Source organism: Streptomyces qaidamensis (genome assembly GCF_001611795.1).
Lineage (GTDB): Bacteria > Actinomycetota > Actinomycetes > Streptomycetales > Streptomycetaceae > Streptomyces > Streptomyces qaidamensis.
This window is the reverse complement of record NZ_CP015098.1, coordinates 7,583,657-7,696,609: the sequence shown is the minus strand read 5'-3', so window position 1 is coordinate 7,696,609 and position 112,953 is coordinate 7,583,657. Positions and strand designations below refer to the sequence as shown.

General features: G+C 71.8%; 104 protein-coding genes and 1 pseudogene (2 of these 105 only partly in view). 42 read left to right on the top strand and 63 right to left on the bottom strand.

What is annotated here, in order from left to right; genetic code table 11:
* From A4E84_RS33770 to A4E84_RS33740, 8 genes are all read right to left on the bottom strand, one after another.
* A protein-coding gene (locus A4E84_RS33770) for a substrate-binding domain-containing protein (RefSeq protein WP_062930173.1) crosses the window boundary here: on the bottom strand, positions 1-354 show its 5' end (the start). Its footprint begins 702 nt before the window's first position; only the first 354 of its 1,056 coding nucleotides appear in the window; it begins with the start codon at positions 352-354; its stop codon lies off the left edge, out of view.
* Between the two features lie 17 nt (positions 355-371).
* Complete coding sequence (locus A4E84_RS33765) at positions 372-1,391, bottom strand: ABC transporter permease (protein WP_062930172.1); 1,020 nt, start codon at positions 1,389-1,391, stop codon at positions 372-374.
* Positions 1,388-2,905, bottom strand: a complete 1,518-nt coding sequence (locus tag A4E84_RS33760) for a sugar ABC transporter ATP-binding protein (protein WP_062930171.1) — start codon at positions 2,903-2,905, stop codon at positions 1,388-1,390. Before A4E84_RS33760 ends, A4E84_RS33765 begins: the two co-directional genes overlap by 4 nt.
* A 107-nt stretch (positions 2,906-3,012) precedes the next feature.
* On the bottom strand, positions 3,013-4,194 hold the full coding sequence (locus tag A4E84_RS33755) for an ROK family transcriptional regulator (RefSeq protein ID WP_062930170.1): 1,182 nt from the start codon (positions 4,192-4,194) through the stop codon (positions 3,013-3,015).
* Between the two features lie 201 nt (positions 4,195-4,395).
* Positions 4,396-5,073: a GntR family transcriptional regulator gene (locus tag A4E84_RS33750; RefSeq protein WP_062930169.1), complete on the bottom strand. Its 678-nt coding sequence runs from the start codon at positions 5,071-5,073 to the stop codon at positions 4,396-4,398.
* A 145-nt stretch (positions 5,074-5,218) separates the two neighbouring features.
* Positions 5,219-6,157, bottom strand: coding sequence for a beta-ketoacyl-ACP synthase III (locus A4E84_RS33745; RefSeq protein WP_062930168.1), 939 nt, complete (start codon positions 6,155-6,157; stop codon positions 5,219-5,221).
* Positions 6,158-6,304: 147 nt separating this feature from the next.
* Positions 6,305-6,445, bottom strand: a complete 141-nt coding sequence (locus tag A4E84_RS43590) for an MFS transporter small subunit (RefSeq protein ID WP_167455424.1) — start codon at positions 6,443-6,445, stop codon at positions 6,305-6,307.
* Complete coding sequence (locus A4E84_RS33740) at positions 6,414-7,745, bottom strand: OFA family MFS transporter (protein ID WP_062930167.1); 1,332 nt, start codon at positions 7,743-7,745, stop codon at positions 6,414-6,416. Before A4E84_RS33740 ends, A4E84_RS43590 begins: the two co-directional genes overlap by 32 nt.
* A gap of 235 nt (positions 7,746-7,980) precedes the next feature.
* On the opposite strand from A4E84_RS33740, the gene A4E84_RS33735 reads away from it, so the two are divergent.
* From A4E84_RS33735 to fdhD, 5 genes are read left to right on the top strand one after another with little or no spacing between them, the layout of a single operon-like run.
* Positions 7,981-8,952 carry a 2-dehydropantoate 2-reductase gene (locus A4E84_RS33735; RefSeq protein WP_062930166.1) on the top strand — a complete coding sequence of 324 codons (972 nt, stop codon included), beginning with the start codon at positions 7,981-7,983 and terminating at the stop codon, positions 8,950-8,952.
* Positions 8,949-10,874: a molybdopterin oxidoreductase family protein gene (locus tag A4E84_RS33730; RefSeq protein ID WP_062930165.1), complete on the top strand. Its 1,926-nt coding sequence runs from the start codon at positions 8,949-8,951 to the stop codon at positions 10,872-10,874. Before A4E84_RS33735 ends, A4E84_RS33730 begins: the two co-directional genes overlap by 4 nt.
* Positions 10,875-10,880: 6 nt before the next feature.
* The gene (locus A4E84_RS33725; RefSeq protein ID WP_062930164.1) at positions 10,881-12,704 is read left to right on the top strand and encodes an NAD(P)H-dependent oxidoreductase subunit E; all 1,824 of its coding nucleotides are present in this window, start codon (positions 10,881-10,883) and stop codon (positions 12,702-12,704) included.
* Positions 12,701-13,561 (top strand): 2Fe-2S iron-sulfur cluster-binding protein, encoded by an 861-nt coding sequence (locus A4E84_RS33720; protein ID WP_062930163.1) that lies wholly within the window; start codon positions 12,701-12,703, stop codon positions 13,559-13,561. The genes A4E84_RS33725 and A4E84_RS33720 overlap by 4 nt, the downstream gene beginning before the upstream one ends.
* 7 nt (positions 13,562-13,568) lie before the next feature.
* Positions 13,569-14,417, top strand: a complete 849-nt coding sequence (gene fdhD / locus A4E84_RS33715) for a formate dehydrogenase accessory sulfurtransferase FdhD (protein ID WP_062930162.1) — start codon at positions 13,569-13,571, stop codon at positions 14,415-14,417.
* 96 nt (positions 14,418-14,513) lie between these two features.
* On the opposite strand, the gene A4E84_RS33710 is transcribed toward fdhD, so the two are convergent.
* On the bottom strand, positions 14,514-14,951 hold the full coding sequence (locus A4E84_RS33710; RefSeq protein ID WP_062930161.1) for a MarR family winged helix-turn-helix transcriptional regulator: 438 nt from the start codon (positions 14,949-14,951) through the stop codon (positions 14,514-14,516).
* A gap of 103 nt (positions 14,952-15,054) precedes the next feature.
* On the opposite strand from A4E84_RS33710, the gene A4E84_RS33705 reads away from it, so the two are divergent.
* The 3 genes from A4E84_RS33705 (at position 15,055) to A4E84_RS33695 (ending at position 19,230) form a co-directional block, all read left to right on the top strand.
* On the top strand, positions 15,055-15,972 hold the full coding sequence (locus tag A4E84_RS33705) for a quinone oxidoreductase family protein (protein WP_062930160.1): 918 nt from the start codon (positions 15,055-15,057) through the stop codon (positions 15,970-15,972).
* Between the two features lie 139 nt (positions 15,973-16,111).
* On the top strand, positions 16,112-17,983 hold the full coding sequence (locus A4E84_RS33700; RefSeq protein WP_062930159.1) for a sialidase family protein: 1,872 nt from the start codon (positions 16,112-16,114) through the stop codon (positions 17,981-17,983).
* Positions 17,984-17,994: 11 nt separating this feature from the next.
* Positions 17,995-19,230: a DUF4185 domain-containing protein gene (locus A4E84_RS33695; RefSeq protein ID WP_062930158.1), complete on the top strand. Its 1,236-nt coding sequence runs from the start codon at positions 17,995-17,997 to the stop codon at positions 19,228-19,230.
* Here A4E84_RS33695 and A4E84_RS33690 read toward each other — a convergent pair.
* Entirely contained in the window at positions 19,166-20,179 is a 1,014-nt protein-coding gene (locus tag A4E84_RS33690) for a bile acid:sodium symporter family protein (RefSeq protein WP_062930157.1), read from the bottom strand. The genes A4E84_RS33695 and A4E84_RS33690 overlap by 65 nt on opposite strands.
* A 160-nt stretch (positions 20,180-20,339) precedes the next feature.
* Here A4E84_RS33690 and A4E84_RS33685 point away from each other — a divergent pair, with 160 nt between their 5' ends.
* The 3 genes from A4E84_RS33685 (at position 20,340) to A4E84_RS33675 (ending at position 24,294) form a co-directional block, all read left to right on the top strand.
* Positions 20,340-21,218, top strand: a complete 879-nt coding sequence (locus A4E84_RS33685; protein WP_062930156.1) for a LysR substrate-binding domain-containing protein — start codon at positions 20,340-20,342, stop codon at positions 21,216-21,218.
* A gap of 300 nt (positions 21,219-21,518) precedes the next feature.
* Entirely contained in the window at positions 21,519-23,345 is a 1,827-nt protein-coding gene (locus tag A4E84_RS33680) for an AMP-dependent synthetase/ligase (protein WP_062930155.1), read from the top strand.
* A gap of 157 nt (positions 23,346-23,502) precedes the next feature.
* On the top strand, positions 23,503-24,294 hold the full coding sequence (locus A4E84_RS33675; protein WP_062931714.1) for an aldo/keto reductase: 792 nt from the start codon (positions 23,503-23,505) through the stop codon (positions 24,292-24,294).
* 71 nt (positions 24,295-24,365) lie between these two features.
* Here A4E84_RS33675 and A4E84_RS33670 read toward each other — a convergent pair whose 3' ends face one another.
* The 3 genes from A4E84_RS33670 to A4E84_RS33660 form a co-directional block, all read right to left on the bottom strand.
* The gene (locus A4E84_RS33670; protein WP_062930154.1) at positions 24,366-25,067 is read right to left on the bottom strand and encodes an SDR family oxidoreductase; all 702 of its coding nucleotides are present in this window, start codon (positions 25,065-25,067) and stop codon (positions 24,366-24,368) included.
* Positions 25,068-25,150: 83 nt separating this feature from the next.
* The gene (locus A4E84_RS33665) at positions 25,151-26,047 is read right to left on the bottom strand and encodes a class I SAM-dependent methyltransferase (RefSeq protein WP_062930153.1); all 897 of its coding nucleotides are present in this window, start codon (positions 26,045-26,047) and stop codon (positions 25,151-25,153) included.
* Positions 26,048-26,178: 131 nt separating this feature from the next.
* A complete protein-coding gene (locus A4E84_RS33660) occupies positions 26,179-27,897 on the bottom strand; it encodes a glycoside hydrolase family 6 protein (RefSeq protein ID WP_062930152.1) in 1,719 nt (572 codons plus the stop codon).
* Positions 27,898-28,298: 401 nt separating this feature from the next.
* Here A4E84_RS33660 and A4E84_RS33655 point away from each other — a divergent pair, with 401 nt between their 5' ends.
* Positions 28,299-31,217, top strand: coding sequence for a glycoside hydrolase family 48 protein (locus tag A4E84_RS33655; RefSeq protein ID WP_062930151.1), 2,919 nt, complete (start codon positions 28,299-28,301; stop codon positions 31,215-31,217).
* 206 nt (positions 31,218-31,423) lie between these two features.
* On the top strand, positions 31,424-34,078 hold the full coding sequence (locus A4E84_RS33650) for a cellulose binding domain-containing protein (RefSeq protein ID WP_062930150.1): 2,655 nt from the start codon (positions 31,424-31,426) through the stop codon (positions 34,076-34,078).
* 770 nt (positions 34,079-34,848) lie between these two features.
* Here A4E84_RS33650 and A4E84_RS33640 read toward each other — a convergent pair.
* Positions 34,849-35,796, bottom strand: coding sequence for a helix-turn-helix transcriptional regulator (locus tag A4E84_RS33640; protein WP_062931713.1), 948 nt, complete (start codon positions 35,794-35,796; stop codon positions 34,849-34,851).
* A gap of 41 nt (positions 35,797-35,837) precedes the next feature.
* On the opposite strand from A4E84_RS33640, the gene A4E84_RS33635 reads away from it, so the two are divergent.
* Positions 35,838-36,317 (top strand): hypothetical protein, encoded by a 480-nt coding sequence (locus tag A4E84_RS33635; protein WP_062930148.1) that lies wholly within the window; start codon positions 35,838-35,840, stop codon positions 36,315-36,317.
* On the top strand, positions 36,314-36,790 hold the full coding sequence (locus A4E84_RS33630; RefSeq protein WP_062930147.1) for a hypothetical protein: 477 nt from the start codon (positions 36,314-36,316) through the stop codon (positions 36,788-36,790). The genes A4E84_RS33635 and A4E84_RS33630 overlap by 4 nt, the downstream gene beginning before the upstream one ends.
* On the opposite strand, the gene A4E84_RS33625 is transcribed toward A4E84_RS33630, so the two are convergent.
* The gene (locus A4E84_RS33625) at positions 36,759-37,502 is read right to left on the bottom strand and encodes a class I SAM-dependent methyltransferase (protein WP_062930146.1); all 744 of its coding nucleotides are present in this window, start codon (positions 37,500-37,502) and stop codon (positions 36,759-36,761) included. The genes A4E84_RS33630 and A4E84_RS33625 overlap by 32 nt on opposite strands.
* Positions 37,503-37,506: 4 nt before the next feature.
* Positions 37,507-37,812 carry a 4a-hydroxytetrahydrobiopterin dehydratase gene (locus tag A4E84_RS33620; protein WP_062930145.1) on the bottom strand — a complete coding sequence of 102 codons (306 nt, stop codon included), beginning with the start codon at positions 37,810-37,812 and terminating at the stop codon, positions 37,507-37,509.
* A gap of 117 nt (positions 37,813-37,929) precedes the next feature.
* Here A4E84_RS33620 and A4E84_RS33615 point away from each other — a divergent pair, with 117 nt between their 5' ends.
* A complete protein-coding gene (locus A4E84_RS33615) occupies positions 37,930-38,736 on the top strand; it encodes a helix-turn-helix domain-containing protein (RefSeq protein WP_062930144.1) in 807 nt (268 codons plus the stop codon).
* Here the strand turns inward: A4E84_RS33615 and A4E84_RS33610 are convergent.
* The gene (locus A4E84_RS33610; protein WP_062930143.1) at positions 38,718-39,143 is read right to left on the bottom strand and encodes a hypothetical protein; all 426 of its coding nucleotides are present in this window, start codon (positions 39,141-39,143) and stop codon (positions 38,718-38,720) included. The genes A4E84_RS33615 and A4E84_RS33610 overlap by 19 nt on opposite strands.
* Before the next feature lie 241 nt (positions 39,144-39,384).
* Here A4E84_RS33610 and A4E84_RS33605 point away from each other — a divergent pair, with 241 nt between their 5' ends.
* The 3 genes from A4E84_RS33605 (at position 39,385) to A4E84_RS33595 (ending at position 42,084) form a co-directional block, all read left to right on the top strand.
* Complete coding sequence (locus A4E84_RS33605) at positions 39,385-40,248, top strand: helix-turn-helix domain-containing protein (RefSeq protein WP_062930142.1); 864 nt, start codon at positions 39,385-39,387, stop codon at positions 40,246-40,248.
* A 130-nt stretch (positions 40,249-40,378) separates the two neighbouring features.
* Positions 40,379-40,846, top strand: a complete 468-nt coding sequence (locus tag A4E84_RS33600) for a nitrate reductase molybdenum cofactor assembly chaperone (RefSeq protein ID WP_062930141.1) — start codon at positions 40,379-40,381, stop codon at positions 40,844-40,846.
* 53 nt (positions 40,847-40,899) lie between these two features.
* Positions 40,900-42,084, top strand: coding sequence for an IS701 family transposase (locus tag A4E84_RS33595; RefSeq protein ID WP_062931209.1), 1,185 nt, complete (start codon positions 40,900-40,902; stop codon positions 42,082-42,084).
* 180 nt (positions 42,085-42,264) lie between these two features.
* Here the strand turns inward: A4E84_RS33595 and A4E84_RS33590 are convergent, their stop codons facing one another.
* The 10 genes from A4E84_RS33590 to A4E84_RS33545 all read right to left on the bottom strand — a co-directional run bounded on the left by A4E84_RS33590 (position 42,265) and on the right by A4E84_RS33545 (position 56,161).
* The gene (locus tag A4E84_RS33590; protein WP_062931712.1) at positions 42,265-44,349 is read right to left on the bottom strand and encodes a LamG domain-containing protein; all 2,085 of its coding nucleotides are present in this window, start codon (positions 44,347-44,349) and stop codon (positions 42,265-42,267) included.
* Positions 44,350-44,693: 344 nt separating this feature from the next.
* Positions 44,694-45,878 (bottom strand): IS701 family transposase, encoded by a 1,185-nt coding sequence (locus A4E84_RS33585; RefSeq protein ID WP_062931209.1) that lies wholly within the window; start codon positions 45,876-45,878, stop codon positions 44,694-44,696.
* A 53-nt stretch (positions 45,879-45,931) separates the two neighbouring features.
* Positions 45,932-47,797, bottom strand: a complete 1,866-nt coding sequence (gene dnaK / locus A4E84_RS33580; RefSeq protein ID WP_062930140.1) for a molecular chaperone DnaK — start codon at positions 47,795-47,797, stop codon at positions 45,932-45,934.
* Positions 47,798-47,864: 67 nt separating this feature from the next.
* Complete coding sequence (locus A4E84_RS33575; RefSeq protein ID WP_062930139.1) at positions 47,865-48,605, bottom strand: glycerophosphodiester phosphodiesterase family protein; 741 nt, start codon at positions 48,603-48,605, stop codon at positions 47,865-47,867.
* A complete protein-coding gene (locus A4E84_RS33570; protein ID WP_062930138.1) occupies positions 48,602-49,987 on the bottom strand; it encodes a hypothetical protein in 1,386 nt (461 codons plus the stop codon). Before A4E84_RS33570 ends, A4E84_RS33575 begins: the two co-directional genes overlap by 4 nt.
* Before the next feature lie 123 nt (positions 49,988-50,110).
* Positions 50,111-50,539 (bottom strand): OsmC family peroxiredoxin, encoded by a 429-nt coding sequence (locus A4E84_RS33565; protein WP_062930137.1) that lies wholly within the window; start codon positions 50,537-50,539, stop codon positions 50,111-50,113.
* Positions 50,540-50,617: 78 nt separating this feature from the next.
* The gene (locus A4E84_RS33560; RefSeq protein WP_107308538.1) at positions 50,618-52,348 is read right to left on the bottom strand and encodes a vWA domain-containing protein; all 1,731 of its coding nucleotides are present in this window, start codon (positions 52,346-52,348) and stop codon (positions 50,618-50,620) included.
* Between the two features lie 59 nt (positions 52,349-52,407).
* Entirely contained in the window at positions 52,408-53,469 is a 1,062-nt protein-coding gene (locus tag A4E84_RS33555) for an ATP-binding protein (RefSeq protein WP_062930135.1), read from the bottom strand.
* A gap of 98 nt (positions 53,470-53,567) precedes the next feature.
* Complete coding sequence (locus tag A4E84_RS33550) at positions 53,568-55,646, bottom strand: phage holin family protein (protein WP_079129216.1); 2,079 nt, start codon at positions 55,644-55,646, stop codon at positions 53,568-53,570.
* A gap of 113 nt (positions 55,647-55,759) precedes the next feature.
* A complete protein-coding gene (locus tag A4E84_RS33545) occupies positions 55,760-56,161 on the bottom strand; it encodes a hypothetical protein (RefSeq protein ID WP_062930133.1) in 402 nt (133 codons plus the stop codon).
* A gap of 82 nt (positions 56,162-56,243) precedes the next feature.
* Between A4E84_RS33545 and A4E84_RS33540 the strand changes: the two genes are divergently transcribed.
* Together A4E84_RS33540 and A4E84_RS33535 are read left to right on the top strand one after the other, a co-directional pair.
* Positions 56,244-57,017 (top strand): MBL fold metallo-hydrolase, encoded by a 774-nt coding sequence (locus A4E84_RS33540; RefSeq protein ID WP_062930132.1) that lies wholly within the window; start codon positions 56,244-56,246, stop codon positions 57,015-57,017.
* 68 nt (positions 57,018-57,085) lie between these two features.
* Entirely contained in the window at positions 57,086-57,667 is a 582-nt protein-coding gene (locus A4E84_RS33535; RefSeq protein WP_062931711.1) for a DedA family protein, read from the top strand.
* A gap of 92 nt (positions 57,668-57,759) precedes the next feature.
* On the opposite strand, the gene A4E84_RS33530 is transcribed toward A4E84_RS33535, so the two are convergent.
* The 4 genes from A4E84_RS33530 to A4E84_RS33515 all read right to left on the bottom strand — a co-directional run bounded on the left by A4E84_RS33530 (position 57,760) and on the right by A4E84_RS33515 (position 61,844).
* Positions 57,760-58,812: an MBL fold metallo-hydrolase gene (locus A4E84_RS33530; protein ID WP_062931710.1), complete on the bottom strand. Its 1,053-nt coding sequence runs from the start codon at positions 58,810-58,812 to the stop codon at positions 57,760-57,762.
* On the bottom strand, positions 58,809-60,056 hold the full coding sequence (locus tag A4E84_RS33525) for an aminotransferase class I/II-fold pyridoxal phosphate-dependent enzyme (protein WP_062930131.1): 1,248 nt from the start codon (positions 60,054-60,056) through the stop codon (positions 58,809-58,811). Before A4E84_RS33525 ends, A4E84_RS33530 begins: the two co-directional genes overlap by 4 nt.
* Positions 60,057-60,237: 181 nt before the next feature.
* Positions 60,238-60,927 (bottom strand): hypothetical protein, encoded by a 690-nt coding sequence (locus tag A4E84_RS33520; RefSeq protein WP_062930130.1) that lies wholly within the window; start codon positions 60,925-60,927, stop codon positions 60,238-60,240.
* A gap of 122 nt (positions 60,928-61,049) precedes the next feature.
* The gene (locus A4E84_RS33515) at positions 61,050-61,844 is read right to left on the bottom strand and encodes an RNA polymerase sigma factor SigF (protein ID WP_062930129.1); all 795 of its coding nucleotides are present in this window, start codon (positions 61,842-61,844) and stop codon (positions 61,050-61,052) included.
* Between the two features lie 239 nt (positions 61,845-62,083).
* On the opposite strand from A4E84_RS33515, the gene A4E84_RS33510 reads away from it, so the two are divergent.
* Positions 62,084-63,877, top strand: coding sequence for a thiamine pyrophosphate-requiring protein (locus A4E84_RS33510; protein WP_062930128.1), 1,794 nt, complete (start codon positions 62,084-62,086; stop codon positions 63,875-63,877).
* Here A4E84_RS33510 and A4E84_RS41515 read toward each other — a convergent pair.
* On the bottom strand, positions 63,831-64,010 hold the full coding sequence (locus A4E84_RS41515) for a hypothetical protein (protein ID WP_079129215.1): 180 nt from the start codon (positions 64,008-64,010) through the stop codon (positions 63,831-63,833). The two genes, A4E84_RS33510 and A4E84_RS41515, sit on opposite strands and share 47 nt — an antisense overlap.
* Before the next feature lie 159 nt (positions 64,011-64,169).
* Here A4E84_RS41515 and A4E84_RS33505 point away from each other — a divergent pair, with 159 nt between their 5' ends.
* The 3 genes from A4E84_RS33505 (at position 64,170) to A4E84_RS33495 (ending at position 65,713) form a co-directional block, all read left to right on the top strand.
* Positions 64,170-64,571: a DUF2795 domain-containing protein gene (locus A4E84_RS33505; protein ID WP_062931709.1), complete on the top strand. Its 402-nt coding sequence runs from the start codon at positions 64,170-64,172 to the stop codon at positions 64,569-64,571.
* 72 nt (positions 64,572-64,643) lie between these two features.
* A complete protein-coding gene (locus A4E84_RS33500) occupies positions 64,644-65,075 on the top strand; it encodes a CBS domain-containing protein (RefSeq protein WP_062930127.1) in 432 nt (143 codons plus the stop codon).
* A gap of 95 nt (positions 65,076-65,170) precedes the next feature.
* Complete coding sequence (locus tag A4E84_RS33495) at positions 65,171-65,713, top strand: type 1 glutamine amidotransferase domain-containing protein (protein ID WP_062930126.1); 543 nt, start codon at positions 65,171-65,173, stop codon at positions 65,711-65,713.
* A gap of 65 nt (positions 65,714-65,778) precedes the next feature.
* On the opposite strand, the gene A4E84_RS33490 is transcribed toward A4E84_RS33495, so the two are convergent.
* Entirely contained in the window at positions 65,779-66,036 is a 258-nt protein-coding gene (locus A4E84_RS33490) for a DUF6158 family protein (RefSeq protein ID WP_062931708.1), read from the bottom strand.
* A 94-nt stretch (positions 66,037-66,130) separates the two neighbouring features.
* Between A4E84_RS33490 and A4E84_RS33485 the strand changes: the two genes are divergently transcribed.
* Complete coding sequence (locus A4E84_RS33485) at positions 66,131-67,231, top strand: baeRF2 domain-containing protein (RefSeq protein WP_062930125.1); 1,101 nt, start codon at positions 66,131-66,133, stop codon at positions 67,229-67,231.
* Between the two features lie 87 nt (positions 67,232-67,318).
* Positions 67,319-67,468 (top strand): annotated as a pseudogene (locus A4E84_RS45955) (baeRF2 domain-containing protein); the annotation flags it as partial.
* Between the two features lie 106 nt (positions 67,469-67,574).
* On the opposite strand, the gene A4E84_RS33480 reads toward A4E84_RS45955, so the two are convergent.
* The 3 genes from A4E84_RS33480 to A4E84_RS44895 all read right to left on the bottom strand — a co-directional run bounded on the left by A4E84_RS33480 (position 67,575) and on the right by A4E84_RS44895 (position 70,373).
* Entirely contained in the window at positions 67,575-69,194 is a 1,620-nt protein-coding gene (locus A4E84_RS33480) for an ATP-binding cassette domain-containing protein (RefSeq protein ID WP_062930124.1), read from the bottom strand.
* Between the two features lie 63 nt (positions 69,195-69,257).
* Positions 69,258-69,800 (bottom strand): MOSC domain-containing protein, encoded by a 543-nt coding sequence (locus A4E84_RS33475; protein WP_062930123.1) that lies wholly within the window; start codon positions 69,798-69,800, stop codon positions 69,258-69,260.
* Positions 69,801-69,959: 159 nt separating this feature from the next.
* Positions 69,960-70,373 (bottom strand): diacylglycerol kinase family protein, encoded by a 414-nt coding sequence (locus A4E84_RS44895; protein WP_335340846.1) that lies wholly within the window; start codon positions 70,371-70,373, stop codon positions 69,960-69,962.
* Here A4E84_RS44895 and A4E84_RS44890 point away from each other — a divergent pair.
* The 3 genes from A4E84_RS44890 to A4E84_RS33460 all read left to right on the top strand — a co-directional run bounded on the left by A4E84_RS44890 (position 70,282) and on the right by A4E84_RS33460 (position 72,196).
* Positions 70,282-71,061, top strand: coding sequence for a phosphatase PAP2 family protein (locus A4E84_RS44890; RefSeq protein ID WP_237305036.1), 780 nt, complete (start codon positions 70,282-70,284; stop codon positions 71,059-71,061). The genes A4E84_RS44895 and A4E84_RS44890 overlap by 92 nt on opposite strands.
* Positions 71,062-71,161: 100 nt before the next feature.
* Positions 71,162-71,983, top strand: a complete 822-nt coding sequence (locus tag A4E84_RS33465) for a class I SAM-dependent methyltransferase (RefSeq protein ID WP_062930121.1) — start codon at positions 71,162-71,164, stop codon at positions 71,981-71,983.
* 42 nt (positions 71,984-72,025) lie between these two features.
* The gene (locus A4E84_RS33460; RefSeq protein WP_062930120.1) at positions 72,026-72,196 is read left to right on the top strand and encodes a hypothetical protein; all 171 of its coding nucleotides are present in this window, start codon (positions 72,026-72,028) and stop codon (positions 72,194-72,196) included.
* 55 nt (positions 72,197-72,251) lie between these two features.
* Here A4E84_RS33460 and A4E84_RS33455 read toward each other — a convergent pair whose 3' ends face one another.
* The 13 genes from A4E84_RS33455 to A4E84_RS33395 form a co-directional block, all read right to left on the bottom strand.
* Entirely contained in the window at positions 72,252-72,515 is a 264-nt protein-coding gene (locus tag A4E84_RS33455; protein WP_030843810.1) for a gas vesicle protein K, read from the bottom strand.
* 35 nt (positions 72,516-72,550) lie between these two features.
* Positions 72,551-72,739 (bottom strand): gas vesicle protein, encoded by a 189-nt coding sequence (locus A4E84_RS33450; RefSeq protein WP_003994122.1) that lies wholly within the window; start codon positions 72,737-72,739, stop codon positions 72,551-72,553.
* A gap of 16 nt (positions 72,740-72,755) precedes the next feature.
* Positions 72,756-73,511 carry a GvpL/GvpF family gas vesicle protein gene (locus A4E84_RS33445; protein WP_062930119.1) on the bottom strand — a complete coding sequence of 252 codons (756 nt, stop codon included), beginning with the start codon at positions 73,509-73,511 and terminating at the stop codon, positions 72,756-72,758.
* The gene (locus A4E84_RS33440; protein ID WP_031108661.1) at positions 73,508-73,846 is read right to left on the bottom strand and encodes a gas vesicle protein; all 339 of its coding nucleotides are present in this window, start codon (positions 73,844-73,846) and stop codon (positions 73,508-73,510) included. The genes A4E84_RS33445 and A4E84_RS33440 overlap by 4 nt, the downstream gene beginning before the upstream one ends.
* A complete protein-coding gene (locus A4E84_RS33435) occupies positions 73,843-74,970 on the bottom strand; it encodes an SRPBCC family protein (RefSeq protein ID WP_062930118.1) in 1,128 nt (375 codons plus the stop codon). The genes A4E84_RS33440 and A4E84_RS33435 overlap by 4 nt, the downstream gene beginning before the upstream one ends.
* Positions 74,967-75,752, bottom strand: a complete 786-nt coding sequence (locus tag A4E84_RS43100) for a hypothetical protein (RefSeq protein ID WP_062930117.1) — start codon at positions 75,750-75,752, stop codon at positions 74,967-74,969. Before A4E84_RS43100 ends, A4E84_RS33435 begins: the two co-directional genes overlap by 4 nt.
* Positions 75,749-76,012 carry a gas vesicle protein GvpG gene (locus tag A4E84_RS33425; protein WP_030843825.1) on the bottom strand — a complete coding sequence of 88 codons (264 nt, stop codon included), beginning with the start codon at positions 76,010-76,012 and terminating at the stop codon, positions 75,749-75,751. The genes A4E84_RS43100 and A4E84_RS33425 overlap by 4 nt, the downstream gene beginning before the upstream one ends.
* Before the next feature lie 4 nt (positions 76,013-76,016).
* Positions 76,017-76,790 (bottom strand): GvpL/GvpF family gas vesicle protein, encoded by a 774-nt coding sequence (locus A4E84_RS33420; protein ID WP_062930116.1) that lies wholly within the window; start codon positions 76,788-76,790, stop codon positions 76,017-76,019.
* Entirely contained in the window at positions 76,787-77,221 is a 435-nt protein-coding gene (locus tag A4E84_RS33415; protein ID WP_062930115.1) for a gas vesicle structural protein GvpA, read from the bottom strand. The genes A4E84_RS33420 and A4E84_RS33415 overlap by 4 nt, the downstream gene beginning before the upstream one ends.
* Positions 77,222-77,267: 46 nt before the next feature.
* Positions 77,268-77,636, bottom strand: a complete 369-nt coding sequence (locus A4E84_RS33410) for a gas vesicle protein GvpO (protein WP_079129422.1) — start codon at positions 77,634-77,636, stop codon at positions 77,268-77,270.
* A gap of 93 nt (positions 77,637-77,729) precedes the next feature.
* Positions 77,730-78,689 carry a non-homologous end-joining DNA ligase gene (ligD, locus tag A4E84_RS33405; RefSeq protein WP_062930114.1) on the bottom strand — a complete coding sequence of 320 codons (960 nt, stop codon included), beginning with the start codon at positions 78,687-78,689 and terminating at the stop codon, positions 77,730-77,732.
* Positions 78,686-80,533, bottom strand: a complete 1,848-nt coding sequence (locus A4E84_RS33400; RefSeq protein ID WP_062930113.1) for a transketolase — start codon at positions 80,531-80,533, stop codon at positions 78,686-78,688. The genes ligD and A4E84_RS33400 overlap by 4 nt, the downstream gene beginning before the upstream one ends.
* On the bottom strand, positions 80,530-82,545 hold the full coding sequence (locus tag A4E84_RS33395; protein ID WP_062930112.1) for an NAD(P)/FAD-dependent oxidoreductase: 2,016 nt from the start codon (positions 82,543-82,545) through the stop codon (positions 80,530-80,532). The genes A4E84_RS33400 and A4E84_RS33395 overlap by 4 nt, the downstream gene beginning before the upstream one ends.
* 172 nt (positions 82,546-82,717) lie before the next feature.
* Here A4E84_RS33395 and A4E84_RS33390 point away from each other — a divergent pair, with 172 nt between their 5' ends.
* Together A4E84_RS33390 and A4E84_RS33385 are read left to right on the top strand one after the other, a co-directional pair.
* On the top strand, positions 82,718-83,680 hold the full coding sequence (locus tag A4E84_RS33390; RefSeq protein WP_062930111.1) for an LLM class F420-dependent oxidoreductase: 963 nt from the start codon (positions 82,718-82,720) through the stop codon (positions 83,678-83,680).
* 99 nt (positions 83,681-83,779) lie between these two features.
* Positions 83,780-84,115 (top strand): GatB/YqeY domain-containing protein, encoded by a 336-nt coding sequence (locus tag A4E84_RS33385; RefSeq protein WP_062931707.1) that lies wholly within the window; start codon positions 83,780-83,782, stop codon positions 84,113-84,115.
* A gap of 50 nt (positions 84,116-84,165) precedes the next feature.
* Here the strand turns inward: A4E84_RS33385 and A4E84_RS33380 are convergent, their stop codons facing one another.
* Complete coding sequence (locus A4E84_RS33380; RefSeq protein ID WP_062930110.1) at positions 84,166-85,197, bottom strand: SDR family oxidoreductase; 1,032 nt, start codon at positions 85,195-85,197, stop codon at positions 84,166-84,168.
* Between the two features lie 6 nt (positions 85,198-85,203).
* Positions 85,204-85,683 (bottom strand): phage holin family protein, encoded by a 480-nt coding sequence (locus A4E84_RS33375; RefSeq protein ID WP_062930109.1) that lies wholly within the window; start codon positions 85,681-85,683, stop codon positions 85,204-85,206.
* A 48-nt stretch (positions 85,684-85,731) separates the two neighbouring features.
* On the opposite strand from A4E84_RS33375, the gene A4E84_RS33370 reads away from it, so the two are divergent.
* Positions 85,732-86,079: a VOC family protein gene (locus A4E84_RS33370; RefSeq protein WP_062930108.1), complete on the top strand. Its 348-nt coding sequence runs from the start codon at positions 85,732-85,734 to the stop codon at positions 86,077-86,079.
* A gap of 16 nt (positions 86,080-86,095) precedes the next feature.
* Here A4E84_RS33370 and A4E84_RS33365 read toward each other — a convergent pair whose 3' ends face one another.
* The 11 genes from A4E84_RS33365 to A4E84_RS33315 form a co-directional block, all read right to left on the bottom strand.
* On the bottom strand, positions 86,096-86,656 hold the full coding sequence (locus A4E84_RS33365; RefSeq protein WP_062930107.1) for a GNAT family N-acetyltransferase: 561 nt from the start codon (positions 86,654-86,656) through the stop codon (positions 86,096-86,098).
* 44 nt (positions 86,657-86,700) lie between these two features.
* Entirely contained in the window at positions 86,701-88,488 is a 1,788-nt protein-coding gene (locus A4E84_RS33360) for a CocE/NonD family hydrolase (RefSeq protein WP_062930106.1), read from the bottom strand.
* Between the two features lie 119 nt (positions 88,489-88,607).
* Complete coding sequence (locus A4E84_RS33355) at positions 88,608-89,540, bottom strand: S66 peptidase family protein (RefSeq protein WP_062930105.1); 933 nt, start codon at positions 89,538-89,540, stop codon at positions 88,608-88,610.
* A complete protein-coding gene (locus A4E84_RS33350; protein WP_062930104.1) occupies positions 89,537-91,501 on the bottom strand; it encodes a prolyl oligopeptidase family serine peptidase in 1,965 nt (654 codons plus the stop codon). Before A4E84_RS33350 ends, A4E84_RS33355 begins: the two co-directional genes overlap by 4 nt.
* 4 nt (positions 91,502-91,505) lie before the next feature.
* Positions 91,506-92,819, bottom strand: coding sequence for a M20/M25/M40 family metallo-hydrolase (locus A4E84_RS33345; RefSeq protein WP_062930103.1), 1,314 nt, complete (start codon positions 92,817-92,819; stop codon positions 91,506-91,508).
* Positions 92,812-93,645, bottom strand: a complete 834-nt coding sequence (locus A4E84_RS33340; RefSeq protein WP_062930102.1) for a M55 family metallopeptidase — start codon at positions 93,643-93,645, stop codon at positions 92,812-92,814. Before A4E84_RS33340 ends, A4E84_RS33345 begins: the two co-directional genes overlap by 8 nt.
* A gap of 74 nt (positions 93,646-93,719) precedes the next feature.
* Positions 93,720-94,811, bottom strand: coding sequence for an SGNH/GDSL hydrolase family protein (locus tag A4E84_RS33335; RefSeq protein WP_237305035.1), 1,092 nt, complete (start codon positions 94,809-94,811; stop codon positions 93,720-93,722).
* Positions 94,812-95,077: 266 nt separating this feature from the next.
* On the bottom strand, positions 95,078-95,803 hold the full coding sequence (locus tag A4E84_RS33330) for a class I SAM-dependent methyltransferase (protein ID WP_062930100.1): 726 nt from the start codon (positions 95,801-95,803) through the stop codon (positions 95,078-95,080).
* 123 nt (positions 95,804-95,926) lie between these two features.
* Positions 95,927-98,344 carry an ATP-binding SpoIIE family protein phosphatase gene (locus A4E84_RS33325; RefSeq protein ID WP_062930099.1) on the bottom strand — a complete coding sequence of 806 codons (2,418 nt, stop codon included), beginning with the start codon at positions 98,342-98,344 and terminating at the stop codon, positions 95,927-95,929.
* Positions 98,345-98,507: 163 nt separating this feature from the next.
* Entirely contained in the window at positions 98,508-100,889 is a 2,382-nt protein-coding gene (locus tag A4E84_RS33320; protein ID WP_062930098.1) for an MFS transporter, read from the bottom strand.
* A 162-nt stretch (positions 100,890-101,051) separates the two neighbouring features.
* Positions 101,052-101,495, bottom strand: coding sequence for an SRPBCC family protein (locus tag A4E84_RS33315; RefSeq protein ID WP_062930097.1), 444 nt, complete (start codon positions 101,493-101,495; stop codon positions 101,052-101,054).
* 170 nt (positions 101,496-101,665) lie between these two features.
* Between A4E84_RS33315 and A4E84_RS33310 the strand changes: the two genes are divergently transcribed.
* From A4E84_RS33310 to A4E84_RS33290, 5 genes are all read left to right on the top strand, one after another.
* On the top strand, positions 101,666-102,706 hold the full coding sequence (locus tag A4E84_RS33310) for an Rv2578c family radical SAM protein (RefSeq protein WP_062930096.1): 1,041 nt from the start codon (positions 101,666-101,668) through the stop codon (positions 102,704-102,706).
* A gap of 181 nt (positions 102,707-102,887) precedes the next feature.
* Positions 102,888-104,471: an alpha/beta hydrolase gene (locus A4E84_RS33305; protein ID WP_062930095.1), complete on the top strand. Its 1,584-nt coding sequence runs from the start codon at positions 102,888-102,890 to the stop codon at positions 104,469-104,471.
* A gap of 289 nt (positions 104,472-104,760) precedes the next feature.
* A complete protein-coding gene (locus A4E84_RS33300; protein WP_062931706.1) occupies positions 104,761-105,516 on the top strand; it encodes a class I SAM-dependent methyltransferase in 756 nt (251 codons plus the stop codon).
* Between the two features lie 211 nt (positions 105,517-105,727).
* Entirely contained in the window at positions 105,728-106,126 is a 399-nt protein-coding gene (locus tag A4E84_RS33295; RefSeq protein WP_062930094.1) for a RidA family protein, read from the top strand.
* Positions 106,123-106,650, top strand: a complete 528-nt coding sequence (locus A4E84_RS33290) for a GNAT family N-acetyltransferase (protein ID WP_062930093.1) — start codon at positions 106,123-106,125, stop codon at positions 106,648-106,650. Before A4E84_RS33295 ends, A4E84_RS33290 begins: the two co-directional genes overlap by 4 nt.
* A 2-nt stretch (positions 106,651-106,652) precedes the next feature.
* Here the strand turns inward: A4E84_RS33290 and A4E84_RS33285 are convergent, their stop codons facing one another.
* Entirely contained in the window at positions 106,653-107,228 is a 576-nt protein-coding gene (locus A4E84_RS33285; protein ID WP_062930092.1) for an adenylosuccinate lyase, read from the bottom strand.
* A gap of 396 nt (positions 107,229-107,624) precedes the next feature.
* Between A4E84_RS33285 and A4E84_RS33280 the strand changes: the two genes are divergently transcribed.
* The 4 genes from A4E84_RS33280 to A4E84_RS33265 form a co-directional block, all read left to right on the top strand.
* On the top strand, positions 107,625-109,430 hold the full coding sequence (locus tag A4E84_RS33280) for a 3-hydroxyacyl-CoA dehydrogenase family protein (protein ID WP_062930091.1): 1,806 nt from the start codon (positions 107,625-107,627) through the stop codon (positions 109,428-109,430).
* A 115-nt stretch (positions 109,431-109,545) separates the two neighbouring features.
* Positions 109,546-110,355, top strand: coding sequence for a TetR family transcriptional regulator (locus tag A4E84_RS33275; RefSeq protein WP_062931705.1), 810 nt, complete (start codon positions 109,546-109,548; stop codon positions 110,353-110,355).
* 426 nt (positions 110,356-110,781) lie between these two features.
* Positions 110,782-112,125 (top strand): crotonyl-CoA carboxylase/reductase, encoded by a 1,344-nt coding sequence (ccrA, locus tag A4E84_RS33270; protein ID WP_062930090.1) that lies wholly within the window; start codon positions 110,782-110,784, stop codon positions 112,123-112,125.
* A 15-nt stretch (positions 112,126-112,140) separates the two neighbouring features.
* On the top strand, positions 112,141-112,953 hold the 5' end (the start) of the coding sequence (locus A4E84_RS33265; RefSeq protein ID WP_062930089.1) for a protein meaA. The gene runs 1,236 nt beyond the window's last position; the window shows 813 of its 2,049 coding nt (coding positions 1-813); the start codon lies at positions 112,141-112,143; the stop codon falls past the right edge of the window.

Below are 112,953 nucleotides of genomic sequence, written 5' to 3'. Positions count from 1 at the left end.
GACCAGGACGTCGACCTTCTTGTTGATGAGGGTCTCGATCTGGCCGATCTGCTGGGCGGTGTCGTTGGAGCCCTCGGTGATCTCCAGGGTGACGTCGGAGTACTTCTCGGCACGGCTCTTGGCGTTGTCGTTGATGGCGTTGAGCCAGCCGTGGTCGGCCTGGGGTCCGGCGAAGCCGATGGTGACCTGCTTGCCGGGCTTGTCGTCGGCGGCCGGCTGGTTGTTGCCCGCCGGTTCGTCCTTGGAGTCGGAGGGCTCGTTGCTGGTGCACCCCGTGATGAGGGCACCTGCGGAGACGGCGGCGGCTCCGAAGAGCAGCCCTCTGCGGCTCGCGAAAGGCATGTGCTCTGGCATGGCGGTGAACCCTTTCCTCAGGTCGTGCTCGCGGTACGGCGCTGGACCAGCACGGCGGCGACGATGATCGCGCCCTTGGCGATCTGCTGGACGTCGCTCTGCAGGTTGTTCAGGGCGAAGATGTTGGTGATCGTGGTGAAGATCAGGACGCCGAGGACCGAGCCGGTGATGGTGCCCCGGCCGCCGGTGAGCAGGGTGCCGCCGATGATCGCGGCGGCGATGGCGTCCAGTTCGTAGAGGTTGCCGTTGGTGTTCTGGCCGGAGCCGGCCAGGACGATCAGCAGGAACGCGGCGATACCGCAGCACAGCCCCGACAGCAGGTAGAGGTAGAGCCGCTGCCGGCGGACGTCGATGCCGGCGAGCCGGGCGGCCTCCGGGTTGCCGCCGACGGCGACGGTGCGGCGTCCGAAGGTGGTGCGGTTGAGCACCAGCCAGCCGATGACCGTGACGACGGCGAACACCATGACCAGCGGCGGGATGCCGAGGACGTAGGCGTCTCGCTCCCCCAGGTCGAGGACGGACGGCACGGTGACGATCTGTGTCTTGCCGTCGGTGATCTGCAGGGCCAGACCGCGGGCGGAGGCCAGCATGGCGAGGGTGGCGATGAACGGCACCATCGCGCCGTAGGCGATGAGCACCCCGTTGACCAGGCCGCAGCCGACTCCGACGACGATCGCCGTGAAGAGGATGCCGGCGAAGCCGTACTCCTGGGTGGCGACGGTGGTGGCCCACACGGAGGCGAGGGCGACGATCGCGCCGACCGACAGGTCGATGCCGCCGGAGACGATGACGAAGGTCATGCCGACGGTGACGACACCGATCACCGAGGCCTGGGTGAGGACGAGTTGCAGGTTGCGGGTGTCGAGGAACTCGTCGGGCTTGGTGATACCGCCGATGAGGATCAGCACGGCGAGCACGCCGAGCAGGGACAGCGTGCGGACGTCGGCGCGGATCAGCAGGCCCCGCCAGGCGGGGGGCCCGGCCGGGGGCACCTTGTCGGTGCTGCTGTCCAGCGGCGGGGAGACGGGCTGCGTCATGACGCCGGGCTTCCTTCCATGACCAGGTCGAGTACGCGGTGTTCGTCGAGTTCACGCGCGGGTGCCGTGTGGACCACACGGCCCTCCCGCAGCACCAGGACGCGGTCGGCGAGGCCGAGGACCTCGGGCACCTCGCTGGAGACCAGCAGCACGGCGAGGCCCTCGTCGGCGAGTCGGCGGATGACCGCGTAGAGCTCGGCGCGGGCGCCGACGTCGACGCCGCGGGTGGGTTCGTCGAGCAGCAGCACCTTGCAGCCGCGCAGCAGCCAACGGGCGAGGACCGCCTTCTGCTGGTTGCCGCCGGACAGGGTGCGGACGGGAACGGACGGGTTGTCGGGCCGCAGCGACAGCTCGCGGGTCGCGGCCCGGGCGGCGCCGAGTTCGGCGCCCCGGTCGATCCAGCCGGCGCGTGCGAAGCGGGACATGGAGGAGACCGACACGTTGCGGGTGACCGACTCCAGCATCAGCAGGCCCTGCGCCTTGCGTTCCTCGGGGGCGAGCCCGAGGCCGGCCCGGACGGCCGCCCGTACGCTGCCGGGCTTCAGGGCCCTGCCGTCGACCTGTACCTGACCGGTCGTCGGTTTGCGGGCGCCGTAGACGGTCTCCAGGATCTCGGAGCGGCCCGAGCCGACGAGTCCGGCGAGGCCGACGATCTCGCCGGGCCGCACCTCCAGGTCGAAGGGCTCGAACTCCCCTTCCCGCGACAGCCCTTGGACCTTCAGCACGGGCTCGGCGGGCGGCAGGGAGGCGGGCCGGTCCGGGAAGACGTACTCGACGTTGCGGCCGGTCATCAGGGCGACGACCTCGCGGGTCGGGGTGGACTTGGCCGGGAGTCCGTTCGCGACGGCCCGCCCGTCCTTCAGCACCGTCACCCGGTCGCCGATGCGGCGGATCTCCTCCAGGCGGTGCGAGATGTAGACGACGGCGACCCCCGCGGCCGTGAGGTCGCCGACGATGCGGAAGAGGTTGTCGACCTCGTCCGGGTCGAGGGCGGCGGACGGCTCGTCCATCACGATGAGCCGCACGTCGTGGGAGAGCGCCCGGGCCATGGACACGATCTGCTGCTGGGCCGCGGACAGCTCCCCCACCAGCCGTGCCGGGTCGATCTCAGGGTGCCCGAGTCGCTTCAGCAGAGCGGCCGTTGACGCCCTGGCCGTCTTGCCGCGCACGACGAACCCGGCGGTGGTCGGCTCATGTCCCAGGTGCACGTTCTCGGCGACCGACAGGTGCTCCACCAGGTCGAGTTCCTGGTAAATGGTGGCGATGCCGAGGCGCATGGCGGCGATCGGCGAACGGAGCGTCACCTCCTCGCCCCGCCAGCGGATGCCGCCGGTGTCGGGCTGGTGTGCGCCGGCCAGCACTTTGATGAGGGTGGACTTGCCGGCCCCGTTCTGACCGAGCAGACAGTGCACCTCACCGGCCTGGACGTCGAGAGCGACGCCGTCGAGGGCCCGGACTCCGGGGAACGACTTGGTGATGCCGGACATGCTGAGCAGTGGTGGTTCTGGTGCCATGAGGTCCCCTTGGCGGGCGTGCGGGCCGGTTTCAGGGCAGGGCGGAGCGAAGCGGAGCAGGGCACTGCGCAGGGCGCGGTGCTGGTACGCCGTACTGGACTCGGTGCTTACGCGGGTGAGAAGAGGTGGTCGCTGATGAGCCGGGCGCCGCCGATGACTCCGGCGGTGGGGCCCAGCTCGCCCAGGACGATGGGCAGGTTGCCGGTCGCGAGCGGGAGCGACTGGCGGTAGACCTGGGTGCGGATCGCGGCGAGCAGGGTGTGGCCGAGGCCGGTCACCCCGCCGCCGATCACCACCAGGCCCGGGTTGAAGAAGCTGACCAGGCCGGCGATGACCTGGCCGGTGCGGTTGCCGCCCTCGCGGATCAGGTCGAGGGCGGTGGCGTCACCGGCGGAGGCCGCGGCGGCGACGTCGACGGCGGTGAGGCCGCCGTTCGTCTCCAGCCGCGAGGCCAGTTCGGCCGAGAGCCCCTGCTGGGCGGCTTCCACGGCGTCGCGGGCCAGGGCCGCCCCGCTGAAGTGGGCCTCCAGGCAGCCCCGGTTGCCGCAGGCGCAGGGGCGCCCGTCGGGGACGGCCTGGATGTGCCCGATGTCGCCGGCGCTGCCCGTCGTACCGCGGTACACCTCACCGCCGACGACGATGCCGCAGCCGATGCCGGTGCCGATCTTGACACAGAGGAAATCGGCGACGGTGCGGGCGACGCCCGCGTGCTGCTCCCCCATCGCCATGAGGTTCACGTCGTTGTCGACCATGACCGGGCAGCCGAGTTCCTGGCTGAGCGCCTCCCGGACGGGGAAGCCGTCCCACCCGGGCATGATCGGCGGTGCCACCGGGATGCCCTCGGGGAAGCGGACCGGGCCCGGGACGCCGATGCCGGCGCCGTCGAACCCTTCCGCGAGCCCGGAGGCCCTCAGTTTCGCGGCCATGGCGAGGACCTGCTCGAAGACCGCGACGGGGCCTTCGCGCACGTCCATGGGGTGGTTGAGGTGCCCGAGGGTCTCCAGTTCGGCGTTGGTGACGGCGACATCGACCGAGGTCGCGCCGATGTCGACGCCGAGGAAGCGCAGTTCGGGGTTGAGCCGGATGTTGTGGGACCGGCGTCCACCGCGCGAGGCGGCGAGTCCGTCGGCCACCACCAGCCCCGTCTCCAGCAGCCGGTCCACCTCCACGGCCAGCTTGGACCGCGAGAGGTCGACCTGGTCCCCCAGCTGGGCACGGGAGTTGGGGCCGCCGTCGCGCAACAGCGTGAGCAGCCGGGCCTGGTGGGCGTTCGCGGGTCGTGCGGTCATGCGTCTCACGAGCCCCTCCCCGCCTCGATCGGCCTGTGCGTGCCGGTTTTCCGCCACCCCCGGTGGCGTGCTTTCGGAGGGAACGTAGCAGCGGCTGCCGGAGGTGGGAAGAAGTCGCGCAGGAATTGCCCCCCACTTTTTCCACTCACAGGACAAAGCAGCGGTGACGGGTGCTCGCGCCGCAGGGCGGCTGCGGGGGTGCTACGAGGGCGAACGCGCGTGGTACGACCGGCGCGTGTGCTCCGTGTGGTCGCGCATCAGTTGGGTGGCGCGCTGTTCGTCCCGGCCGGCGACCGCGGCGATCAGTTCGCGGTGCTCGATCCAGGACTGGTGGCCGCGCTGCCGGGCCACCGGCGTGTAGTACCAGCGCACACGCCGGTCGACCTGGGCGGCGAGTTCGGCGAGGACCGCGTTGCCGGCCAGCTCCATGATCTTGGCGTGGAAGCGGGCGTTCATGGCGACGGCCCCGTCCACGTCGTCGGCCTCGACGGCCTTCTCGCCCTCCGCGCACAGCGCTTCCAGGGCGGCGATGCCCGCGCTGTCCGCGCCCGCCGCCGCGAGCCGGGCCGCCTCGGCCTCCAGGAGCGTACGGACCGTGAGGAGCTGGTCGGCCTCCTCCTCCGTCGGCTCGTGCACGAACGCGCCCTGGGCGGGCCGCAGATCGACCCACCCCTCGGTGTTGAGCCGCTGCAGCGCCTCACGCACGGGCTGCCGGGAGACCCCGAGGTGCCCGGCGAGTTCGCTCTCCACGAGGTGCTGGCCGGGCTGCAGCGCACGGGTGGTGATGAGTTCGAGCAGTGCCTCGTAGACACGGTCGCGCAGCGGACCCGGGCGTTCCAACTTGGGTACCGCCCCTTGGGGCAGGCCTGTCGACAGCATCGCGGTCCCCCTCCTCGGCAGGGCCGTGCACAGCGCGGCGCGAGCCGGTATCGCCGCAGAGTAAGTATCGATTGTCTTTCGTCTACAGTCTACGGCGCACAAGAGCCAGCGTTTCGGGGAGTTGACCGCGTCACACCGGCCCGGCTCAGGGGCAGCGCACGACCTGCCCCGCGTACGACAGGTTCCCGCCGAAGCCGAACAGCAGCACCGGGTCACCCGTGGCGACCGCTCCCTGCTCGATGAGCTTCGAGAAGGCCAGCGGGATGCTCGCGGCCGAGGTGTTGCCGGACTCGGTGACGTCGCGCGCGACGACGGCGTTGACGGCGCCGATCTTCTCCGCGAGGGGTTCGATGATGCGCAGGTTCGCCTGGTGCAGCACGACTCCGGCGAGGTCGGCCGGTTCCAGACCGGCCCGCTCGCAGGCCCGGCGTGCGATGGGCGGCAGCTGCGTGGTGGCCCAGCGGTAGACGCTCTGCCCCTCCTGGGCGAAGCGCGGGGGGGTGCCCTCGATGCGCACCGCGTTGCCCATCTCGGGCACCGAGCCCCACAGCACCGGCCCGATGCCCGGCTCGTCGGCGGCCTCCACCACCGCGGCGCCCGCCCCGTCGCCGACGAGCACGCACGTGGTGCGGTCGCTCCAGTCGGCCACCTCGGACATCTTGTCGGCCCCGACGACCAGCACCCGGCTCGCGCCCCCCGCGCGAACGGCGTGGTCGGCGGTGGCCAGGGCGTGGGTGAAGCCGGCGCACACGACGTTGAGGTCCATGGTGGCGGCCTGCGGGATGCCCAGGCGGGCCGCGACCCGGGCGGCCATGTTGGGCGAGCGGTCGATGGCGGTGGAGGTGGCGACCAGCACCAGGTCGATGTCGGCCGGGCTCAGACCGGCGGCGGCCAGGGCCTTGGCGGCGGCGTGGGCGGCCAGTTCGTCGACCGGCTCGTCGGGGCCCGCGATGTGGCGCGTGCGGATGCCCACCCGGCTCCTGATCCACTCGTCACTGGTGTCCACCAGGCCCGCCAGGTCCTCGTTGGTGAGCACCTTGGCGGGCTGGTAGTGGCCGACGGCGGCGATGCGCGAGCCGTTCATTGGGTGGGTCCCCCTCGTTGCCTTGGGTAGCGGATCCACCAGTCTGATCAGTGACTCACGGGTACGGCGGCAGCCAAGGCGACAGGAAACGGGGGCCGGGGTTGTAGCTTCTGTCAGCACCTCGGACGCCCGGGCACCTGTCAACCCCTACCCGGTGAACAGCTGCGTCGCCTTCCGCACCAGTTCGTACAACCCGTAGGCGAGCGGCACGCCCACCCACACCCAGGCGATGGCGATCAGCCACCGCCGGTCCGGGCTAGGCGGACTCTGACTGCTGTCGCTCGGCATGGGCGGCCTCCTTCGGGGCGGGGACGTGGTGGCGGGGGTCGACGGGCCGGACCAGTTCGTTGGCGACGAAGCCGGCGACGAGCAGCCCGATCATGATGACGAAGGACAGCCCGTACAGGGACGCGCCGTGCCGGCCCGCCTCCTCCTGCCGGTCGGCGATCCAGTTCACGATCAGCGGGCCGAGCACCCCGGCCGTGGACCAGGCGGTGAGCAGCCGCCCGTGGATGGCGCCGACCTGGTACGTACCGAACAAATCCTTCAGATACGCCGGAATCGTGGCGAAACCACCGCCGTAGAAGGAGAGGATGACCAGCGCGCACAGGACGAACAGGGGCTTGGAGGAGTCGCCGAAGAGGGCGATGAGCGCGTACATGATCGCGCCGACGCCCAGGTAGACGCGGTAGATGTTCTTACGGCCGATGAGGTCGGACGTCGACGACCAGCCGATGCGGCCCGCCATGTTCGCCGCCGACAGCAGTGCGACGAAACCGGCGGCGGCCGTCACCGACACCGGGGTGGAGGTGTCCGCGAAGAAGTCCGTGATCATCGGCGCGGCCTTCTCCAGGATGCCGATGCCGGCGGTGACGTTCATGCAGAGCACGACCCACAGGCACCAGAACTGCGGGGTGCGGATGGCCTGGTTCGCGGAGACCTGCGGGCCGGCGAGAACACTCGGCCCGCTCTCCACGGGCTTCTCGGCAGGAGGCACCCGGACCAAGAGCACACCCAGCAGCATGAACACGGCGTACGACAGCCCGTGCACGAGGAACGCGAGCGCGATGCCGGAGCTGTCGCCGCCGAACGACTCCAGCATCTGGGCCGACCACGGCGAGGCGATGAGCGCGCCGCCGCCGAAGCCCATGATGGCGATGCCGGTGGCCATGCCGGGCCGGTCCGGGAACCACTTGATCAGGGTGGAGACGGGCGAGATGTAGCCGATGCCGAGACCGATGCCGCCGACGAAGCCGTAGCCGAACACGATCAGCCAGTACTGCTCCAGGGACGCGCCCAGCGCGGAGAGCAGGAAGCCGGAGGAGAAGCAGATCAGGGCGACGGTCATCGCCCAGCGCGGGCCCTTGCGCTCCACGAGCGTGCCGCCGAACGCGGCGGACAGGCCCAGCATGACGATGCCCAGCTGGAAGGGCAGCGCGCTCTGGGTGCCGCTGAGGCCGAGCGCGGACTCCAGGGGCGGTTTGAACACGCTCCAGGCGTAGGCCTGGCCGATGGAGAGATGGACGGAGAGAGCGGCGGGCGGAACGAGCCAGCGGCTCCAGCCCGGGGGCGCGACTGGGGGACTCATGAACCCCGGACGGTAGGGATCCGCAGGGGAGTTGAGAAGACGGAGCGTCGACCGTATGCGGTGAGCGGTATCCAGCATGCGCCGAACGGTCGACGCACGGACCCTTGCCGCCCCAACCTCCATACTGTAGACAATATTTCGTCGACACAAGCCGTCCGCGAGCCATACGCGACCCGTCGGGCGGCCGGACGGCAGCCACCTCCGCGGTATCCCTCAAACCGAACGGAGTGTTCTCGTGAAAGTCGCAGTTCTCGGCGCCGGTGCCATCGGCGCCTACGTCGGCGCCGCGCTCCACCGCGCGGGTGCCGAGGTGCATCTCATCGCCCGTGGACCGCATCTGGCGGCCATGAGGCAGCACGGAGTCCGGGTGCGCAGCCCACGCGGCGACTTCACCGCGCACCCCCACGCCACCGACGACCCGGCCGAGGTCGGCCCGGTCGACCATGTCTTCCTGGGCCTGAAGGCCAACGCGTACGCGGCGTGCGGGCCGCTGATCGCGCCCTTGCTGCACGGGACGACCACGGTCGTCGCGGCTCAGAACGGCATCCCCTGGTGGTACTTCCACCGGCACGGCGGCCCGTACGACGGCCACCGTGTCGAGAGTGTCGACCCGGACGGCGCGGTCAGTGCGGTGCTCGCGCCCGAACGGGCCGTCGGCTGTGTCGTCTACGCGGCGACCGAGCTCGAAGGGCCGGGCGTCGTCCGGCATTTGGAGGGCACGCGGTTCTCCATCGGCGAGCCCGACCGCAGCCGCTCCGCCCGCTGTCTCGCCTTCAGTGAGGCCATGCAGGCGGGCGGGCTGAAGTGCCCGGTCGAACCGGACCTGCGCAGCGACATCTGGGTCAAGCTGCTCGGCAACATCTCCTTCAACCCGATCAGCGCCCTCGCCCGCGCCACCATGCGGCAGATGTGTCTGCACGGCGGCACCCGCAAGGTCATCGAGATCATGATGGCCGAGACGCTGGCGGTCGCCGGGGCCCTCGGCTGCGAGGTCGGGGTCTCCATCGAACGCCGGCTCGCGGGCGCCGAGCGGGTCGGCGACCACCGCACCTCCACGCTCCAGGACCTGGAGCGCGGCAAGCCGCTGGAACTCGACGTGCTGCTGGCGGCGGTGGTCGAGCTGGCGGAGATCACCGGCGTCGAGGTGCCCACCCTGCGCACCGTGCACGCCATCTCGGACCTGCTCGCGCTGAGGAGCGCCGCATGAGGAAACGCGACCGGACCCCCAAGACCTACACCCGGCTCACTCACCCCCTCGTCCGGGACTCCCGCGACGAGCCGTTCCGGCAGGCCACCTGGGAGGAGGCCCTGGACCGGGCCGCCCTGGGCATCGGGCGCAACCGCGACGCCTTCGGCATGTTCAGCTGCGCCCGCGCCACCAACGAGATGAACTACGTGGCGCAGAAGTTCGCCCGGGTCGTCATGGGCACCAACAACGTCGACTCCTGCAACCGCACCTGTCACGCCCCGAGCGTGGCGGGCCTGTCGGCGGCGTTCGGCTCGGGCGGCGGGACGTCGTCGTACGAGGAGATCGAGCACACCGACGTCATCGTGATGTGGGGCTCCAACGCCCGGTTCGCGCACCCGATCTTCTTCCAGCACGTGCTGAAGGGGATCAGGAACGGCGCCCGGATGTACGCCGTCGATCCGCGCCGCACCTCGACCGCCGAGTGGGCGGAGAGCTGGATGGGGCTCAACGTCGGCACGGACATCCCGCTGGCCCACGCGGTCGGCCGCGAGATCATCCACGCGGGGCTCGCCAACGAGGCGTTCATCCAGCGGGCCACCACCGGCTTCGAGGAGTACAAGGCCCTGGTCGAACCGTGGACGCTGTCGCTCGCCGAGAAGGTGACGGGCGTGCCGGCGGCGGCGATCCGCGAGCTGGCGCACGCCTACGCCCGGGCCGAACGGGCCCAGTTGTGCTGGACCCTGGGCATCACCGAGCACCACAACGGCACCGACAACGTCCGCGCCCTGATCAACCTGTCGCTGCTCACCGGGCACGTCGGCCGCTACGGCTCTGGCCTGCAGCCCCTGCGCGGGCAGAACAACGTACAGGGCGGCGGCGACATGGGGGCGATCCCCAACCGGCTGCCCGGCTTCCAGGACCTCCTCGACCCGGACGTGCGGCTCAAGTTCGAGTCGGCCTGGGACACGGTGATCCAGCCGCACTACGGCCTGAACCTCACGGAGATGTTCGAGGCCATGGAGGACGGCTCGTTGCGGGCCGTGTACTGCATCGGCGAGAACCCGGCCCAGTCCGAGGCCGACAGCGAGCAGGCCGTGCGGCGGCTGAAGGCCCTGGACTTCCTGGTCGTGCAGGACATCTTCCTGACGAAGACCGCCGAGCTCGCGGACGTCGTCCTGCCGGCCACCGCCGGCTGGGCGGAGACCGACGGCACGACCACCAACAGCGAGCGGCGGGTCCAGCGCGTCCGCAAGGCCGTCACTCCGCCCGGCGAGGCCCGCGAGGACATCGACATCATCTGCGACCTCGCCGCCCGCCTCGGCCACGACTGGAAGTACGCCGACGCCGAGACCGTGTGGAACGAGCTGAGGGCCGTCTCGCCCGACCACTACGGCATGACGTACGAGCGCCTGGAGGAGCACCAGGGCATCCAGTGGCCCTGCCCGAGCACGGACGGCATCGAACCCAGCTATCTGCACGGCCGGTTGTGGGAGACCGACCCCTCCAGGCGCGGCCCGCTCGCGCCCTTCGGCCTCGTGCAGCACGACCCTCCCGTGGACCTCACCGACGACCGCTATCCGATCCGGCTCACCACCGGGCGGCGGCTCGACTCGTACAACACCGGTGTGCAGAGCGGCGGTTACGCCTCGCCGCTCAGGCGCGGCGAGTTCATCGAGCTGAGCCCGGAGGACGCCGAGCGCTACGGGGTCGTGGTCGGCGAGCAGGTCCAGGTGACCTCGCGGCGCGGGTCGGTGACCGCGCCGGTGTGGGTGGACACCGCACTGCGGCCCGGGCTCGCCTTCATGACCATGCACTTCCCCGACGAGGTGGACACCAACGCCCTGACGATCGAGGCGAACTGCCCGATCGCCGGGACGGCTGAGTTCAAGGCGTCGGCGATCCGGATCGAGAAGCTGCCCATCGCGACCATCGTGGGGTGACGCACTGTGGACCTGCACTTCGGTGACAGCAAACCGACGGACGAGGAACGGGCGGCCGTCGACGCCCTGCTCGGGCCTCCCGAGTCCTCCTGGGAGGGCGCCGACCGCTCGGACGCCGACCTGCGGTGGGCCCGTGGCGGACGTGAGGCCCGGGACCGGCGCGACCTGCTGTTGCCGGGGCTGCACGCCGTCAACGACCGGATCGGCTGGATCAGCGAGGGCGCCCTCGACTACCTGTGCCGGCGGCTGACGGTGCCGCCGGCGGAGGCCTACGGGGTCGCCACCTTCTACGCCATGTTCTCGGTCAAGCCGCGTCCGGCGACCGTGCTGCACGTGTGCACGGACCTGGCGTGCGCGGCGGCCGGGGCGCCGGAGCTGTGTGCCGGGATCGAGACACGGCTGGGCCTGGGCAGCGGGGTCAGTGTCGAGCGCAGCCCGTGCCTGGGCCTGTGCGAACGGGCCCCGGCCGCGCTCGCGATCAAGGCCGGGGACCCCGTCCGTACGGCGGTCTCCGCGCCGGCGACCGTCGAGGAGGCCGTGCTCGCCGCCGGCTCGCCCGGCTCCGCGCCGGAGGAACCGCCCGCCGCGCTGGCGGTACCGCAGGCGGGGCAGGACGGTCTGATGCTGCTGCACCGGGTCGGCGTGGTCGACCCGTCGTCCCTCGACGACTACCGCGCCCACGGCGGCTACACCGCCCTGCGCCGGGCCTTCGAGCTGGGTCCGGCCGGGGTCATCCGCGAGGTCACCGACTCGGGCCTGGTCGGACGTGGCGGCGCCGCCTTCCCCACCGGCCGCAAGTGGCAGGCCACGGCGTCCCAGCCCGACCGTCCGCACTACCTCGTCTGCAACGCCGACGAGTCGGAGCCGGGCACCTTCAAGGACCGGGTGCTCATGGAGGGCGACCCGTACGCGCTGATCGAGGCCATGACGATCGCCGGGTACGCGACCGGCGCCCACCGGGGCTACCTGTATCTGCGCGGCGAGTACCCGCGCGCCCTGCACCTGCTGGAGCACGCGATCGGGCAGGCCCGTGCGCGCGGACTGCTCGGCGACGACGTGCTCGGGCAGGGCTACGCCTTCGACATCGAGATCCGGCGCGGCGCGGGCGCCTACATCTGCGGTGAGGAGACGGCCCTGTTCAACTCCATCGAGGGCTACCGGGGCGAGCCGCGCTCCAAGCCGCCGTTCCCGGTGGAGAAGGGCCTGTTCGGCAAGCCGACGGTCGAGAACAACGTGGAGACGCTGGTCAACGTGCTGCCGATCCTGACCATGGGCGCCCCGGCGTACGCGGCGATCGGCACCGGCCGCTCCACCGGGCCGAAGCTGTTCTGCGTGTCCGGGAGCGTAATGCGGCCCGGTGTCTACGAGGTGCCGTTCGGCGCGACGCTCGGGGACGTGCTCACCCTGGCCGGGGTGCGCGAGGGGCTGCGGGCGGTGCTGCTCGGCGGGGCGGCCGGCGGTTTCGTACGCGCCGACGAGCTGGACGTCCCGCTCACCTTCGAGGGCACGCGCGAAGCCGGCACGACCCTCGGCTCGGGGGTGGTGATGGCCTTCGACGACAGCGTGCCCCTGCCCCGGCTGCTGCTGCGCATCGCGGAGTTCTTCCGGGACGAGTCGTGCGGGCAGTGCGTACCGTGCCGGGTCGGGACGGTACGGCAGGAGGAGGCGCTGCACCGGATCGTGGAGCGCACGGGCGCCGACGCCGCCGGTGACATCGCGCTGCTGCGGGAGGTCGGCCGCGCGATGCGGGACGCCTCGATCTGCGGTCTCGGACAGACCGCGTGGAACGCCGTGGAATCCGCCATCGACCGTCTGGGGGCGTACGAATGACCGTCACACCGCTGGGGATCCCGCGCCGCATGCTGGAGTTCACCCTCGACGGCGAGGAGGCCCGGGTCCCCGAGGGCTCGACCATCCTGGACGCCTGCCGGGCGGCCGGGAAGGACGTCCCGACCCTGTGCGAGGGCGACACCCTGCGCCCCAAGAACGCCTGCCGGGTCTGTGTCGTCGAGGTCGAGGGGGCCAGGACGCTCGTCCCGGCCTGCTCGCGCAAGGCGGAGCCGGGCATGGAGGTCCGCACGGACACCGAGCGCGCCCGGCACAGCCGCAAGGTCGTCCTGGAGCTGCTCGCGTCCTCGGTCGACCTGTCGACCACCCCGAAGGTCGCCGGGTGGCTCAAGGAGTACGAGGCGAAGCCGGACCGCTTCGGTCCGGACGCGGCCCGGCTGAACGAGGAGCCGAAGGTCGACAACGACCTGTATGTGCGCGACTACGACAAGTGCATCCTCTGCTACAAGTGCGTCGACGCCTGCGGCGACCAGTGGCAGAACTCCTTCGCGATCTCGGTCGCGGGGCGCGGCTTCGACGCCCGGATCGCCGTGGAGCACGACGCACCGCTCACCGACTCGGCGTGCGTGTACTGCGGCAACTGCATCGAGGTGTGCCCGACGGGCGCGCTGTCGTTCAAGTCCGAGTTCGACATGCGGGCGGCGGGTACGTGGGACGAGTCCGCCCAGACGGAGACGACCACGGTGTGCGCGTACTGCGGAGTGGGCTGCAACCTGACGCTGCACGTGCAGGACAATGAGATCGTGAAGGTCACCTCGCCGCACGACAACCCGGTGACCCACGGCAACCTCTGCATCAAGGGCCGCTTCGGCTACCAGCACGTACAGAACCGGGACTGATCAGGACATGGGACGAGTCACGGAACGACGCAAGGTTCTCCGCATCCGCGACGGGGCGGTCTCCAGCCGCCCGGACACGCTCGTCGCCGAGGAGCCCCTGGAGATCCGGCTCAACGGCAAGCCGCTGGCGATCACCATGCGCACCCCGGGCGACGACTTCGCCCTGGCGGCGGGTTTCCTGGTGAGCGAGGGGGTGCTGGGCGCGCGGTCGGACCTGCGGAACATCGTCTACTGCGCGGGCGCCACGGCCGACGGGGTGAACACGTACAACGTGGTCGACGTGCAGACGGCCCCGGACGTGGTCGTCCCCGACATCACGCTGGAACGCAACGTCTACACGACGTCGTCCTGCGGGCTGTGCGGCAAGGCGTCGCTGGACGCGGTGCGCACCACGGCCCGCTGGCCCATCGCCGACACTCCCCCGGTCCGGGTCACTCCCGAACTGCTCGCGAGCCTGCCCGACCGGCTGCGCGCGGCCCAGCGGGTCTTCGACCGGACCGGGGGCCTGCACGCGGCGGCCCTCTTCTCGGAGGAGGGCGAGCTGCTGGACGTCCGGGAGGACGTGGGCCGGCACAACGCGGTCGACAAGCTGGTCGGCCGTGCCCTGCAGAACGGGGAGCTACCGCTGTCCCGGGCGATCCTGCTCGTCTCGGGCCGGGCCTCGTTCGAGCTGGCGCAGAAGGCCGTGATGGCCGGCATACCGGTCCTGGCGGCCGTGTCGGCGCCGTCCTCGCTGGCGGTGGACCTGGCGGCCGAGACGGGCCTGACGCTGGTGGGCTTCCTGCGGGGCAGCTCCATGAACGTGTACGCGGGTGAGGACCGGATCGCTCTGCGGGCCGCGGCCGCCCAGGGCTGAACAGGTTCCCCCGCGACACGGCGGCGGGGCCCCGACCGGCGGGGAGCGCCCCCTGCGCCGCAGGGGCCCCGTCTCGGCCTGCCCGGGGCGTCCCGCCTAGTCCGCCGCGGCGGATATCCGGAGCAGCATGGCCGTGAACTGCTCCCGCTCGGCCGCCGACAGCGGTGCGAGCAGTTCGTCGTTGGCGGCGCGGGCCGCCTTCTCGCATCGCTTCAGCAGCCGGGCCCCCCGCTCCGTGAGGGACACCGCGTTCTTGCGGCGGTCCTTCGGGTCCGGCTCACGTACCACCAGCCCCGCCGCCTGGAGGTCGTTGAGGACGCCGACCAGGTCCTTCGGGTCCAGCCGGACCCCGCGGCCGAGGTCGGCCTGTGCGACGGGGCCGAGGTCGCGGACGGCGGACAGCACCACGTGGTGCCACATCCTCATGTCCTCCTCGGCCAGCGCAGCGGCCACCAGGGCCCGGCCTCGGGCGGCGGCGCGGCCGAGGAGCCAGCTGGGCAGGGAGCGGATCGCGGGCAGGGGTGCTTCCGACATGGCCGCAGCCTAACCACAAAATCGTTGGTTCTTCCTATGATCCTCCTATACCGTTGGGCTTCCCCATGAATCCGTTGGGACCGCCAACGACCCCGGAGGTGCGATGCGCCGCGTCCGCTACGAATCCCGAGGCGGCCCCCTGTTCGTGGAAGAGGCCCCGCTCCCCGCGCCGGGGCCGGGGGAGCTGCTCGTGCGCACGGAGGCGATCGGCGTCACGCTCCCGGTCGTCCGCAAGGTCGGCGAGGCGGCCGAGCCCGGCCCACTCGGCGGTGAGATCGCCGGGGAGGTCACGGCCGTCGGCGAGGGCGTCACCCGCTTCGGCACCGGCGACCGGGTGACGGGCCTGTGCTTCGGCCACGGCTACGCCGACTTCGCGGTGCTGCACGAGACCATGACCTCACCGATTCCGGCACAGGCGAGCGCCGTCGACGCGGTCGCCCTGGTCCGCGGCGGCCTGGTGGCCCTCGGCACCCTGGAGGCGGCCCGCCCCCAGCCGGGCGAGGCGGCCCTGGTCACCGCGGCCGCCAGCGGGGTCGGCCACCTGGCCGTGCAGCTGGCCAGGACGCGCGGCGCCGGACGGGTGGTGGGAGCCGTCTCCGACCCGGCCAAGGCCGGCTTCGTCCGGGGCCTCGGCGCCGACCACGTCATCACGTACGGCGACAACGGCTGGGGCACACCGGTCGACTACGTCCTGGACGCGGTCGGCGGTGAGCTGCTCACCCCGGCCCTGCACGCGCTCGTCCCCGAGGGGCGGCTGGTGGCGTACAGCTCGGGCGGCGGCACCATCCAGGCGTACGACCTGCTCGTGGACGCCAAGTCGGTGATCGGGTTCCAGATGGCCCGTATCGCCCGCGGGAAGCCGGAGTTGTACGAGCAGTGGCGCGAGGAACTGTGGCGACTGTTCGAGGCGGGAGAGCTGAGGCCGGTCGTGCACGGGCAGTTCGCCCTGGAGGACGCGGCGAAGGCGCACGGGGAGATCGAGGGCCGGTCCAACCTGGGCAAGGTCGTCCTGATCCCCTGACGCACGCTGCTTGTGGGGGGTCTGTAACCCAAGTACCGTCTGTGACCCACACATTGGACATGGGATGTCCGGATGACCGGATGTCTGTTCCCATGTCCGGGTGGTCCAGCCGACCGACGCATGAAGGGCAGGTCGCACCATGCCGTCACGTCTTCGCGCACGTCTGAGATCCACCCTGACAGCCGCCGTCGCCGCCGGGGCGCTGCTCGCGCCCACCGCTCCGGCACACGGCCAACCCACGTCCGCATCCGACGGGTTCGACCAGCAGGTGCTCTTCAAGGCGTCCCAGGACCCGGGCTACGCCTGCTTCCGGATCCCGGCGGTCGTGCGCACCACCAGCGGCACGCTGCTCGCCTTCGCCGAGGGCCGCGTCCTCAACTGCGGTGACGCCGCCGACATCGACATCGTCGTCAAGCGCTCCACCGACGGCGGCCGCACCTGGGGGCCGCTCCAGGTCGTCACCGAGGGCGCGGGCGACACGCACGGCAACCCGGCCCCGGTCGTGGACCGCGGAACCGGCCGGATCCTGCTGGCCGAGACGTTCAACACCGGCCGCACGGACGCCGGCAACTGCTCCGTCCCCTGCGACCGCACCCCCCATCTGCAGTACAGCGACGACGACGGCCGGACCTGGTCGCAGCCGCGCGATCTGAGCGACGAGATCCTGCCCGGGCACTGGAACTCCTGGTACGCGACCGGGCCCGTGCACGGCATCCAGCTGACCCGCGGCAAGCACGCCGGGCGGCTGGTGTTCGGCGTCAACACCGAGACGTGGAACGGCAGCCACGTCTCCGCCAACCACGCCGCGCTCGTCGTCAGCGACGACGGCGGCGACTCCTGGCGGGTCGGCGCCACGGACACCTGGCCCATAGCGCAGGACGGCACGTTCCGGCAGAAGCCGTCCGAGGTGACGCTCACCGAGCGCTCCGACGGCGCCCTGCTCGTCAGCGGCCGGGAGCAGGACGGCACCGACCTGGGCCACCGCTCCCAGACCCTCAGCCTCGACGGCGGCGACAGCTTCGCCACCCCCTTCCGCGACCTTCCGGACCTGTACACCCCGCAGGTCCAGGGCGCGACCCTGCGTCTCGGTGGCCGGATGCTGCTGTCCGCCCCGGCCGACCCCGACCGCCGCCGGACGATGATGGTCCGCTCCTCCTACGACGGCGGACGGACCTGGGAGAGCGTGGACCGGGGCACGGTCGTCACCACGGACTGGTCCGGCTACTCCGACATGGCGGCCGTGGGCGGCGGGACGGTGGGCCTGCTGTACGAGGGCGGCGCGGTCGACGCCCGCGACGAGATCCGCTTCGCCCGCTTCACCGAGGACTGGCTGAAACCCCGCAGAGGCGCCGACCCGACCACGCGCGACGCGGCGGCGGGCGCCAGACCCGCGGCCGTGCTCGGCGGTGCCGCGCGGACGGCCGGTGTCCGCGGCGGTGCGCTGTCGTTCGACGGCACCGATGACGCCGTCCGGCTGCCCTTCCGGTCCCGGCTCCCACTCGGGGAAGGGGACTTCACGGCCTCGCTGCACTTCCGCTACACGGCCACGACCGGCGAGCAGCCCTTCCTGTGGATGGGCGGCATCGGCACCACCCAGCCGCAGATCTGGCTGCGGGGCGAACCGGCGAGCAACCGGGTCCGCGGGCTGATCACCACCCGGTCCGGCGCGACGACCGTCAGGTCCGCCTCGGTGTCGACCGACGGAGCCCACAACGACGGCCGCTGGCACCATCTGGCCCTGCGCCGCGGCGGAGGGCAGTTGACGCTCTTCCTCGACGGCGAGGCGCTCGGCACGGCGGACGTGGCGGGCTCGGTCAGCCGCAACTCCCCGTTCGGCGTGCACATCGGCCAGCGCATGGACAGCCGGGCGTTCCTGACCGGGGCGATCGACGACGTCCGGGTCTGGGACCGGGCGCTGAGCGACGAGGAGCTGGCCGCCGGCGCCTCGGGCGCGGCCTCGCGGGGCACGGTGCTGTGGCTGCCCATGGACCAGGTGAGCGGCAGCAACTAACGTCACACAGCGTGCCCGACGACTCAGGAGCATTACGAGCACGACAGCGCACGGGAACCGGGATCGGCCTGCTGCTGGTCCTGGTTCTCGGCGCCGCACTGCTCATCGCCCTGCCCGGCGACGACGGTCCGGACGACGACGCCTGCCGGGCGCTGACGGTCGGCTCCTGGAAGGCGGACGACGGCCTCACCGCCGAGTTCGCCCGCTACGGCGACGACGCGGGCCGCACGGACGACTGGACCGGCGGCGACGGCACCCACTCGGTGCGGCTGCCGGACGGCCGGGTGCTGTGGCTGTTCTCGGACACCTATCTGGGCCGGGTCCACGGTCCGCCCAACCCGCACGGCGAGTCCTACGCCTGGCGGGACGCCGGCACGCCGCTGGTGCGCAACTCGGCGGTGCTGATGCGCGACGGCCGCCTCGAAGCCACCCTGCCCGCCCCGTTGTTCGCCGACCCGGCACCGGACCAGTGGCGCTGGCCGGTCGCCGCCCGCGTCGAACCCCGCTCCCCCGGTTCCTCGGAGCAGGTCGTCCGGGTGCTGTTGTGGGTGCGCACGGCGGGACAGTCCCCCTGGATCTACGGCGTGCCCACCGCGACCGAGGTCGCCACCCTGTCGCTGCCCGGGCTGCGCCTGGAGTCGATCACCGAGGTGCTCGACCAGCGGCCGGTCGCCGACCCGTCCCGGCGTGTGCTGTTCGGCACCACGCTGGTCGAGGAGGACGGCTGGACGTATGTGTTCGGCGGCGACGACGGCCGGCCCGCCGCCCGCCCCGTCTCGCACGCGTACGCCGCCCGTGTCCCCAAGGGCGCGCTCGCGGACCCGGCGGCGTGGCAGTACTGGAGCGGCTCGGCGTGGGTGCCCCGCGCCCGGCCCCGGCCGGTGCTCGGGGACGGGCAGCGCAAGGGCGTGGGCAGCGCCTTCACGGTCGTCCGGGACGGCGGCACGTACGTGCTGTTCACGATGGCCGCCGGCGCGAAGGGGCTGACCACCGTGGCGTCCTACTGGGCCTGCTCCCCCGCCGGGCCGTGGCACGGTCCGGCGGGAGAGTTCAGCCCGCCGCTGCCGCAGGGGCAGGTGGCCGCCTACAACCCGCAGGCGCATCCGGTGCTGAGCGGTGAGGGACGGCTCGTCCTGAGCTACGACGTCAACTGGCTGGAGATGACGGGCGCCGCCGCCCAGCTCAGCCGGAACGTGTCCCTGTACCGACCGAGGTTCGTGTCGCTGCGGCTGGCTGCGGCGCGCTGACCTCCCCCGCCGCTTCCCGGGCGCGGCGCTTGGCGATCACCGCGCACACGATCAGCTGCATCTGGTGGAAGAGCATCAGCGGCAGCACGGCGAGCGCCGCCTGCGCGCCGAACAGGACGCTCGCCATGGGCAGCCCGGCGGCCAGGGACTTCTTCGAGCCGGCGAACTGGATCGCGATCCGGTCCGCCCGGCCGAAGCGCAGCGCCTTGCCGCCGTACCAGGTGAGCAGCAGCATCACGGCGAGGATGACCGCCTCGACGACGACCAGCCCGCCGAGCCGGGCGGGGCTGACCTGGTGCCAGATGCCCTGGACCACGCCCACGCTGAACGCGGTGTAGACGACGAGCAGGATCGAGCTGCGGTCCACCAGCGCGAGGACTTGCTTGTGGCGGGTGACGAAGCCGCCGATCCAGCGCCGCAGCAGCTGCCCGGCGAGGAAGGGGACCAGCAGCTGCAGCACGATCTTCAGCAGCGAGTCGGCGGAGAACCCTCCCCCGCTGCCTCCGAGCAGCGATGCGGCGAGCAGCGGTGTGGCGACGATGCCGACCAGGGACGAGAAGGACCCCGCGCAGATCGCGGCGGGCACGTTGCCGCGGGCCATCGAGGTGAAGGCGATCGACGACTGGACGGTCGACGGGACCAGCGTGAGGAAGAGCAGGCCCTGGTAGAGCGGGTGCGTCAGGATCACCGGCACCAGCCCGCGGGCCGCGAGCCCGAGCAGCGGGAAGACGAGGAAGGTGCAGGCCAGGACGGTGGCATGGAGGCGCCAGTGCCGCAGTCCGTCGAGCGCCTCGCGCGTGGAGAGCCTCGCGCCGTAGAGGAAGAAGAGGAGGGCGACCGCGGCCGTGGAGGCACCGGAGGCGACATCGGCGGCCGACCCGCGCGCCGGGAACAGTGCGGCGAGGCCCACCGTCCCGAGGAGGAGCAGGATGTAGGGGTCGATCGGCATCCAACTCGGCCAGTGCAGGCGTTTCACGGTGCTCCACTTGCTTGGTACTTCGGTCGGTCCGGGGCCGCAGCGGCCCCCTTCCATCCTGCTCCCCGGCCCGGCGATCGGGAATCCCGTATACGGCACTCACTGTCATCACGTTCCGCGATAACCTGGCGCCATGTACGACCCGTCCCAGCTGCGCACGTTCCTTTCGGTGGCGCAGACGCTGAGCTTCACGCAGGCCGCGCGGCGGCTCGGGCTGCGGCAGTCGACGGTCAGCCAGCACGTGCGGCGGCTGGAGGACGCCGCCGGGCGGACGCTGTTCACCCGGGACACGCACTCGGTGGAGCTGACGGAGGACGGCGAGGCCATGCTCGGCTTCGCGCGCCGGATCCTGGAGGTGCACGAGCAGGCGGCGGCGTTCTTCGCGGGCACCCGGCTGCGCGGCCGGCTGCGCTTCGGCGCCTCGGAGGACTTCGTGCTGACCCGGCTGCCGGAGATCCTGGAGGGCTTCCGGCACGAGCACCCGGAGGTCGACCTGGAGCTGACGGTCGAGCTGTCGGGCACGCTGCACGAGCAGCTGGCCGCCGGGAAGCTGGACCTCGTCCTGGCCAAGCGGCGGCCCGAGGACCCGCGGGGCGAGCTGGTCCGGCACGACCGGCTGGTGTGGATCGGCGCGGAACGCCTCCGGCTCGACCCGGACCGCCCGGTGCCGCTCATCGTCTACCCGCCGCCGGGCATCACCCGCGCGCTCGCCCTGGAGGCCCTGGAGCGGCAGGGCCGGCAGTGGCGGGTGGTGTGCACCAGCGGCAGCCTCAACGGCCTCGTCGCGGCGGCCCGCGCCGGCCTCGGCGTGATGGCGCACTCCCGCGGGCTCATCCCGCCGGCGCTGGTCCGGGTCCCGGACCGGGCGGGGCTGCCGGAACTGGGCCAGGTCGACTTCGTGCTCGTCCGCGGCCGCCGCCGGCCCTCCGCCCAGGGCGCGGCGGACGCTCTGACGGCGGCGATCCTGGCGGGCGGGGACCGGCTGCACCGCAGCGGGCGCAAGGGGCTGTGACGAACCGGAGTGACACAATCCGCCGCTGTCCCGCTGACAGAAGAGGGCCCGCCTCACTGCCCGTCGCGCCGCGGCCGGACTCGTACAGATTCGGTGGAGATTACGGCACCGAAACTTACTCGACCGTCAGGATTGTGTCCGACCCTTCCCCATGTGAGCGCTTTTTCCCTCGCTGACCAGCGCGGCCCGGAGCGATGCCCGTCTTCGCACCCCCTCCCGCCCCCTGTCCGGGTGGGGTAGCTTTCCTGGCGCTGTGCGGGACGTCACTCGACAGGAGCGCTGAGGAGCGGGGAGCGGGGTTTGCGCGAGTTCACCATCCCGCCGTTGGCGTTGGCGCCTCCGGTGGGCGGTCTGGCCGACGTGGTCTTCGAGCATGCCCAGGAAGACCCGCTGCACATCGCGCTGGGCCGCAAGGACGAGTCCGGCCAGTGGCGGGACGTCACCAGCGCCGAGTTCCGCGACGAGGTGCTCGCGCTGGCCAAGGGGCTGCTGGCGAGCGGCATCCGGTTCGGCGACCGGGTCGCGATCATGTCCCGTACGCGCTACGAGTGGACCCTGTTCGACTACGCGCTGTGGACGATCGGCGCCCAGGTCGTGCCGGTCTACCCCACGTCCTCGGCCGAGCAGTGCTTCTGGATGCTGTACGACGCCGAAGTGACGGCCGCGGTCGTGGAGCACGAGGACCACGCGATGACGATCGCCACCGTCATCGACCGGCTGCCCCAGCTGCGCCGGCTGTGGCAGCTCGACTCCGGCGCCGTGCACGAGCTGTACGACGCGGGCGCGCACCTCGACGACGAGGTCGTGCACCGCCACCGGCAGGCCGTCACCCCCGAGTCGGTCGCCACGATCATCTACACCTCGGGCACCACCGGCCGCCCGAAGGGCTGCCTCCTCACGCACGGCAACTTCATGTTCGAGGCGGACACCGTCATCGAACGCTGGGAGTCGCTGTTCCACTCCCGGCGCGGCGACGAGGCGGCGACGCTGCTGTTCCTGCCGCTCGCCCATGTCTTCGGCCGGATGGTCCAGGTCGCCGGAATCCGCGGCAAGGTGAAGTTCGGCCATCAGCCGCAGCTGAACGCGGCGGCCCTGCTGCCCGACCTGGCCGCGTTCAAGCCGACGTTCTTCCTGGCCGTGCCGTACATCTTCGAGAAGGTGTTCAACGCGGCCCGCCGCAAGGCCGAGAAGGAGGGCCGCTCCGGCCCCTTCGAGAAGGCCGTCGAGGTCGCCATCAAGTACGCCGACGCGATGGAGGCCAAGGCCTGGGGCACCGGCCCCGGCCCGTCGGCGGGCCTGCGCATGCAGCACCAGCTCTTCGACAAGCTGGTCTACTCCAAGATCCGCGCCGCGATGGGCGGCCGCATCAAGCACGCCATGTCGGGCGGCTCGGCGATGGACCGCCGCCTGGGCCTGTTCTTCGCCGGGGCGGGCGTGCACATCTACGAGGGCTACGGCCTGACGGAGTCCACGGCCGCCGCGACCGCCAATCCGCCCGGGCGCACCCGCTTCGGCACGGTCGGGCAGCCCATCCCGGGCATGACCGTCCACATCGCGGACGACGGCGAGATCTGGCTGCACGGCGAGAACGTCTTCCAGGGGTACCTCAACAACCAGAAGGCCACCGACGCCACCCTGCACGACGGCTGGCTCGCCACCGGTGACCTCGGTGCGCTGGACGAGGACGGCTTCCTCACCATCACCGGCCGCAAGAAGGAGATCCTGGTCACCTCCGGCGGCAAGAGCGTTTCGCCCGGGGTGCTGGAGGAACGCGTCCGGGACCATCCGCTGGTCAACCAGTGCATCGTCGTCGGCAACGACCGCCCGTACATCGCCGCCCTGGTCACCCTCGACCAGGAGGCCGTGGAGCACTGGCTGGCCATGCGGGCCAAGCCGCAGATGTCCCCGGCGGAGCTGGTGCGCGACGCGGATCTGGAGACGGAGGTGCGCCGCGCGGTGGTCGCCGCCAACACCCTCGTCTCGCAGGCCGAGTCGATCCGCACCTTCCGCATACTGGCCCAGCCGTTCACGGAGGAGCACGGGTTGCTGACCCCGTCCCTCAAGCTGAAGCGGAAGGCGATCGAGAAGGCGTACGAGAACGAGGTCGAAGCGCTCTACCGGGCGTGACATGCGCCTCGCGGGGCAGGTGTGGCTTCGGAATTCTCCCGTCAGGAATGCATCACCGCCCGTGATCGTTGACGATGGGAGCACACCTGACCACTTACCGAAGGATCGAGAGCTCGTGAGCAAGGTCCCCCCGATCATCCTGAACAACGGCGTCGAGATGCCCCAGCTGGGCTTCGGCGTCTGGCAGGTGCCGGACGACGAGGCCGAGACGGCCGTCGCGACGGCGCTGGAGGCCGGGTACCGCAGCATCGACACAGCGGCGATCTACGGCAATGAGGAGGGCACCGGCAAGGCCATCGCCGGCTCCGGCGTCCCCCGCGAGGAGCTCTTCGTCACCACGAAGCTCTGGAACGCCGACCAGGGGTACGACTCCACGCTGCGCGCCTTCGACACGTCGCTGGAGAAGCTCGGCCTGGACTACGTCGACCTGTACCTGATCCACTGGCCGACGCCGGAGCGGGGTCTGTACGTCGACACCTACAAGGCGTTCGAGAAGCTGCACGCCGACGGCCGGATCCGGGCCATCGGCGTCTCCAACTTCCTCCCCGAGCACCTTCAGAAGCTGATCGGTGAGACGTCGGTCGTCCCGGCGGTGAACCAGATCGAGCTGCACCCGCACCTGCAGCAGGGCGCCTCCCGCGAGTACCACGCGGAGCAGGGCATCGCCACGGAGGCCTGGTCGCCGCTGGGCCAGGGCAAGGGCCTGCTGGAGGTCCCGGCGATCGTGGCCATCGCCCGCAAGCACGACCGCACCCCGGCCCAGGTCGTGCTGCGCTGGCACATCCAGCTGGGCAACGTGGTGATCCCGAAGTCCGTGACCCCGTCGCGGATCAAGGAGAACATCGACGTGTTCGACTTCAGCCTCGACGACGAGGACCTCGCGGCGATCAGCGCGCTGAACGAGGACCGCCGCATCGGCCCGGACCCGGCGGAGTTCAACGGCGCCTGAGCCGCACCGGCAGTGCCCCGGCCCGAAGCCCCTTGCGGGGCCGGGACCGGGGCGCCGTCGTTTCCGCCTTCTCAGACCGGTTGCCCCACCGGCCGTACGACCACCGTGTTGACGTCGACCCCGTCCGGCTGCCGCATCGCCCAGACGATCGAGTCGGCGATCTGGCCGGCGGTGAGGAGGTGGCCGGGCGGGAGGCTGCCGTAGGAGTCCCAGAAGGGGGTCTCCGTCCGGCCGGGCGCGACCAGGGTGACGCCCACGCCCCACTCGGTGACCTGCCGCCGGGTGTTCTCGGCGAGTCCGGTCACCGCCCACTTCGTCGCCCCGTAGATGTTGCCCGGCCCGTACACGAACCCGGCGACGCTGCCGACCAGGACGATCCGGCCGCGCGTCTCCTTCAGCGCGTCGATGGACGCCCTGATCAGCAGGGCCGGGCCGAGGACGTTGGTCAGCACCATGTCGGTCCAGCCGGCCGGGTCGCCCTCCGCGACCGTGTCGTGGGTGGCGAAACCGGCGTTGGCGACGACGGTGTCGAGCCGGCCGAAGGTCTTCACGGTGGTGTCGACCGCCGCCCGGACGTCCTCGTACACGGCGGTGTCACCGGCGAGCGTCAGCAGCCCGTCGGGCCGCCCCAGCTCCTCGGCGAACGAGCGCAGCCGCTCCTCCCCCCGCCCGGTGACGGCCACCCGGTGCCCGGCGTCCAGCAGTTGCCGTGCGACAGCGGCGCCGATCCCGCTGCCTCCGCCGGTGATGAGCGCGACCCGAGAGTCGGACATGGATTCCCCCTGTGGTGTGGGCCGGTGTGCGATGCCGGGGAGTCCATCACTTGGAGCACTCTCGAAGTCAAGTGCGGTCGTCGCTAGGCGGGCCGGACCGCGGTGTGGACCGTGTGGGCCTCCAGGACGAACACGTCCGGGCGGTGGTGCAGGCTCGCCTCGTCGTCCGGGTCGAGCAGGCGGTCCACGGTCGCCAGGTCCTCGGCGTCGAGCCCCTCGGCGAGCTTGTCGCGCATGTGCGACAGGGACGCCACGACATACGCACGCGCCCGGTCGGAGGCGGGCGCCGGGAGGTCGAGCAGGAAGCTGTGCGTCCTCGTGTGCTTCAGACCCGTGGCGGCGAGCAGGGCGGGCCAGTTCTCGGTCTCGGCCACGTGCCCGGGCAACTCGGTGCGCATCCGGGTGAACCACTCCGCCTCCACCGCGTCGATCCGCGCCTGGAGACCGGGCCGGCCGATGCCGAAGTCGCGCGGCAGGAACCGCAGGGGCAGACCGCCCTCCATGATGGCCAGCGTGCCGCCGGGTGCCAGCCGCTGCGCGAACGCGGCGAGCGCGGCCCGCTGGTCGCCGAGGTGATGCAGGCTGCGGCTCGCCCACAGCAGATCGGCGGGGTAGTCCAACTCTCCCAGTACGTCGGGGAGTTCACCCGTGATCGTGCCGAAGCGGTCGGCGACCCCCTGCCGCTCGGCGCGCGCCCGGGCCCGCTCCAGCAGCCCGTCGGAACCGTCCACCGCCACGATCCGCGCGCCCGGGAACGTCTCCGCGAACAGACACGACACGACACCCGGCCCGCTGCCCGCGTCGACGATCAGACCCGGTTCGGTCACCTCCTGCGCCAGCCAGCCCAGGGCCCGCTCGTACAGGGACGCGAACAGTTCCGCCGAAGCCTCCAGCGTCGGGCCCATCTCGGCCCAGTCGATGTCGGTGTGGCCGTGGTGCGGGCCGTGGCCCTGCTCGTGGTCGTGGTGGTGGTGCGCCATGGTGGTCAGCCTCTCGCTCGGATGCGGTCAGCGTGCGACGGCGCACCGTGCGGAGGCCACTGCTGTTGCCGGTCCCGCAAAATCCGCCGGGGCACGATGCCCCGGCGGATCAGCGGTTCAGCACGGACGGGTCAGGACAGCGGCGGGTACGCGTTCTGCATCAGCTGCCGGAACTGGGCGGAGAACCAGTGCCCGGAAATCGGCGCGTCCGGCAGGGCACCGGACATGTTGTTGTTGTTGCGCGGGTTGCCCTCGTAGGTCGGGTCGCACATGCGGTCGAAGCCCTTGCCCTCGGGGTTCGGGATCTCCTTGCTCGCCCCGTCGGACTCACCCGGCGGCTTCATCCACACGTAGGCGTCGATCCCGGCGGCCGGGCTGGCCTGCGGGCGCTCGCCGAGGCCGGCTCCGGACTGGTTGCACCAGTTGCCCGGGTTGATGCGGCGGTCGTAGCGGCCGCCGTCGACGTAGGTGTCGACGGACGTCTGGGCGCCGGGGCCGGCGGGCCGGGCGGTGCCGCCCCAGCCGTTGCGGGAGGTGTCGATCAGCATGCCGATGCCGGAGTTGAAGCCGACCGAGACCAGCTGATTGCGGAACGCCTGGGCGAAGGACAGCTCGTCGACGTAGCGGTTCCAGTCGACCCACTTCGACTCGCGGACGGACTTGCCGGCCACGTTGTCGCTGATGGAGAAGTGGTCCTCCTTCAGGGCGCTGTAGTTCGCCGTGTTGGTGATGAAGCCGTGGACGTCGTTGACGGTCGCGCCCTCGGCGGACGCCGCCTCCTTGAACAGGGTCGCCGAAGGAGCGAAGTTGTCGTCCCAGCCGATCCAGCCGTGGTGGCCCGCGTCGACGTAGTTGTAGACGTTCGGCACGTCGCCGAGCTTGTTCAGCGCGTAGCCGACGCCCTTGACGTAGTTGCCGTTGGCCTTCATCACGTCGCACTGCGGGGTGGCCGTCGCGCGGCTGCCGGTGTTGGTGACGAGGTTCGGCAGCGAGTCGATCTCGACGGTGGTGACGATCCGCAGCGAGGAGTACTTCGAGTCGGCGAGGATCGCCTTGATCGGGTCGATGTACTCCGTCTTGTAGCGGCCGATCTCGTCGGCCTTCAGCTCGCCGTTGGAGGCGAGGGCGGCGCAGTCACGGCCGGGCAGGTTGTAGATCACGAGCTGGACGACGAGCTCGCCGGAGCCCTTCTGCCGCAGCGCCTCGTCGAGGTGGGCGCGCAGGCCCATCTTGCCGCCGGCGCCGTTGATCGCGGCGATCCGGTCCAGCCAGACACCGGTCGGCTGGTTGGCGATCCGGCTGCCGCCCGGCTCGGCGGCGGCGTTCGCGGACCACTCGGGGTTCACGTACACCTTGGCGCCATCGTAGGGGTTGTTCACCCGGTTGCCCGGGCCGCCCGGGTCCGGCGGATCCGTGGGACCGCCGGGGCCGCCGTCGACGTTGCAGGTCACGCCGTCGAGAGTGAAGGTGGCCGGGATCGCGTTGCTGCCGCTGTAGCTGCCCTGGAAGCCGAAGCTGACCGAACTGCCGGTCGCGAGCTGGGCGTTGTAGGTCTCGTTGGCCGCGGTGACGGCGGCACCGCTCTGGCTCAGCTTGGCGTTCCAGCCGCTGGTGACCTTCTGGTTGCCGGCGTAGGACCACTTCAGCGACCACGACGACTTGGCGGCGCTGTTGTTCGTGATGGTCACGGCGGCGGTGAAGCCGGTGCTCCACTCGTTCTGGATCTTGTAGTCGACGGTGCAGGGGACGGCGGCGACGCCGGCGGCGCCCGGGTCGACGGCGAAGGCGGTTCCGGTCGCTCCGGCGACCAGGGCCATGGCGGCCAGTAACGCTGTTCTCGTACGGCTCATGAGTGCGGGTTTCCCTTTCGGTGGTGGGGGTGTCAGCCGTTCAGGGCGCGCTCCGACAACGACGTGAGGAACCCGGCACCGGCACTCGCGCAGCCGGGGACGACCGCATGGGCGGCGGCTAAAAGTACTGAACGCGAGGGGTGTCGCATGAGCGACTCCTTGCAGGCCGGGTGCGTCGTGACGGACGCGTCGACTGATGGAACCGCTCCCACTGGTGTCAAGGAAGGTAGCGCCAAGTGTCGGCAAAGAACAGGGGAGTCACTGACTTTCGCTCAACTCCCGGCGTCGAATGTTTTCGACTCTTCGAAGACCTTGACCGGTACCTGACGTGTCCGCACTATGGGAGCGCTCCCACTGGTTCAAGCCTTGACTTCTCCGAGCCGCAAGGAGGAACCAGCACCATGCATCCCCCACCCCGGAGACGCCGAGCGGTGCGGCGGCTGTGGACCGCAGCCCTCGCAGCTCTCGCGCTTCCGTTGACGATGCTCTCCTCAGGATCGACTCCCGCCCAGGCGGCGGCACTTCAGTGCAGTGTCGACTACAAGACGAACGACTGGGGCTCCGGTTTCACGGTGGACCTGACCCTCACCAACCGCGGCACGGACGTCATCGACGGCTGGACGCTGACCTACGCCTACTCCGGCAACCAGAAGCTGGGCAACGGCTGGAACGGCACCTGGTCGCAGTCCGGCCAGAACGTCACCGTCAAGAACGCCTCCCACAACGCGCGGGTCGCCGCGGGTGCCGCCGTCTCCACCGGCGCCCAGTTCTCCTACAGCGGCGGCAACACCGCGCCGACGTCCTTCTCCGTCAACGGCACCCCCTGCACCGGCGCGCACCAGCCGCCGATCGCCGTGCTGACCAGCCCGAGCGCGGGCGCGGTGTACACCCAGGGCCAGGCGGTGCCGCTGGCGGCCACCGCCGCAGCCGCGGACAACGCCACGATCAGCAAGGTGGAGTTCTACGACGACACCAAGCTGCTCGGCACGGACGCGAGCGCGCCCTACGCGCTCTCCGTCTCGGACCTGGCCGTGGGCAGCCATTCCCTGGTGGCGAAGGCGTACGACAGCATGGGCGCCTCCGCCGATTCGACGCCGGTCGGCATCACCGTCGCCGCCGGCCCGACCGTCGTGGCCTCGCCGCTGCAACTGGGCGTCCAGTCCGGCAAGTCGGGCACCTATGAGGTCAAGCTGTCCAAGCAGCCCTCCGCGAACGTGACGGTGACCTCGGCCCGTGCGAGCGGCAACTCCGGGCTCTCGGTCTCGGCCGGCGCCTCACTGACGTTCACGCCGCAGAACTGGAACACCGCGCAGAAGGTGACCGTCGCGGCCGCGAACTCCGGTACCGGGTCGGCCGTGTTCGAGTCGACGGCGGCGGGCCACGCCAAGGCCTCGGTCACCGTGACCCAGCTGGCGGCGGCGAAGGTCTACGACGCCCGTTTCCTGGAGCTGTACGGGAAGATCACCAACCCGGCGAACGGCTACTTCTCCCCCGAGGGCATTCCCTACCACTCGGTCGAGACGCTGATCGTCGAGGCGCCGGACCACGGCCACGAGACCACGTCGGAGGCGTACAGCTACCTCCTGTGGCTCCAGGCCATGTACGGCAAGGTGACGGGTGACTGGTCGAAGTTCAACGGCGCGTGGGACCTCATGGAGAAGTACATGATCCCCACCAAGGCCGACCAGCCGACCAACTCCTTCTACAACCCCTCCAAACCGGCCACCTACGCCCCCGAGCTGGACACGCCGAACGAGTACCCGGCCAAGCTCGACACCGGCGTCTCGGTCGGCCCGGACCCGATCGCGGGCGAGCTGAAGAGCGCCTACGGCACGGACGACGTCTACGGCATGCACTGGCTCCAGGACGTCGACAACGTGTACGGCTACGGCAACTCGCCCGGCAAGTGCGAGGCGGGCCCGTCGGACACCGGCCCGTCGTACATCAACACCTTCCAGCGCGGCGCGCAGGAGTCGGTGTGGGAGACGGTGCCGCAGCCGACCTGTGACGCCTTCAAGTACGGCGGCAAGAACGGCTACCTGGACCTGTTCACCGGGGACGCCTCCTACGCCAAGCAGTGGAAGTTCACCAACGCTCCGGACGCCGACGCGCGGGCCGTGCAGGCCGCCTACTGGGCGGACCTGTGGGCGAAGGAGCAGGGCAAGGGCGGGCAGGTCTCCGGGACGGTCGCCAAGGCGGCCAAGATGGGTGACTACCTGCGGTACTCGATGTTCGACAAGTACTTCAAGAAGGTCGGCAACTGCGTCGGGCCCTCGACCTGCCCGGCGGGCACCGGCAAGGACGCCTCGTTCTACCTGATGTCCTGGTACTACGCCTGGGGCGGCGCCACCGACACCAGTGCCGGCTGGGCCTGGCGCATCGGCTCCAGCCACGCCCACGGCGGCTACCAGAACCCCCTCGCGGCCTACGCGCTCGGCAACTACGCGCCGCTGAAGCCGAAGTCGGCGACGGGCGCGGCGGACTGGGCCAAGTCCATGGACCGGCAGCTGGAGTTCTACCGCTGGCTGCAGTCGGACGAGGGCGCCATCGCCGGAGGCGCGACCAACAGCTGGGCGGGCCGGTACGCCACCCCGCCCGCCGGGAAGTCGACGTTCTACGGCATGTACTACGACGAGAAGCCCGTGTACCACGACCCGCCGTCCAACCAGTGGTTCGGCTTCCAGGCGTGGTCCGTGGAGCGGGTCGCCGAGCTGTACCAGCAGACGGGGAACGCGAAGGCCAAGGCGGTCCTCGACAAGTGGGTCGACTGGGCGCTGTCCAAGACCACGTTCAACCCGGACGGCACCTACCGCATCCCGTCGACGTTGCAGTGGTCGGGCCAGCCCGACACCTGGAACGCCTCCAGCCCCGGCTCCAACAGCGGGCTGCACGTCACCGTCGCCGACTACACCAACGACGTCGGCGTGGCGGCCGCGTACGCCAAGACCCTGACGTACTACGCGGACCGCTCCGGTGACACGGAGGCCGCGGCGGCGGCGAAGAAGCTGCTGGACGGCATGTGGGCGAACCACCAGACCGATCTCGGGATCGCCGTTCCGGAGAACCGGGCCGACTACAACCGGTTCGACGACCCGGTGCACATCCCGAGCGGCTGGACGGGCACGATGCCGAACGGTGACGCGATCAACTCGTCGTCCACGTTCGACTCGATCCGGTCCTTCTACGAGGACGACCCCGCCTGGTCGAAGATCGAGAGTTATCTCGCGGGCGGCGCGGTGCCGTCGTTCACGTATCACCGGTTCTGGGCTCAGGCGGACATCGCCTTGGCCATGGGCTCGTACGCGGAGCTTCTCGAATAACCCCGCCGGGCGCTCCGCGGGTTGGGCCGCGGTGATCTGCGGGCCGTAGGTGACTGGTCGCGCAGTTCCCCGCGCCCCCGAAGCAGCGTCCGAAGCTCTGCGTACGTGGCCCTGCACCTGACGCGGGGCCACCACGGCCGGGCGGCTCCACCCGCACGGGAGCCGCCCGGCCCTCGCACGTCCCCCCTCACGGAAGGACCCCCACCGTGCGAAGAACCCGCATCCTCACGGCCGTGCTGGCACTGGCGGCCGGGCTGTTGTCGGGCGCGCCCAGTGCCCTGGCCGCCGATCCTCCGGCGCCGAAGCTCGCCGCCGACACGTACACCTGGAAGAACGCCCGGATCGACGGGGGCGGGTTCGTACCCGGCATCGTCTTCAACCGCTCCGAGAAGAACCTGGCCTACGCACGCACGGACATCGGCGGTGCCTACCGCTGGCAGGAGTCCTCCAAGACCTGGACGCCGCTGCTGGACTCGGTCGGGTGGGACGACTGGGGGCACACGGGCGTCGTCAGCATCGCGTCCGACTCCGTCGATCCGAACCGGGTGTACGCGGCGGTCGGGACGTACACGAACAGCTGGGACCCGAAGAACGGCGCCGTCATGCGCTCCTCCGACCGGGGCGCGAGCTGGCGGAAGGCGAACCTGCCGTTCAAACTGGGCGGCAACATGCCGGGGCGGGGCATGGGCGAGCGGCTGGCCGTCGACCCGAACCGGAACAGCGTGCTGTACCTGGGCGCGCCCAGCGGCAAGGGGCTCTGGCGGTCGACGGACTCGGGCGTGACCTGGTCGCAGGTGACGAACTTCCCCAACGTCGGCAACTACGCACAGGACCCGAGCGACACGAGCGGCTACTCGTCCGACAACCAGGGCATCGTCTGGGTCACCTTCGACGAGTCCACGGGCACCGCCGGGAACGCCACGAAGACGATCTACGTAGGGGTCGCCGACAAGGACAACGCGGTGTACCGGTCGACGGACGCGGGCGCGACCTGGCAGCGGCTGGCCGGGCAGCCCACCGGGCACCTGGCGCACAAGGGCGTCCTGGACGCGAAGAACGGCCACCTCTACCTCGCCTACAGCGACAAGGGCGGGCCGTACGACGGCGGCAAGGGCCAGATGTGGCGGTACGCGACCGGCACCGGGGCGTGGACGAACATCAGCCCGGTGGCGGAGGCCGACACCTTCTACGGCTTCAGCGGGCTGACGGTGGACCGGCAGAAGCCGGGCACGGTCATGGCGACCGCGTACAGCGCATGGTGGCCCGACACGCAGATCTTCCGCTCCACGGACAGCGGCGCGACCTGGACCAGGGCGTGGGACTACACGTCGTATCCGAACCGCGAGAACCGCTACACGATGGACGTCTCGTCCTCGCCGTGGCTGACCTGGGGCGCGAATCCGCAACCGCCCGAGCAGACGCCGAAGCTGGGGTGGATGACCGAGGCCCTGGAGATCGACCCGTTCGACTCGAACCGGATGATGTACGGGACGGGTGCGACGATCTACGGCACGGAGAACCTGGGGAACTGGGACGGCGGCGGCAAGTTCACCATCAAGCCGATGGTCCGGGGCCTGGAGGAGACGGCGGTCAACGACCTGGCCTCTCCCCCGTCCGGCGCCCCGCTGCTGAGCGCGCTCGGTGACATCGGCGGCTTCCGGCACACGGACCTGACGAAGGTGCCGTCGATGATGTTCACCCAGCCGAACTTCACGACGACCACGAGCCTGGACTTCGCCGAGTCGAACCCCAACACGGTGGTGCGGACGGGCAACCTGGACTCGGGACCGCACATCGCGTTCTCGACGGACAACGGCGCCAACTGGTTCGCCGGGACCGACCCTTCGGGCGTGAGCGGCGGCGGCACGGTCGCGGCGGCGGCCGACGGCAGCCGGTTCGTGTGGAGCCCCGAGGGCGCCGGTGTGCACCACGCGACGGGCTTCGGCACGTCGTGGCAGGCCTCCGGAGGGATCCCCGCCGGAGCGATCGTCGAGGCGGACCGCGTCGATCCGAAGACCTTCTACGGCTTCAAGTCCGGGAAGTTCTACGTCAGTACGGACGGCGGAGCGACCTTCAAGGCGTCACCGGCCACGGGGCTGCCGAGCGGTGACAGTGTCCGCTTCAAGGCGCTGCCGGGCGGGAAGGGCGACGTCTGGCTGGCCGGCGGCGCGACGGACGGCGCCTACGGCCTGTGGCACTCCACGGACGGCGGGGCGAGCTTCACCAAGCTGCCGGACGTCGAGCAGGCCGACACCGTCGGCTTCGGCAAGGCGGCACCCGGCGCCTCCTACCAGACCCTCTACACCAGCGCGAAGATCGGCGGCGTGCGCGGCATCTTCCGCTCCACCGACAAGGGCGCGAGCTGGACGCGCATCAACGACGACGCCCACCAGTGGGGCTGGACGGGCGCGGCGATCACCGGCGACCCGCGGGTGTACGGCCGTGTCTACGTCTCCACGAACGGCCGGGGCGTCGTCTACGGCGACAGCTCCGGGGGCGGCACGACCGACCCGGGACCGGGCCCCGACCCGGCACCGACGGGCGCCTGCAAGGTGACGTACAAGGTCACCAGCCAGTGGGCGGGCGGCTTCCAGGCGGACGTCCAGCTCGCCAACACCGGCACGAGCGCCTGGAACGGCTGGTCCCTGAACTGGGCCTTCCCCGACGGCCAGAAGCTGACCCAGGCATGGAACGCCGAGGCGGCACAGTCGGGTTCGGCGGTCACGGCGAAGAACGTCGGCTGGAACGGAAACGTGGCGGCGGGATCGTCGGTGAGCTTCGGCTTCACGGCGAACTGGTCGGGCACGAACACGAAGCCGACCACGTTCAGGCTGGGCGAGCAGACCTGCGCGACTGCCTGACCGGGCGATCCGAGGGCGTGTGCCGGAAACGGTATGCGCCCTCTCCACATGTCAGGACCGATCACGAACTGATCACCTTGCCCGCGCATTACTCACACTTTCTTCACACTTCCCGTTACGCTCACCTCCCACGAAAAACCCCAGGGGGGTCCATGTCGTACACCCAGCCGCCGCCGCCGCCCGGCTTCCCGCCGCAGCCCTCCTCGCCGGCTCCCCGGCCGCCCTGGGCCCGCAAGCGCGTCCTGATCCCCGCGGCCGCCGTCATCCTCCTCGTCGGCGCGGGCATCGGCTCCGCCGGGAACGGCGGTGACGGCGAGAAGACCGCCGCCGCACCCCGCCCGACCGTCACCGTCACCGAGAAGGCGCGGGCCGGCGGCGAGGCGGAACCGGCGCCTACGGTGACCGTCACCAAGACGGCCCCGGCAAAGGCCAAGGCCAAGGCCGAACCCAAGGCGGACACCGCGGACGACGCCGAGGCAGCCGACGTCGCCGCCGAAGGCAAGGCGGTGTTCAAGGTGTGGGGCTCCGCCCCCTCCGGTGTCGACATCACCTACGGCAACGACGGCACCAACCTCCAGGGCAAGGGCCTGCCGTTGAAGAAGACCCTGACCGTCAAGGACGACGCCCTCTACTACCAGGTGACCGCGCAGCTCATGGGCGGCGGCGACATCCAGTGCTCGATCACCATCGACGGCAAGACCAAGTCGGGCCGGGCGCAGGGGGGTTACAACATCTGCTCCGCCCAGCTCAACAGCGACTTCAGCGGCGGCTCAGCTAGTTTGGGGGTTGCCGTACCGTTCCACCAGCTCGGCCGCCGTCCGGGCGATCCGCTCGCGCAGTTCCGCGGGTTCGAGCACCTCGATGCCGCTGCCCAGGCGCAGGAAATCGCTGTGGGCGCGGTCGGCGGACTCGATGGCGACGGTGACCCGCGTCCAGCCGTCCTCCTCCACTACTGCGTCGGTCCGCGCCGGTCCGGGGAGGGGCACACCCGGCGCCAGCCGGACCACGGCCCGGGCCGCTCGGAGCCGGTGGTGGAAGTCGCGCTGGTACGCCGCCCAGTGGACGGCCAGATCGAAGTCGCCGGGCGGGCTGAACTCCTCGCCGGTGGCGTCCAGTCGCAGGATCTGGTCGACCCGGTAGGTGCGCGGGCCCGGGCCCGCGACGACGTACCAGCGGCCCGCCTTGAGGACGAGCCCGTACGGCTCCAGGCGGCGCTCCACGTCGGTGGGCTCACGCCACCGGCGGTACAGGATGTTCACGGCACGCCGGTTCCAGACCGCGTCGGCCACGGCCGGGAGGTACGGCGTCTCGTCGGCGTCGGCGTACCAGCCGGGCGCGTCGAGGTGGAAGCGGCTGCTGATCCGGTCGGCGTGCGGGCGCAGTCCGGGCGGCAGCGCGGCCCGGACCTTGAGCTGGGCGGCGGCCAGGACGGAACCGAGACCCAGCTGGGCGGCGGCACCGGGGGCACCGGCGAGGAAGAGCGCCTCGGTTTCGTCGGTGGTCAGCCCCGTGAGACGGGTGCGGTAGCCGTCCAGCAGGCGGTAGCCGCCGGAGTGGCCCGCGTCGGCGTACAGCGGGACACCGGCCGCGCTCAGCGCCTCGACGTCCCGGTACACCGTGCGCACCGACACCTCCAGCTCCTCGGCCAGCTGGGCGGCGGTCATCCGGCCGCGGGTCTGGAGCAGCAGGAGGATCTGGACGAGACGGCTGGACTTCACTGACACATGGTGTCAGTGAAGCGGCCCTAGCGTCCCCCTTCATGGGCTTCACCGAGAAACTGCTGACCGTGCCCCCACCCGTCGAGGTGGCGGGACGCCACATCAAGCGCTATCACGTCACCTCCGACCCGGCGGGCATCGAACCCGAGGTGGAGAAGGCGGCGTACGCGATGCTGCCGGAGCTGCTGCCGGAGCCGGACGGTACTCCCCCGGCGGCCTTCGTCGTCCTGCACCGGGGCGGTGACGACGGCGCCTACCTGAACGCGTACAGCTGGGTGTGGGACAACGTCCTGCACTTCCAGGGCGCGGCGGCGGGTCAGCCGGTGCTGGGCTGCCCGGACCGCGATCCGGCCCACTTCATCGCTCCCGGGCTGCCGTGGATCGGCTGCGTCTGGGAGCTGCCGCCGATCCTGCACGAGCGGGACGCCTGGGTGCGGCACCTGCTCGCACCCGAAGTCCCGGACCTCATGGCCTACTTGGCCGACTCCCTGCCCGAAGGAACCACAGGAGACCGCACATGAGCAGCCCGCACGACTTCGACTTCTTCCACGGTGACTGGGAGGTCCGCCATCGGCGCCGCACCGCATTCCTCGCCCCGGACAGCGACTGGGTGGAGTTCCCGGGGACCAGCCGCTGCCGGCCGCTGTTCGACGGTGCCGCGAACATCGACGAGGTCGACATGCCGCTGCTGTCCGCGAAGGGCGCGACCCTGCGGCTCTTCGACCCCGCCACCGAACGGTGGTCGCTGAACTGGGCCTCCAGTGTCAGCGGAACCCTGTTCCCACCGGTCTTCGGCCGCTTCGAGGGCGGACGCGGCGAGTTCCACGGCGACGACACCTACGACGGCGAGGACGTGCGGGTCCGGTTCGTCTGGTCCGACGTCTCCGCCGCGTCGGCCCGCTGGGAGCAGGCGTTCTCCGTGAACGGCGGGGACACCTGGCTGACCAACTGGATCATGCAGTTCACCCGGCCTTCCGGAACGACCGCAGGCTGAACACCGGGTCGGGGCGGGGGCGGTCCTGGTCGGGGAGGTGCGCCAGGCGGGTGGCGAAGCCGTCGGCGAGCGGGTCGCCCGGTGGCAGGGTGACGAACCAGCCCCGGCGCAGGTCGGCGATCGTGCGGCGGGGACTGCGGCCCTGGCCGAGGCCGGTGAAGCCGGCCCGCCCGGCCGGTGCCAGGCCGTGGGCCGCGGCGCAGGACTCGACATCCGCCGCCGCGTCCCGGACCGGGCTGGGCGGCCGGGAGGACAGGACGACATCGATGTCACTGCCCACGTTGTGGGAGGCGGCCTTGTCGACCGTGGTGACGTAGACCCCGCCGGGCCGCAGCACCCGGGCGCATTCGCCGACGATGGCCCGCACCTCGGCGGGCCCGGCGGCCAGGTGCAGCAGCCACACGCTGCACACGGCGTCGAACTGCCCGTCCCGGAAGGGCAGCCGGCGGCTGTCGGCGCGCACGACGGCACCGGGGAGCCGGGTGGAGGCCTGCCGGGCCATCGCCGGGGCGAGGTCGACGCCGGTCACCCGCAGGCCGTCGCGGGCGGCCGCGAGCCGGCGGGTCACGATGCCGGTGCCGCAGGCGACGTCGAGCAGACTGCGCGCGTCCGGCGGTACGAGGCTCAGCACCGCTTCCGCGGCGGCCGCGGCCCTGGGCTCACCGCCGCGCGAGGCGTCGTACCGCTCCGCTTCCTTGTCGTAGTCGAGCACCTCGTCAGTGTGCCCCGTGCCCTAGGGCCAGGTCCTCCACCCTGCGGGCGAGCTCGAAGTCCTTCTCGGTCACGGCGCCGCCCGCGCTGTGCGTGTGCACGGCCAGGGAGACGGTGTTGTAGCCGAGCGTGAGGTCCGAGTGGTGGTTCAGCTCCTCCTGGACCTGGGCGATGTGCACGACCATCGCCGTCGCCGCGAAGTGCGAGCCGAGCCGGTAGGAGCGGATGAGGTGGTCCTTGTCGAGCGACCAGCCCGGCAGCTCGGCCAGCCGGTCCTCGACCTCTTTCTGCGACAGCGGTTCGACGGGCATGGGCCGCGCTCCTTCCCTGGCTGCTGGTCCTCCCAGCCTGCCACAGCGGGGCGGCCGGGGCCCTGGTCAGAAGGGTGTGCCTGTCCGGCACGACCGGTTCTCGACTACCGTCCCGGCATGACCACTCACCCGTCCACCGCCGAGAAGGGCGCGGGCCCCCTGCTGCGGGCCTGGAGGGAGCAGCGGCGGATCAGCCAGCTGGAGCTGGCCCTGCGCGCGGACTCCTCGGCCCGGCACATCAGCTTCGTCGAGACCGGCCGCTCCCGGCCCAGCGAGGAGATGGTGCTGCGGCTGGCCGAGCATCTGGACGTCCCGGTGCGGGAGCGCAACGCGCTGCTGCTGGCGGCCGGTTACGCACCGCGCTACCCGGAGACCCCGCTGGACGACCCGGCGCTGGGCGCGCTGCGGGAGGGCATCGAGCGGCTGATCGGCGGCTACGAGCCGTATCCGGCGCTGGTGGTGGACGCGCTGTACAACGTGGTGGCCGCCAACCGGGGGGTCATGACGCTGGTCGACGGGGTCGGCGAGGCGCTGCTCGAACCGCCGCTGAACGCGATGCGGCTGGCCCTGCACCCGCAGGGCCTCGCGCCGCGCATCCGCAACCTGCGCGCCTGGCGGGGGCATCTGCTGGAGCAGATGGAGCGGCAGATCGCGCTGCACCGCTCGGAGCCGCTGCGGGCGCTGTACGAGGAGGTCGCGGCGTATCCGGTGCCCGACACGGATCCGGCGGACGAGCCGTCGGAGCCGGTGCCGTACTTCGCGCTGCCGCTGCGGATCGAGCACGAGGGGCGGACGCTGTCGTTCGTCTCCTCGATCTCCACGTTCAACACGCCCATGGACGTGACGGTCGCCGAGCTGGCCATCGAGACGCTGCTCCCGGCCGACCCGGCGACGGCCAAGTACCTTCAGACGGCGCTGCTCTGACGTGCCCTCAGCGCAAGGCGCTGGAGGACGGCGAATGCGGCCACGGCCAGGGCCTGGAGCACCGTCCACACGGCGCCCGGTGTACTCGGCGTGAGCCACAGCGCCAGGGCCGCGAGGCTCACCGCCGACCAGGCGAGGTTGGCCTCGACGACGGCCCGCACGCCGAGCGCCGGGGGCCGCCGGCGGGCTGCCAGCAGGCCGACGACCGCCGCGTAGAGGGCGAGGAAGGCGCCCAGGGCGAGCAGCAGCGTGGCATCGACTCCGAGGAACCGCCCCAGCGGGCCGGAGAACGCCAGGTAGGCGAGCGCGTTGGTGCCGGTGACGACGGCGTCCAGGGCGAGGAAGCGGCGCAGCATCGACTGCGGCTCCACGGTCCGGGCGAGTGCGGCGAGCTGGATGGCGGACATGGGGAATCACCCTCCGTGGGTCTGTGGTGCGGCGGCTGGGGCCGGGGCCCGGGCCGGAGTGCGCCGGCCCGGGACCCGGTGCGTTCACGATCCCGTTCCGGCGGCGTCCGGTCGATTACCCGCGGGGTAATGCCGCTGCCTCTCCTCCGCTTCCGGCGATCTTCTCGGTGCGAGCCCTGTGATGCGGCCGCCCGGACGTGACAGACTGATCGCAGGCTTGGGCACGTTGGGGAGGCGTGGCGTGAGTGAACGGCGGGCCGCACCCACCGTGGGCCAGGTGGTCCTGGGCAAGCGGCTGCAAGAGCTGCGCGAGGCCGCGGGCCTCAGCCGTGACGAGGCCGCCAAGGTGCTGCGGGTCGCCCCGGCGACCGTCCGCCGCATGGAGACCGCCGACGTCGCGCTGAAGATCCCGTACGTGCAGATCCTGCTGACGGCGTACGGCGTGGCCGAGGACGAGGTGACCGCGTTCGTCGACCTCGCCGAGGAGGCGAACCGGCCGGGCTGGTGGCAGCGGTTCCACGACGTGCTGCCGGAGTGGTTCAGCCTGTACGTGAGCCTGGAGGGCGCCGCGCGGATCATCCGGTCGTACGAGCCGCACTTCGTGCCGGGGCTGCTGCAGACCGAGGGGTACGCGCGGGCCGTGCTGCAGGCCGGGACCATCGCGAACGCCGGGCCGGAAGCCGTGGAGCGGCATGTGTCGCTGCGGATGGAGCGGCAGCGCCTGCTGGACCGCCCCGATTCCCCGCACCTGTGGGTGATCATGGACGAGACGGTGCTGCGCCGCCCGGTGAGCGTCGACGGCCGGGTGATGCGCGAGCAGCTGGACAAGCTGCTGGAGTACGCCGCGCGCGACCGGGTCACCCTTCAGATCGCCGAGTTCGCCGACGGCCCGCATCCGGGGACGTACGCCCCCTTCTCGCTGTTCCGCTTCGCCGAGCCGGAACTGCCCGACATGGTCTTCACCGAGTATCTGACCGGCGCGCTGTACCTGGACTCCCGCAAGGAGGTCTCGGCGCATCTGGAGGTGCTGGACCACATGACGGCCGGGGCGGGTTCGGCACAGCGCACGGACGAGCTGCTGCGGGAGTACCGGGAGCGGTACTGAGCCCCTCCCCCGCCCTGACGTCATGGCACGGGTTCTGACCCGTACGGGCCCCGTCGGCAGGTGCGCTCCCCGGCCCGGCCCTAGCGTCGGGATGGCGGGCAGGCCGGCAAGCGCACGCGAAGGAGGTCCCATGCCCGGATTCGAGGTGCTGTACCAGGCGGCCGCGCTGTGCCTGATGTACCCCGACGACGACTTCCGCGCCCGGCTGCCACTGCTGCGCGAAGCCGCCCCGCAGCTGCGGGAGTTCGCCGACCACGCGGCCGTCACCCCGCCGAGGGAGCTGGCCGCGCACTACGTCGAGGTGTTCGAGGCCGGGCAGGAGCACAGCCTGTATCTGAGCGCCTGGCGCGAGGCCGCTCCGGCGCCCTCCGAGGAGCTCTACCGCGCACACGGCCTGGAGACCACCGGCGAGGAGCCGCCGGACTTCCTGCCCGCCGTCCTGGAGCTCACGGCCCGCACCGGCAGCGACGGGCTGCTGACGGAGCACCGCGACGGCCTGGACCGGCTCAGGTCCAGGCTCACCGACTTCGGTACCCCGTACGCGACCGTCCTGGACGCGGTGTGCGCGACCTTGCCGCCCGCGCACACCGAGGCCTAGTACTGCAACGGTGCTTGCCGTGACTGATGGCCAGGTTGGTCGTTGGTGTGTTCATGGGTGGGGACCTTGCTGATGTCAGGTTGTGGGCGGGTGAACTGGACGCTGTGCATGAGCGGTTCGTGCACCGTTTCAGCAGGTCGGAGCCGCGGGAGTCGGCACTGGCTTATATGCGGGGCCTGATCGCTCCGCTGCAGCGGAAGAACGGCTGGACGCTGGCGGAGGAAGCCGGCCACGAAGGCCCGGATCGTATCCACAGGATGCTGAACCGGATCGAGTGGGACGCGGATGAGGTGCTCGACGACGTGCGTCAGTACGTGGTCGACAACCTCGGCGACCAGGACGCCGTCCTGGTCGTGGACGACACGGGCTTCTTGAAGAAGGGGACGCGGTCGGCCGGGGTGCAGCGGCAGTACTCCGGCACCGCCGGGCGGACGGAGAACTGCCAGGTCGGCGTCTTCCTCGCGTATGCCACGAGCCGCGGGCGGACTCTGATCGACCGGCGTCTGTATCTGCCCGCATCCTGGACCGACGACCGTGAAAGGTGCCGCCGGGCCGGCGTCGACGACGAGGTCGCCTTTGAGACCAAGGTGGCCATGGCGAAGGCGATGGTCCGCCGCGCCATGGCGGACAGGGTCCCGTTTCGGTGGGTGACCGCGGATGCCGCCTACGGGTTCAGCAAAGGCTGGCGGTCGGAGCTGGAGCGGGCGGACGTCTTCCACGTCATGGCCACCACCCGCCACGACACCGTGGTCACCCGCTGGGCGATCGACCATCCCGTCCATGACTTGTTCAACGGTCTTGCCCGGCAGAAATGGAAGCGCCGTTCCTGCGGCACCGGGGCTCACGGCCCGCGGATCTACGACTGGGCACGCGTCGAGGTCCGGCCCTGGCACCGACCCGACCGCCGCCACTGGGTCCTCGCCCGCCGCAGCGTGAGCCGACCCGGGGAGATCTCTTACTACATCGCCTACTGCCCGGTTGAGGCAACGCTTGACGACCTGATCCGCATCGCGGGCAGCAGGTGGGCCATCGAGGAGTGCTTTCAGAGCGCGAAACAGGAATGCGGCCTGGACGACTACCAGGTCCGCCGCTATCCCGGCTGGCACCGGCACATGACCCTGGCCATGGCTGCCCACGCCTGCCTGACCGTCCTGCGAGCCCGCGAGCTGGACGCCGGGAAAGCAGAAACGGATCCTCCCAGCTCATCCACCTCAGCCTCGCCGAGATACGACGGCTGATCACCCGCCTCACCGACCGCCGACCCACACCCGTCGAGCACATCCTGCACTGGTCGACCTGGCGCCGACGACGACAGCACCAGGCCCGCACCAGCCACTACAAACGACGCGGACACAGCCCCTGAACTGGCCATCAGTCACGGCAAGCACCGTTGCAGTACTAGGAGCCGGGCCGCCCGGCTAGCAGAAGCACGGCTCCACGCCCGAGCCCAGGAACGGGATGTCGTCGTCGGTCAGAGCGCCGGCGAAGGCGTGCACCTCGTCGACATCGCCGTGCAGGTACTCACCCCACCCGTCGCCCATCCGGGCCCGGCCGATCTGGAGCGGGCCGGATCCGCGCCAGCCGTCGGAGAGGTCCGCGGTCGCGTCGGCTCCGGCCCTGCCGTCGAGGTAGAGCCTGACCTTGTCGGTGGCGTCGTCGTACACGACGGCGAGGCGGTGGCCGAGGCCTTCGCCGCCGTCCGCCATCTCCAGCTGGGCCACCACGGTCTCGGGCGCACCATGCTCGTCCCTGTGCGGCATCACCAGCTGCCAGGCGTGCTGCTCGGGCTGGTATCGCACCTTGAAGGCGTCGGTGCGCTCACCGGGCAGTGACAGCACCGTCATGGGGCCCTCGGGCTCCGCGTCCGCCAGGCGTACGACCACCCCGATGGTGAAGCTGTCGGAGGTGTCGACCACGGGTCCCTCGGCGATCGCGTGACCGGTCTTGCCGTCGAGCGCCAGGTGGCCGTCTCCGACGAGCGGCGTCGGCACCGGCACACAGTCCGGGTCCAGCCACGGCTCACACGAGTCGTCCGGGACGCGGTAGAGCGTCGCACCGGATCCCAGCTTCAGGGGCGCGCCGCCGTTCAGCTCGGGGCTGGCACCGTCCCGGGCCGTCTCCAGCGACCAGTGGCCGAGCAACGACGGCTTGCGGTAGGCCAGTTCCGACACCTCGTCGGGCACGACCACCCGGTCGTGGACCCTGACGCCGCCCAGCTCGCCGTGCCAGCGGTCGTGGTAGCCGTTTCCGTCGCGGACCCGGCCGATCTGGAAGGCGCCGGCGGTGGCGGTGGGCGTGGCCCCGGCCCCGGTGCCGACCTCATGGCCGTTGACGTACAGCTGCGCCTTGCCCGTCTCGGCGTCGTACACGCCCAGCAGGTGGGCCCATTCGCCGGTCTCCGGAGCACCGCCCGACACGGTTGCGCCGCCGACCGTGAACGACCAGTCCGGAGTCTCGCCCCGGGCGCTCAGACCGAGGGCGAACGCGGCCGCCTGCCCCGCGTCCTGGCCGGCGACGGTCATGTTCCGGTCGGTCTCGGCCGGGCGTGCCCAGGCGCTGACCGCGAAGCTCTTGCGGGGGTCGGCGACGGCCGGGGCGTCCGTGGTGAGGTAGCCGTGACTGCTGCCGTCCAGGGCCGCCGACGCGGTGAGCTTCGTGCGCGCGGGGGCGGGGGCGCCGAAGGTGACGCCGGAGCCGGCGGCCGCGTCGGTGCCCGCCTCGGCGTCGGCGGAGGTGGCTCCCTTCGCGTCGGCCAGGGGCCAGTGGGCCACGGGCGCGCGGCCCGACTTCACCATGAAGTCGTACGACGACTGGCCGCTGCTGCGTCCGGCACGGTCGATGGCCCGGACGGTCAGGCTCTCGGGGCCCGAGTCGAGGGGGAGGAAGGGGATGGTCACCGGCCCGCCGGGGCGCTCGGGGCGGACGGTTCCGTAGGGGCCGCCGATGAAGCCGTAGGTGTAGGACACGACGTCGTCGGAGGGCGAGTCCATGGTGAAGTGGCCGTAGACGCCCACTCCGTCCACCCAGAACACGTTCTCCGGGTACTCGGGCGAGGAGATCGTCGCCTTCTCCGGGTTCTCGTCGTCGTAGACGAACTCGCAGACGGAGCCGTCACCCTCGGAGCTCCAGGGGGAGGTCGCCTTGCCGTCGTTCGCGCGGACGCGCCAGGAGATGACGGTGTTCGGCGGGACGGAGCCTTCCCGCATGTGCCACCGCTGCGGATCGCCGGAGTGTCCTTCGAGCGTCGTGCGCGTGAGGCGCTGTTCCACCCCGTCGGCGTCCGTCCACCACGCCTCGAACTCGCCCTTGACCAAGTTGGCCTCGGAGGGGTGGTTGTCCTCCGCCGGGTCGTGCAGGACCGCGCTCAGGACGGGCGGCTCGGAGACGTATGCCTTGTCGTCCCCCGTCGCGCACGCCTTGTGCCCCGTCTTCATGTCCTGGACGAGCGGCTGCTTCGGCGGCAGGTTGTCCGCGGCCTGTGCCACGCCGGTGCCGGTCGTCATCACGGCCGCCACCGCACACCCCACCGCCAGCAGTCTGTGTCCGCCGGATCTCTTCAGTGCGTCCAACTGTCCCTCCCCTGTGAACTTCCCTCGGCCCGCCGGTCACACGGGCTGCTGGAGGTTAACAGGGGGCACTGACTTCGCAGTAAGGGATTTCCGTTGCTGCCGCGGGGAGTCGGGCTAGTACTGCAACGGTGCTTGCCGTGACTGATGGCCAGTTCAGGGGCTGTGTCCGCGTCGTTTGTAGTGGCTGGTGCGGGCCTGGTGCTGTCGTCGTCGGCGCCAGGTCGACCAGTGCAGGATGTGCTCGACGGGTGTGGGTCGGCGGTCGGTGAGGCGGGTGATCAGCCGTCGTATCTCGGCGAGGCTGAGGTGGATGAGCTGGGAGGATCCGTTTCTGCTTTCCCGGCGTCCAGCTCGCGGGCTCGCAGGACGGTCAGGCAGGCGTGGGCAGCCATGGCCAGGGTCATGTGCCGGTGCCAGCCGGGATAGCGGCGGACCTGGTAGTCGTCCAGGCCGCATTCCTGTTTCGCGCTCTGAAAGCACTCCTCGATGGCCCACCTGCTGCCCGCGATGCGGATCAGGTCGTCAAGCGTTGCCTCAACCGGGCAGTAGGCGATGTAGTAAGAGATCTCCCCGGGTCGGCTCACGCTGCGGCGGGCGAGGACCCAGTGGCGGCGGTCGGGTCGGTGCCAGGGCCGGACCTCGACGCGTGCCCAGTCGTAGATCCGCGGGCCGTGAGCCCCGGTGCCGCAGGAACGGCGCTTCCATTTCTGCCGGGCAAGACCGTTGAACAAGTCATGGACGGGATGGTCGATCGCCCAGCGGGTGACCACGGTGTCGTGGCGGGTGGTGGCCATGACGTGGAAGACGTCCGCCCGCTCCAGCTCCGACCGCCAGCCTTTGCTGAACCCGTAGGCGGCATCCGCGGTCACCCACCGAAACGGGACCCTGTCCGCCATGGCGCGGCGGACCATCGCCTTCGCCATGGCCACCTTGGTCTCAAAGGCGACCTCGTCGTCGACGCCGGCCCGGCGGCACCTTTCACGGTCGTCGGTCCAGGATGCGGGCAGATACAGACGCCGGTCGATCAGAGTCCGCCCGCGGCTCGTGGCGTACGCGAGGAAGACGCCGACCTGGCAGTTCTCCGTCCGCCCGGCGGTGCCGGAGTACTGCCGCTGCACCCCGGCCGACCGCGTCCCCTTCTTCAAGAAGCCCGTGTCGTCCACGACCAGGACGGCGTCCTGGTCGCCGAGGTTGTCGACCACGTACTGACGCACGTCGTCGAGCACCTCATCCGCGTCCCACTCGATCCGGTTCAGCATCCTGTGGATACGATCCGGGCCTTCGTGGCCGGCTTCCTCCGCCAGCGTCCAGCCGTTCTTCCGCTGCAGCGGAGCGATCAGGCCCCGCATATAAGCCAGTGCCGACTCCCGCGGCTCCGACCTGCTGAAACGGTGCACGAACCGCTCATGCACAGCGTCCAGTTCACCCGCCCACAACCTGACATCAGCAAGGTCCCCACCCATGAACACACCAACGACCAACCTGGCCATCAGTCACGGCAAGCACCGTTGCAGTACTAGGCGGCACCGCCCTTCTCGTCCCGTCCGTTCTTCTCCTCGTCCACGATCTCCGCGTCCACGACTGCCTCCTCGTCCTGCGGCGCGGTGGAGGGCTCCTCCGTGGGGGTCTGCTGGGCCTGGGCGTACATCGCCTGGCCCATCTTCTGGCTGACGGAGGCGAGTTTCTCGACGCCCGCGCGCAGGGCGGCGGTGTCCGCCTGCTGTGCCAGTCCGTCCTTCACCTCGGCGACGGCCGACTCGACCTCGGACTTCGTGTCGGCCGGGACGCGGTCGCCGTTCTCGCGGAGGAAGTTCTCGGTCTGGTAGACGAGTTGCTCGGCCTGGTTGCGGGCCTCGGCGGCCTCGCGGCGCTTGCTGTCCTCCTCGGCGTACTGTTCGGCCTCGCGCATCATCCGGTCGATGTCGTCCTTGGGCAGGGCCGAGCCGCCGGTGACGGTCATCTTCTGCTCGCGGCCGGTCGCCAGGTCCTTGGCGGAGACGTGCATGATGCCGTTGGCGTCGATGTCGAAGGCGACCTCGATCTGCGGGACGCCGCGCGGGGCCGGCGGCAGACCGGTGAGGTCGAAGACGCCGAGCTTCTTGTTGTACGCGGCGATCTCCCGTTCGCCCTGGTAGACCTGGATGCCGACGGAGGGCTGGTTGTCGGCCGCCGTCGTGAAGATCTCCGAACGGCGCGTCGGGATGGTCGTGTTGCGCTCGATGAGCTTGGTCATGATGCCGCCCTTGGTCTCGATGCCCAGGGACAGCGGGGTGACGTCGAGCAGCAGGACGTCCTTGACGTCGCCGCGGATGACGCCCGCCTGGAGTGCGGCGCCGACGGCCACGACCTCGTCGGGGTTGACGCCCTTGTGCGGATCCTTGCCGGTGAGTTCCTTGACCAGGCCGGTCACCGCGGGCATCCGCGTCGAGCCGCCGACGAGGATCACGTGGTCGATCACCGAGAGCTGCACGCCGGCATCCTGGACGGCCTGGTGGAAGGGTGCCTTGCAGCGGTCCAGCAGATCGGCGGTGAGCTCCTGGAACTGGGCCCGGGTCAGCTTCTCGTCGAGGTGCAGGGGCCCTTCTGCGGAGGCCGTGATGTAAGGCAGGTTGATGGTCGTCTCGGTCGAGCTGGAGAGCTCGATCTTGGCCCGCTCGGCGCCCTCGCGCAGCCGCTGCACCGCCATCTTGTCGCCCGCGAGGTCGACGCCGTTCTGGCCCTTGAAGCGCTTGATCAGGTACTCGACGATCCGCTGGTCCCAGTCGTCGCCGCCGAGGCGGGTGTCGCCGTTGGTGGCCTTCACCTCGATGACGCCCTCGCCCATCTCCAGCAGCGACACGTCGAAGGTGCCGCCGCCGAGGTCGAAGACGAGCACCGTCTGGTCGTTCTCCTTGTCCAGGCCGTAGGCGAGGGCCGCGGCCGTCGGCTCGTTGATGATCCGCAGCACCTTCAGGCCGGCGATCTCCCCGGCCTCCTTGGTGGCCTGCCGCTGGCTGTCGTCGAAGTACGCGGGGACGGTGATGACCGCGTCGGTGACGTCCTCGCCGAGGTAGGACTCCGCGTCCCGCTTCAGCTTCTGCAGCACTCGCGCGGACAGCTCCTGTGCCCGGTAGCGGGTGCCGTCCACGTCACCCTCGGCGGGGAAGCGCCAGTGCGCGTCGCCCATGTACCGCTTGACCGAGCGGGCGGTGCGCTCCACGTTCGTCACGGCCTGCCGTTTGGCCACCTCTCCGACCAGCACCTCGCCGTTCTTGGCGAACGCCACCACGGAGGGTGTGGTCCTGGCCCCCTCCGCGTTGGCGATGACGGTGGGCTCGCCGCCCTCCAGCACGGCGACCACCGAGTTCGTGGTTCCGAGGTCGATCCCGACCGCTCGTCCCATCGCTGTCCCCTTCCGCCAGGGCGACGACTCTTCACACACTCCAGCACAAAACTTGAGTGGGCTCTTGTCAATGCCGCGATGGGGTGATCGGTCCGCGCAGGGACACCGCGCGCCGGGGCCGGTCGGTGACGAGCACGTCGACGCGCGGGTGGGAGAGGAAGGCCCGCATGAGGGTGTCGTCGTTGACGGTCCAGACCATGGTGAACAGGCCGTGCCGGGTCGCCTCACGCAGCACGTTGGTCCTGGCCAGCCGCTGGTGGACGGCGACGCCGTGCGCCCCGCAGGCCCGGATGCGGCGGGCGGGGAACAGTTCGCTGAGCCGCGTCCCGGGCAGCCGGGCCAGGGCGAGTTCCCTGCGGTCGCGCCCCAGGGACAGGGCGGTGCGCACGCCTGGGTGGCCCCGGGTGACGGCGGCGACGGAACGGTCCTCCAGTGTGGTCACGACGAGCCCGTCCATGCCGAGCAGGGCGACCGCCCGGTCGATCACCTGCCCCTCGTAGCCGACCTCCTTGAGGTCGAGGTGGGCCACGAGTTTCCCGGCGATCAGCGCCATGACCTCGTCCACCACGGGCACGGCGTACCCGGCCCGCTCGCACAGCCCGGCATAGGTGAGCGCGGACAGCGGAGGCCCGGCGGGGCCGACCCGGGGGTCGTGGTAGACGACGAGGACCCCGTCCCCGGTACGGCGGATGTCGAACTCGACGTACTCCGCGCCGGACCCGATCGCGTCCTCGTACGCCTCCCAGGTGGCGGGGCCGGCGCGCTCGGAGCCGCCGCGGTGGGCGGAGACGGCGGGGTGTGGCGTCATGGTCGTCGGTTCCCGGAGGGCGAGCGGGGAGGCGGGACGGGGGCGAAGGCGTCGTCGGGCGCGGGCAGCAGCGAGCCGGAGCGCGTGCTGACCCGTCTGAGCAGGGTCCAGCCGATCACGACCAGGATGACGAAGGGCAGCCAGGCCAGCGCGTAGGCGGTGCCGTAGGCGCGCACGTCGAGGATGGACCGGTGCTCGTCGACGTTCGTGCCGTTCACGCCGAAGAAGGCCAGCAGCAGCGTCGGCGGCAGGGCGATCAGCGTGGCCGCGGCGACCAGGCCGGAGACGGTGCGGTCGCGGCGGTCGTCGCGTTCGGCGAGTTCGGCGTCCAGGGTGGCGGAGCGGGCGCTGATCACCGAGGTCAGGCGCTCGACCATGCGGGCCGAGTTCTCCAGGCTGTCGCGGATGCCGAGGGCGTCACGCAGCGAGGACTGGAACGCCTCCGTGACCATCTCGGGGATCAGCAGGCTGTCGACGTAGGCCTCGACGCCGAAGGCCAGGTCGAGCTGGAGTTCGTTGACACCGGCGGAGAGTCGGGAGATCAGGGAGCGGATCTCGGTGGGCGAGTCGGTCAGGGCCTGCTCGTTGGCCTTCATCATGGCGAAGGCCGCCAGCCGGGCGCGCTGGAGCACGGACAGTGCGGAGATCATGCCGAGGGCGACGAGGACCAGGCCGTTCTCCACGTGCGGGGCCCAGCCGGTCTGGACGGAGACGCCCCGGCCGAGGGCGGACAGGGTGAGGCCGTGGTTCCTGACATGGGGCGCGAGGCTCGCGTCGTAGGGGGTGGCGGGGTTCCAGGGCATCCGGCCGCGGTAGACGATCTCGTTGAGCAGGATCGCCTTGCGGGCCTCGTCGGCGCTGAGCAGTTCGCGCTGTAACCGGCCGCCGGGAAAAACGAGTTGGTGCACGTTCTGGCCGAGGGCCGGCGGCCTGCCGCCGAGCTGTGCGGCCAGCGTCTGCAGGAGCGGGCGGTCGTCGAGCTCGATCCGCTCCCGGTCGAAGCAGGTCGAGGCCAGCCAGACGGCGAGGTCGCCGGCGGTGGTCTCGCCCGCGAAGACGCAGTCCACGACGAGGGTGGCGTCGCCGCGCGGGGTGGTGACGACGAGGATCCGCAACGACGCGAGGCCGAGGCCGTGGTCGCCGTGCGGCAGCCGCAGCCGCCGGGGCGCGACCTGCTCGTCGAGGACCGGGACGGGCAGCACGTCCTGGCTGGTCATCAGGTGGGAGGTGAAGCGGCCGTAGTCATAGCGGTCGACCAGGGCGCCGAGGACGGTGTCCGGGGGGCGGAGCCGTCCGGAGAGGCTGAACAGCAGCAGGACGCGGGTCCGGTCGCGGGTGGCGGAGTCGAGCACCGTGGCGTTCGTGGACGTTCCCGGCAGCATCGCGTTCCTTCCGGCCCGGCGGTTCGAGGCGTCTGGTTCCTACCCCGGCCGGGGGTGGTGAACCGACGACGCCGCGCGGGGCCGCCCTTGCCGGGCGGGCCCGCGCGGCGGGGGTGACGCAGGTCAGGCGAGCTTGGCGGTCAGCGTGATGGGCGTGGCCTTGAGGGCCTGGCTGACCGGGCAGCCGACCTTGGCCTCGTCGGCGGCGGCCTGGAAGGCCGCCTCGTCGATGCCGGGGACGGTGCCCTCGACGGTGAGGTGGATGCCGGTGATGCCCTCGCCGGGCTGGAAGGAGACGTCGGCCGAGGTGATGAGCTTGGTGGGCGGCGTCCCGGCCTTGTTGAGGATGTTGGAGAAGGCCATGGAGAAGCAGCTGGAGTGGGCGGCCGCGATCAGCTCCTCGGGGCTGGTCTTGCCGTTCGCCTCCTGGGCGCGCGAGGCCCACGTGACCGGCTGCTCGCCGATGGCGCCGGAGGAGTCGAAGGTGACGACACCGTTGCCCTCGAGCAGGTTGCCTTCCCAGACGGTGTGTGCGGAGCGCGTGGTAGCCACGAGTTCTTCCTTTCGCGTACGGACTCGCGTGCGGGCCCGTCTCCGGGCCCCGTGCCCCCCATCCGATCACACTACGGCTCAACTCACGCGAAAGACCTCCCCTCTGGCGGTGAACGGCAGCCGCGCTCCTCGCGGGATCAGGTACGCGTGCTCGCGCCGGACCCGCAGGACGTCGCACCAGCCGTCGGTGATGATCAGGACGGGCGCACCGGGCGGGAAGTCGTCGGCGCGGTGCAGCAGGTCGATGCCGGGCTGCAGGACGGTGCCGCCGCGGCCCTGGACGCGGACCCGGCCGGCGATCTCGGTGACGGGCAGGTAACCGGCGTCGTGCGCGGCGGCGTCGCAGAACACGACCCGGGCGGCCGGGACGTCCCGCGCCCCGGCGTAGGAGGCGATGGCGCCGAGGGCCTTGCCGAGCAGGACGCGGTCCATGGACCCGGAGGTGTCCAGGACGACTCCGAAGGTGCAGCGGGCGATCTCCTCGGGCGGGAAGTACCGTCCGGCGCGCGGGATGGCGGGGGTGGCCGCCTGGCGCCGTGAGGGGCGGGCGTAGGAGCGGACGGGCTCGGGGCGGGGGACGAACTCGTCGAACCAGCGGGCCAGTCGGGCGTCCCACGGCAGCGGCGGATGGCTCAGCGCGCGGATCTCCTCGACCAGGCCGCCGGGCAGGAAGCCGCGCTCCTGCCGCTGGTGCAGGTCGAGGCCCTGGGCGAGACCGCGGCGGTAGAAGGCGTCGAGGTCGACGTAGTCGCGGGGCGGGCCGAGCGGGCCACCGAGGATGTCACCGACGCCCTTGCCGCGCAGGGTGGCCAGCCGGCGTTTGCGGCGCAGGTCGCCGGTGATGCGGTCGTAGACCTCCTCGGCGGACAGGCCGGCGAGCTCGGGGTCGTACAGCAGCCCGTCGGGCATGCTTCCGACCTGCATCTCGGTCAGCCAGCCGTTGATGACGTAGTCGCAGGCGACGTTGAAGAGGTACGGGTCGCGGGTGCCGCAGCGGTCGCCGTGGCGCAGGGCGGCGTGCAGCATCTCGTGTGCGAGGACGAACCGCCACTCCTCGTCGTCGAACCCGCGCAGCGGGTTGATGTAGATCTCGGCCGCCTCGGCGTCGACTGCCGCGACGGCGATGCCGTGGGCGCGGGCGAGTTCGGCGTCGGCGACGAGCTTGATGCCGGACGCGATGCCGCCGAGCAGCGGGTAGGAGGAGATGAACCAGCCCAGGGCCCGCTGCCAGGGGCGCGGCCGGGGTGCCTCGCCATCGAGGCTGTCGCGGCGGCCGCCCGCCATGTCCATCGCTGCGGACACGGTCCGGGTCAGGGCGGTGGCGAAGGCCAGCTGCCAGTCCGGCGGCCGGCCCCAGCCCACCCACGGCACCAGCACCTGGTCGGGCTCGTCGCCGGCCGTGCCGCAGCGTTCGTACACGGCGGGCAGTCCGTCGCGGCGCCAGCGGGCGGCGAGCTGCTCCTCGTCGCCGTCCGGGTAGGAGGCGGGCAGGTGCTCGGGGGTCTCACCGACGGTGAAGCCGAGCAGGAAGCGGTTGACGACGACGCAGCGGGCGGCGAGGTCGTAGCGGTCGGGCTGGACGCGTTCGCCCTTGACCGCCGGAACGTGCCCGAATCCGAGGTGGAGGACGGCGTGGGCGAGCGCCCAGGCCCAGGCAGCGGGCTCGGCGAGACGCTGGGGGTGGACGTGCAGGTCGCCGTCGGAGTCGACGGCCACGAGCCCCTCACGGGGCGCGAAGCGGCACTCCTCGTGGCGGCAGACGTCGAACTCCACAGCCGCGAGGGCGGGGTTGGTTCTCATCAGCCGCATCCCCTCGGCGAAGGCCTCACCCGCGAGGTCCCGCTTCTTCTTCTTGGCGGGGCTCCGGCTCACCGGCGGGCCTCGACCAGCCGGGGCATGTCCCGGGCCGCCTCGACGAGGAACCAGGAGGGCAGCACGGGGTTGCCGTCGCTGTCGGAGGCGATGACCGTCTGTGCGACCTCGACGGAGATCTCGGCGAGCTGCACCAGCAGGGACTTGGCGCGGTAGGCGGTCTGCCGGCCGTTCGCGGACATGTGCTCCTTGCTCGCGGGCAGTTCCTTGACCAGGCGGCCGCGGAAGGACTCGGCGAGGTAGTAGAGCAGGTCGCGGTCCTGTGGCCGGTTCGGCCAGGGGGCGTCACCCTTGACGATGGCCTCGATGCCGTAGCGGCTGCGGACGATCTTGACGTAGCCGCAGAAGGCGGTCGCGTGCGCCGGGGTCAGCGTGCCGTGCGCGAGGACCTTCAGGGTCTCCTCGTCGAGGTCCCGGCCGAAGGAGTACAGGGCGTCGGAGAGCAGGTGCCAGGAGCGGGGCGTGGAGAACGGCTCCTCCGTCTTCGGCGGCTTGGACCACAGGTGGTCGGGCCGGTCGGTGAGGTGGTCCACGATCCAGGGGTGGATGCCGTTGCTCCCGGCCCAGGTCAGCCAGTCCTTCGCGGAGGCCTCCAGGTGCACGTGCGCGAGGCGGTTGACGAGCGCGGAGGCGATGGGCCGGGCGAGGGCGTTGTCGGTGGCGCGGTTCCCGGCGCCGATGACGATCGAGCCCTTGGGCAGCTCGTAGCTGCCGATCCGGCGGTCCAGGATCAGCGAGTAGAACGCCTTCTGCACGTCCGGCGTGGCCGCGTTGAGCTCGTCCAGGAACAGGCAGTACGGCTCGTCCCGGGCGATCGTCTCCGGCGGGCAGAACACCGAGCGGCCGTCGCGGATCTGCGGGACGCCGATGAGGTCCTCGGGGGCGAGCTGGGTACCCAGCAGGCTCACGCACTCCAGGCCCAGCGACTCGGCGAAGTTCCGTACCAGTGAGGACTTCCCGATGCCGGGGGCGCCCCAGATGAAGACCGGCCGGACGGTGGCCAGGCCGAGCAGCAGGTCCGGGATGCGGGCGGGCGTGACAGTGACGGCTGCCTGCAAAGCAGCGACTCCTCAGGGGTGTTCGATACGGACGCGCGGGTGTGCGGCGTCCGGGACGAACAGTGTGTGCGTACGGCCCCGGTGGGCGCAGCCGATTTTCAGGCGGCGCGCTCCTCCTCGGCAGCGGTCTCCAGCGGCACCTGCGGCCCGTTCGACTCGCGCAGCCAGCGCCGCAGGACCCGGTGCACGTGCTCGGCGCCGACGAGTTCCTCGCCTTCGCCGACCGGTGCGGAGACGCCGAGCGGGGACAGCAGGAAGGGTCTGCCCTGGGCGCCGCCGAGGCCGCCGTGCGAGCCGATCTGCTCCTCGAAGGCGAGGACTTCGCCGTCGGCCGGGTCGTACAGCGAGTTGACCATGATGTCGGCGGTGTGCGGGAAGGAGTGCGTACGGCGGACCGCGTCGGCGGCGCCCGGGCCGAACGGGGCGAGCGGGCCCGGGTTGTCGTCGAGGTCGGCCAGCGGGATCTCGGCGCCGTACGCGCCGAGGACGACACCGCCGTGCTCGTCGCTGCGGACCAGCAGGAAGCCGATGCCGGGGTGGTTGGCGAGGGTCGGCAGCAGCGCGGGGTGGCGGGCGTCGATCTCCTCCTTGCTCATCCGGTGCGTGACGTCCGGGAAGGAGATCAGGCCGAGGTTGCCGGAGGCCAGCACGATCGGCTCCTCGCGGCGCACGGGGAGGTGCTGCTCGCCGGCCTCCTCCACGGGTATGCGCAGCGCGGCGCGGACGGCGGCGCGGGCCTCCGCCCCGCTGCGGGTGCGCTCCGCCCGGCGCGGCACGGGCATGCCGCACCCGGCCCGCACCAGGTCGTCGAGGGTGAGGCCGTAGCGGGAGCGGAAGGTCTCGCCGGGGCTCTGGCCGTGGTCGGAGAGCACGACGATCCGATAGGGGCGCGGGGCGTGCTCGGCGACGTTCTCGACCAGGGCGAGCGAGCGGTCGAGGCGTTCCAGGACCTTCTGCGCGTCGCGGCTCGCGGGGCCGGAGTGGTGGGCGACCTCGTCGTAGGCCACCAGGTCGGCGTAGACGGCGGTGCGGCCGGCGAGCATGTCGCCCGTCACCGCGGCGACGACGACGTCCCGCTCGACGACGGTCGCGAAGGCGCGGACGAGTGGGTAGAGGCCGCCGCGGGAGACGCGCGGGCGTTGCCTGTGCAGGCTCGCCCGGGTGGACTGGCCGATCTCCCGGCCCACCTCGGCGATGAAGGAGAGCGCGGTGCGCACGGCGTTGGCCGGGTCGGAGAAGTAGGCGAAGTAGCCGTCCCGGGAGCGGTTCTCCCGGCTGCGGCGGCGGGCGGCGATGGACAGCACGAGGGCCTGCTGCTCGGCGCCGCCGCTGAACAGGTTGCCGCGGCTGGCGCCGTCGACGGTGAGCAGCCCGCCGTGCCCCGCGTACTCGACGGCACGGCGCTGGAGTTCGGCCGCGCTGGTCGGGCGGTTGCAGACGACCACTTCGCGGGTGTCCTTCTCGTACCAGCGGAAGGCGGGGACGTCGTGGTTGCTGCCGTGCAGGATGCCGAGCTGGCTGGCGCCGGTCTGGCTGGACCAGTCGGTGCGCCACGGGGTGAGCCGGTGGCTGGGGCGGCCGCCGTCGCCGATGTCGAGCCAGCGGGCGACGGTGGGCATCAGGCCCTTGCCGACCGCGTCCAGCAGGGTGTCGTGACCGACGCCGTCCAGTTGCAGGAAGACGGTGCCGGGGCTCGACGGGCAGGGCGGTCCGGACCGGCGGCGGCGGTCGGAGAGCCGGTACAGCCTGCGGCGGTAGGCGTCGTCGTCGCGCACGGCCAGGGCGGCGCCGGTCGCCGACGCCACGGCCGACATCACGGCGGCGACCACGACGGCGGTCTCCGGGGCGGCGGCGCCGCGCTCGGCGGGGTTGAGGTGCAGGGCGACCAGCAGCAGCGCCCCGTTCAGGAAGAACACCAGCAGTCCGAGCACGAGCGCCGGGACGAGGAGCAGGAGCCGCACGAGCAGCGGCCAGACCAGGGCGGACAGCAGACCGAAGGCGCCGGCGCCGAAGGCCGCCGTGACGGCGATGTCGGTCGCGCTGTCGCCGTTCTCCGAACGGAGCCGGAAGTCCGGGAGGATCCCGGCGAGGACGAGCATGGTGACGGTGGAGACCGCCCACACGGCGGCACTCCGCCCCACCTGACTGGCGGCCCGCCGCCACCGCACGCCCCGCACGCCCAGCCACCTCACGTCTCCCGCCCGCAGCCGTCGCGGGCCCTCCCCCACAGTGTCTCAACGCCCCGCCGGGCCGTTTCGTCCCCAGGTCACGCTACCGGCCGGGGACGGCGTCAGCGCCCGTCGTAGCCGGCCGTGGGCATCGACAGCCGCCGGTGCACGCACGCCTTCATCGCAGCGTCGTACGCAGGCTCCGCATGCCCCACCGTCTCGACGCGTACACCACGACGGGCGCACTCGGCGGTGAACTCCTCGACGGAGGCGAGCGCGCTCTCCAGTACCCGCCGGCTGGGCGCGACGAACACGTCGAGGCCGGGCCGGACGCCGTCCCACAGCGCGCCGTGGTCGGGACGCAGCCCCCGCACGAGTAACTCCCGGCTGACCACGTAGCCCCGCTCGGCGGCCCAGCGGGCGCACATCGCGTGCTGACTGCGGGAGTCGACCAGGAACGGGTCTTCGTCCAGTTCCTCCAGCGGCGTCAGACTCGCGATCGCCGTGACCCGCACCGGCACCATGGCGCCCCCTCACCTCCGGTTTCGCCGCCGACCCTACTCCTGCACGTACGCTTCGGGGGAGTCGCGCGAAGGAGGCAAAGAAGTGCCGGTGGAGATCACCTGGTGGGGTCACGCCACTTGCACCGTCGAGGACTCGAACGTGCGCGTGCTCACGGACCCCCTGTTCGCACGCCGGCTCGCACACCTGCGGCGCCGGCGCGGAGCGCTGCCGCCCCCGGGCGCCCCGCAGGCGGACGTGGCGCTGGTGTCGCATCTGCACGCCGACCATCTGCACGTGCCGTCGCTGATGCGGCTCGCCGCGGGCACCCGCCTGCTCGTGCCCCGGGGCGCACGCCGGGCGGTGCCCGGTCTGCGCCGGCTCGCGCACCTGCGGGTGAGCGAGGTGGCCCCCGGCGACGAGACCCCGGTCGGCGACATCGTCGTACGGGCCGTGCCCGCGCGGCACGACGGGCGGCGGCTGCCGTTCGGGCCGCACCGCTCCCCCGCCCTCGGTTACGTCATAGCCGGCGAGGCCCGGACGTACTTCGCGGGGGACACCGGCCTGTTCGACGACATGGCCAAGGAGGTCGGGCCGGTCGAGGTGGCGCTGCTGCCGGTGGGCGGCTGGGGGCCGTACCTGGGCGAGGGGCACCTGGACGCGGGCCGGGCGGCGCAGGCGCTGGAGCGGCTGGCGCCGAGCAGTGCCGTGCCGGTGCACTACGGCACGTACTGGCCGATCGGTATGGACGCCGTGCGCCCCCACGAGTTCCATGCGCCGGGGGACGAGTTCGTCCGGCTCGCGGCCCGGCACGCGCCGGCTGTGGCGGTGCACCGGCTCGGGCACGGGGAGAGCGTGCGCCTGGAAGTGGCGCGGTGAGCTGGTCGGCGCCCGTGGCGCTGGCCGGTGTGCCTTTGCTCGCGGCGTCGGCCGTCACACCGGCGAGCATGGTTCCGGAGTCCACGCAGCAGGCGATCGGGTATCCGACGCTCTTTGTGCTGGTGCTGGCCGGGGCGCTGGTGCCGGTGATCCCGACGGGGGCGCTGGTGAGTTCGGCGGCGGTGGTCGCCGTGCACCGGACGGCGCCGTTCTCGCTGGCGATGGTGTTCGTGACGGCGTCGCTGGCGGCCTTCCTGGGCGATGTGGCGCTGTACTGGCTGGGGCGGCGCGGGCTGAAGTCGAAGAACGGGTCGCGGTGGCTGGCGGCGATCCGGGCGCGGGCGCCGGAGGACCGGCTGGAGCAGGCGCAGGCGAAACTCACCGCGCACGGGGTGGCGGTGCTGGTGCTGTCGCGGCTGGTGCCGGCGGGGCGTATCCCGGTGATGCTGGCGTGTCTGCTGGCCGAGTGGCCGATGCGGAGGTTTGCCCGGGGAAATTTTCCGGCGTGTCTGGCCTGGGCCGTGACGTATCAGTTGATCGGGATTCTCGGGGGGGCGTTGTTCGACGAACCGTGGCAGGGCGTGCTGGCGGCGATCGTGCTGACCGTGCTGATCAGCGCGGTGCCGGCGGTGGTGCGGCGGGTTCGGTAGCGCCGTACCGGATGCGATCGTCCTCGGGGTGCGGGCTGTGGGCGGCTGGTCGCGCAGTTCCCCGCGTCCCTGGGCCGTCCCTCAAGGGCCCCTTAGAGCACCTTTGACGCGCCGACCGGCATGTCCCAGAGGTTCTCCCGGGGCAGGCCCGCCTTCTCCCATGCCGCCCGCACCCGCGTCAGGGGCTCCATGACCGGTTCCGCCGACAGGACGAACGTCGCCCAGTGCATGGGGGCCATCCGGCGCGCGCCCAGGTCCTGGGCCGCGCGGACCGCCTCCTCCGGGTCGCAGTGCACGTCGCGCAGCCACCAGCGGGGGTCGTAGGCGCCGATGGGCAGCAGGGCCAGGTCGATGCCGGGGTAGCGGCGGCCGATGCGGGAGAACCAGTGGCCGTAGCCCGTGTCACCCGCGAAGTAGACGCGTTGGCCGCTTTCGTCGGTGAGGACCCAGCCGCCCCACAGGCTGTGGCAGGTGTCGGTGAGGCTGCGCTTGGACCAGTGGTGAGAGGGGACGAAGTCGAAGCGGACGCCGTCCAGTTCGACCGCCTCCCACCAGTCGAGCTCCGTCACACGCGTGAAGCGGCGGCGGTGGAACCAGCGCGCGAGCCCGGCCGGGACGAACACCGGGGTGTCGCGCGGGAGGCGGCGCAGCGTGGGGGCGTCCAGGTGGTCGTAGTGGTTGTGGCTGATGACGACGGCGTCGACGCGCGGCAGTTCCTCCCAGGGGACCCCCACGGGGGTGATCCGGGCCGGGGTGCCGAGGATCCGGCGCGACCACACCGGGTCGGTGAGCACGGTCAGTCCGCCGATGCGCAGCACCCAACTGGCGTGTCCCGCCCAGGTGACGGCGATGGTGCGGGCGTCGACTCGGGGCAGCGGGGCCGGGGCGTAGGGCAGCCGGGGGATGTCGGCGAGGCCCGCCGGGTCCGGTCTCACCGCGCCCTCCCGGGCGAAGCGGGCCATGGCCTTCAGGCCCGGCAGCGGCGCGGTCAGCCGGTCGTGGAAGGTGCGCGGCCACACCCGCCGCTCGGCCAGCGGGCGGGGTTCGGCCAGGGGCGGGGACGGGGGCGCGAGGGGGGACGGGAGCGCGGGCTCGTCGGGTTCCCGGGTGGTCGTGCTGGTGGTCGACTCGGACTGCTGCGTCATCGAGGAGGCTCCCATCGCTGAGCTTCGTCGCGGAGATCGTCGAAGACCGACTTCAGTCGGCTCAACGCGCGGTTCACCTGCGGCAGTTCCAACGGCGTGGGTGAGGTGAGGCATTCCGCGCGTTCCGTGTCGGAACCGCCCGCCAGTGCGCCGGTGGCGAGCCGCACGCGCGGGGCTTCGAGGTCGTCGCCGAAGCGGTGCCCGCCCGGGGCGGGCATGCCGAGGCGTTCGGTGAGGAAGTCCTCCAGTTCCTGTGCGTCGCCGACGCCGTGCGCGGTCAGCGCGGGGCGCAGCGGGGCCAGGTCCACGTACAGGTGGCGGCCGGAGCGCGGGGGCCGGGCGAGGGCGCCCGCCGCGACGACGGTGGTGTGCGCCTCGGCGGCCAGGAGCGCGTGCAGGCGCACGGCGCCCGTCACGCGCGTGGTGACCGGTTCCGGCTCCCCCAGGGCGTACCCGGCCGCGGCGGCGACGGGCGCGGCGACGCGGGCGTCGAGGGCGGTGAGGATGTCGAGCACGCGCGCGTGCAGGCCCTGACCGTCCTCACCGGCCGGGAAGCGGGCCACGGCGGCCGGCCAGCCGGGCGGGAGCAGCGCCCCGGCCAGGTCGGTGACGACGGTGACCCGGTCGGGCACCATCTCGGCGGGGCTGAGCAGCACGGTGTCGTGCGGGTCGTGCAGGGTGTCGCGCCAGGTCTCGTCGCTGACGAGGTGCAGGCCCTCGCCCTGGGCGGCCTCGACGGTCTCGTGGAGCAGTTCGGGTGGGGCGACGGTCGCGGTGGGGTCGTCGGCGACGGACAGCACGAGCAGCCGCGGGTCGCCGCCCTCGGCGCGGACCCGGCGCACGGTCTCCAGCAGTGCGTACGGGTCGGGTACCCCGCCGCTCTCCGGCGGGGTCGGCACATGGAAGGCGGGCCGCCCCAGCAGGCGTGCGTACGGCCCCCACCAGGCGGCGCAGGGCCGCGGTACGAGGACGTCGCCGCCGAGGGCGGCGGTCAGCGCGAGCAGCAGGGCGGGCGAGCCGTGGGCGGCGGCCACCCGGTCCGGGTCGCAGTGCAGTCCGCGGCGGTCCCAGTAGCCGCAGGCGGCCTCGCGCAGGGCCCGGCCGCCGCCGACCGGCTCGTGGCCTCCCCGGGAGGCCGCGGCGGCGAGCACCGCGGACAGCTCCGGCAGGACGGGCAGCCCGTCGTCGGGGAGCGGCGGCCCGAACCGGACGGGGCCGTGACCTTCGGGGGCCGTGCGCCGCATCCGTACCTCCGCAGTGCCAGTGCCTGGTGCCGCCGTGTCGTGTCGCCGTTGCCCTCGGCACCTGAGTACCCAGAGTGCCGCCGCCGCATGGGCGCCCGGCCGGGTCGTGACGGTCACAGCATGAGCGGGGCCGGACCGGGGAAACCTGGTCGCGCCGGGGCGGTGGAGCGGGTCCGGAGGGTCAGCGGCCGGGGTCGCTCTCCCGGTTGCGCAGCCGGTGCACGGCGGCTGCGAACGCGCCCGCGATCAGCACCCCGCCGGCGACCAGGGCGGGCACCGAGTCGGTGAAGGCACCGCCGTCACCGGCCCGTACCCCGCGCTGGACCGGTGCCGCACCGCACTCGGTGTGGTGGCGTTCGCGGTGGTGCGAGGGTTCGGGGCAGGGCTTGTGGGTGGGCTGGTGCGTCGGCTGGTGCGTGGGCTGGTGCGACGGCTTGTGGGACCCGGCACCGTGCGCCACGGTGAACGTCGCGCTCCACTCCGTGCCCTCTCCGCCGGGAGCGGCCGGACAGATGCCGTCGACGGTCCACGCCGAGTCCTGGCCCAGGGCGTCCGGATCGCCCTCGAAGTTGTCCGCGGAGGCGATGAGGGCCGTGCCGCGGTAGGCGGGGCCGGACACCTCGTCGTCGTTGCCGGTGACCCGCTGCAACGGCACCGTGCCCTCGTCGAAGGCCTGTGAGGTGGCGTCGATGGTGTCGGGCGGCGGCCCCCCGGTCGGATCGCAGCTGACCGAGACGGTGAGGGTGCCTCCGGGTTGGACGGTGGCGGGACTGACCTCGGCGGCCGGCTCGGCGAAGACAGCCGGCGCGGTACCCACCAGGGCTGAGCCGGCCAGGACGGCGACGGACAGGGCGTGCAGGCTGCGGCGCATCGAGGGGACTCCTTCGGTAGTCATACCCCTCTGCCATGACAGCCCGCCCGCAGCGGGCCCGCGCGGGACCGGACCCCATTAGCGGGACAGCATCCGCCAACCGGGGGACAGCGAGCCCCGGCTCAGGCCACGTCCCGCATGACCTGCTCCCGCACCCGTCCGCAGCACCGGCTGATCAGCCGGGACACGTGCATCTGCGAGATCCCGAGCTCCTCGGCGATCCGGCTCTGCGTCATGTCTCCGAAGAACCGCATGTACAGGATCGCCCGCTCCCGCTCGGGCAGCGCCGCCAGCCGGGCCTTCACGGACTCCCGGTCGACGACCGTGTCCAGCGCCGGGTCGTCGGACCCCAGCGCGTCGCTCAGGGAGTAGCCGTCCTCGCTGCCGGGCAGCTCCGCGTCCAGGGACAGCGCCGTGAAGCTCTCCAGCGCCTCCAGACCGGCCCGGACGTCCTCCTCGCTCATGTTCGCGTGCTCGGCGAGCTCGGTCACGGTGGGGCGGCGCCCGGAGATGGTCTGGGACAGGTCCTGGCCGGCGATACGCACACGGTTGCGCAGGTCCTGGACGCGGCGAGGCACGTGCAGGGTCCACATGTGGTCCCGGAAGTGCCGCTTGATCTCTCCGGTGATGGTCGGCACCGCGTAGCTCTCGAAGGCGTTGCCGCGCTCGGGGTCGTACCGGTCGACGGCCTTGACCAGGCCGAGGGCCGCGACCTGGCGCAGGTCCTCGAAGCTCTCGCCGCGGCTGCGGAAGCGTCCGGCGAGACGGTCCGCCATGGGCAGCCAGGCCTCGACGATCTCGTCGCGGAGCGCGTCCCGCTCCGGGCCGGCGGGCATCGAGGTGAGCCTGCGGAAGGCCTCTGCGGTGTCGGGGGCGTCGTGGTGGGGGTGCCGTTTCGCGCTGGTTCGGGTCTGCATGATGCGTCGCAATTCCCTTGCAAAAGCTTTGGGTTGGACGGTCACCGTGGAAGCGCATCCGCTGTGGGACAGGGCCTCGGTGGCGGCACGCGACGCCGCTCCCACGGGCGTGCCTCCTGTCCGAAGCACTGAGGGGCGCCTGCCCCCGGCCCCCTCCCGCAAACCCGGAGAGGTTTTCCGCGGTCGCGCAGGGTGACTCGTACTGCCGGCTCTGTCCCCCTAGGTCCGGGAGGTCGTACATGAGCACCAAGGTCGCCGACCATGTTCTGCGGAGGCTGCGCGAATGGGGTGTGGAGCAGGTCTTCGGCTATCCGGGCGACGGCATCAACGGCCTGCTCGCCGCGTGGGGCAGGGCCGAGAACGAGCCGCGGTTCGTGCAGTCGCGGCACGAGGAGATGTCGGCGTTCCAGGCTGTGGGCTACGCCAAGTTCAGCGGCCGTCTCGGGGTGTGCGCAGCGACGTCGGGGCCGGGCGCGATCCATCTGCTGAACGGCCTGTACGACGCGAAGCTGGACCATGTGCCGGTGCTGGCGATCGTCGGCCAGACGCACCGCACCGCGATGGGCGGCTCGTACCAGCAGGAAGTCGATCTGCACACGCTGTACAAGGACGTCGCCTCCGATTTCGTGGAGACGGTGACGGTGCCCGAGCAGCTGCCGAACGTACTGGACCGGGCGATCCGCACCGCGTACGCGCGCCGCTGCCCGACCGCGGTCATCATCCCCGGCGACGTGCAGGAGCTCGACTACGCGCCGCCTACGCACGAGTTCAAGATGGTGCCCTCCAGCCTGGACCACGGCTCGTGGACGGCGGTGCCCTCCGACGACTCGGTGCGGCGGGCCGCCGAGATCCTCAACTCCGGTGACAAGGTGGCGATCCTGGTGGGCCAGGGCGCGGCCGGCGCGCGGGCCGAGGTGGAGCGGATCGCCGAGCTGCTCGGCGCGGGCGTCGCCAAGGCGCTGCTCGGCAAGGACGTCCTCAGCGACGAACTGCCGTACGTCACCGGCTCGATCGGTCTGCTGGGGACGCGCCCGTCGTACGAGCTGATGCGGGACTGCGACACACTGCTGACCATCGGCTCGTCGTTCCCGTACTCCCAGTTCCTGCCGGAGTTCGACCAGGCGCGGGGGATCCAGATCGACATCGATCCGCACATGGTCGGGATGCGTTACCCGTACGAGGTGAACCTGGTCGGTGACGCGAAGGCCACCCTGGAGCGGCTGATCCCGCTGATCGAGGAGGGGCGCGGGCGTGAGTGGTACGACACCGTGTGCGACAACGTCACGCGCTGGCGTGACGTCATGGAGCGCCGGGCGGGGCTCGACGCCGACCCGATCAACCCGGAGTACGTGGCCCGCGCGCTGGACCCGCTGCTGCCGGACAACGCGATCGTCGCCTCGGACTCGGGCTCCGCGGCCAACTGGTACGCGCGGCACCTGACCATGAGGCCGGGCATGCGGGGCTCGCTCTCCGGCACGCTGGCGACGATGGGCTGCGGGGTGCCGTATGTGATCGGCGCGAAGTTCGCGCACCCGGACCGGCCGGCGATCGCACTGGTGGGTGACGGAGCGATGCAGATGAACGGGATGGCGGAGCTGATCACGGCGGCCAAGTACCGGCATCTGTGGGAGGACCCGCGGCTGGTGATCGCGGTGTTCAACAACCAGGACCTGAATCAGGTCACATGGGAGCTGCGGGCGATGGGGGGCGCGCCGTCGTTCCTGCCGTCGCAGGAGCTTCCGGACGTGCAGTACGCCGCGTTCGCCCGTTCCCTGGGGCTGACCGGCATCCGGGTGGAGAAGCCGGAGGACGTCGAGGCGGCCTGGCGGGCCGCGCTGGAGGCGGACGGCCCCGCGGTGGTGGAGTTCCTGACCGATCCTGCTGTCCCACCGATCCCGCCGCACGCCACCTGGGAGCAGATGGAGGCGACCGCCGCATCGGTCCTGAAGGGCGATGCGGACCGGGGATCGATGGTCAAGCGGGGCTTCAAGGCGAAGGTGCAGGAGTTCCTGCCGGGGCGGGAGAAGAAGTAGCGGCGGCGGGGGGCACTCCGGCCGGTTCGCGCCGGCCGGCGTCCTCCTGCGGCAGCAGCAACTCCTCGTAACGCCCCAGCACCAGCACCACTCCGAGCATGAGCAGCGGGATGAGCACAGCGAGCATCGCCATGACGTGTCCTTCCCCAGAGAGGTGTGGGGGGTGTGATCCGGGTCTCCCGCAGAACATGGCGCAAACCAGTGCGGACGGTGGCGATCGGGTGCACGGAACCTGTGTCGCCGTCCGGTGTACGGGTACGCGGTGCGGGCCCCCGAACGTCTGGAGGGAGACATGCAGCGAGGCAGCGACCGGCTGAGCGTCCACCGGGACGACGAGATGAAGCACGAACTGCAGGGTCTGCTCAGGTCAGGGCACCCCACGCGCAGTGAGGAGTGGCACGACCCGGAGCCGGCCGCCGAGGACGACCCCGAGGTCGCCCACGGGCCGGTGACGCCGAGCCGTGCGCCGACGTCCCTGGAGTCGGTCCGGCTGGAACTGGCCCGGATCCTGGGCCGCAGGGCGTTCCCCGCGAACGCGCGCGACCTGGCCCGCGAGCTGCGCGGCCACCAGGCGCCCGACGCCTTGGTCGAGGCCCTGGAGGGGCTGCCGCGCCAGGAGCGCTACGGCAATGTCCAGGAGCTGGCCCAGGCCCTGATCCGGGCCCGTGAGACCGGGCCGGAGGAGTACGCGTAGGGACCGCGGCGGGGGCGCCGCGGGCTGCCGCGGCGCCCCCGCCGGCCTGGGAACGGAGGGAAGGCTTCCGTGATGGCCGAGTACGTCAAGGACGTGATGACAGCGGGTGTGGTCGCGGTGCGCCCGGACGCCTCGCTCGTCGAGGCGGCGCAGCTGATGCGTACGCAGAACATCGGCGACGTGGTGGTGGCCGAAGGCCAGGACGTGATCGGTGTGCTCACCGACCGTGACATCACGGTACGGGCCGTCGCCGAGGGAATCGACCCGATGACGGTCAGCGCGCGGATCGCGTGCACCCCGAATCCGGTGACGGTGACGCCGGACGACCGCGTGGCGACGGCGGTGACGCTGATGCGCGAGCACGCGGTGCGCCGGCTGCCGGTGGTGGAGAACGGGCTGCCGGTGGGGATCGTGAGCCTCGGCGACGTGGCCGAGGCCGAGGACCCCGCGTCGGCACTGGCCGACATCAGCCGCGCCGAGCCCGATGCCCGGGGCGGTGGGTGAACACAGACGAACACGGACCGGACGGACCGGTTGCGGTGGCCGGCGTGCACGCCGGCCACCGGAACGAAGAAGAGCGGGAAAGGACGTAGAACATCATGCGTATCGCGTTTCTGGTCGCGCCCGAGGGCGTCGAGCAGGTCGAGCTGACCGATCCCTGGCAGGCCGCGAAGGACGCGGGTCACGAGCCCGTGCTGGTGTCGACACAGCAGGGCGAGATCCAGGCCTTCAACCACCTCGACAAGGCGGACACGTTCCCCGTGGACGAGGTCGTTGGTGATGCCTCGCCGGACTCCTTCGGTGCTCTCGTGCTGCCGGGCGGCGTCGCCAATCCGGACTTCCTTCGGATGGACGACAAGGCCGTGGCGTTCGTCCGGGACTTCTTCGAGCACGGCCGGCCGGTGGCGGCGATCTGTCACGCGCCGTGGACGCTGGTCGAGGCGGACGTCGTGCGCGGCCGGGAGCTCACGTCCTGGCCGAGCCTGCAGACGGACATCCGCAACGCGGGCGGCACCTGGGTCGACAAGCAGGTCAAGGTCTGTGACCACGGGGCGAACAAGCTGGTCACCAGCCGCAAGCCGGACGATCTGAAGGCATTCTGCGAGGCCTTCCTGGAAGTCTTCGCGCAGGAGGCCGCCTGACGGCCCGGCGGCGGCGCTGAGCGTTCCGCGCGCCGCTCCGTTCCGGTCGTGTCCTCCGAGGGGGCTCAGGTGCCGGGGTCCACGGGAGTCTCCGACTCCCCGCTCCCCCGCTCCCGGGCCCCTTCGCGTGTGCGGCCCGCGGCCACCGGGCGGCGCGGGTTGCGGCGCAGGTACTCACCCTCCAACTGCGCCATGCGCTCGTTGTGGGCGTGCAACGCGTCGTTCGAGCCGTAGAGCAGCGCGTCGTGGCGCGTGCGGTGGATGGTCTCCAGCTCTTTCATGAGCTGCTGGTCGTCCAGCCGGTCAGGATCCACTCCGGTCATCGTGTCGCCCCGCTCGTCGTGTTCGTCTCTGCGGTCCGGGTACCCGCCCCCGGAGCAACTGAGCACTGCCCCCGAGCGGCATCCGGGAGGAACCATGGATCTCGCCTTTCTGCACCCACTGTACGAACACCCCGGGCCTTGGGCCTCCGTGTACGTCGACACCTCTCGGCACACGGAGGGCACTCCCCACGAGCGGGAGCTGACGGCCCAGGCGATGGCCGGTGCGCTGGCCGAGCAGGGAGCGGACGAGGCGACGTGCCAGGCCGTGCGGGGCGCGATCGAGGATCTGCGGCACTCCTCCGAGCCCCACGGCCGGGCCCTGTTCGCCCGCGCCGGCGAAGTCGTTCTCGACCCGCCGCTGGTCCGTCCCCCGCAGGGCGGCGACTGGGCCGAATGGGCGCCGCTGCCGCGGGTCGCGCCCCTGCTGGAGCTGGCCGGCGAGGACCCGGTGTGCGTAGTGGCGTACGTCGACCGCAAGGGCGCGGACTTCGAGCTGCGCAACGCGCTGCGCCGGGAGGACGCCGGGAGCGTCACCGGGCGGCAGTGGCCCGTGCACCGGACGAGCTCCGCGGACTGGTCCGAGCGGCATTTCCAGCTGCGGGTGGAGAACACCTGGGAGCACAACGCCGCGGAGATCGCCGACGCGCTCGCCGTGTGCCAGGAGGAGACCAAGGCCGACCTGCTGATTCTCGTCGGCGACGACCGGGAGCGGCGGTCCGTGCACGAGCGGCTGCCCAAGCGGCTGCACGCTCTGGTGGTCGAGGCACCGCACGGCACCGGCAGCCGGCTGCTCGACGAGGACGTGGAGCGGGCCCGGGCCGAGCATGTGGCGCGGCAGGCCGAGGCGGAGCTGGAGCGGTTCCGCGCCGCCCGGAACCCTGACGACGAGGGCCGGACCGGGGCCGCCGAGGGTGTGCCCGCGCTGGTCGAGGCGGCGCGGGAGCACCGCATCGACGAGCTGCTGATCAGGGTGGACGGGCCCGACGCGCACCGCGAGGTGTGGATCGGGGAGGACCCCGACCAGCTCGCGGTGCGCCGCACGGACCTGAAGGTCCTGGGTGAGCAGCACTCGTGGCCGGCTCGGGCGGACGACGCGCTGATCCGTTCCGCGGTGGCCACGGACGCGCCCGCGCTGTCGGTGTCCGAGCGGGAGGTACCCGTCGGAGGCCTCGGAGCGCTGCTGCGCTGGAAGTGACCGGGGTACTGCGCCCAGCCGTCGCGCGCGCCCGCACGCCTCGCGCGTGCGGGCGCGCGTTGGCTGATCGCGCAGTTCCCCGCGCCCCTGAGGGGCGCAGCCCACCAGCACTCGTGGCCGGCCCGGGCGGACGACGCGCTGATCCGTTCCGCGGTGGCCACGGACGCGCCCGCGCTGTCGGTGTCCGAGCGGGAGGTACCCGTCGGAGGCCTCGGAGCGCTGCTGCGCTGGAAGTGACCGGGGTTGCTGTGCGCCCGGCCTCCGTAGCAGTGCTTCACACCTCGCGTGTGCGGCCACGTCGTGGCTGGTCGCGCAGTTCCCCGCGCCCCTGAGGGGGCGCCCCCTAGCGGGCCCGTTCCACCCTGCGTTCGTCCCAGACCGGGTCCGGGGTCTCCCGGACCCGGCCGTCGCTGCCGAAGACCAGGAAGCGGTCGAAGGAGCGGGCGAACCAGCGGTCGTGGGTGACCGCGAGGACCGTGCCGTCGAAGGCCTCCAGGCCTTCCTGGAGGGCCTCGGCGGACTCCAGGTCGAGGTTGTCTGTCGGCTCGTCCAGCAGCAGCGCCGTCACGCCCTGGAGCTCCAGCAGGAGGATCTGGAAGCGGGCCTGCTGGCCCCCGGAGAGACGCTCGAACGTCTGCTCCGCCTGCTGGGTGAGCTCGTAGCGGCGCAGCCGCGAGGACGCGGCGCCGCGGTCCTGGGCGTGCTCCTTCCACAGGATGTCCAGGAGCGTACGGCCCTCCAGCTCCGGGTGCGCGTGCGTCTGCGCGAAGTGGCCTGGCACCACCCGGGCGCCCAGTTTCCAGTCGCCCGTGTGCGCCACGTCGTCGCCGGCGAGCAGACGCAGGAAGTGGGACTTGCCCGAGCCGTTGGAGCCGAGGACGGCGACGCGCTCGCCGTAGAAGACCTCCAGGTCGAAGGGCTTCATCAGGCCGGTGAGCTCCAGGTTCGCGCAGGTGACGGCCCGGACGCCGGTGCGGCCGCCCTTGATCCGCATCCTGATGTCCTGCTCGCGCGGCGGCTCCGGGGGCGGTCCGGCCTCCTCGAACTTGCGCAGGCGGGTCTGCGCGGCCGCGTAACGGGAGGCCATCTCATGGCTGACGGCCGCGGCCTGACGCAGATTCAGCACGAGCTTCTTCAGCTGGGCGTGCTTCTCGTCCCACCGCCTGCGCAGCTCCTCGAAGCGGGCGAAGCGCTCGCGCCGGGCGTCGTGGAAGGTGGCGAAACCGCCGCCGTGCACCCAGGCGTCGGCACCGGCGGGGCCGGGCTCCAGGGAGATGATGCGCTGGGCGGCGCGGGCGAGGAGTTCGCGGTCGTGGGAGACGAAGAGAACCGTCTTGCGGGTCTCCTTCAGCCGTTCCTCCAGCCACCGCTTGCCGGGGACGTCGAGGTAGTTGTCGGGCTCGTCCAGGAGGAGCACCTCGTCGGTGCCGCGCAGCAGCGCCTCCAGGACGAGCCGTTTCTGCTCGCCGCCGGAGAGGGTGCGGACCTCCCGGAACTGCGCCTTGTCGTACGGCACGCCGAGCGCTGCCATGGTGCACATGTCCCACAGCGTCTCGGCCTCGTAGCCGCGCGCCTCGGCCCAGTCGGCGAGGGCCTGGGCGTACGTCAGCTGGGCCGCCTCGTCGTCGACGGTCATGATGGCGTGCTCGGCCTCGTCGACGGCCTTCGCGGCCTCGCGGATGCGGGGCGTCGCCACGGACACGAGCAGGTCCCGTACGGTCGTCTCGTCGCGTACGGACCCGACGAACTGCCGCATGACCCCGAGCCCGCCACCGACGACCACGGACCCGCCGTGCGGCTTGAGCTCACCGGCGAGCATCCGTAGCAAGGTGGTCTTCCCGGCGCCGTTGGGCCCCACGAGGGCCACCACGGCCCCCTCCCCCACCCGGAACGAGACATCGCCCAGCAGCGCCCTTCCGTCGGGCAGGTAGTACTCCAGGTGCGCGGCTTCGAGGTGTCCCATGGGCGCGATTGTGTGGGGGCGCGGGGGCCGGGGGCAAACGGGTTTCGGGTGGCGCGGTGCCGGTCAGACCTTTTCCAGCGGCCGGTGCGGTCCGCTGGGGAGCTCCGCCTCGATCGTGTCGCCGGGGCGGACCACGCCCCCTTCCCGCACCACGCTCATGATCCCGGCCTTGCGCACGAGGGTGCCCGCCTCGTCCCGTCCGACGACCTGCTTGAGCAGCCCGTCCTGGAAGAGGTCGATCTGCAGGCAGGGGTTGCGCAGCCCGGTGACCTCCAGGACCGCGCTGTCGCCGATGCGCAGCAGGGTGCCCGTCGGCAGTGCGAGCAGGTCGATGCCCCGGGTGGTGATGTTCTCGCCGAGTTCGCCGGGCGCCACCTCGAAACCCTCCTCGCCGACCTCGGCGAAGAGCTCCTCGTGCATGAGGTGGACCTGGCGCAGGTTCGGCTGGGTGGGGTCCTGCGCGACGCGCGAGCGGTGCTTGACCGTCACGCCGGCGTGCACGTCCCCCTCGACACCGAGGCCGGTGAGCAGCGTGATGCTGTCCCGGTTCGGCTTGGTGAACGAGTACTCCCCGTTGCTGCTGACCGCCGACACGTGGCCGCTCATCGATCGGTTCCCCCTGTCTCGGTGATGATGATCAGCCATGAGCCTGCCCCGGGGCCGTCGGTGTGTCCACCCCCTCCGGGTACCCGCACGGCATGACGCCCCACGATCCGGACCTCACCGTCCCGAAGCGCGGGCACCGTCCCCTGCTCGACCGAGCCCTCACACTGGACCGCCGCCTGTTCGAGGCCGCCGCAGGCCGGCACCGGCCGGGGGCGGACCCCGTCCTGCCCGGCTGGGCCGCGACGCGAACCCACGGCGCGCTCTGGTTCGCGGCCGCCGCCCTCGCCGTGAGCCGGACGCCCCGCGGCCTGGCCTCCCCGGGCATCGCCTCCCTCGCCGTCGGTGCCCTCGGCAGGCGCTCGGTCCGCCGCCCCCGGCCGGTGCCGCACTCGGTCCCGCCGCCACGCGCACGGCGTCGCCCTGACGCAGCGCCCGGGCCAGGTCGCGCACGTCCTCCACGCTCAGGTCACAGGCGAAGTGGTTGAACGTGCGGCCGGGCAGCACCGCCAGGGGCAGGCCGCTGCGCAGGGCCACGCGGGCGGCGGTGTTCACCGTGCCGTCGCCGCCGCACACGCCCAGCACCCGGGCACGGCCGGCCGCCTCCTCCAGCCGCACGGACACCTCCCCGGGGGCGCACTCGACGACCTCGGCGCCCGGGAGGGCGTCCGCGCAGGGCACGGGCCCGGTCGGCGGTGCCCGAGGCGCTGTTCGCGACGAGGACGAGCCCTTCGCCCCGCAGCAGCGCCGGGGCGTCGGCCTGCGGGCGGGCGGCGGGGTGACCTGGCCGCGCGCTGGCACCAGGCCCCGTACGGCGAACGCGGCGCCCGCCACCGGCGTCGCGCTGGAGTCCCAGGCGTGGGGTGCGGTCGTCGCCCCGGTGGCCGCGTCGGTGGCCCTGTCCCGCGTGTACACCGGCGTCCATCACCCGAGCGATGTCCTGGCGGGCGCGGGCCCTGGGCGCGGAGCCGGTGCGCGAGCGGGAGCGCTGGGCGCACCGGATCGGCGGCCGGCCGGAGTGCTCGCGGCGCTGCGCGTGCTGCGGACCGGTCGGTATCCACCGGAGGCCGAGTCCCAGGGCCGTACGCGCCCCGTGTGGCTGCTGTTCGCCGGGAACGGCACCTGCCACCGCGTGGGGCAGGCCTCCGGGCGCCGGCGGGACCTCGCGGACGGGCAGCTCGACGTGCGGGTCGTGCACGGTGGCCGCCGGCCCGCCGCGCGGCTGCCGGCCGCCGCCCTCGCGGGCTCCCTCGCCGGTCACTGACGCTCCGTCAGTCCATATTGCAGGATACGTGTCTCAATATGCGGGTGGCTTGCGTACGGTGATCTCCTGCCGTCCCGAATCGGAAGGGGTGGGATCCGCCATGCCGGAACCCCGCGAGACCGCCGTCTACACCCACGGGCACCACGAATCCGTGCTGCGCTCGCACACCTGGCGCACCGCCGCCAACTCGGCGGCGTACCTGCTGCCTTCGCTCAAGCCCCACATGAAGATCCTGGACATCGGCTGCGGGCCCGGCACGATCACCGCCGACCTGGCCGGGCTCGTGCCCGACGGGCAGGTCACCGGCGTCGACCGGGTGCCGGAGATCCTGGAGCAGGCACGCGCCACGGCGGCCGGGCGGGGGCTGGCCAACGTCGACTTCGCGGTCGCCGACGTGCACGCCCTGGACTACCCGGACGACACGTTCTGCGTGGTCCACGCGCACCAGGTGCTCCAGCACGTGGGCGACCCGGTGCGGGCACTGCGCGAGATGAAGCGGGTCGTCAGGCCCGGCGGGATCGTCGCCGTACGGGACGCGGACTACGAGGCCATGACCTGGTATCCCGCCTCCGAGGGGCTCGACGCCTGGCTGGACCTCTACCGCCGGGTCGCACGGGCCAACGGCGGTGAGCCGGACGCCGGGCGCCGGCTGAAGTCCTGGGCGCTGCGGGCCGGGCTGACGGACATCACGGCGAGCTCGGGCACCTGGACCTACGCCGCACCGCAGGAGCGGGCCTGGTGGAGCGGCCTGTGGGCCGACCGCACCCTGGCCTCGACGTACGCGGACCGGGCCGTCGAGGGCGGGCACACCGACGTGGCGGGGCTGCGCCGCGCGGCCGCGGCCTGGCGGGAGTGGGGAATGCGGGAGGACGGGTGGTTCAGCGTGCTGCACGGAGAAATTCTCTGTCGCAAGGAAGTCTGAAACACAGTTTCCGGGACACCCTGAAAGCAGGAGGTTCGAATTATGGTTCCCATCCTGCTGGTGCTGCTTCTGGCTTTGGTTCTGTTCGGCGCCGGATTCGCAGTGAAGATTCTCTGGTGGATCGCTCTCGCGGTCCTCGTCGTGTGGCTGCTGGGCTTCTTCGTCCGCGGCACGTCGGCAGCCGGCGGCAGGGGCCGTTGGTACAGGTGGTAGGACGCACATGTTCCCCGGGCCTGGGTAAGGGCCCGGGGAAACGCGTGTGCGTCGGTCAGTCCCGCGGAAGCAGCGGTCCGAGCGGCCCGAGGTCCAGATTCAGGTCCTCGGGCCGCAGTCCGTAGCGGTCGCGCAGTTCCGTCATCCGCTCGTCGAGCAGCATGAGCGTGAGCCCGATCCGCTCCTCCTGCTCCTCGCTCAGGTCCCCCACGTCGAACCGGCGCAGCGCCTGGCGCTCCATGAGCTGGCGCAGCAGTTCCACCACCGTGAGCACGAGTTTGACCAAGTCGCGCTCGACCGTGTCGGGCTCCAGATCCATCCGGTTGGAGCGCGGCCGGGGGTTCTCGCGGGCGGTCACAGCAACTCCTCGAACGGCGAGGGCACCTGGGCGTTCACCGAGCTGATGAGCGCGTTGAGGTCGATACGGACGAGGTCGACGTCGGCGATGCGCAGTGTGATGTCCCCCGTGATCACGACGCCGCCGGCGAGCAGCCGGTCGAGCAGGTCCACGAGGGCGACCTCACGGCGTTCCACTACGGTCACGGATTCTCCCGGTCGGTCATGTGGTCTCCCCGGCGAACGAATAGGCCGCCCAGGGGCCGGTGAGTTCGATGCGCATTCCCGGCACCTCACCCTTCGTGCGGTCCACGAGCTCCACGAATTCCTCGGAAATGGCGCGCGGAACGAGGTAAGCGGCGTTCAGCACGTTCCGCCCGGTCGCCTTGGAGAGCGCGGGATTCTGCGGGGGATGCATGCGGGAGTCCTCCGCGAATGCGGAAAGCTCCTCGTGCAGTCGGGTCGAGAATGCCTCGGCCTTCTGCCACATCTCCTCGTGGGACCTGGTCTGCATGCGCCGCTGCCGCAGGTAGTCCCGGCCCGACGCGGCCTTCTGAGCGGGCCGGGCGCTCTCCTGCGGTTCGGACTCGGCGTACACCTTGACGCCCCACTCGACCCGGCCCTCCAGCCGCTCGAGGGTGCGCCGGAAGTCCTCCTCGCGCGCCTCCATCATCGTCCGTACGCCACTGTCGTCGTGGAAGACGGTGCCGAGCCGCAGCGGCAGCGGGGTCGTGACGGTGGTGAGCGCGTCGATCACGCCCTGGTGGGCGCGGGCGGTCTCGGTGAGCCAGTCCAGGTCCTCCAGATGGCGCCGGAGCGGCTCCTCGGCGAAGTCCCGCTCCGGCACGTGGCTCACCACGGCCACCAGGCCGTGGTGAGTCAGCGCTCTGGGCGGATCACCCGCCACTCCCGTCAACTGGGACTGGAGCGGGGTGCCGAAGGGGCGGCAGACGGCGTAGACGTACCGCAGTCCGGTCACGGTGCCTCCTTCTTCTCCGCGCGGCCGGGCTCCAGTTCCTCCAGCCGGGCCAGCCTCTCGCGCAACTCGGCGTTCTCACGGGTCAGTTCGTCACGGCGGGCCCGTGAGCTCAGGGCCGGGTCGGTCTCCCACCAGTCGATGCCCATCTCCTTCGCCTTGTCGACCGAGGCGACGATCAAACGCAGTTTGATCGTGAGGAGTTCGATGTCGAGCAGGTTGATCCGGATGTCGCCCGCGATGACGATGCCCTTGTCCAGGACCCGTTCAAGGATGTCGGCGAGGTTGGCACCGCTTCCCTGACCGTAGGGCTCGGGCATCCTGCTGGGCGTCGTCATCGCCGGCTCCCTGCCTCGACTTCCTCATCCTCGTCCTCGGCCTCCTCGTCCTCGTACTCGCCCTCGGGCTCTTCCTCCTCGCCCTCGGCCTCCTCGTCGTACTCGGCTTCGGAGTCGTCCTCGTACTCGCCTTCGGGCTCCTCCTCGCCCTCCTCTTCCGGCTCCTCCTCGTCGTACTCGTCCTCGGCCTCCTCGCCCTCGGGGCGCTCCTCCTCGGACTCCTCCTCGGACTCCTGCTCGGACTCCTCCTCGGCAACCGCGTCGTCGTGACTTCGGACGACCTCGCCGTCCCGGATCTCACCGCGCCAGCCGTCCTCCGCCTCGCCCTTGATCGTGATGAAGCGGACGAAGTTCTTGAGGTCGAGCCGGGCCCGGCGGCCCTGGGCGCGCCAGATGTTGCCGGTCTTCTCGAAGAAGCCGGAGGGGTAGTACTCGATGACCAGCAGGACGCGGGTCAGGCTGTCGGTGAGTTCGTGGAAGGAGACGACGCCCTTCGTGGTGCCCTTGGCGCCCTCGGAGGTCCACGCGATGCGGTCGTCGGGGACCTGCTCGGTGGTCTTGGCCTTCCAGCTGCGATTGGACCACCAGATCTTCGCCTGCCAGTCGGAGTGGGTGTCGTCGTCGCGGCTCGCGCTCTTGACGCCCTTGGCGAAGGTGCTGAAATCCTGGTACTTCGTCCACTGGTCGTACGCGGTGCGCAGCGGCACGCCGACGTCGATGTGCTCGATGATGACGGTGGGCTTGTTGCCGGAACGGCCCTTGCCCTTCTTGCCCTTGCCGCCGCCCAGGCCCTTGAAGGCGCCCGTGACCTTGTCCTTGAGGCGCGAGCCGCCCATCTCCAGTGCGGAGCGCAACGGTCCCTTGCCCTCGGCTACCTTGCGGCCGCCTTCGAGGGCGAGCTTGGCGAAGCCGGGGCTGTTGCCCTCGGCGATGTCGTTCAGCTTTCCGGTGGTCTCGCCGAGCTTGTTGCCCACGCCGGTCAGCATGCGCGTGGCCTGAGCGGCGAGGTACTCCTGCAGTTCGGCCTTCAGCCGGTCGGCGGCCTCGCTGTGCGCCAGGTCTGTGAGCGGGTTCTTCGTCGCTCCGTTGGCGGCGGACTTCGCCGAGCCGAGTGTGTCACTCATCCCTCACCGCCTCCCTTCTGCAGCCGGGACCGGGCGCCGCCGCCCCGGCTTCCGGAGGTCGCCTTCTTGGCAGGCGTGGTCTTCTTCGCCGCCGCCTTGCGGCCCGCCGTCTTCTTCGCGGGAGCCTTCTTCGCGGCGGCCTTCTTGGCAGGGGCCTTCTTGGCGGGAGCCTTCTTGGCGGGGGCCTTCTTCGCCGCCTTCTTCGCCGGCGCCTTCTTGGCGGGAGCCTTCTTCGCCTCGGGCTCCTCTTCCTCTTCCTCTTCCTCTTCCTCCTCGGCTCCGGAGTCCTCGGGCTCCTCGTCCTCCTCGGGCTCCTCTTCCTCCTCGGCTCCGGCGTCCTCGGGCTCCTCTTCCTCCTCGGGCTCCTCTTCCTCCTCGGCTCCGGAGTCCTCGGGCTCCTCGGGCTCCTCGGGCTCCTCTTCCTCGTACTCGGCGTCCTCGGCCTCGTCGTCCTGGCCGGGCACCACGCCCGACAGCTGGTCGCGCACCTTGGCGGTCCGGCCGTGCAGCCGGTCGGCGAGGGCGTCGATCTGCCGCTCGACCATGGCACCTGAAGCGGCCTTGCCGACACCGCGCAGATCCTGCCGCAGCTGGTCGCCGATCTCCTTGAACTGCGGGTTGTTCCGCAGCTGTTGCTGGAGCAGATCCGCGACCATGCGCGGGCTCAGGTTCAGCTTCTTCCCGGCGACCAGGCCGCCGACGGCCATCGCCATCTTCAGCTTCTTGGTCCGCCCCAGGAGATATCCGGCCCCTATGGCGAGACCCAGTCCCGTTCGGTTCATGGTGTTGTCCCGTTGCCTGTTCCCGCGCTCCCGCGCGAAGCGATCTCCAACCGGTCGAGGAGCTCGTCCTCAAGACGGTCGAACTCCTCCTCCGTGATCTCTCCGGCCTCCATCTGCTCCTCAAGGCGAGCCAGTTCGGCCCGGATCGTGGCAGGGTCGTAGTAGATCCGCTCGGCCTCCTGCACCACCTGCTTGATGGCCCAGGCGCTGCCGCGTACCGGTGCGAACGGCAGCAGCAGCACCTCAGAGATCAGGCCCACGTCGTCACCCCGCTCCGGTGTCCGTTCCGCTCGCCACGGTGCCCGCGGGCTCGGCCGGACCGGGCTCGACGAAGCTGTACGGCGGGAGCGGACCGTTGACCCGCACCTCCAGGTGCGGCATGTCCTTGCGGACCTGCTCGACCGCGGCGAGGAACGACTCGGCCGCATCCCGGTCGACCAGGAACGACACGTTGGCCAGCCAGCCGGTGGACTCCGGGCCCACGCTCACGTCGTCGGCGGCCGACTCCAAGGCGCGATGCACGGCGGCGCCGTCGTCGGCCTCCTTGGCCTTGACCGCGGCGGCGACCATCTCGCCGAGCCGGATCTTGTCGTCGTAACTGCCTCCGCCCGCCTGCCGGTTGGCCTCCGCGAGGCTCCGGATGTCGGGGCTCTCGGCCATCACCTGATGCAGGACGGCCTCTTCGACGTGGTTGGCTTTGACGTTGTACTCGACCCGGTTGTCCAGGGCCCGCAGCCGCTCCTTGTAGTGCTCGGCACGCTCGGCGAGCACCCCGGTGATGGAGGTGTCGTCCGGGGCGACGCTGCCGAACCGCATGGGCAGCACGCAGCCGGCCGCACCCGCCTCGCTGAGCACGTTCTGGTGGGCGAGCAGCTCCTTGCGCTTGGGCCGCAGCCCGTCGGGCGCCTCGCTGACGACGGCCGCCAGGTCACCCTCACGCAGGATGCGCACCGGGCGGGGCGGGTCGCCGACACCGCTCATGCCCTCGGGGAGGCCGGGGTGCGAGCTCGAGGCGATGCCGTAGACGTAAGTGCTCACTCCTGCTCCTCCTTACGGCGGGTCGACGTGCTCTTGCGGGCTCGCGGGCGCGACTCGGTCTCACGCTCGGAGCCTTCGGTCCGCGCCTGCTTGAAGGCGTCGGAAATGGTCTCGGCGGCGCCGGACAGCGCCCCCTTGGACTTGCCGCGAGCGCCGGACTCGGTCATCTCCCCGACCAGGTCGGGCAGGCCCGGGTCCTTGCGGGGCCCGGCCTCCAGGTCGAGCCGGTTGCACGCCTCGGCGAAGCGCAGATAGGTGTCGACGCTGGCGACGACGACGCGTACGTCGATCTTGAGGATCTCGATGCCGACCAGGGAGACGCGCACGAACGCATCGATGACGAGCCCCCTGTCCAGGACGAGCTCAAGCACGTCGTAGAGACCGCTGCTGCCGCCTCCGCCGCCGGACTGCTGTGCCGGTACGACTGTCATGCCGGGTGTTCCTCCTCGTGTGTGGGTACGGGTGGGGTCAGACTGCCTAGCGGCCGCCCCTGCGCGCGTCGGACCGACCGCGTTCGTAGCGGCGGACGCGCCGGTAACCCGTGAGCTGCCCCTCTGCGTCGAGCTCCACCTGGTAGCTCGCCATCAGGCTCATCGTGTCGGGCACGCGCTCGAGTTCGAGGACCTCGACCTCCAGCGCCCAGCCCTCCTCCGTCTGCTCGAAGGACGACACGGACTCGGCTTCCATGCCGGTGAGCTCCGCGAGCTGGCCGCGCGCCTGGCGCAGCACCTCCATCGGGCTCGGCCGGCTCTTGGCCGACTGGTTGTCGTTCGTCTTGCTCGTGCTCCGGGAGTTCCGGGACTCCTGTGAATCCTGTGACTCTTGCGTGTTTTTTGTGTTCGACATGGCCACCTCCCCCTCCGTGTGGCCGCAAGCGTGTTCGCCAAACCTCTACAGGCGCATGCATCTGCCATCCGTCCGGCCGACGGCGGGGGTGCCTCAGCCGCGCAGGGCGTTCAGCCGCCGCCGGGCCGGTCCCAGCGCCCGGCCCCGGTTCAGCAGGCCTGACCAGGGGTCCGTCCGGGCCTGCTCGACGGCGTCGGCAAGGGTCCAGCGGCGGGCGTGCAGCTCCGGGTCGTCCAGCTGGTCCCAGGTGACGGGGACCGCCACCGGCGCGCCCGGGCGGGGCCGGACCGTGTAGGGCGCGACGGCGGTCTGGGCGTAGGCGTTGCGCTGGATGTCGAGGTAGAGCCGCTCGCCGCGCTCCTTCTTGCGGGCGGCGGTGGTGAGCCGGTCGGGGTGGGCGTCGGCGAGGGTGTCGGCGACGTCCCGGGCGAAGGCGCGCACCTCGTCGAAGTCGTGCCGGCCGTTCAGCGGCACGATCACGTGCAGCCCGCGTGAGCCGGTGGTCATCAGCGCGGAGGGCAGGTCGAGCTCGTCGAGCAGCTCCCCGAGCTGGCGGGCGGCCTCACGCACGGCCTCGAAGTCGTCCCTGGGGGTCCCCCCAGGCCCTTCAGGCACTGGGGGAGGGTCGAGGTCGAACACCAGCCGGTCGGGGTGGTCGACGCTGTCGGCGCGGGACAGCCAGCGGTGCAGGGTGATGCTCGCCTGGTCGGCCAGGTAGAGGAGGGTCGCGGTGTCGTCGCACACGGTGTGACGGACGGTGCCGCCCTCCTTGGCCACCTCGACACGCGGGATCCACTCCGGGTAGTGGTCCGGAGTGTTCTTCTGCATGAACGTCGGGCCGTCGATGCCGTCGGGGTGCCGCTCCAGCATCAGCGGCCGGCCGCGCAGGTGCGGCAGCATGAAGGGCGCGACAGCCCGGTAGTAGTCCACCAGGTCGGCCTTGGTGTACTCCTTGGCGTCGCCGCCGCCGGGGAAGAGCACCTTGTCCGGCCGGTGCACCTCCACCGTGCGGCGGCCCGCCCGCACCCTGCGCGTGCCGTCGCCACCGCTCACCGCACGACCGCCTCCTCGACCAGCAGCCGTCCGGCCGCCGCGATGGACTCCGCGTCGATGCCCGAGGCGCGCAGCTGCTCTTCCGGGGACGCCGAGCCCGGCATCGTCCGGACGCCGAGCCGGACCAGGCGCGGTACGGGGCGCCCGTCGGTGAAGGCGTCCAGGACCGCGTCCCCGATGCCGCCCTCGGGGTGGTGGTCCTCCACGGTCACCAGGCAGCCGGTCTCCTCGGCGGCCCGGCGCAGGGTGGCCCGGTCGACGGGCTTCACGGAGTACAGGTCGATCACCCGCACCGCGATGCCCTCCTGCTCCAGGGCCTCGGCGGCGGCCAGCGCCTCGTGCACGGTGACGCCGGCCGCGACGAGGGTCAGCCGGTCCTGGCCGGAGGAGCGCAGCACCTTGCTGCCGCCGACGGGGAACTCCTCGTCGGGGCCGTAGATCACCGGGCTCTCGCCGCGCGAGGTGCGCAGGTAGCGGACGCCTTCCAGGCCGGCCATCGCGCCGACCAGCCGTGCGGTCTGGTTGGCGTCGCACGGGTACAGCACGGTCGAGCCGTGCACCGCCCGCATCATCGCCAGGTCCTCAAGACCCATCTGGCTGGGCCCGTCCTGGCCGATGGCGACGCCGGCGTGCGAGCCGACGAGGTTGATGCCGGAGCCGCTGATCGACGCCATCCTGATGAAATCGTACGCGCGGGTCAGGAACGCCGCGAAGGTGGCGGCGTACGGCACCCAGCCGCGGGACGCGAGCCCGACCGCCGAGGCGACGAGCTGCTGCTCGGCGATGTAGCACTCGAAGTAGCGGTCGGGGTGCTCCTTGGCGAAGAACTCGGCGCGGGTGGAGTCCCCCACCTCGCCGTCCAGGGCGACGATGTCGCCGCGGCCGGTACCGAGGGCGGTGAGCGCCTCACCGAAGGCGTTGCGGGTGGCGACCTCCTCGCCCTTGTCCCACCTCGGGAGTTCGAAGTTCCCGGTGTGGACGGAGTGCAGCATGCGGGCGGCGGGCGGCTCCTGCACCCGGACGCGGAGGTCGCGGGGGCCGCCGAGTGCGGCGATGGCCTCCTCGGCCTCCGGCAGCGGCTTGCCGTGCAGGCCTTCGCGGTCCTGGACCGCCTCGACGCCTTTGCCCTTGAGGGTGCGGGCGAGGATCGCGGTGGGCTGGCCCTTGGTGGACGCGGCCTCGCCGTAGGCGCGGTCGACGGCGTCCACGTCGTGGCCGTCGACCTCGATGGTGTGCCAGTCGAAGGCCTGGAAGCGGCGGGCGTAGGCGTCCAGGTCGTGGCCGTGCCGGGTGGGGCCGCGCTGGCCGAGCCGGTTGACGTCGACGATCACCGTGAGGTTGTCCAGGTGCTCGTACCCGGCGTGCTCGGCGGCCTCCCACACGGATCCCTCGGCCAGCTCGCTGTCGCCGCAGAGCACCCAGGTGCGGTAGCCGGTGCGGTCGAGCCGCTTGCCGGCCAGCGCGATGCCGACCCCGACGGGCAGTCCCTGCCCGAGCGAGCCGGTGGCCGTCTCGACCCACGGCAGGCGCTGCGGGGTGGGGTGCCCTTCGAGGCGGCTGCCGAGCTTGCGGAAGGTGAGCAGCTCTTCGTCGGCGATGGCGCCGGCCGCCTTGTACGCGGAGTACAGCAGGGGGGAGGCGTGGCCCTTGGAGAGGACGAAGCGGTCGTTGCCGGGGTGGGCGGGGCGGTCGAAGTCGTAGCGGAGGTGGTGTGCGAACAGGACGGCCATCAGGTCGGCGGCGGACATCGAGGACGTCGGGTGCCCGGAGCCCGCCGCCGCGGCGGCGCGGACACTGTCCACCCGCAGCTGCTGTCCGAGGTCGGTGAGTTCACCGGTGTTCATGAGTCTCCTTTCGCGGAGTCGTCCGGGGCGTCGGTTCGTTTGACGGGGCCGGGGGCGGGGTGGTCCGGGCCGGGCGGACGGGGCGGGGGCGTGGGGGCAGGCTGATTCTTGGCCGGCTCACCACCGGGCTGCTTCTTCGCCGGCTCACCACCGGGCTGGTTCTTCGCGGGCTCACCACCCGGCTGATTCTTCGCCGGCTCACCACCCGGCTGATTCTTCGCCGGCTCACCACCCGGCTGGTTCTTCGCCGGCTCACCACCCGGCTGATTCTTCGCCGGCTCACCACCCGGCTGATTCTTCGCCGGCTCACCACCCGGCTGATTCTTCGCCGGCTCACCACCCGGCTGATTCTTCGCCGGCTCACCACCCGGCTGATTCTTCGCCGGCTCACCGGCAGTCGCCGCAGCCGTCGCAGTCGCCGCAGCCGCAGCCGCAGCCGGACGGCCCTTCGCCGTCTCCGACTCCGACCGCAACTGACCGTGACCGGAGCCCGGCGGGCCCGCAAGCGGGCGGCCCTTCGCCGTTTCGGGCTCGGATCGCGGCTGCGCGGCCCCGGATCCGGGTCGTACCTGCGTCGTCCCGGATCCGGGCTGCCCCTTCGCGGGCTCATCGGGGGGTCCGGCCCGGCCGGGCCCACCCCCGTCGTCCGTGTCGGCCGCCAGCGCCGCCCCGGGCCCTGACCTGGCGTCCGCCCGCCGCTGTGGCCCGCCCGCCACGCGGGCCACCTCGGGCGACGACGTATCCAGCGGCACCGACCAGGACCGTACGAGCCCCAACTGCACGGCCTGGCGCGGCAGCACCGCGTCCAGCAGCCAGTCGGCTGCGACCCGGACCCGGTTCCCGGGCATGGCGGCGAGGTGGTAGCCCCGCGTCACCGCACCCGCCGGTACGCCGGACAAGGTCACGCCGAGCGGGTTGGCGGCGGCCTTCGCCCCGCCCAGGTCGACGACGAAGCCGAGGTCGCGGTGGCGGTAGGGCTTGCGCGCACCGCCGAGGCCGAGCGACGCGGCGACGTTCTCCGCCGCGATCTTGCCGTGCCGCCAGGCGTGCTGCGCGGTCATCGACGTATAGCTCCCGGGCTTCTCCAGATCGGGTACGGCCGCCACGTCACCGCAGGCGAACAGCTCCGGCCGGCCCGGCACCTGAAGGTGCGGGTCGACGAGCAGCCGCCCCTTCTCCATCGGCAGCCCGAGGGACTCGACCAGCGGGTCGGGACGTACGCCCACGCACCACACCAGCGTCCGGGTCTCGACGAACTCGCCGTCGGTCAGCACGACCCCGTCGTGCGTGGCCTCCTTCACGGAGGTCCCCATCCGCACGTCGACGCCCCGCTGCCGCAGTACCCGGTCGGCGGTGGCGGAGAGCTTCTCGTCCATCTCGGGCAGTACGCGCGGCGCCACGTCCAGCAGCATCCAGCGCGGCCGCATGCCCTGCCGCAGCGGGTGCTTGCGGACTTGCGCGTCGGTGAACATCTGCCCGTGCGCGGCGACCTCCGTGCCCGTGTACCCGGCGCCGACCACCACGAAGGTGCAGCGCGCGGCGCACGCCTTCGGGTCGTCGGCGGAAGCCGCGAGCTCCACCTGCCGGGTCACGTGATCGCGCAGGTACAGCGCCTCGGGCAGCCCCCGGAAGCCGTGCGCGTGCTCGGCGACCCCGGGGATGGGCAGGAGCTTGTTGACGCTGCCCGCGGCCAGCACCAGCCGGTCGTAGGAGAGCGAGCCCTCCTCGCCCTCGGGGCCGGTGTAGTGCAGGGTGCCGTCGTCGAGGTCGATCCGGTCGGCCTCCCCCAGCACCAGCCGCACCTCCGGCAGCGAGTCCGAGAGGGAGACCGTGACCCGGCGCGGCTCCAGGATGCCGGCGGCGACCTGGGGCAGCAGGGGCAGGTACAGGAAGTAGTCGGTCGGGTTGAGCAGGGTGATGTGGGCCCGGCCCCGGGTGAGCCGGGACAGGGTCTGGGCCGTGCGGTACCCGGCGAAGCCGGCACCGACGATCAGGATGCGGGGTCGACTCACAGTCGCTCGCCTCCGGGGCTGTCGCGTAGCTCGGGAGCCTTCCGCGTCCCCCTGGCCTGGGCACCCAAACGTCGGCCGGGCCCCACCGGCCCGTACGCCGCCGGTTTCCGGCCCCGCACCCGGGTAACCCGGTGCGGGATACGGACCGCCGACGTCGCGGAGGCACTCCCCCATGCCCGAGTACGGTTACTTCCTCTCGTGCGAGCAGTACGGACCCGCCGAACTGATAGAGCAGGCTCGGATGGCCGAGCAGGCCGGGTTCCAGGCGCTGTGGATCTCGGACCACTACCACCCCTGGAACGACGAGCAGGGCCAGAGCCCGTTCGTGTGGTCGGTCATCGGCGCGCTGTCGGAGGCGGTGTCGCTGCCGATCGAGACGGCGGTGACCTGCCCGACCGTGCGCATGCACCCGGCGGTGGTGGCGCAGGCCGCGGCGACCAGCGCGGTGATGACGAACAACCGCTTCCGGCTCGGCGTCGGCTCCGGCGAGGCGCTCAACGAACACATCCTGGGCGACCACTGGCCGCCGGCGCATGTGCGTCTGGACATGCTGGAGGAGGCCATCCAGGTGATGCGCCGCCTGTTCACCGGCGAGGAGGTCAACCACCACGGCCCGCACTACACGGTCGAGAACGCCCGCCTGTACACGGTCCCGGACGAGCCGATCCCGATCGACATCTCCGGCTTCGGTCCGGCCGCGACCCAGCTCGCCTCCCGCGTCGGCGACGGCTACATCACGGTCATGCCGGACGAGGCGATGGTGGAGCAGTACCGCAAGGGCGGAGGCGGCGGAAAGCTCGTCAGCGGCGGCACCAAAGTCTGCTACGGCACCGACAAGGACGAGGCCGTCCGGACCGTCCACCGGCTCTGGGCGAACGAGCAACTGCCGGGTGAGCTCGGCCAGGTGCTGCCCTCCCCCAAGCACTTCGAGCAGGCGCAGCAGCTCGTCACCGAGGACATGGTGCGCGCGAACCGGGTGTGCGGCGACGACGTGGACGAGCACGTGGCGGAGCTGAAGCAGTTCGCCGACGCGGGCTTCGACCGGGTCTATGTGAACCAGATCGGGCCGGACCTGCGCGGCTTCTTCGACTTCTACCGCACGAAGGTGCTGCCGCAGGTCCAGCAGGCCGCCTGACGCACGCCCCGGGAAATCCGGGGACGGCCCTGTACCGGGTCGCCTACAGTCACCGGCATGTCTGTACGTGTTCGTATGCGTGACGCCCTGCCGGAAGCGATGCGGGCCCGGGACAGGGCCGCCATGAGCGCCTTGCGCGCCACCCTGGCGGCGCTGGACAACGCCGAGGCGGTGCCCGTGGACGAGACCGCGCCGCGCGCCGCCGCTCTGGAGGCCTCACCGGCCGGTGCCGGCGCCACCGAGGCGGCCCGGCGCGAGCTCAGCGAGGAAGAGATGGTGGACGTCGTGCGGGCCGAGGCCGCCGAACGGCTGGAGGCGGCGGCGCACTTGACCGCCCCCGCACACGCGGACCGTGCCGAACGGCTGCGGGCGGAGGCGGCCGTACTGCTGCGCTTCCTCGACGGCGACGCCGAGGGCACCGCGCGGAGCGCCTAGGGGCCGGGGACCAGCTGCTGGCGCGGCCGACCAGCCGCGTGCGCGGCCGGCTAGCAGCGGGCGGGCGTGGTCAGCTTGCGGGCCGCCACGGCGGCGGCCCCCGCGGTGAGGACCGCGCCCATCCAACCGCGGTTCCGTGACAGCCACTGCTGCGGGCTGTTGCCGGTGGACTCGTCGTCGAAGCGCCCGTGCGCGCCGAAGTCCCGTCCGTGCGCGCCGTCCGCCGGTGACCACAGGTTCGCCGGGCCCTCGGGCCGGCCCTCCTCCTGCTGCGCGTCGACGTTGGTGCGGGCCAGGTAGCGCTCCAGCAGCCCGGGGGCGACCGCGTTGGCGAGGAGCGTGGCGGCCGTGGAGCCGCCCACCCAGTACTCCCGGCGCCGCGCGTGCGACGACGCGTGCACGATGGCCCGGGCCGCGACCTCCGGCTGGTAGACGGGTGCGACGGGCCGGGCCCGCCCCGGCATGCGGTTCAGCACCCAGTCGAACTGCGGGGTGTTGAGGCCCGGCAGCTGCACCATCGTCGTCCGCACCCCGCTGCGCGCGTGCAGCAGCTCGCAGCGCAGCGACTCGTTGAACCCCTGGATCGCGTGCTTGGCCCCGCAGTACGCGGACTGCAGCGGGATGCCCCGGTAGGCGAGCGCGGAGCCGACCTGCACGATGGTGCCGCGGTCGCGCGGCAGCATGTGGCGCAGGGCGGCCCGGGTGCCGAACACATAGCCCAGGTACGTCACTTCGGTCACGCGGCGGAACTCGTCCGGGTTGACTTCCGTGAACGGTGCGAACACTCCGGTGAAGGCGTTGTTGACCCAGACGTCGATGTGGCCGTAGGCGTCGACGACCTGCTGGGCCGCGTCGTCGACGGCCTTGGCGTCGGAGACGTCCACGCCGACGACGAGCGCCTCGCCGCCTGCTCGCTCCACCTCGTCCGCCGCGGCGGCGAGTCCCTCACGTCCGCGGGCGAGCAGGGCGACCTTGTCTCCGCGGGCGGCGAAGGCCCGGACCGTGGCCCGTCCGACGCCGCCACTGGCTCCGGTCACCACGACCACACGGCCGCGCTGCTGCGGGGTTCCTGCCGTGCGCACCCGGCATCACGCCCCTCGGTGGGGGACGTCCGGGGTCTCCGACGGCCGCGGGGGCACGGGGCCCGGGGCGGCCGTCCCGGCGGGCGGGGCCGGCGGCGCGGGCGGGTACGGCATGCCGCCGACCGCCCCGGCGGCGGTCTGCCGGGCACTGTCCCCGCCCCGCGCCGTGCCGGCCGCGTGGTCCGCTCCCGGGCGGGACGGCCGGGCCATGCCGCGCAACACGTAGGCCAGGGCTCCCAGGATCGCTGCGGTGATGAGTGCGGCGGCCCAGTCGGGCAGGCCGAGGGCGAGGGCCAGCCCCACGGCGAGCGCGAGGGCCGCGCCCGCGTACAGGGCGAGCGCGCCCGACGCGGCGTACAGGGCGGCCTTGCGGCGCTGCCCCCTCGCCTGCTCGCGCAGTTCGTCCCGTACGGTCTCCCGCGCCACCTGTGCCAGCTCGTCGACCAGGTGCTTGTCCAGATGCTCCAGGTGATCCAACGGCTTCATGCCCGGCCGGGTACCCTCGCCCCCCTGCGCGTAACTAGGCTTCGCCGCATGGAGATTCTGGGTGCCACACTGCGCGTCTGCGTCGACGACCTCGAGACCGCGATCCCCTTCTACGAGCGGCTGGCGGGCGGCAGAGCCCAGCGCTTCGAGCGGGGAGGTGTCCAGGTGGCGGCGATCGGCTGCTTCCTGCTGATGAGCGGCCCCCCAGCCGAACTGGAGGTGCTGCGCAAGGTCGCCGCGACCATCGCGGTGACGGATGTCGAGGAGACCCACAAGGTGCTGACGGAACTGGGGGCGCACATCGTGGCGGGCCCGATCGCCTCACCGGCGGGCCGCAACCTGATCGTCCTGCATCCGGACGGGTCGGTCTACGAGTACGTGGACCGCCAGGCGTAGAGGTCTTCGCCGGGGCTCAGTGCCGGCTCGGCGGGGTGATCATCTCGGTGGTGATCGCCCAGCGTTGGTGATCGCGCCAGGCCCCGTCGACGAAGAGCATCTTCGGCGAGAAGCCCTCCAGGCGGAACCCGCAGCGGCGGGCCAGGGCGATCGACGCGGCGTTGCCCGGCTGGACGTTGATCTCCAGCCGGTGCAGCCGCATCGGGCCGAGCGCGTACCGCACGACGAGGTCCAGCCCTTCGCGCATCAGCCCGCGCCCGGCGGCGTGCGCGAAGGCGCCGTAGCCCAGCGCCCCGGACTGGAAGCCGCCCTCGACGATGTTGTTGATGTTGATGAACCCGCCGATGGCCCCGTCGCTCTTCTCACAGACCAGGAACCCGGTCTTGGCCCGGTCCTCGATCAGGCGGCCCGCGTAGGCGGTGTAGGCCTGCGTCGTGGTGGGCGGGAAGAGCCACGGGTGGTGCAGGTCCTTGCTCTCCCGGGCGCGGGCGGTGAACTCGGCGCCGTCCTCGTAGGTGAAGTGGCGTATGCCCACCCGGGGGCCTTCGGCGAGGTGGCGGGATGCGTGGTGCGGCACCCCGCCACAGTAACCGCGCCGGCTGTTCCTCCCCAGTCGGGGCGTCAGGAGCCGGCGACCGGCAGCCGGAGTTCCCCGGTGTTCCGCGGCCCGCTGATCACGGTCACGGGCTTGATTCCCCGGTTGCCGAAGTACGCGTCGTCGCTCGCGGCGATCACGAACCGCAGCCGGTGCCCGGCCTGGTACCGGTGCACGATGCCGGGCAGGGTGACGGTGAAGCTCTTGGTGACGTCCGGGACGCGTACCGGCGCGACCAGGCGGCGCACCAGGGTGCGGGTGCCGTCGGGTGCGACGTCGTAGAGCTTGGCGAACAGGACGAGCTTGTCGGCCGCGTCGGCGGAGTGCTGGGTGCGCTCGGCCTTCGGGGAGACCACCTTGAGCGTGGCCCGGGGTGTGCCGACGACATCGAGGGGGCGCTCCAGCGGCTCGCTCGTCCAGTCGAGGTAGGTGCCCTTGGTGTCGCGCGGCGGCGTGTCCGGCAGGCCGATGAGGCCGGACAGCGAGCTCTCCGAATGGCTCGTGGGCGTCAGCCAGTTGGTGTAGCGGCGGCTGCCGGCGGCGACCTCGCCGCGCCGGTCGACGAGTCTGCCGTCGCCGGAGAGGTACAGGGTGCGGCCGGTGGCGGGGAGACGGCTCGCGGTGGCGTAGGTGCGGTCGGGGTCGGTGATCCAGTCGCGGTAGTAGGCGAAGGCCGGTCCGGTGTCGACGTGGGTCCGCCCCCGCAGATGGCGGTCGAACCAGGCGAGGACGCGCCGGCCGACGTAGCTGGTCTCGAGGTTGCCCTTCGACAGGTCGAGTTCACCGGCGGCCGGGCCGTTCAGTCCGCCGCTGTGTCCCCAGGACTGCCAGATCATCTTGACGGGCGTGCCCTGGGCCTTGAGTGTCCGGTACGTGGCCGTGGCCTCGTTGAGGTTGAACAGGGTGTCGGCCTGCCCCTGGACCAGCAGGGTGGGCGTGCGCACACGGTGGAGGTACGACGCCGGGGAGACCCGGTGCGCGAAGGCGAGCAGCTCGGCGGTGCGGTCCGCCGGGTAGCTGCCGGAGTTGAGGGTGTGGACGGTCCGGCAGGCCTCGGTGACGAAGTGCAGGCAGGCCAGGGAGTTGATGCGGGACGGGTCGAGACTCGGCTCCAGCAGCGGCTGGCCCTCGCCGATGAGGTAGAAGCCGTTCGTCCACTGCCATTTGAAGGCCCCGGGGACGCCCGTGCCGCTGGCGGCGTTGTTGGGGGCGAGCGAGTAGGCCAGGTCGTTCCAGGTGATCATCGGGACGAGCGCGTCGAGGCGGTGGTCGACGGCGGCCGTGGCCAGTTGCACGGCGCCGCCGTAGGATCCGCCGATCATGCCCACCCGGGGGTCCCCCGGGGCGTCCCGCGTGACGAAGTCGGCGGTGGTGCCGTCGTCGGCGGCGCGTTTGCCGCCGAGGAAGTCGACGAGCTGCGAGGCAGCCGCGCCGTCGATGTCCGGGTCGTCCAGGGAGACGAGGCAGCCGCTGCGGCCGAATCCGAGCCCGGAGTAGACGAGCGAGACGTAGCCGCGCTGCGCGAAGGCCTTGCCCATGGTGTCCGTGGAACCGTCCGACTTGCTGCCGCCGAAGCCGTTCGTGCCGAGCACGGCGGGTGCCGGGTGGTCGCGGTCCACGCCCGCGGGGCGGTACAGGTCGGCGTCGACGGTGCAGGTCCGGCCGCCGGCCCGGACGGTGAACTTCAGGGGCGTGAGGGTGTAGGCGTCGGCGGCGGGCGCGGGTGGGGCGAGGGGCACGGCCAGGGCGGCGCCCAGGGCGAGGGCGAGGAGGGCGCGGAATCTGGGCACGCGTCGGGACACTCGGACCTCCACGGTGAGGGCAACCCGATACCGACCAGTAGGTACTGGCCGGTTGTCATGGTGTGACACGTGTCAGAAGCCGTCAATCACCGAAACGAGGGTTTCTTGACGGGATTTCAGTACCGGACCACTCAGCTGAGGGCCGGTTCGTCCAGCGTCAACGTGCCCGTGCTCGCGTCCAGTTCGGCCCCGACCCCGAGGGGCATGGTCAGCGCACCCTCGCCGTGCCCGAACCCGAACTCCTCCACGACCGGCACGCCCAGGCCGCCGAGCCGGTCGGCGAAGACCGCGCGCAGCCCCTCGCGAGGGCCGCACGCCGCCCAGGAGCCGAGCACGATCCCGGCGACCCCGTCGAGCCAGCCGGTGCGCAGGAGTTGGGTCAGATACCGATCCACGCGGTACGGGCTCTCGCCGACGTCCTCCACCAGCAACAGCCCGCCCCGCGCCCCGGGGTGGGCGTGCGGGGTGCCGAGGTCGCTCGCGAGCAGGCTCAGGCACCCGCCCAGGGTGACGCCCCGGGCGCGGCCCGGAACCAGTGCGGTGCCGCCCGGGGGCACGGCCGTCAGGGACCGTACGGACTCCGGCTCGAAGAGGGTGGCCCGCAGATGGTCCTGAGCCCGGGCGTTCTTGAGGAAGTCGACGCCGGCGGCGGCGGGTCCGTACAGGGTGACCAGGCCCAGGCGGGTGGCGAAGGCCTGGTGCAGGACGGTGACGTCGCTGAACCCGGCGAACACCTTCGGGCCCGCCGCCCGCATCGCCGCCCAGTCGAGCAGGTCGACCATGCGCTGCGCCCCGTACCCGCCCCGGGCGCACAGCACGGCCGCGACGGACGGATCGCACCAGGCGCTCTGGAGGTCGGCGGCACGCTCGTCGTCCGCCCCGGCCAGGTAGTCCAGCTCTCCGTGGCGCCCGAGCACATGGGATGCCACGACGGGGTCGAGGTCCCAGCCGCGCAGGATGTCGAGCCCGGCCTGGAGGCGTTCCTCGGGCACGGGCCCGCTGGGCGCGACGACGGCGACGCGGGCGCCCGGGGCGAGCCGGGGCGGTCGGACGAGCTGGTTCACTTGCTGAGCTCCAGAGTGGGGACGCCGGACGGGTCCAGGCGGAACACCTGGGCGTAGAGGGAGAGTTCGGCCTCCAGGGCGCGCACCATGGTCTCCGCCTTCCGGAATCCGTGACCCTCCCCCTCGAAGGCGAGATACGCGTGCGGCACCTTCCGGCCCTCCAGCCGGGCCAGGAACCGCTCGCACTGGACGGGCGGGCAGATCACGTCGTCCAGGCCCTGGAGCAGCAGGAACGGTACGGCGAGGCGGTCGGCGTGGGCGGCGGGCGAGCGTTCCGCGTACCGGGCGGGCACCTCGGCGAGCGGCCCGATCAGGCCCTCCAGGTACTGCGACTCGAAGTCGTGGGTCTCCCCCGTGCCCCACCCGGCCAGATCCAGGATCGGGTACTTGATGGTGCCGCAGGCGTAGACGTCGGTCGTGGTGAGTGAGGCTGCCGCGGTCCAGCCGCCCGCGCTGCCGCCCCGGACGGCGAGCCGGCCGGGGTCGGCGGTGCCCTCGGCGGCGAGGGCCAGGGCGACCGCGGCGCAGTCCTCGACGTCCACCACGCCCCACTGCTCGCGCAGCCGCTCCCGGTACGGGCGGCCGTAGCCCGTGGAGCCGCCGTAGTTGACCTCGGCGACGCCGATGCCGCGCGAGGTGAAGTAGGCGATCTCCAGGTCGAGCACGAGCGGGGCCCGGCCGGTGGGCCCGCCGTGCGCCCAGACGACGTAGGGCGGCAGTTCGTCGTCGGGCGCGACGCAGCCGGGGTGGTGCGGCGGGTAGATGTGGGCGTGGATGTCGCGCCCGTCGGGGCCGGTGAAGGTGCGGATCTGCGGCTCGGGGTAGTACGCGGGATCGACGGCGTCGTCGTGCTCGGCGCCGACGACCCGGGCCCGGCCGGTGCGGGCGTCCAGCTCCACGACCTCGTAGGCGCTGCGCGGGCTGGCCCCGACGGCGACGACCCGTTCGCCGTGGGCGGCGAGGGTGGGGGTGAACTCGGTCCAGGGCCCGGCGGCGTCGACGACCTCGCCGGTCTCGGGGTCCAGGACGCCGAGGGCGGTGGCGCCCCGGCCGTGCACGACGGCGATCAGCCCGCTGTCGAGCGGGGTGAACCATCGCGAACCCAGCTCCCACAGCGCGCCGCCGAACTCCTCCTCGCGCGGGCACACCGGCTGTCCGTCGAGGTAGAGGTTCCACCAGCCGGTGCGGTCGCTCGCGTGCAGTAGACGGCCGTCGTGGGTCCAGTCCGCCTGGGCGATGGACTCGCCGGGGCCGCCGGCAACGGCCCGGGCGTCGCGCAGCGTGCCGTCGGGCGTGACCTCGGCGAGGAGCAGTTCGGTGCCGTCCCAGGGCATGCGCGGATGGTCCCAGGCGAGCCAGGCGGCCCGCCGCCCGTCGGGCGAGAGCTTCGGTCCGGTGACGAACCGGTGCCGGGCGTCGGTGAGTTCGCGTACGGCGCCCCGGTCCCGGGCCGCGGACCCGTCCAGCGGTACGGCGGCCAGGACGCGGCGCACGTCGGTGGGTCCGTCGCCCGTGAACTCCTCCAGCACGCACCACACCTCGCCCCGTTCGGGCAGCGGCAGCGGCTCGGCCCAGCGCAGGCCGGCGCCCACCGGTGACACGGGGGTGAGCGGACGGGGTTCACCGCCCGGCTCGCAGCGGTACAGCCGCTGGTCGGCGAAGTTCACGAACACCACCAGCGGCCCGGCCTCACCCGCGACGGCGGCCCACGGGTGCCCGCCGTACTCGATGACCCGGCTGCGCACGTTCCACGGCGCGGGCAGCAGGGGCTCCTCCCGGCCGTCGGCGTGCCGCCGTACCAGGGTGCGCCGGCCGCCTTCGGCGGGGCGCGGCTCGGTCCACCACACCTCGTCGCCGACGAAGCCCACGTACTCCGGGTGCCCGTCGTGCGCAGCGGTCAGGGCCGCGTCGATGGGCGAGGGCCACGCCCCGTAGGCCAGCGTCCGCACCGTCTCCCCCACTCTCCTAGGCCGTCCGCAGGAACCGGTCGAGTACGCGGACACCGAAGTGCAGCGCCTCGACCGGTACCCGTTCGTCGACCCCGTGGAACATGGCCGCGTAGTCGTAGCCGTCCGGCAGCTTCAGCGGGGTGAACCCGTAGCCGGTGATGCCGAGACGGGAGAACTGCTTGGCGTCGGTGCCGCCGGACATGCAGAACGGCACGACGTGTCCCTCCGGCGCGAACTCCTCGACGGCGGCCCGCATGCCCGCGTACGTCGGCGAGGCCACCGGCGACTCCAGGGCCACCTCGCGGTGGTGGAACTCCCAGTCCACGTCCGGCCCGGTGAGCCGGTCGAGGGTGCTGCGGAACTCCTCCTCGCCGCCGGGCATGTACCGGCCGTCCACGTGCGCCACGGCCTCGCCGGGAATGACGTTGATCTTGTAACCGGCCTCCAGCATGGTCGGGTTGGCGCTGTTGCGCAGGGTCGGCTCGACGAGCTTCGCAGCCGGGCCGAGCTTCTCCAGCAGCGCGTCGACGTCGGTGAGGTCGGTCTCGATGCCGTAGAGCGCGGCGAGTTCGGTGAGGGCGGCGCGGACGGTCGGGGTGAGCCGCAGCGGCCACTCGTGCGCGCCGATCCGGGCGATGGCGCCCGCGAGGTGGGTCACGGCGTTGTCCCGGTTCACCTTGGAGCCGTGCCCGGCGCGTCCGCGGGCGGTGAGCCTCAGCCAGGCGGTGCCGCGTTCCCCGGCGGCGATCGGGTAGATCTGCCGCCCGCCGCCGTCGTGGAAGGTGAAGGCGCCGGACTCGCTGACGCCTTCGGTGCAGCCCTCGAACAGTTCGGGGTGCTCGTCGGCGAGGAACCCGGATCCGTCCTCGGCGCTGGCCTCCTCGTCCGCGGTGAACGCGATGACGATGTCCCGGCGGGGCCGGACGCCCTGCCGGGCCCAGCCGCGCACGACGGCCAGGATCATCGCGTCCATGTTCTTCATGTCGACGGCGCCACGCCCCCAGACGACCCCGTCGCGGATCTCCCCGGAGAACGGGTGCACGCTCCAGTCGGCCAACGCCGCGGGCACGACGTCCAGGTGGCCGTGGAGCAGCAGGGCGTCGGCCGAGGGGTCGGTGCCCTCGATCCGGGCGACGACGTTGGTCCGCCCCTGGGTGCGTTCCAGCAGGACCGGTTCGATCCCGGCGTCGGCGAGCCGTGCGGCGGCGTACTCGGCGGCGGGCCGCTCCCGGCAGTCGCCGCCGCCCCGGTTGGTGGTGTCGATCCGGATGAGGTCGGACGTGAACGTCACGACCTCGTCCAGCGCGGGCCCGTCCACCTGCTCAGCCATACTGCTCCTCCACCGCGGCCGAGACGATCGTGGTGACCGCCTTGAAGGCGCGGATGCCGTCGTACATGGTCTCGCTCGTGTAAGCCACCTTCCGCTCCGCGATCCGGTCCACGCCCGGCACGACGGTGGCGGCCATCGCCAGGTGCTCCGCGTCGAACTCCACCGCCACGGTGAACGGGCCGCCGCTCACGGGTTCGTGACGGACCGCCAGCGCGGCCGCCTCCTTGGCCGCCGCCCGGATGTCGGCCGCGGTGCGGGCGGGTGTGCGGCACACCGCCGCGTAGCGCGACACGTGGTCCTTCACCGCGACCTTCAGCGCCTCGGGCGCGTAGCCGAGCGCGTCCTCACAGGCGACGTCGTCCCCCGTGACCAGCACGACCGGCACCCCGTACTCGGCGACGACATGGGCGTTGAGCAGCCCCTCGCTCGCCCGTACGTCGTTGAGCCACACGCCCGTGATGGAGTTGGCGAGGTAGGTGTGCGCGAGGACGCCCTCCATGCCGGCGCCCGCGTGGTAGCCGACGAACGCGATGCCGTCGACGTCGCCGTGCTGCACGCCCTCCACCATGGACAGCGCCTTGTGCCGGCCGGTGAGCATCTGGGCGCGGTCGTCGAGCTGCTCCAGCAGCAGGTTGCGCATGGTGGAGTGGGCCTCGTTGATGATCACCTCGTCGGCGCCGCCGTCGTGGAAGCCCTGCACGGCGGCGTTGACGTCGGAGGTGAACAGCGAGCGGCAGCGCTCCCACTGCGAGGCGCCCGGCATGACGTCGTCGGGCCAGGTGACTCCGGTGGCGCCCTCCATGTCGGCGCTGATGAGGATTCTCATGACGTGCCGTCCAGGGCGGAGATCTTCATGGTTCGTCACGTTACGCGCTGTGCGCGCAACGGGCTACGAGGTGGTCACCAACGGATCGGCAGGCCGGCGAGGAACGCGGTGAGGCGGTCGGCCAGCAGCCGGTGGTCGCGGGCCGAGTAGTGCCAGTGGCAGCCGGAGTAATCCAGGCCATTGGTGTCGAGGGGCCAGTAGCGGACCCCGCGGTCGCCCGCGGCGGTGCGCTCCTGGACGACGTGCTCGACATGGCCGGCGAACGGGCCCGTGCCCACGGCCAGGATGGTGGTCGCGGGGCCGTAGCGCCCCCGCAGCTTGGCGAGGAAGCCGCTGTAGGCGCTGCGGTAGGCGGCGGCGAGGCTCTCGTCCGTCCAGGGCTCGCCCGGGTTGACCGGGGTGGAGAAGTCGTTCGTGCCGAGGTGGACCACCACCAGCCGCGGTCGCCAGGTGCCCGGCTTCTGCCAGACGTCGCCCGGCACGTTCAGCAGCGCACGGTCGTAGAAGGTGCGGTAGTTCACCTCCGGGGAGCCGCCGTTGTAGTTGCGCACCATGCCCTGGCCCGAGTACGCGTTGATCTGGTAGTCGGCGCGCAGTCCCCGGGCGGTGAGGGCGCCGTAGCTCACGTCGGCGTTGGTGGTGCGCTTGAGCTGCTCTCCGTCGCAGTCACGGGAGGCGGAGAGGTTTCCGTAGCCGGCCGTGAGGGAGTCGCCGATGAACTCGATCTGGCGGCTGCGGGCGGCAGGCCGGGCCAGGACGGCGCCGCCGGGTGCGGCGACGAAGCCGCCGAAGGCGCTGGTGCTCCACGGGGTGTCGTTGCGCTTGACGAGCCGGACGGTGTGCACGCCCTCGCGCAGGCCCCTGACCCAGTGGGTGGTCCTCCCCGGCGCGGTGAGGGTCGCGACGGTGGCTCCGTCGACCTGGACGTCGTAGTCGGCGGCCGGGTCGTCGAGCACGACACCGACGCCGGTGCCCCGGATCCGGCCCTCGAAGTAGACGCCGGGCCAGCTGTACTGCAGTACGTCGCCGGCGTCCTTGACCCGTCCGGCGGTGTGCACGCTGTCCCGTACGCCGCGAGGCTCCGGCGCGGCGGCGGTCGTGACGGCGCTCGTACCGATCAGCACCGTCGACACCGCTGACGCGGCGAGCATCCGTAACCAGGGCATCGGCATGACCGTCCTCCGCGGGGGCGAGGGGATTGCAGGAGCGGGACAGGGTGACGGTACACCGACAAATCGGTCGCCCACCAGACCACGCCCGGCTCAGCGCCGGAGCCGGTCGAAGGCGAACGGCACGAGCGCCTCGGGCCGGCGCCCGGTGCCGACGTGCTCGGCGAGCCGGTGGCCGGTGACCCGGCGTTCTCGTGGATCTTCACGCCGTACCCTGTCTGGCCGACCGGCTGGGCGGCGGCGCGGAGGGCTGACCGCCGGCCTCAGGCCGTACGCCCCGCCACCAGCCAAGTGGAGGGCAGCTCGATGCGGGTGCCGTCGGGCCGGTACTCCGTGGTCTTCAGGGGCAGTCGGCCGCTCGCCAGGACGGTGAGGCCGGCCGAGCGCAGATACTCGGGCACGGCCTCGTCCGAGACCTCGCCGGGCGCGAGGCCGTGGCGGAACACCGGCGCGAGCTTGGGCGGCGGGCCGTCCGGGCCGCCCGCCAGGCCTTTCAGCACCTGCTTGGCGGCGCCCGAGAGCTCCACCAGGCAGGCGCGGCCGCGGTCGCCGACCAGCGTGGCGATGCCGTCGACCAGGGGCTGCCGGTCGTCCGGCTCGCACTGGTGCAGGACGCCCCGCATGTAGACGTTGGTGTCGCCGAGCTCCGCGTGCAGGGCCTGGGCCTCGTCCTTCCCGGCGGCGTCCAGCTGCCGGTAGGCGGCCTGTCCCGCCGGGTCGGAGCGCCGGGCGTGGTCGAGGGCCGCGGCGGACAGGTCGACGCCCAGGACCCGCGGGAAGCGGTCGGCGAGGTAGCGGGTCTGGGTGCCGTTGCCGCAGCCGAGGTCCACCAGCGGCAGTGCGGGATCGGTCAGGTACGGCTCGAAGAGGGCCAGATGCGGGCCCACCGTCAGGACCGGCTCCGCGTCCCAGAACACCGCCCCGGGTCCGGCGGACGCCTCACGCCAGAAACCCTCCCAGGCCTCCCGGTACCGACTCGTCACGCTCATGGCCCACTCCCCAGGGGTGCGTACGAATCCCGCCGTGCGACGGGCGAGTACGGTGTATCGCGCCCCGGCCCCGGCCACAAGCACGCGGCACGTACCTTCACGCCCCGTTCGGCCCGGGGGTGCTCAGCGGCGCGGCAGCGTCAGCTCGAACCACACCGTCTTGCCGGTCTTGGTCCGGCTGGTCCCCCACTCACGGGACAGGGTGCTGACGACGCGCAGACCGCGCCCGGCCTCGTCGAGCGGGCCCGCGCTGAGCAGCGTCGGCAGCTCGTGGTCGTCGTCGTCCACCTCGCACAGCAGGGTGTCGCCGCGGACCAGGCGCAGTTCGACGGGGCGGGCGTGGGAGTGCCGTACGGCGTTGGTGACCAGTTCGCCCGCCATCAGCTCGGCGGGCGCGACGAGCTTCGCCAAGCCCCACGCGTGCAGTTGCTCGCGGACCGCCGCGCGGGCCCGGCTCACTTCGGCCGGGTCGAGGGCGAGGCGCCATTCGGCCACGTCGTCCGGCTCGATGCCGCCCAGGCGGGCCATCAGCAGCGCCACGTCGTCCTTGCGGCCACCCCGCGTGTTGAGGGCTCGGATGATGGTGTCGCAGGCGTCGTCCATGGACGCGGCCGGGTGCGCGGCCGACTCGCAGAGGGTGGCGAGACCGACCCCGATGTCCTCGCCGCGCACCTCGACCAGCCCGTCGGTGCACATCACGAGCCGGTCGCCGGGTTCCACGCGCACGCGCACCGCCTCGAAGGGCACTCCCCCGACGCCGATGGGCGCACCCGTGGGCAGGTCCAGCAGTTCGCTGCGGCCGTCCGCGGCCCGGACCAGGACAGGTGGGATGTGGCCGGCGTTGGCGAGGTGGAGCTCGCCGGCGATCGGGTCGTAGACGGCGTAGAGGCAGGTCGCGAGGTAGGTGTCGCCCAGGCGCTGGGCGAGGTCGTCGAGGTTGCGCAGCAGCTGGGCCGGCGGGAGGTCGAGCCCGGCCATGGTCTGCACGGCCGTGCGCAACTGGCCCATCATGGCGGCCGAGTTCAGCCCGTGGCCCATGACGTCGCCGACGACGAACGCGGTACGCCCGCCGTGCAGCTTCACCGCGTCGAACCAGTCACCGCCGACCCGCCCGAGCAGCGTGCCCGGCAGATAGCGGGTGGCGATGTCGCAGCCCGCCATGCGGGGCGGGATGTGCGGCAGCATGCTGTCCTGGAGCGTCTCGGCGACGTTCTCCTGGAAGGTGTACATGCGCGCGTTGTCGAGTACGAGACCAGCGCGGGCGGCGAGTTCGGCGCCGGTGACACGGTCCATGTCGTTGAAGACGGGCCGCTCCGGGTGGCGCAGCAGGATCATGAAGCCGAGGACGACGTTGCGCGCCTTGAGGGGCACGACCAGCATGGAGCGGCCGGTGATGAGGGGCCGGATGTCGCGCTTGTCGAACTGCGCGGCGATGGCGTGCCCCATCTCCTCGCTGATGCGGGGCACGAGGACGGGTTCGCCGCTGGTCATGCACTGGAAGAACGGCGTGTGCGCCGGGAACGGCATGGCCTCGCCGACGGGGACGACGTCGTCCCAGCGACCGGGTTCGTCGGTGTGCTCGACGGCGACCCGGTGCCACATCGTGGTCGTGTCGGGCACGCCGTCCGCGAACTCCTCGCCCGCGACGACCTGTTCGCGCAGGTACGTCCCGGCGACGTCGGTGAAGCGGGGCACGACCGCCCTACTGACCTCGATGATCGTGCGGGACAGGTCGAGGGAGGTGCCGATGCGGCCGCTGACCTCGTTGAGGAACTCCAGGCGCTCGCGGACGGCGGAGTATTCGAGGTCCTCGCCCTCGTCCCGCAGCTCCTCCGGCACGGGTTCACCGGCGGCCAGGGCCCGCGCGGCCCGTTCGCGGCGCGCCTTGCGCTCGGCGCGCCGGGCCACGCCCCAGTCGGGGGTGACGGGAACCCGGTCGTTCTGGCTGAACTCCAGGATCGGGTAGCCCAGTTCGAGGATCTGTCCGACGATCCGGGCGCTCTCGCCGACGCTCATGCTGGGCAGGATCTCGGGGAGGCGGCGGGCGAGGTCCTGCGAGCCGGGGAAGTCGGTGTGCAGCGCGAAGCCGGGCGCGATCCGCTCGAACGCCCCGTCACCCGCCCGCAGCCCGTCCGCGTCGGCGGCCAGCACGAGCAGCCGCTCGGGCCCGGGGCCCACCAGCGGATAGGCCCACCACAGGACGTCGACGCGGCCGTTCCCGGGCGCCGTGATCCGGGCGCGGCCCGCCGCCGGGTAGGAGAGCCCTCCGTCGAGGGAGGATTCGAGGTCGGGGCCGAGACCGTCGCAGGCGGCGTACGAGGTGTCCTGCTCTTGGGGCAGGGCGCCGGAGACGGGGAGCAGGTCGAGGGCGGTGCGGCCGATCGCCTCTTCCTTGGGGGTGCCGAACAGGCGTCGTGCGCCGCGGCTCCAGTGGGAGACGAGGCCGTCGCGGTCGACCACGACGACGGCCAGGGGGACGCGGCCGGGCTCGGCGGGTTCGGTCGCCGTGCCCTGCTCAGCCCTGTCGGTGCCACGGTCCATGGCCCAGGCCCTCTCTCCCCACGGACGCAAGATCTGTGCCGGCGTCACCACCGTACGGCGCCCGCCGGTGGCGATGTGAGGCAATGCGGGAATTGCCCGCGCGGGGTGCGCACCGGCGTACGGCCCCGTGCGCCGGTGCTGTCCGTCCTCGGCCGGTGCCCGTTCAGTCCTCGTGGCTCAGCTGGAGATCCCGCTCGGTGCGGTCTCCTCCGGCGACCTGGAGCACGGTGGCGACGGGCGGGTAGCCGGCGGCGATGACGGTGTACTCGCCGGAGGACAGGTCGACGAAGCGGAACGTGCCGTCGGCTCCGGTGGTGAGGGTGTCGACGACGTTGCCCGCCACGTCGAGCAGCGTCACACGGGCGTCCTCGACGGGCCGGCCGCCGCCCGCCCGGACGGTGCCGCGCAGCACGGCGCCGCCGGCCAGTTCGATGTCCCGGCGGGTCTCGCGGGCGGCCTGGACGGTGACGGGGAAGGCGGCCGGGCGGAAGGCGGGCGCACTGGCGGCGAGGGTGTACTCGCCGGCGACCAGCTCGGTGATGACGTAGCCGCCCTCCCGGCCGCTGCGGGTGGTGGCCACGACCTCGCCGTGCACGTTGGTGAGCGTGACGGTGGCGTCCCGTACGGGCGTGCCGTCGGCGGTGACGACGGTGCCGATCAGGTTTCCGGCGCCGCCGAGGACGATGTCGATGTCGACGGGGCGTTCGCCGACGGTCACGGAGACCGCCTGCGGCTGGTGGCCGCCGGCCGTGGCGATCAGCACGTAACTGCCCGGGCCGGGGGTGGCCAGCGCGTAGCGCCCGTCCTCGCCGCTGGCGCCCCGCCCGGTCTGCTGCCCGGTGGCGTCGATGAGCGTCAGCGCCGCGCGGGGCACGACGGTCCCGTCGTGGTGCTGCACCGAGCCGCACACGGGCCCGCCGGCGGCGTACGCCCGGGCCTGCGGGATCGTCCCCGGCGCCGTGTCCGGGTCGGTGACGGAGGCGTCGTGGGACACCAGGGGTTTCTCCTTGAGGAAGAGGGCGATGACCAGTCCGAGGACGAGCACCGGCACCAGGTAGAGGAAGATCCGCGGCATGGCGTCGGCGTACGCCCGGATGTAGCTGTCGCGCAGGGCCGGGGGCAGTGCGTGCACGAGCTGCGGGGTGATGGACTCGGGGTCCGGCAGCCCGGTGCCCGCGCGGGCGGGCAGGCGCTCGGCGAGGGCGTCGGTGAGCCGGCCGGCGAAGAGGGTCCCGAAGACGGCGGCTCCGACGCTGCCGCCGATCTGCCGGAAGTAGTTGTTGGCGCTCGTGGCGGTGCCGAGGTCGGCGGGGCGCACGGAGTTCTGCACGGCGAGGATCAGCACCGGCATCACCATGCCGATGCCGGCGCCGAGGACGGCCATCCAGATGCTGTAGTGCAGCCGGGGCGTGCCCACCTCCAGGCGGGACAGCAGCCACATGCCGGCGACGGAGAGGGCGCCGCCGAGGATCGGGTAGACCTTGTAGCGGCCGGTGTGGCTGATGAGCTGCCCGACGATGACCGAGGCGCCGACGATGCCGGCCATCATCGGCAGCATGAGCAGGCCCGACTCGGTGGCGGAGGCCCCGTCGACCATCTGCAGGTACGTCGGCAGATAACTGGCGGCGCCGAACAGCCCGACACCGACCACCAGGCCGACCAGGCCGGTGACGTTGAAGACGGAGTCCCTGAACAGCCGCAGCGGGATGAGGGGTTCGACGGCGAAGTGCTCGGTGACGAGGAAGAGGACGGTCGCCGCCGCCGCTCCGGCCGCGAGGCCGAGGATCATGTGCGAGTCCCAGGCGTACTCGGTGCCGCCCCAGCTGGTCAGCAGGACCAGGCAGGTGGAGGCGGCGGTCAGCAGCAGCGCGCCGAGGACGTCCAGCCGGGCCCTGGCGGCCGGCTTGGGGAGTTTCAGCGCGACGGCGACGACGGCCAGGGTGACCAGGCCGAAGGGGACGTTGACGTAGAAGCACCAGCGCCAGGAGAGGTGGTCCGTGAAGTAGCCGCCGAGCAGCGGCCCGGCCACGGAGGCGAGGCCGAAGGCGGCGCCGATCAGGCCCATGTAGCGGCCGCGCTGCCGGGGCGGCACGATGTCCGCGATGATCGCCTGGACGCCGATCATGAGGCCGCCGGCGCCGACGCCCTGCAGGGCGCGGAAGGCGATCAGCTGGTCCATGGTCTGGGCCCGGCCCGCGAGCGCGGAGCCGACGACGAAGACGACGATCGCGAACTGGAAGACACCCTTGCGGCCGAGGAGGTCGCCGAGTCTGCCGTAGATCGGCAAGCCCACGGTGGCGGTGAGCAGGTAGGCCGTGATCGCCCAGGACATCCGGTCCAGGCCGTGCAGTTCACCGACGATCTTCGGGAGCGCGGTGGCGACGATCATCTGCTCCAGGGCGGCCAGGAGAAGGGCCGGCATGAGAGCGAAGAAGACCAGCCGCACCCGGCGCGGGCTCGGTCCGGTGTCCGGATCCGGCCGGGGCGCGGGAGTGTCGGGAGGCGCTACCGCCGGTTCGTCCTGCGCCAGAGTGATCCCGCCCACTCACCGCTCCCCTCGTCGCGCTGCCGCACAATTCCCGCGTAAAAGCGACAACTACGAGCAAGCGCGACGAGTTACGGCACAGGAGCGAGCGGTACGGAGATCACCCGAACCGGTGAGGGGCGGCAACGCCCCTCGGATGTCCGCGTCTTGAGCGGTGGGCTGCTACTTCTCGACCTCGGCGGCGAGCTTGGTGAGCATCGCGTCGTAGATGCGGCCGAGGCCCTTGGGCGCGAAGGTCTTCTCGAAGAAGCCGCCGATGCCGCCGGCGCCGGTCCAGGTGGTGGTCACCACGACCCGCGACTTGCCCTCGCCGGCCGGGGTGACCCTCCAGGTGGTGACCATGGAGGAGTTGCGGTCCTTCTCGACCAGCTCGCCGTCGGTGGGCTCACCGACCTCCAGGAGGCAGTCGCGTACGCGCTTGCTGGTGGCCTGGAGCTTCCAGTGGACGAGGGTGCCCTCGCCGTCGCCGCCCTCCCGGACCTCGTACTCGCTGAACTGCTCGGGCAGCAGCTTCGCGCGCGTACCGCTGTAGTCGGCGAGGGCATCGAACACCGTCTCCGCGTCCGCCGCGACGATCCGCTCCGTAGTGGCTTCGACCTGCGCCATCGCTTTCCTCCAGGACCTGGTTGCTCGGGGGTCGGGGCAAGCCAACCACCCCGCTGCCCGGCGCCCCAAATCGGGGTGGCCGAACCGGTCGAACGCGTTCGGAAAACACCCTCGCACGATCAAGGGAACATGTGTTCTATTCTGTGGCTCAGTGCTACCGAGGAGGCGTCATGCGCTGGGAGAACCTCACATCGGACTCCGAACACAGCCGGGCCGATGCCGCGCTGTTCGGCGCGGACGCGGTGACCACGCGTACCTTCGACACGCCGGAGTTCCGCGGGATCACCTTCCACGAGATCCGGGCCCGCTCGATCATCAACCGGGTGCCGGCGGTCTCACGGATGTCGTTCCAATGGACGGTCAACCCCTACCGGGGCTGCTCGCACGCGTGCGTGTACTGCTTCGCGCGCAAGACGCACAGCTACCTGGACCTCGACACGGGCCTCGGCTTCGACAGCCAGATCGTCGTGAAGATCAACGCGCCGGAGCTGCTGCGCCGGCAGCTCGGCTCGCGCCGCTGGCAGGGCGAGCACATCGCGATGGGCACGAACGTCGACTGCTACCAGCGCGCCGAGGGCCGCTACCGGCTGATGCCGGGCATCATCTCGGCGCTGCGCGACCACGCGAACCCCTTCTCGATCCTCACCAAGGGCACGCTCATCCTGCGCGACCTGGAGCTGATCGAGCAGGCGGCACAGGTGACCGACGTCGGGATCTCCGTCTCGGTCGGTTTCACCGACCAGGAGCTGTGGCGCACCGTCGAGCCGGGCACGCCCGCGCCCGAGCGGCGCCTCGACGTGGTGCGCACCCTGGCCGAACACGGCATCGGCTGCGGGGTGCTGATGGCACCGGTGATCCCGTTCCTGAGCGACTCGCCCGACCGACTCCGCGCCACGGTGCGGGCGATCGCGGCCTCCGGTGCCACGTCCGTGACACCGCTGGTGCTGCATCTGCGGCCCGGCGCCCGCGAGTGGTTCATGGCCTGGCTGGGGCAGCACCACCCGTACCTGGTGGCCCGCTACGAGCGGTTGTACGCGGAGGGCTCCTACGCCCCGAAGTGGTACCAGCGGCGGATCACCCGTCAGGTGCACGAACTGGCCGAGGAGTACGGCATCGGGCCCACGCGCCCGGAGGCGCCGCGGCGGATCCGGCCCGCCGAGCCGGCCGAGGAACCGCCGGCCGCCGGGCCGACCCAACTCTCGCTCCTCTAGGGCAGTTCGAAACCTGTCCCCTTCCGAGCATTCGAGCACATCCGATTGCGAGCATTCGAGCGCATCCGAAGATCCGATCGGGTCATGAGCTTTACGCAATGAGTTCTTCCGGGACCACCTTCCGGGACGATGCCGCGAGGACGGCGACCCTCGCGGTCCTTCATCGTCCTGGGAGGACTCCATGAGAAAACGCGCAGCGGCGCTGTGCGGCGCCGCCGTCGTCATGGCCGGCACCTTCACGGCCGTTCCCGCCGAGGCGAGCGCACCGGACACCGCGAACACCGTCCGGACCGCGAGGCTCACCTGGAAGAGCTGTGCCACCGAGGACTACCCCACGCTCCAGTGCGCGTCCCTGAAGGTGCCCCTCGACCACCGCAGGCCGCACGGGAAGAAGATCACCCTCGCCCTGTCACGCGTCCCGCACACCGCCCGGACCTACCAGGGCCCGCTGCTGGTCAACCCCGGCGGCCCCGGCGGCAGCGGGCTGACCCTCGCCGGGTTCGTCGCGTCGTCGCTGCCGGCGAAGGTGGCGGCCCAGTACGACGTCATCGGCTTCGACCCGCGCGGCGTGGGGGCGAGCAGGCCCGCCCTGGACTGCCGGCCTGGCCACTTCGACCCGGTCCGCCCGGACTCCCTGCCCACGACGCCCGCGATCGAGAAGGCCAACCTCGACCGCGCCAGGTCCTTCGCCGCCGCGTGCGGCAAGAAGTACGGGCACCTCCTGCCGTACATCGACACCACCAGCGCCGTGCGCGACATGGACGCGATCCGGCAGGCCCTGGGCGCCAAGAAGATCAACTACTTCGGCTACTCGTACGGCACCTACCTCGGCGCCGTCTACGCCACGTTCTTCCCCGAGCGGGTCCGGCGCCTGGTCCTGGACTCCGTCGTCGACCCGACCGACGTCTGGCACGAGGCCAACCTCAACCAGGACGTGGCCTTCAACGACCGCCACCGCGCCTTCCTGGCATGGGTCGCCGAGCACAACTCGACGTACGGGCTGGGCAGCGATCCGGAGAAGATCGAGGCCGAGTGGTACGCGATGCGCGCGGCCCTCGCGAAGAGGCCGGCGGGCGGCACGGTGGGCGCCGCGGAGCTGGAGGACACCTACATCCCGGGCGGCTACTACAACGGCTACTGGCCGAGCCTGGCGGAGGCGTTCGCCGCGTACGTGAACGACAAGGACCCCGAGCCGCTGGTCGAGGCGTACGAGGACTTCGGCGCGGTGGACGCCTCCGGCGACAACGGCTACAGCGTCTACACCTCGGTGCAGTGCCGGGACGCCCACTGGCCGCGCGACTGGCGGCAGTGGCGCAAGGACAACTGGGCGGTGTACGAGAAGGCGCCGTTCATGACCTGGAACAACGCCTGGTACAACGCGCCGTGCGCGTTCTGGCCGACGGACTCGCCGCGCTCGGTGAACGTGGCGAACGGCAAGCTGCCGCCGGCCCTGCTGTTCCAGGCGACCGGTGACGCGGCCACCCCGTACGAGGGTGCCGTCACCGCGCACCGTCTGCTGGCCCGTTCCAGCCTGGTGATCGAGGAGGGCGGCGGCAACCACGGCATCACCCTGAGCGGCAACGCCTGCCTGGACAAGCACCTGGCGGCGTACCTGACGGACGGCACCGTGCCGCGCGGATACGGCGAGGCGGACGCGGTGTGCGAGGCGCTGCCCGACCCGAAGCCCACGGCGACGACCGCGAAGGCGGCCTCGGCCTCCTCGAAGGGCTCGGCGCTGCACGGCCTGCTCGGCTTCCGTCACTGAGCGGCTGACGACCCGTCGGGGGCGGAAGCTGATGCTCCTATTGATCGTCGAGCGCTCTGAGGCGCGCGGCGCAAGGTTGCTTTTCACCTTGCCACCGCAACCCCGCGAGTGACACCACTTCTCACGAACAACTTCCCAGCTGACCAGCCGGTGACATCCACTCAGACGGACAACTGACAACCCGCAAACACCGTCAGAGCCATCCTTGCGAAAACCATTGGTGCCCGGCTTGCTCCGCTGATGGACTGACGTCCTACCGTGAGTCCGCCGCGTGACGGAGGTAGTGGTTGTGACAGGCTATGACGTGCTTGCCGAGGTGTACGAATGGCTCATCTCGGATGCAAAGTTGCCTCCAGCCGAGTTCGCTGCGTCGTTCGACGACGTCCTCAATCTCCTGCCGTCGAACGCTCACGTCCTCGACTGTTCGTGCGGAACCGGACAGTTGGCGGTTGGCCTCGCCGGTCGTGGCATGCAGGTCGTCGCAACTGACGCCAGCGAGGCGATGGTTCGTCGGACCGCAGAGTTGTCTGAGGAGTTCGGGGCATCCCTCCGGGCCGTACGGGCGAACTGGGAAGAGTTGCCCGACCATTTCCAGGACAACACGTTCGACATGGTGTTCTGCGTTGGCAACTCGCTTCACCATGCCGCGGGCGCGACAGGCAGGGGTGCTGCTCTGGAGTCGATGTCACGGCTTCTGCGCCCCGGCGGGCGCTTGGTACTCACATCCCGCACTTGGGAACTCGTGAGGGCCAGAGGTTCCCGGCTGGAGATCAGTGACCGACTCGTCCGCCGGAACGGTCGCGATGCCGTCGTGGTCTACCGCTGGGAGATTGCGCCGCATTGGGAGGAGGAGCACCACATCGAGATTGCGATCGCGCAAGTTGATGCGACCGGGTTGGTTCTTGTCCGCTCGGAACTGCTGTCCTGCTGGCCCTACCGGTACGAGGAACTCGAAGTCGAGCTGCACCGGGTCGGACTCCAAACGGAACTGAGCACGTTCGATCTTGAGGCCGAGAACTACATGATGGTCGCGAGCAAGGTATAAACACCGGACTCTCAGTCCCTGGCCGGACCGCGCGGTTGCCCGCAGGACGCAGGTCGTGTTCCGTCCGGCCGGAGCCATGAGAACAGGTCCCGGCGGCCGGACAGAACAGCGGCGGGGACAGCCCGGCAGGGCGTCAGTCAGTGCCCGAGCCACGGCCACCGGAACCTGAATTTCAGCATCAACGTCAGTGCCATGGTCCACCATGGGCCCAATGAGTGAGCTGACGAGGATCCCTGCCCCCGAGGGCGTCGCCGCCGCGCCCCAGTACAGCCATGTCGTCCTGGGAACCGGCCGTTTCGTGGCGATCGCCGGCCAGCTCCCGCTCGACGAGCAGGGGCGGCTGGTCGGCGCGGGCGACCCGGCGGCGCAGGCCGGCCAGGTCTTCGAGAACCTCCGGCGCTGTCTGGCGGCGGCCGGCGCGACCTTCGACGACGTCGTCAAACTCACCTACTTCGTCAAGGACATGGCCCACATGCCGGCCCTGCGCGCGGCCCGTGCCGAGCACATACCCGACGACCGGCTGCCGGCCGCTTCGGCGGTACAGGTCGCGGCGCTGGTCCGGCCGGAGTTTCTCATGGAGGTCGAGGCGTTCGCGGTGGTCGCGCCATGAGCGGGCTGCGGATACGGGAGATGACGCTCGCCGACTGCGACCCCGTCGCGGAGATCCGCGTCGGCGGCTGGCGCAGCGCCTACCAGGGCCTGATCCCGCAGTCGTACCTGGACGGGCTCAGTGTCGAGGAGGACGCCGAGCGCCGTCGCACCTACCTGTCGCAGGGCGACGGCAGTGCCGTGAACCTGGTCGCCGAGGACGCCTGCGGCGAGCTCGTCGGCTGGGCCTGTCACGGCCCGTACCGGGAGGGCGAAGTCCTCACCGGGGAAGCCGAGTTGTACGCCATCTACGTCCATCCGCGGCATGTGGGACAGGGCGCGGGGCGGGCGCTGCTCGCCCGGTCCGTCGCGGAGTGCTCGGCCGCGGGCCACGGCCGTGTCCTCCTGTGGGTGCTCAAGGAGAACGACCGGGCCCGCCGCTTCTACGAGCGGGCCGGCTTCCGGGCGGACGGCGCCGAGGAGCCCTTCGAGGTGGACGGGGTCGCGGTCCCGGAGGTGCGGTACACCAGAACGCTCCCCCGCTGACCTCACCGCTGCTTCGGGATCCGCCCCAGCGCCCGCACCGCCGCCTCGGCCAGCGCCGGATGGGCCAGGGCCTCGTTCAGGACGGGCCGGGCGCGGGTGTCGCCCAGCGCGCCGAGCCCGTCCACACAGGCGAGGGCCACGCGGCGGTACGGGTCGTGCGGTCGCAGGCGGCGCTGGAGCGTGGTGATCAGCGCGGGCACCGCCTCCGGGGCACGCAGCTCGACCAGGAGCCGCACCGGCTGCAGGGCGTAGGCGACGCGCAGTTCGTTGGTGGCGAGGGCGGCGGCCGCCCGGGCGGTGCGCGGGTCGCCAAGCCGGGCCAGGGCGTGGGCGGCGGAGGCGCAGCGCGGGGGGTCGCGGTGGTTGAGCAGCAGCACCAGGGCCTCGAAGGCCCGCCGGTCCCGCGCCACCCCCAGCCGGAACGCGGCCAGTTCCCTGGCCCACAGGTGCTGCCCGGGTTCGGTCAGCACGGCCGCCAGGGCGTCGAGGTCGTCGGTCGCCGCGAGCCGCTCGAACGCGGGCGGCGCCCCGGACTCCTGCCGTAAGCGCTCCGTGAGTGATCGCAACTCTTCGCTCATGCCTCAGAGGTTAGGGGCGGCGCGGCCTGCGCGGGACGTACATCACAAAGACGAGGGCTGGCGTGCTCGTTACCCGCCAGTTAAGCTCAGACGAGCGAGTTACCCACTCGCATTTCCTCGTGGCGGTCTGGTGACGCGGCTGCCGCGAGAGCAGTCGGTTCGGTGCCTCAGGTACCGCAGTACGGCTCGGCCCCGGGACAGGGCCGGCCGGACCCGCCGTTTCAACCCCGGGCGTGTGCACGCCCGCTGAGCGGCACCGGGCGTGTGCGCTTCGCAGCCCGGCCAACACCCGCACTTCATCACGCACCCGGTGCGCCCGTGGTCCGGCCCTGCCGGGCCGCCTCCGGCGCACCCGGAGCGCGTTCCCCGTCGTCACCCTCATCCTGGAGTCCCGCGATGGCCACTCCCCTTTCCGACCCGTCCCAGTCCCCGCTGCAGACCGTCGCCGTCGTCGGCCTAGGCACGATGGGCACCGGCATCGCCGAGGTCCTCGCCAAGGCCGGCCGCACGGTCATCGGCATCGACGTCAGCGAGGCCCAGGCCGCCAAGTGCGTCGCCGCCCTGGAGGCCTCCACGGCCCGTGGCGTCGAGCGCGGCCGGCTGACCGAGCAGGAGCGCGCCGGGATCCTCGGCCGTGTCCGCACCTCCGCCGACCTGCGCACCGCGGCCGACGCCGACCTGGTCATCGAGGTGGCCCCGGAGTCGTACGAGGTCAAGCAGCAGATCTTCCGGGAGCTGGACGGGATCGTGCGCCCGGAGGCCATCCTGGCGACCGGTACCAACGCCCTGTCCGTGACCCGGCTGGCCGCCGAGTCGTCTCGCCCCGAGCGGGTGCTGGGCCTGCACTTCTTCAACCCCGCCCCGGCCATGAAGCTGGTCGAGGTCGTCTCCTCGGTGCTGACCGCGCCGGCGGCCGTCACGGCGGTCACCGATCTCGCGCTGGACCTCGGCAAGGAGCCCGTCGCGGTCGGCGACCGTCCCGGTTTCGTGGCGGACGGCCTGCTGTTCGGCTACCTCAACCAGGCCGCGGCGATGTACGAGGCCAAGTACGCCTCCCGCGAGGACATCGACGCCGCGATGCGGCTGGGCTGCGGACTGCCCATGGGCCCACTGGCGCTGCTCGACCTGATCGGCGTCGACACCGCCCGCACGGTCCTGGAGGCCATGTACGCCGCCTCCCGCGACCGGCTGCACGCCCCGGCCCCGATCCTCAAGCAGCTCAGTGAGGCGGGCCTGACGGGCCGCAAGGCGGGGCGGGGCTTCTACACGTACGAGGCGCCGGGCAGCGCGGTCGTCGTGCGGGACGCCCTGACTCCGCCGGAGGGCGGCGACCTCGCCCCCGGCCGGGAGATCCACTCGGTCGGTGTCGCGGGCTCGGGCACCATGGCCTCCGGGATCGCCGAGGTCTTCGCCAAGGCCGGGTACGAGGTGGTCCTTGCCGCCCGCAGCGCGGAGAAGGCGCAGACCGCGAAGGCCCGGATCGGCAAGTCCCTGGCCCGCTCGGTCGACAAGGGCCGGATGACCGCGGAAACCGCCGCCCAGACCCTGGACCGCATCACCGCCACGGGCACCTACGACGACTTCGCCGGTGTCGACCTGGCCGTGGAGGCCGTCGCCGAGGACCTGGAGGTCAAGCGGCAGCTGTTCGCGGCCCTGGACAAGGTCTGCAAGCCGGGCGCGATCCTGGCCACCACGACCTCGTCGCTGCCGGTCGTCGCCTGCGCCCGGGCCACCTCGCGCCCCCAGGACGTGATCGGCATGCACTTCTTCAACCCGGCGCCGGCCATGAAGCTGGTCGAGGTCGTCCGTACGGTGCTGACCGCCGACGACGTCCACGCGACGGTCCGCGAGGTCTGCGGCCGGATCAGGAAGCACCCGGTCGACTGCGGTGACCGGGCCGGTTTCATCGTGAACGCGCTGCTGTTCCCGTACCTGAACAACGCGATCAAGATGGTCGAGGAGCACTACGCCTCACTCGACGACATCGACGCGGCGATGAAGCTGGGCGGCGGCTACCCGATGGGCCCGTTCGAGCTGCTGGACGTCGTCGGGCTGGACGTCTCGCTCGCCATCGAGAAGGTCCTGCACCGCGAGTTCCGCGACCCGGGGCTCGCCCCGGCGCCGCTGCTGGAGCACCTGGTGGCCGCGGGCTGCCTCGGCCGCAAGACCGGCCGTGGCTTCCGCGAATATGCCAAGCGCTGAGCGTCCCGGCGACTGGTTCCGGTCCGGCGCGGAGTGGGGCGGCCTGCTCGGCCCGGACCGGTTCCACGAACCAGGCCATGCGCAGCGAGCTGCGCACATGCAGTACGTTCAGGGCATGCCCCAGCCCGCCAAGTCCTCACGTACACCAGCCGCGACCGAGGCGCCGGAGAGTGCCGCCGGCTCTCGCGCCGCCGCCCAGCGGCTCAAGATGCGCCGGGAACTGGCGGCTGCCGCGATGGAGCTGTTCGCGGCCAAGGGGTACGAGGCGACCACCGTGGACGAGATCGCGGCCCAGGCCGGGGTCGCGCGCCGTACCTTCTTCCGCCACTTCCGCTCCAAGGAAGAGGCGATCTTCCCCGATCACGACGACACCCTGATCCGGGCGGAGGCGGTGCTCAACGCCGCGCCGGCGCACGAGCATCCGCTCGACACGGTGTGCCGTGGCATCAAGGAAGTCATGAGGATGTACGCGGCCCGCCCGGAGATCTCGGTCGCCCGCTACAAGCTGACGCGCGAGGTACCCACCCTGCGCGAGGCGGAGATCGCGTCGGTGGCCCGCTACGAGCGTCTCTTCACCCGCTATCTCCTCGGCCACTTCGACGAGCGCGCGCACGCGGACGACGCCAACGACGACCCGCTGCTGGCGGAGGTCGCCGCGTCGGCCGTGGTCACCGCCCACAACCACGTGCTGCGGCGCTGGCTGCGCGCGGGCGCCCAGGGGGACGTGGAGGCGCAGCTGGACCACGCCTTCGCGATCGTGCGGAAGACCTTCGGCACGGGCATCGGGGCCGGGCGCTCCACGGACGCGCAGCCGGCCGCAGCCACGGCTTCCGCGCAGGGCGAGGTGCTGGTGACGGTCGCCCGCACCGACGCGCCGCTGGACGAGGTCATGCGGACGATCGAGCAGGCTCTCAAGGAGCGCTGAGCGGCCCTTCGAGGCGCACCGAACGGCCCTTCGAGGAGGCACGGAGCGGCTCACGCCCGTGTGATGACGGCCACCCCACGGGGTGGCCGTTTTGGCATGTCAGGGGCCGTTTTGCAGGCCCCTGGAGAGCCCGTTCGATCGATCATCGCTCATTTGTTACGTAAAGATTTCACCTGAGGTCAAGTTCTGGCACTCAGTGCCTTGCGGGGTGACACGCGGTGTCATACGTTGAAGAGGTCCGGGCGACGTCCCAGCAAGCTCACCCGCTTGCCCGCCCGGGCGCCTGCGTCACAGGCAACCTCCCGCGCCACCCAGCGCTGCCGAACAGCACCACCGCCGAACCGACGGCACACCCTCAACCCTCAGCAGCACCGACGTAACCATCGGCGCCCCTCCCTCAGGGCGCTCACCGCCGGAGGCAACACCGTGACCGTTAAGGACATCCTGGCCGCGATCCAGTCGCCCGACTCCACGTCGGAGGACTTCGCCGCCCTCCCGCTCCCCGAGTCGTACCGCGCGATCACCGTGCACAAGGACGAGACGGAGATGTTCGCGGGCCTCGAAACCCGCGACAAGGACCCCCGCAAGTCGATCCACCTGGACGAGGTGCCGCTGCCCGAGCTCGGCCCGGGTGAGGCCCTGGTGGCCGTCATGGCCTCGTCGGTCAACTACAACTCGGTGTGGACCTCGATCTTCGAGCCGCTGTCGACCTTCGGCTTCCTGGAGCGCTACGGCCGGCTCAGCGAGCTCACCAAGCGCCACGACCTGCCGTACCACATCATCGGCTCCGACCTCGCGGGTGTCGTCCTGCGCACCGGCCCGGGCGTCAACGCCTGGCGGCCCGGCGACGAGGTCGTCGCGCACTGCCTCTCCGTCGAGCTGGAGTCCAGCGACGGCCACAACGACACGATGCTCGACCCGGAGCAGCGCATCTGGGGCTTCGAGACCAACTTCGGCGGCCTCGCCGAGATCGCCCTGGTCAAGTCCAACCAGCTGATGCCGAAGCCCGACCACCTCAGCTGGGAGGAGGCCGCCGCTCCCGGCCTGGTCAACTCCACCGCCTACCGGCAGTTGGTCTCCCGCAACGGCGCCGGCATGAAGCAGGGCGACAACGTCCTGATCTGGGGCGCGAGCGGCGGGCTCGGCAGCTACGCCACCCAGTTCGCGCTGGCCGGCGGCGCCAACCCGATCTGTGTCGTCTCCAGCGAGCAGAAGGCGGACATCTGCCGCTCGATGGGCGCCGAGGCGATCATCGACCGCAGCGCCGAGGGCTACAAGTTCTGGAAGGACGAGAACACCCAGGACCCGAAGGAGTGGAAGCGCTTCGGCAAGCGCATCCGCGAGTTCACCGGCGGCGAGGACATCGACATCGTCTTCGAGCACCCCGGCCGTGAGACCTTCGGCGCGAGCGTCTACGTCACGCGCAAGGGCGGCACCATCACCACCTGCGCCTCGACCTCGGGCTACATGCACGAGTACGACAACCGCTACCTGTGGATGTCACTGAAGCGGATCATCGGCTCGCACTTCGCCAACTACCGCGAGGCCTGGGAGGCCAACCGGCTCATCGCGAAGGGCAAGATCCACCCGACCCTGTCGAAGGTGTACTCCCTTCAGGACACCGGCCAGGCCGCCTACGACGTGCACCGCAACCTCCACCAGGGCAAGGTCGGCGTGCTGTGCATGGCCCCCGAGGAGGGCCTGGGCGTGCGCGACCACGAGAAGCGCGCCAAGCACATCGACGCCATCAACCGCTTCCGCAACATCTGAGACCCGGGGTCATAGATGACTGAGCGTCAGCCCGCCGAAGGCAAGCGGGAGAAGGACCGGCCGTGGCTCATGCGGACCTATGCCGGTCACTCCACCGCCGAGGCGTCCAACGAGCTGTACCGGCGCAACCTCGCCAAGGGCCAGACGGGTCTGTCGGTGGCGTTCGACCTGCCGACGCAGACCGGCTACGACTCCGACCACATCCTCGCCCGCGGCGAGGTCGGCCGGGTCGGCGTGCCGATCGCGCACGTCGGTGACATGCGCCGGCTGTTCCAGGACATCCCCCTGGAGCAGATGAACACCTCGATGACGATCAACGCCACCGCCATGTGGCTGCTGGCGCTCTACCAGGTCGTCGCCGAGGAGCAGGGCGCGGACATCACCAAGCTCCAGGGCACGACCCAGAACGACATCGTCAAGGAGTACCTGTCCCGCGGGACGCACGTCTTCCCGCCGGGGCCGAGCCTCCGTCTGACGACGGACATGATCGCGTACACGGTCTCCCACATGCCGAAGTGGAACCCGATCAACATCTGCAGCTACCACCTGCAGGAGGCGGGCGCCACGCCGGTGCAGGAGATCGCGTACGCGATGTCCACCGCGATCGCCGTCCTCGACGCCGTGCGCGACTCCGGCCAGGTGCCGCAGGAGCGCATGGGCGACGTCGTCGCGCGCATCTCGTTCTTCGTGAACGCGGGCGTCCGCTTCGTCGAGGAGATGTGCAAGATGCGGGCGTTCGGCCGTATCTGGGACCGCATCACCCGTGAGCGGTACGGCATCGAGAACCCCAAGCAGCGCCGCTTCCGCTACGGCGTCCAGGTCAACTCC

Bases quoted from the DNA above. Each gene is read 5' to 3' on its own strand.
- A4E84_RS33410 (WP_079129422.1), bottom strand. From the start codon at position 77,636: ATGTCGAACACAAAAAACACGCAAGAGTCACAGGATTCACAGGAGTCC.
- A4E84_RS33390 (WP_062930111.1), top strand. From the start codon at position 82,718: ATGCCCGAGTACGGTTACTTCCTCTCGTGCGAGCAGTACGGACCCGCC.
- A4E84_RS33385 (WP_062931707.1), top strand. From the start codon at position 83,780: ATGCGGGCCCGGGACAGGGCCGCCATGAGCGCCTTGCGCGCCACCCTG.
- A4E84_RS33455 (WP_030843810.1), bottom strand. From the start codon at position 72,515: ATGGATCTGGAGCCCGACACGGTCGAGCGCGACTTGGTCAAACTCGTG.
- A4E84_RS33740 (WP_062930167.1), bottom strand. From the start codon at position 7,745: ATGAGTCCCCCAGTCGCGCCCCCGGGCTGGAGCCGCTGGCTCGTTCCG.
- A4E84_RS33710 (WP_062930161.1), bottom strand. From the start codon at position 14,951: ATGTCGGAAGCACCCCTGCCCGCGATCCGCTCCCTGCCCAGCTGGCTC.
- A4E84_RS33730 (WP_062930165.1), top strand. From the start codon at position 8,949: ATGAGGAAACGCGACCGGACCCCCAAGACCTACACCCGGCTCACTCAC.
- fdhD (WP_062930162.1), top strand. From the start codon at position 13,569: ATGGGACGAGTCACGGAACGACGCAAGGTTCTCCGCATCCGCGACGGG.
- A4E84_RS33490 (WP_062931708.1), bottom strand. From the start codon at position 66,036: ATGACCGGAGTGGATCCTGACCGGCTGGACGACCAGCAGCTCATGAAA.
- A4E84_RS33575 (WP_062930139.1), bottom strand. From the start codon at position 48,605: ATGACGCCACACCCCGCCGTCTCCGCCCACCGCGGCGGCTCCGAGCGC.
- A4E84_RS33660 (WP_062930152.1), bottom strand. From the start codon at position 27,897: ATGAGCCGTACGAGAACAGCGTTACTGGCCGCCATGGCCCTGGTCGCC.
- A4E84_RS33305 (WP_062930095.1), top strand. From the start codon at position 102,888: ATGAGAAAACGCGCAGCGGCGCTGTGCGGCGCCGCCGTCGTCATGGCC.
- A4E84_RS33755 (WP_062930170.1), bottom strand. From the start codon at position 4,194: ATGACCGCACGACCCGCGAACGCCCACCAGGCCCGGCTGCTCACGCTG.
- A4E84_RS33615 (WP_062930144.1), top strand. From the start codon at position 37,930: ATGACCACTCACCCGTCCACCGCCGAGAAGGGCGCGGGCCCCCTGCTG.
- A4E84_RS33285 (WP_062930092.1), bottom strand. From the start codon at position 107,228: ATGAGCGAAGAGTTGCGATCACTCACGGAGCGCTTACGGCAGGAGTCC.
- A4E84_RS33335 (WP_237305035.1), bottom strand. From the start codon at position 94,811: ATGCCCTGGTTACGGATGCTCGCCGCGTCAGCGGTGTCGACGGTGCTG.
- A4E84_RS33610 (WP_062930143.1), bottom strand. From the start codon at position 39,143: ATGTCCGCCATCCAGCTCGCCGCACTCGCCCGGACCGTGGAGCCGCAG.
- A4E84_RS43100 (WP_062930117.1), bottom strand. From the start codon at position 75,752: ATGAACCGAACGGGACTGGGTCTCGCCATAGGGGCCGGATATCTCCTG.
- A4E84_RS33465 (WP_062930121.1), top strand. From the start codon at position 71,162: ATGCCGGAACCCCGCGAGACCGCCGTCTACACCCACGGGCACCACGAA.
- A4E84_RS33375 (WP_062930109.1), bottom strand. From the start codon at position 85,683: ATGAAGCCGTTGGATCACCTGGAGCATCTGGACAAGCACCTGGTCGAC.
- A4E84_RS33700 (WP_062930159.1), top strand. From the start codon at position 16,112: ATGCCGTCACGTCTTCGCGCACGTCTGAGATCCACCCTGACAGCCGCC.
- A4E84_RS33705 (WP_062930160.1), top strand. From the start codon at position 15,055: ATGCGCCGCGTCCGCTACGAATCCCGAGGCGGCCCCCTGTTCGTGGAA.
- A4E84_RS33690 (WP_062930157.1), bottom strand. From the start codon at position 20,179: ATGCCGATCGACCCCTACATCCTGCTCCTCCTCGGGACGGTGGGCCTC.
- A4E84_RS33370 (WP_062930108.1), top strand. From the start codon at position 85,732: ATGGAGATTCTGGGTGCCACACTGCGCGTCTGCGTCGACGACCTCGAG.
- A4E84_RS33585 (WP_062931209.1), bottom strand. From the start codon at position 45,878: ATGGGTGGGGACCTTGCTGATGTCAGGTTGTGGGCGGGTGAACTGGAC.
- A4E84_RS33765 (WP_062930172.1), bottom strand. From the start codon at position 1,391: ATGACGCAGCCCGTCTCCCCGCCGCTGGACAGCAGCACCGACAAGGTG.
- dnaK (WP_062930140.1), bottom strand. From the start codon at position 47,797: ATGGGACGAGCGGTCGGGATCGACCTCGGAACCACGAACTCGGTGGTC.
- A4E84_RS33435 (WP_062930118.1), bottom strand. From the start codon at position 74,970: ATGAGTGACACACTCGGCTCGGCGAAGTCCGCCGCCAACGGAGCGACG.
- A4E84_RS33295 (WP_062930094.1), top strand. From the start codon at position 105,728: ATGAGTGAGCTGACGAGGATCCCTGCCCCCGAGGGCGTCGCCGCCGCG.
- A4E84_RS33345 (WP_062930103.1), bottom strand. From the start codon at position 92,819: ATGGCTGAGCAGGTGGACGGGCCCGCGCTGGACGAGGTCGTGACGTTC.
- A4E84_RS33620 (WP_062930145.1), bottom strand. From the start codon at position 37,812: ATGCCCGTCGAACCGCTGTCGCAGAAAGAGGTCGAGGACCGGCTGGCC.
- A4E84_RS33590 (WP_062931712.1), bottom strand. From the start codon at position 44,349: ATGACGACCGGCACCGGCGTGGCACAGGCCGCGGACAACCTGCCGCCG.
- A4E84_RS33505 (WP_062931709.1), top strand. From the start codon at position 64,170: ATGCAGCGAGGCAGCGACCGGCTGAGCGTCCACCGGGACGACGAGATG.
- A4E84_RS33310 (WP_062930096.1), top strand. From the start codon at position 101,666: ATGCGCTGGGAGAACCTCACATCGGACTCCGAACACAGCCGGGCCGAT.
- A4E84_RS33595 (WP_062931209.1), top strand. From the start codon at position 40,900: ATGGGTGGGGACCTTGCTGATGTCAGGTTGTGGGCGGGTGAACTGGAC.
- A4E84_RS41515 (WP_079129215.1), bottom strand. From the start codon at position 64,010: ATGGCGATGCTCGCTGTGCTCATCCCGCTGCTCATGCTCGGAGTGGTG.
- A4E84_RS33340 (WP_062930102.1), bottom strand. From the start codon at position 93,645: ATGAGAATCCTCATCAGCGCCGACATGGAGGGCGCCACCGGAGTCACC.
- A4E84_RS33290 (WP_062930093.1), top strand. From the start codon at position 106,123: ATGAGCGGGCTGCGGATACGGGAGATGACGCTCGCCGACTGCGACCCC.
- A4E84_RS33760 (WP_062930171.1), bottom strand. From the start codon at position 2,905: ATGGCACCAGAACCACCACTGCTCAGCATGTCCGGCATCACCAAGTCG.
- A4E84_RS33485 (WP_062930125.1), top strand. From the start codon at position 66,131: ATGGATCTCGCCTTTCTGCACCCACTGTACGAACACCCCGGGCCTTGG.
- A4E84_RS33600 (WP_062930141.1), top strand. From the start codon at position 40,379: ATGCCCGGATTCGAGGTGCTGTACCAGGCGGCCGCGCTGTGCCTGATG.
- A4E84_RS33325 (WP_062930099.1), bottom strand. From the start codon at position 98,344: ATGGACCGTGGCACCGACAGGGCTGAGCAGGGCACGGCGACCGAACCC.
- A4E84_RS33570 (WP_062930138.1), bottom strand. From the start codon at position 49,987: ATGCTGCCGGGAACGTCCACGAACGCCACGGTGCTCGACTCCGCCACC.
- A4E84_RS33520 (WP_062930130.1), bottom strand. From the start codon at position 60,927: ATGCGCCGCAGCCTGCACGCCCTGTCCGTCGCCGTCCTGGCCGGCTCA.
- A4E84_RS33545 (WP_062930133.1), bottom strand. From the start codon at position 56,161: ATGGTGCCGGTGCGGGTCACGGCGATCGCGAGTCTGACGCCGCTGGAG.
- A4E84_RS33495 (WP_062930126.1), top strand. From the start codon at position 65,171: ATGCGTATCGCGTTTCTGGTCGCGCCCGAGGGCGTCGAGCAGGTCGAG.
- A4E84_RS33665 (WP_062930153.1), bottom strand. From the start codon at position 26,047: ATGGCGCACCACCACCACGACCACGAGCAGGGCCACGGCCCGCACCAC.
- A4E84_RS33280 (WP_062930091.1), top strand. From the start codon at position 107,625: ATGGCCACTCCCCTTTCCGACCCGTCCCAGTCCCCGCTGCAGACCGTC.
- A4E84_RS33510 (WP_062930128.1), top strand. From the start codon at position 62,084: ATGAGCACCAAGGTCGCCGACCATGTTCTGCGGAGGCTGCGCGAATGG.
- A4E84_RS33315 (WP_062930097.1), bottom strand. From the start codon at position 101,495: ATGGCGCAGGTCGAAGCCACTACGGAGCGGATCGTCGCGGCGGACGCG.
- A4E84_RS33440 (WP_031108661.1), bottom strand. From the start codon at position 73,846: ATGACGACGCCCAGCAGGATGCCCGAGCCCTACGGTCAGGGAAGCGGT.
- A4E84_RS43590 (WP_167455424.1), bottom strand. From the start codon at position 6,445: ATGCCGAGCGACAGCAGTCAGAGTCCGCCTAGCCCGGACCGGCGGTGG.
- A4E84_RS33745 (WP_062930168.1), bottom strand. From the start codon at position 6,157: ATGAACGGCTCGCGCATCGCCGCCGTCGGCCACTACCAGCCCGCCAAG.
- A4E84_RS33480 (WP_062930124.1), bottom strand. From the start codon at position 69,194: ATGGGACACCTCGAAGCCGCGCACCTGGAGTACTACCTGCCCGACGGA.
- A4E84_RS33560 (WP_107308538.1), bottom strand. From the start codon at position 52,348: ATGCGGCTGATGAGAACCAACCCCGCCCTCGCGGCTGTGGAGTTCGAC.
- A4E84_RS33460 (WP_062930120.1), top strand. From the start codon at position 72,026: ATGGTTCCCATCCTGCTGGTGCTGCTTCTGGCTTTGGTTCTGTTCGGC.
- A4E84_RS33685 (WP_062930156.1), top strand. From the start codon at position 20,340: ATGTACGACCCGTCCCAGCTGCGCACGTTCCTTTCGGTGGCGCAGACG.
- A4E84_RS33515 (WP_062930129.1), bottom strand. From the start codon at position 61,844: ATGCAGACCCGAACCAGCGCGAAACGGCACCCCCACCACGACGCCCCC.
- A4E84_RS33530 (WP_062931710.1), bottom strand. From the start codon at position 58,812: ATGACGCAGCAGTCCGAGTCGACCACCAGCACGACCACCCGGGAACCC.
- A4E84_RS33475 (WP_062930123.1), bottom strand. From the start codon at position 69,800: ATGAGCGGCCACGTGTCGGCGGTCAGCAGCAACGGGGAGTACTCGTTC.
- A4E84_RS33655 (WP_062930151.1), top strand. From the start codon at position 28,299: ATGCATCCCCCACCCCGGAGACGCCGAGCGGTGCGGCGGCTGTGGACC.
- A4E84_RS33535 (WP_062931711.1), top strand. From the start codon at position 57,086: ATGGTTCCGGAGTCCACGCAGCAGGCGATCGGGTATCCGACGCTCTTT.
- A4E84_RS33400 (WP_062930113.1), bottom strand. From the start codon at position 80,533: ATGAACACCGGTGAACTCACCGACCTCGGACAGCAGCTGCGGGTGGAC.
- A4E84_RS33670 (WP_062930154.1), bottom strand. From the start codon at position 25,067: ATGTCCGACTCTCGGGTCGCGCTCATCACCGGCGGAGGCAGCGGGATC.
- A4E84_RS33635 (WP_062930148.1), top strand. From the start codon at position 35,838: ATGGGCTTCACCGAGAAACTGCTGACCGTGCCCCCACCCGTCGAGGTG.
- A4E84_RS33750 (WP_062930169.1), bottom strand. From the start codon at position 5,073: ATGCTGTCGACAGGCCTGCCCCAAGGGGCGGTACCCAAGTTGGAACGC.
- A4E84_RS33720 (WP_062930163.1), top strand. From the start codon at position 12,701: ATGACCGTCACACCGCTGGGGATCCCGCGCCGCATGCTGGAGTTCACC.
- A4E84_RS33630 (WP_062930147.1), top strand. From the start codon at position 36,314: ATGAGCAGCCCGCACGACTTCGACTTCTTCCACGGTGACTGGGAGGTC.
- A4E84_RS33525 (WP_062930131.1), bottom strand. From the start codon at position 60,056: ATGCGGCGCACGGCCCCCGAAGGTCACGGCCCCGTCCGGTTCGGGCCG.
- A4E84_RS33500 (WP_062930127.1), top strand. From the start codon at position 64,644: ATGGCCGAGTACGTCAAGGACGTGATGACAGCGGGTGTGGTCGCGGTG.
- A4E84_RS33275 (WP_062931705.1), top strand. From the start codon at position 109,546: ATGCCCCAGCCCGCCAAGTCCTCACGTACACCAGCCGCGACCGAGGCG.
- A4E84_RS33675 (WP_062931714.1), top strand. From the start codon at position 23,503: ATGCCCCAGCTGGGCTTCGGCGTCTGGCAGGTGCCGGACGACGAGGCC.
- A4E84_RS33415 (WP_062930115.1), bottom strand. From the start codon at position 77,221: ATGACAGTCGTACCGGCACAGCAGTCCGGCGGCGGAGGCGGCAGCAGC.
- A4E84_RS33330 (WP_062930100.1), bottom strand. From the start codon at position 95,803: ATGAGCGTGACGAGTCGGTACCGGGAGGCCTGGGAGGGTTTCTGGCGT.